The sequence below is a fragment of the Parashewanella sp. 2210YD4-3 genome, from assembly GCF_056591735.1.
In genome coordinates this window covers 57,672-173,014 of sequence record NZ_JBWQOG010000004.1, presented here as the reverse complement: position 1 = coordinate 173,014, position 115,343 = coordinate 57,672, and the positions used below count along the sequence as shown (strand labels likewise).

Genomic DNA, 115,343 nt, shown 5'->3' with positions numbered 1-115,343 from the left:
AAATCATGGACGTTGATGTTGGATTTAATGCCAGTTTAGGTGAACAATCAATGTCACTTCGGGATGTCATGACCATGCAAGCTGGCGACATTATACCGTTTGATTTACCTGAACATGTGATGATGAAAGTTGAAGACTTACCAACTTATCGTTGTAAACTGGGGCGTTCAAGAGAGAACTTAGCCCTTAAGGTTACAGACCAAATCCCACGTCCCGAAACCGTTAAATCAGAATTACAACTGGTCAAATTACGCAATCCAACCAGTGATAGCAAAGAGAGATAGCTAGTTAAGGTTAACCTATGAATACAGAAGAAGATTGGGCGGCGGCAATGGCTGAGCAAGCTATTGAAGAAGCCAAAACCGCAAGTTTAGATGAACTGTTTGATGAGCCGGGCAGTATTGGAGCAGATAAAAATAACCTAGATGCGATTTTAGATATCCCTGTCACCATTTCGATGGAAGTGGGACGGAGTTTTATCAGCATTCGTAATTTACTTCAGCTTAACCAAGGTTCGGTTGTTGAGTTAGATCGAGTTGCTGGTGAACCCTTAGACGTCATGGTTAATGGAACCCTCATTGCTCATGGTGAAGTGGTTGTGGTCAATGATAAGTTCGGGATCCGTTTAACCGATGTTATCAGTCAGACTGAACGAATAAAGAAACTCAAGTAAGTTTTTGATAAGCTAGCGGAATACATTCTAAACCAAGGACATCCGATGAATAGCTTGCTTGTTACAACACTCGCAACAACCAGCAGTTCCAACACGGTTGAAGCACCCAGTGCACTAGGTAGTTTTACCAGCATGATAGGTGGCTTAGTTGTAGTGGTAATGATTATTTTAGTGCTGGCATACTTAGTCCGGCGCTTTAATTTGACCCCTGCTTCCAATGGTGTGATGAAAACCATAGCTGTAACACCCGTTGGGCAGAAAGAAAAGTTGGTATTGATGGAGATGGACGGTAAGCAGTATTTGTTAGGTGTTACACAACATCAAATAACACTACTGGATAAAATTAACGATCCCATAGAAGTAAAAGCAGAGTCTTTTGCCGAGAAGTTGCGTCAGGCAAAAGGCAGGAAAGAAGATGCGCCTAATTAAATTATTTGTTTTAGCATTAGCCATGTTTGCGCCAATGGCTTTTGCTAAAGATGGGATTTTACCCGCAGTAACTGTTACCACTGGCGCTGATGGTTCCACTCAATATTCGGTCACCATGCAAATTTTATTGCTGATGACTGCTATGAGTTTTATTCCAGCCATGGTGATCATGCTCACCTCTTTTACCCGCATTATCGTGGTACTTTCAATTTTAAGACAGGCGATAGGTTTACAGCAGACCCCCTCAAATCAGGTGCTAATTGGTATTAGTCTGTTTTTAAGCTTTTTCATTATGAGCCCCATTTTCAACAAGGTGTATGAACAAGGGGTGAAGCCTTACATGGACGATAAAGTTACTATAGAGCAAGCTTATGAGGCTGGGAAAAAGCCAATTATGGCTTTTATGTTATCTCAAACGCGAGTGACTGATTTAAAAACCTTTATTGATATTTCTGGCTACAAAAACATTGATAAACCTGAAGATGCGCCAATCAGCGTGTTGATCCCCGCTTTTATTACCAGTGAACTCAAAACGGCTTTTCAAATTGGCTTTATGTTGTTTGTGCCTTTCTTAGTTTTAGATTTGGTAGTAGCCAGTATTTTGATGGCTATGGGTATGATGATGCTGTCGCCGATGATTGTATCTTTGCCCTTTAAGATCATGCTATTTGTGTTAGTCGATGGCTGGAGTTTAGTGATGGGAACACTTGCTAACAGCTTTGGCATAACTTAGGGGTACTTATGTCTCCAGAAGCCTTAGTTGATATTTTTCGTGATGCCTTATCTATCATCATCATCATAGTGTCGGTCATTATTTTGCCGGGACTAGGGATAGGTTTATTGGTGGCGGTCTTCCAAGCCGCGACTTCGATTAACGAACAAACATTAAGTTTTTTACCTCGATTATTAATGACTCTATTGGCACTCATGTTACTTGGTCATTGGCTGATTCAAACTATGATGGAGTTCTTCATGGAAATGGTAAACCGCATTCCTCAAGTGATCGGGTAGGCGATAGCGTGGAATTTTTAATGAGTACCATAGAGAAGACCCTTGCAGGTTATCTATGGCCATTATTTCGCATTTCCAGCATGTTCATGGTGATGGCCGTGTTTGGAGCGACAACGACACCATCCCGTGTGCGACTATTACTGGCGGTGGCCGTTACCTTTGCCGTTGCGCCAATGCTGCCTGCTATGCCGAGCGTTCCTTTATTTTCCTTAGAAGGTATGTTTATCAGCGCCCAGCAAATTTTGATTGGGTTAGCCATTGGCTTTGTAAGTATTATGCTACTACAAACCTTTGTACTTACTGGGCAAATCATTGGTATGCAAACCAGTTTGGGCTTTGCTTCTATGGTAGATCCGGGGTCGGGTCAGCAAGTACCTGCAGTAGGTAACTTCTTCTTAATTTTATCCACGCTATTGTTTTTGCAGCTTGATGGTCATTTATTGATGATCAAAATGCTCATTTCTAGTTTTGAATCTCTGCCTGTTTCTTCTCAAGGCATTGAGCTTGGGAGTTACAAAGCCATTGCAGATTGGGGCGCCTACATGTTCGGCGCAGCCTTGACCATGTCAATTTCTGCAATTCTCGCTTTGCTACTGATTAATTTATCGTTTGGGGTGATGACAAGGGCTGCTCCTCAATTGAATATTTTTTCGATTGGTTTTCCAATTACCATGTTAAGTGGTTTGTTGGTGTTGTGGTTGACTCTAAACCCTATCATGGCGCATTTTTATGAAGTGTGGAAATCTGCTCAAGTGCTTATGTGTGACATTCTGCAATTACAGTGTCAGGTATCGGTAAGTAAAGGAGGGGGCTAATGGCTGAAGACAGTGGCCAAGAACGGACAGAGGAACCCACCAGTAGGCGCTTGCAACAGGCGCGAGAAAAAGGACAGGTTGCACGTTCAAAAGAATTGGGTACATCAGCAGTGTTGCTCGCGGCAGCTATTGCCTTAGCCATGATGGGGCCTAACTTGGCTCAAGCATTGGCCAGTATAATGACCAATTTATTTACCATCGAAAGAGCTAATATCTACGATGTTGACGCCATGCTTAGAGTGTGGGGAACCGTTGGAACGGAACTGATGTTTCCTGTTTTAGGTATTGTAGCCTTGCTGGCGTTGGTGGCTTTTATTGGAAATATTGCACTTGGTGGACTTTCTTTTTCCACTAAAGCCTTTATGCCTAAAGGCAATAAGCTCAACCCGATGAATGGCTTTAAGCGGATGTTTGGTACTCAAGCATTAGTGGAGTTAACGAAGGGGATTGCTAAGTTTTCAGTGGTGGCAATTTCGGCCTATACCCTTCTTAGTATCTATTTTGAAGAAATCATGCAGCTTTCGGCTTTGCATTTACCTACCAATGTATTTGAAGGATTGAGTCTATTAACTTGGATGTTTATCATTTTATGTTCATCAACCTTGCTGATTGTAGTCATTGATGTGCCGTTTCAGATCTGGAACCACAATAAACAGCTGAAAATGACCAAGCAAGAAGTGAAAGATGAATATAAGGACACTGAAGGCAAACCAGAAGTTAAAGGTCGTATTAGGCAACAGCAAAGAGAGATTGCGCAACGAAGAATGATGGCGGATGTGCCTAATGCCGATGCGATTGTGGTAAACCCTGAGCATTATGCGGTAGCAATAAAATATGATGCAGATAAAGCGGCTGCGCCATATGTCGTTGCTAAAGGGGTAGACTCTATCGCATTCAAGATCAGAGAACTTGCCCGTGAACACGATGTGGCGATTGTCTCTGCACCACCATTAGCTAGGGCTATTTATCATACGACGAAAATTGATCAGCAAATTCCTGATGGATTATTTACAGCCGTAGCGCAAGTATTGGCTTATGTATTCCAGTTAAAACAATACCAAAAAGGGCGAGGGCGTAGGCCTACGGCAATCCCTACCGAGCAGCCGATACCAGAGGAGTTGAGATACTAGCTGCTTGAAAGGTTCAAATCTTTAGTCGCTAATTCATTTTTAGCAACACGTTAGCTGGGAATTGGGTTGAATCTTTATTCGGAATAAAAGTAGCGGTAAATCGCCCATCTTTTGTGATAACTTCTCTTGTGACTTTTTCTCCACCACTTAGCTGCTCCATTTCTTTGGTATTGATACCTAATTCGTCAAAGCCATTTTCGTATTTATAGCTAACCACTTCATCTAATTGCTGTGCACCATATAAGTGCCTTTTTAGATCTTCTGTTGTCCCCTTGAGCTTGAGTTTAATTCCTACGGGAGTATCTGTAGTTGGTAAATTCAGTTTTAGTTTAACATTGTTCTGTTTGTCATTTACCTTTACGAATTTTGCTGAACTTTTGTCAACTGATGGTGTGACTCCATTTTTTGAAACTCTGCGGTTAAAGAAATTTGAAAAACAAAGCGTGATGCAGTTGCATGAGCAACACCCATCATCATAACTTTCAGAACTGGGTTCACATTTAAAGACTTGATAATGGATACAGCCATTATGTCTGAAAACAACTAAGTTGTGCCTGTCATCGTTTATGAGTTTGGATTCAATATCCGCTGTTAATAGATCCACATCAACGAATATTGTATCTGATGCGACAGTTGCCATATTTAATTTAATACTCAATCATCAGTGGATAAGAGGAAAAATGCTATAAGGCAATAGTCAACATTGCAATTTATTACTTTATCATTATTCAAAGATTAACCTTAAGTTCATAGAGCATAGTTCTTTTATACTTCTTTCCCTTTGTATGAGGGTTTAGCTTCATTTAGGGGGCGAAAGACCAAAGTTCTACATCATGATAATATCGGGCTTTTGGGTATAGGTATGACAAGCTTTTGTTTCATCCCCTCTTAACCATATATCGAAAGTATGGCTGTTTTTGGTGTCAGTTATTACGAAGCACACTGGATTTGAAATTTCATTTTTGGGGCTGTGATTACTCTGCTTTGAAAATAAATGTTTAAAGCAGCTAAAAACTGAGTAAGTTGATATGGGCGTATTTTCTTCATCATGTAGTCTATGGTTTTGATTAACTTCGATTCTATAGTGGACATCACCGTCTTTCTTTCGAGTGACGGTTATTTTATGGCTGTTGCCTTGGGTATAACGAACCTCTTTAGCACGATTTGATTTTTTAACCTCAAAAGAAATAAAAGTGGCTAATGGGTATCTTGTTGCTTCTAAAAACATTTAGCTTACATTTTGATTTTAATTGTACAGATTTTATCGAGAGTGTTGTGGCTGAACAACAAGTTTCCTGAAAGATGAATCATGATTAACATGTTATGGGTAATAGCTTTAATAAAAGTATGAAAATCAGATTATTGCTTGATCAATTATTTTCACTTTCACTGCAAGTTATAAAGCAAATTAAAGCGCATATTACTGGTGAGCATAAGGCCGTTCTTGCAGCAATGTTACGTTTATCCCATTTAGTGAGAAAGCAGGGGGTTTTAGGCAAATCATATTCACTTACAAGTGCAGGGTGCTCATGTTTTATAATGCTTTCTCTTAAGCTTATTTCTGAACTCAAAGTATCAGTTAAATCTGCGGACAGTCTTCTCGATATTTCATCGGTAGTGTTATCTGAATATGTAAAGAATGACGCGGTAACCCTTAAGTTTTCTGCAGCTAAACATAAAATTTCTATATTAGGAGTTAGAGTAAGTTGATATTGCTTTGTTGTATTTTGGAAGGAAACGGTTAGAAATGGAGTGTTGTCATTGATAAAAGCTTTCCACTCAGAGAAACTCACTTTTCCAATTTTATTCGCAGAGGAAGCAGATAAAAATAAAACATAATTTTGGTAACTCTTACCCTGAGCTTCTTCATGAACTTGAGATGTATTTGAAGCCATAATACAACGCCCCCTAGCTTTTGCTCAACGATGAAAAATGCTACGAATTAATCAACTCGGTTACAACTTATTAAGCCATTGATGAATAATTATTAATTGATGTATTTCTGAAGACTTAAGAGAAATCGTACCCAAATCAAGATGTTATTATGGCGGTGTTGCTCTGTTTGAAAATTTAATATGTACTGATCGAAAAATTGTGCGGTTTCGTAAGCTACGTACGGAGGTGCATATGTTTTTCAACTGGATGTTATTTAACTTAATGTGGCTGGGATGTGTGAAATACGGAAATAACGTTGCTCCGTTTGTGCTGGCATGGGCAGTTGTTCATTTGTGGATGAGTAGCACGCCTTGGCAACAACTTGCTTTAGTTAGTTTCGTCACTTTCGTCGGCATATTTGTTGATACTGTGTTGATGCATGCTGGTTTCTTTCAGTTTCCAAATCAAGGTGAAATAATTCCTTTGTGGTTAGCCATGATGTGGCTAAGTTTTGCTTTGACTATTAATGGCTGTCTATCCCTATTAAAGCGCAGCAAAGTATTGCAAGGGCTCTTTGGGATGATCTTTGCGCCAATGGCTTATTTGGGGGGAATAAGTATGAGTGATGCTAGCTTTGGTCAACCCTTTTGGCTAACGTTAATGGTGATTGGTGCCCTGTGGTCTATATTGATGTTGCTGTTTTTCGGGGTTAATGAACGTCTGGAAAAGGTGGAATCTTTTGCGTAAATGTATAAATGTAATTTTATTAGGTTGCTGCTCATTAGCTATGTATCAGGCTAAAGCTTGTGATCTTGATTTTCCTGATCTTACAGATAGCCATACTCAAATGAAAAAACTAGGTAATGCCTCACTTTCAGTTTTATTTTGGGATGTATACAAAAGTACCCTATATACCAGCGAAGCAAAAAAGCCGAGTTCAGCATCAAAAGTGTTGTTTGAAATCCAGTACCAACGTGAGATTGACAGCCAAGATTTGGTTGAGCAAACAAAGGCGCAATGGCAGCACCTTAAACTATCACCAGCAGAATACAAAAATTACCTACCCGAATTAAGCAGCATTTGGCCAAGCGTGAAAAAAGGTGACACCTTAGCGCTATTGGTAAGCGATAACAGTAGTTCTTTTTATTTAAATCAATCATGCATAGGAACCATAAACGATCCTAATTTCGGGAAGCGTTTTTTAGACATTTGGTTATCGCCTAATACTTCAGAGCCCAAAATGCGTAAACGTTTATTAGGAGAAAGAGGATGAAGATTCGATTTTTGATACTTTCTGCAATTTTGCTACCAATGCTCAGCGCTTGCTCTAGTGACATTAATGAATACAAGACCACAACCCCAACGTTGGATATAAAGAGTTATTTCACGGGAAATGTAGTCGCTTGGGGGATGCTGCAAGATTACACCGATAAAGTAACTCGTCGATTTTGTGTAGAAATTAATGGCAGTTGGCAAGGTGATAATGGGTTGCTTAAAGAAACCTTTTATTGGAATGATGGTGAGATTTCGCACCGAAACTGGCAACTGAATAAACAAGCTGACGGCAAATATACCGGTGTCGCTGAAGATGTTAATGGCATGGCGAGAGGGCAACAACAAGGGTTCGCTTTCAACTGGAAGTATGCGTTACAAGTCCCTATCGGAGATAGCTCTTACTCTTTCGATATTGATGACTGGATGTATCAACTTGATCTGTACAGAGTCTTTAACAAAAGTAAAATGTTTAAACTCGGCATCCATGTAGCAGACATTACTATTTTCTTTGATAAGCAATCGCCTCAAAAAAAGTGTGATCTTAACCCTGACTGATACCGTAATTTCAGTAACGGTATTTTGTATGGTGTTAACAGGTTCAATTATGGCAACAGCTACAAGGTTATTTGCAAACAGTCATGAGTATGCTAAAGCTATACCTATGACATTAAAATCACCCCCCCAAGATTTAGAGCAGTTACTTTTGGATGTTGCGTTAAAACGCGATAAAAATGCGTTTTCCCAATTATTCAAATTATTTGCTCCCAAAATTAAGTACCACGCTCAAAGTAAATTAGGTTGCCAATATGCTGCCAATGACATTGTGCAAGAAACCATGACCAATGTTTGGCGTAAAGCTCATTTGTTTAACCCTAACAAGGGAGCGGTTAATACTTGGGTGTATACCATCATGAGAAATGTGACTTTTGATGCTCTGCGTAAAATCCAAAGTAACCGCGAAGATGTTGTTAGTGAGGATATTTGGCCGCTGATAGATATTGAGACAGTAAAGCCGATGGATGAAGAAGATCATCTCTCAACCAAACTATTAATGAATCATATTCATCAGTTATCTCCTGAGCAGCAAGCTGTGGTAAAAGGCATTTATTTTAGTGGTATTTCTCAAGAACAATTAGCAATACATCTTGATTTACCTTTAGGGACAGTCAAATCAAGGTTAAGGTTGGCGATGGCAAAGCTCAAAGCAATAGGAGCACACCTATGATTAATTATCATCCAGACTCACAGCTACTTACATCTTATGTGAGTGGTGAATTGATGACTTCATTTAGCTGTGCGGTTGCGATACATCTTGAAAAGTGCCCTAGCTGTCGACACAAAGCCGAAAGTTTCATTGAGCAAGAAGCCTGTCATGCTTTTCAATTTGAAGAAAGCAATGAAGATAGCTCAGAGTTTGACGGAATGCTTAATGCTATCTTGTCTGATGATGGTATCGATACAGCGCCAATCAACTATTTAAAGCAAATGGAAATCGGGGGTGAGCAGTTCACCTTGCCAAGAGCCTTATCCAAGTTAAGTTTTGGTAAGGCTAGCTCTATTGGGAAAATATCTCGCTCAAGAGCAAAGTTGGATGAAGGCTCAGTAAGAACCAGTCTGATGCACATTGAAGCAGGTGGCAAAGTGCCGCAGCATACCCATAAAGGTTATGAGCTAACGCTAGTGTTAAGCGGTAAGTTTAAAGATGAATCTGGTGAATACAGCGAGGGAGATTTTATTTTTCTCGAAGGGGAACACAAGCATCAACCTGTTTCTGTAAATGGCTGTCTTTGCATGACAATTGTTAGTGACTCTCTTCACTTCACTCAAGGCATTAATAAGTTACTCAATCCAATAGGAACTTATATTTATTGATTTCAAGTATCACGAGTGTTTAACCAAAGGAGCAAAGGTGTAAACGACAATAGAAGCGCGCATCCATGTGCTGACGACCGTGACGTCCTGTCACGGACGGTTGTCTTATTACACCATTGCTCCCTGATGCACTTTATCCGTTCATCCGTATATCGGATTTATATTAATCATTGATCTGCTCGTTAAGTTGTCGCGTATTGAGCTGTTACTACCCATTGATAAAGACTGAGTTTGGGTAGATGACAAGGAGCTAAGATGTCTGCACAACTTGATAATTCATCCAACCCCATTTGGCTCAACAATGTTGTTGAGCTTTATCAAACTCTTACCAAGCAAGAACTTCACAAAATTTTAGATGTTTATCATGAAGATGTCGTATTTCGAGATCCTATTCATCGTGTCGTCGGTGTCGATGAACTGCATGAATATTTCCAGACCATGTACAAGAATACTACTTCATGTGAATTTGATATCTACGAGACTTTTTTCGACGAGCGCAATGCAGCTTTGTATTGGAAGATGACCTTTACGAATCCCAAAATCAATCGTGGTAACCCCATTTTGGTTGAAGGGCATTCATTGATTCGAGGGCAAGGGGATAAAGTCATTTATCACCGTGATTATTACGATGTTGGGGAAATGGTATATGAGCATGTTCCTCTACTAGGATTTATGGTACGCAAGCTAAAAAGGTTCATCGGGAAATGCAAAAAGTCTTAATTACGGGAGCTTCTTCAGGTATCGGTGAGGCTTTGTATCATCAATATCACATTCAAGGTCATCATGTCATCGCTTGTGGTCGCGATGCTCAAAAGTTGAATGACTTAATTAAAGGTGATTCAAACAGCTTTGCGTTGGCTTTTGATGTGACGGAACATCAGAAAGTAAAAGAAGCAACCCAAGATATCGACCAGTTAGATATTTTGCTTTTAAACGCTGGGGACTGTCGATACATAGATAATGCCAAACATTTTGATGCAGATGTGTTTAAGCACAATATCGAAACCAATCTTATTTCTGTTGGCTACCTATTAGAGAGCTTACTGCCTAAATTAAAGCATGGTGGGCAACTGGTATTAGTGAGTTCTAGTGCAACGATATTGCCATTTCCTCGGGCTGAAGGATACGGTGCTTCCAAAGCAGGCATGGATTATTTAGCCAAAAGCCTAATGATTGATCTAAAGCCATTCGGAATTAGTGTCAGTTTAGTCCATCCAGGTTTTGTGAAAACGCCACTTACCGATAAAAACGACTTCCCAATGCCTTTTTTGATTGATGCTGAACAAGCGGCACAAGCAATTTTTGCCGGCGTATCAAAACGTAAGCGTTACATTCATTTTCCTAAACGTTTAACCCTGCTATTAAAAGTATTTTCACTACTGCCTTTTGCTTGGTGGAGTAACATCATTTCAAGGAATGCTAAATGAAAAAAAATATTGCCATAATAGGAAGTGGCATATCTGGGTTAACTGCGGCGTATTTGTTAGCTAAAAAGCATCAGGTTAGTGTTTTTGAAAAAGCAGACCGTATTGGTGGACACACTGCAACAGTAGACGTTGAAGTGAATGAAGAAGTCTATGCAATTGATACAGGCTTTATTGTATTTAATAACAAAACCTATCCGAATTTTTTAAGACTTTTGTCAGAGCTTGGGGTTGATAAGCAAGAAACGGAAATGAGTTTCTCTGTTAAACACGCTCAAACAGGGCTTGAATATAACGGTCACAACCTTAATACCTTGTTTGCTCAGCGACGCAATATTCTCAACCCTAAGTTTTGGGGATTGATCAGGGAAATTTTGCGATTCAACAAACACTGTAAACAACTTTATGCAAGTGATGACTTCAGTGCTTCACACACCCTCGGGGAATTTTTATCTCAACACAAATTTAGTGACTATTTTTGTCAAAACTATATTTTACCTATGGGAGCTGCCATTTGGTCATCATCATTAGATGATATGCGGCAGTTTTCGCTGCGTTTCTTTGTACGCTTTTTCCATAATCATGGTTTGCTGAATATTACAGATAGACCACAGTGGTATGTGATCCCTAAAGGCTCTCGAAGTTACTTAGCTCCTTTGATCGAACCATTTAAAGATGGCATTCATCTCGGCCAGAATATTAAAGGGATAACCCGCCGTAATAACAAGGTGCAATTAATCTTTGAGAATAAAAGCCTTGAGTTTGATGAAGTTGTCATTGCTTGCCATTCAGATCAGGCCTTAGCTCTACTCGATGATGCAACAAAACTTGAAAGCGAAATCCTAGGTAGCATTCCCTATCGCAGCAATGATGTGGTGCTTCATACTGATTCAGATATTCTTCCTCAGCGACGAAAAGCGTGGGCGAGCTGGAATTATCAGTTGGGATTATCGAGCAAGCGCCCAGCGTGCGTCACTTATAATATGAATATCCTTCAAGGGCTCAAAAGTGACACCACCTTTTGTGTGACTCTTAATCAAACAGACCGTATTGATCCATCTAAGATATTAGGTCGCTTTAACTACCACCACCCTGTTTATTCCATTGATTCGTTAGCTGCACAGCAACGCAAAAATGAGATCTGCGGCATCCAGCATACGCACTTTGCTGGAGCCTATTGGTATAACGGCTTCCACGAAGATGGAGTTAAGAGTGCGGTCGAGATGGCAAAGCGTTTGGGTTGTGACTTCGATGAATAAACTTAATTTTTCAAGTATTTACCAAGGCTCGGTTTATCATTCTCGATATAAACCCAAGCCCCATCATTTTGACTATTCGTTATATATGATGGCGATTGATCCTGATGAAATGGCGGCTGGCGATGTTGACTGTTGGCCATTTGGTAAGCGCTGGTATCACCCTATGAGGTTCTGTGAAAAAGATTATTTGTGTGATGATCTGGGCTCACTTACTCGGCGTATCAAAGACAAGGTAAAAGCCTTAGGTGGTGAGAAGCCAATCAGCCGAGTGCAGATGTTGGTTCAGCTTAGGTGTTTAGGTTTGTATTTCAGTCCAGCTAATTTTTATTTTTGCTATGACAATAATGGTAAGTGTCACTATACCTTGGTGGAAGTCAGCAACACGCCATGGAATGAACGCCATTATTATTTGGTAGATATGAAGTTTATTGAGTCGGAACAAACGCAAAAGGCCTTTCATGTCTCGCCTTTTATGGATAACGACATGAAATACCGATGGGCGATTTTGCCACCAAACCTTAACAAAGAAGATGTATTAATAAAAATACAAAACTGGAACGAATTCGAGTTAGGTAACCCTAAAAAACTGTTTGAAGCTGGAATGTTTCTCAGAAAAACACCAATAAATCGAAAGTCGTTAATTAAGTTATGGCTGTGTGTGCCAATGATGACCTTAAAAGTCCTATTCGGTATCTACTGGCAAGCGTTTCGACTGTTTTTAAAGGGAACACCAATAACCACTTATCAAAAACAGAATAAGGTGACTAAGGATCAGTAATGGATAACATTGTAACTTCAAATATCACCAAACCAACATGGCTGCAAAATCGTTGTCGTGATTTTATATTTAAGCAGTTGGCTCAGTTACCCGATGGCGAGCTTAGTCTCGAAGAGCCTGATTCAACGAAACATAGATTTGGTCAGTGTCGAACCGAACAATGCTTGAATGCTGAGATAACTATCCATGATTGGAGCTGTTATCGAGACTGGGTGATCAAAGGGAGCATTGGCGCTGCAGAAGCATACATTGAGAACAAATGGTCGACATCGAATTTGACTCAAGTGATCCGTTTGTTTGCTAAAGCCCAAAAGATTACTGATAAGTTAGAGTCCAAACAAAGCTGGTGGAGCCAAATAAGCCAAACGTTATCCCACTGGGCAAATAAAAATAGCTTAGCGGGTTCTAAAAAGAACATCATCGCTCATTATGACTTAGGCAATGAGCTTTATACCCGTTTTCTCGACAAAGAAATGATGTATTCAAGCGCCATCTATCCAGATTCCAATGCCACATTGGAACAAGCACAGCTCAATAAGCTTGATGCAATATGTCAAAAGCTAGATTTAAAGCCCTGTGACCACTTGCTCGAAATCGGAACCGGGTGGGGAGGGTTAGCGGTTTACGCTGCAAGTCAGTACGGCTGTAAAGTAACCACAACCACGATTTCAGAAGAACAGTTCGCTTATGCAGAGCAGCGTGTAAATGAGTTGGGTTTGCAAGACAGGATTACCTTGCTTAAACAAGATTATCGTACGCTGGAAGGTAAGTTTGACAAATTGGTATCCATCGAAATGATTGAAGCGGTTGGGTATCACTATCTACCAGAATTTTTCAAAGTATGTAATGACCGATTAAAACCCAATGGAAAAATGCTGATCCAAGCGATTACGATTGCAGATCAGCGATTCGAATCCTACAAAAATAGCGTCGACTTTATACAAAAGTATATTTTCCCCGGTGGATTTTTACCTTGCATAGCGGAGATGACAGCATTGGCACAGAAAAAAACTCATCTCGTTGTCGAAGGAGTGGAAGACATAGGTCTTCACTATGCTAAAACCTTAGCCCATTGGCGTGAACGGTTTTTACAGCGATGGCATGAGATAAAGCGTCACGGTTACGATGACACATTTAAGCGGTTATGGCTGTATTATTTCGGCTATTGTGAGGGTGCTTTTTTAGAACGTTCAATCAGCACTGTACAAATGGTACTAAGGAAGTAGCATGAAAAAAGCACTGGTTTTCATACTTTCAATTTGGTTAACGGCCTGTAGCAGCACTTACCCAAATCAAACTGTGTTGCAAGAAACGTTGCCTAGTATGAAAGGGGAAACGTTGGATAAACGTAGCGTTAAGATCCCTAATGACTTCAATGATCCGCAAACCTTATTGTTGATTGGTTATCTAGGGCCTGTTGCTCTTTCAGGCTTGAATTTTGTGCTATTTGAGCACTTTCCTGTTCAAGGCGTGGGCAGTGAAGCTTAGCCATCTAAGTAAGCTGCTCACAACAAAGAGCAGGGAGTGCTCAAAAGCATCGAAGACAGCATAAATTGGTCACTTCTGCTGCGTTATCGTTTGTTTATGTGGAATAACCACATCGCACAAACTCCGCCTTGCATAAGATAACCAATTTATCGCTGCAAAAATAAGCACGAAAGATCAACAGGCCCTATAAGCCAGTCAGTTCGATATAGATCGCTGGATGATAGGATTAAATGAGCTAAACATTGAGGTACCGACTTATGAGCTAGCCGCCGCGGCTGGTGTTATGCCAAATATTTTTCAGGGTTTTATCAACAATGGCATGAGAAAAGGGATCCCTAAAGAGTTATGGAAAGGCGTGGTTACTCTATATGATGACGCTCATATCATGCAGAAGTTTACTGGTAACCATAATCCCAATAATGCACGAGTGATGTTAATTGATGGTAATGGAAAGGTCTTATATTTCTACGACCGAGGTTTTTCAGTCAATGCATTGAAAGCATTACAAGTTAAGATGAATGAGTAGTTTGTATGTAAGTTAACTCTCTTGCTTGACTCCAAAATTGGTTGAGTATTCAAAAAGGGAAGCCAGATTAGCTTCCCTTTTTTTGGGAGTTGGATACTATATTTTCAATTTAAACTGTTTTGCGCTTTCTTCTAATTGTCCAGCCATGTCCAATAAGTGCTCGGCAATCGCAGCGGTGCTTTCAGCGTCCTTAGAAGTAGTCTCAGTTGAGTTAGCAATTTCTATTACGTTATTGTTGATAGATTCAGCTACTCGGCTTTGCTCTGAAGCTGCCGTTTCCATTTGAGCATTCAGCTCACAAATTTCGTCTACAGCATCTGATATTTGCTTTAGTTCAACCGCGACACTTTGTATTGATTCGACTTGTTGCTGTGCAAGTTCGGAAGCGGTATTCATAACGGCCACACAATCCGATGTTTCTTCTTTTAAGCCTTCAATAGTACGACGGATATCTTCAGTTGATTCTTGCGTTCGAGAGGCAAGGGTTCTCACTTCATCTGCCACTACTGCAAAACCGCGCCCTTGCTCTCCTGCTCTAGCGGCTTCAATGGCTGCGTTAAGAGCAAGTAGGTTAGTTTGTTCCGCAATACCCGAAATAACAGATAGAACAGCCGCTACTTCATCTGTTCGCTGATCGAGCTGTTGGATTCTCATCGCTCCGTGCTGTACTTCTTGGCTTAAACCTTCAATGGCACTCACTGCGTCATGAGTTTGGCTTTCTCCATGAGTTGCTAGAGAGTTGGTTTTTTGAGAGTGTGATGCGGTACCCTCAGCATTGCATCTCACTTGTTCTGCAGAAGCGGCCATTTCCGTCATAGCTGTCGCCATTTGGTCGGTATTGTACTTCTGTGCTTGGACTTCTTTTTTGGTGGTATTGGCAACCGAGTTAATATCAATTGCAGACTGTGTTACCTGTTGGGCGTTAGATACTACAGAACATAAAGTATCATTAATTTGCTTAACCATTTGGTTAAATGCTGTCGAAACCGCTCCAATCTCATCTTCACGATTATCTTTGAGTTGAAGGGATAAGTCTGATGTGTCAGAAATAGTGCTCATTACATGGCGCAAACTTCTTAAACGGGCAATGACCACTCTATTCAAAATATAGGCGGTAAAAATAAAGGCAATAAAAAATAAAGCAAGCTGAACAAGTCCAGTTGTCCATAATGTTCTACTTAAAGCTTTGTCTTCGGCGGCCAGAGAGTAGTCGATTCTTAACGCACCTAGTTGAGTATTTTCTGGAACTTGATGACAGCCTAAGCAATTCACACCTTGGTAGTTTGACTGGGCCAGAATAGGCTCGATACGGGTTAATACTCTGCCATTAGGTGTTTTACGAATTTCGTTAATGACTTGCCCATTAATTCCCCGCTGATCTAACGTATCTTGGACTTGTTCACTCGCTAAACCTGAGCCAAAAACCTTACTTAACACTGGTGAACGAATGATACGAATATCGTTAATTTCGTCCTCTGCTATTAGCCGCTCGCGAATCATTTCTCTATTATTGATGCTACCTGTAAGCATCATGGCATTAAGGGAGTCAAAATAAGACTTTGTCACACTATGGGTGTGTTGTTGAGCAAACTCTTCTAGATTTTCCCTTTGGGTGCTGGCATTAAACCAAAAGGTGAACACCAAGACTGTCAAAAAAATACACGCCAAACAAAGAAGGACTAGAGAGCGAATCGACAGGGTACTCTTCATATTATTGCTTTAAAAATTCGAAATCGTAATTGGTTATCGGCATCGCCTAAGAGTTTATTAACTAAATTTTGTGAACTAATGCACAATCGATTAATCCTTGCGCAACTAGCCAAATTTACCTCTTTTTGGCTCATTCCTTGCTTTTAACTCTTTATTATTAAAAAGTGTCAAACATTGGTTTTTGAATGAATGCCGTATTAGGTCGATTTAAGCAGTTAAATGCAGCGAATATTAAAGGGATCGGGACACCCATTCTTGTATTAGCAGCGATGGCGATGATTATTCTGCCAATGCCTCCGTTGCTGCTCGATACTTTATTTTCTTTTAATATCGCATTGGCTTTAGTGGTCATGTTAGTTGCTATTTATTCTAATCGACCATTGGATTTTGCGGCATTCCCAGCAGTGTTGTTGGTGGCAACTTTGTTACGACTTGCTCTAAACGTCGCATCAACTCGTGTGGTTTTACTTGAAGGTCATAACGGTGGTGATGCCGCAGGTAAAGTTATCGAAGCCTTTGGTAATGTCGTAATCGGTGGTAATTATGCCGTTGGTTTAGTGGTGTTCATCATTCTTATTATCATCAACTTTGTGGTGGTAACTAAAGGTGCTGGTCGAATTGCTGAGGTAAGTGCTCGCTTTACACTCGATGCAATGCCAGGTAAGCAAATGGCCATCGACGCTGATTTGAATGCAGGTACTATCGATCAAGACCAAGCACGAATTCGTCGAAGTGAAGTGACCCGAGAAGCCGATTTCTATGGCGCGATGGATGGTGCATCTAAATTTGTAAAAGGTGATGCAATTGCTGGGATCATGATTCTTATCATCAATATTCTTGGTGGTTTTGTTATCGGTATGGTGCAGCATGGATTGGATTTTTCTAGTGCTGTTGAAATCTATACCTTGCTTACCATCGGTGATGGCTTGGTCGCGCAAATTCCTGGTTTGTTACTTTCCATTGCTGCAGCACTAATGGTGACTCGCCAAAATGAATCCGGTGATATGGGTTCAATGATGATGAGTCAGATGTTTGACAATCATAAATCTTTAGCTATTGCAGCCGGTTTGTTGACAGTTATGGGCTTAGTTCCCGGTATGCCACACTTAGCATTTTTAAGCTTTGGTTTGTTTACTGGTGGCGCCGCATATTTTATATATCGTCGTAATCAACAACGTTTGAAAGAAGCAGAAGAATTGGCTAATGCCGAAGCTGTCGAACCTCAGCAATCTGAAACTAAAGAGCTAGGTTGGGATGATGTTCGTCATGTAGATGTTATTGGACTTGAAGTTGGTTACCGCCTGATCCCATTAGTGGATAAAAACCAAGGTGGTGAATTGCTAAATCGCATTAAAGGGGTGCGTAAAAAGCTGTCTCAAGAATTTGGCTTCTTAGTTCCTGCTGTACATATTCGTGATAATTTGGATTTATCTCCAAACAGTTATCAAATTTCGTTAATGGGAGTCGTCGTAGGTGAATCTGATATTCAGCACGATTGTGAGCTAGCCATTAACCCTGGTCAAGTTTACGGGCAGCTTGATGGTAGCGTAACGAAGGATCCGGCTTTTGGTCTAGAGGCCGTTTGGATTAATCCTCAGCAGCGAGAGCATGCTCAAACATTGGGTTATACCGTAGTCGATGCTGCAACTGTTGTGGCAACTCATATCAGCCAACTATTAACCAACAATGCAGCCAAACTACTTGGCTATGAAGAAGTGCAGCAATTATTGGATATTCTGAAAGAGAATTCTCCAAAATTGGTGGATGGATTTATTCCTGAAGTGTTGTCTCTTGGTGTTGTTGTAAAAGTAATGCAAAACCTACTTGAGGAAGGTGTTTCAATTAGAGATCAAAGAACCATTATTCAGACTTTGATTGAATACGCACCTAAGAGTCAAGATACCGAAGTATTGACAGCAGCAGTACGTATCGCATTGAAACGAATGATTGTGCAAGAAATTGCCGGACCTGAACCTGAAGTACCCGTCATAATATTGGCTCCAGAGTTGGAACAGATGTTGCATCAGTCTATGCAGGCAACAGGTGGTGATGGGCCAAACATTGAGCCGGGCCTTGCAGAACGCATGCAGCAGTCGCTAACAGACGCTGCACAACAGCAAGAGCTAATCGGTCAGCCCGCCATATTGTTGACATCAGGAATGTTACGCTCGACGTTATCGAGATTTGTTAAGCACACCATTCCAAGTTTAAGAGTCATTTCCTATCAGGAAGTGCCGGATGAGAAACAAATCCGAATTGTGTCGGCCGTCGGTCAATAGAGGAAGTAACCGTGAAGATTAAACGATTTTTTGCTAAAGATATGAGAAGTGTTCTTGCCCAAGTTAAAGAAACTTTGGGGGCCGATGCCGTGATTATGTCCAATAAAAAAGTAGAAGATGGAATCGAAGTGGTTGCAGCTGTGGATTATGATGAACCACAACCCAATATCCCTCAGCCAACTGCGGCACCGACTAAGGCCAAACCACAGTCTGGATTCAGAAGCTTGTTAGATGATAAGGTTTCACTGGGGCAAAGACGTAAGCCAGCCACTAAAGAACCTCAGCAACAATCAGCTTCCGCTGACTCATTGCAAGCGATACTTGAGCGCCAACATTCCAAGCTGCAACAACAAAAGCAACAAAAACAAGAAGACTTGGAATTACCAGCATGGGCTCGTGGAATGGAAAACGTTGCCCAAAAACAAACCAAAGCCGCCACGTTCACGCCAAGTCCAGAAAAAAATAAAGCGGCTTCAGCTAGCAATAATGAAATGCAACAGATGCGAGATGAGTTAGCTTCTCTGCGTAACTTATTAACCCATCAAGTTTCTAGCCTGTTGCACGAACAAAAGCAGCGAGTTGATCCTATTGGAGCAATGCTGGAAACAAAACTAATTGAAGCTGAATTCACTATGCCAATAGCTAAACAGCTAGCAGAATTAGCATCACATTATTCACCTGCCGAATTGGTGAGCGTTCTACCTCAAAATTTAGCAAATTTACTCGACAACCAAGGCGATGATATTGTAAAACGTGGCGGAGTCGTAGCGTTAGTAGGTCCTACTGGAGTTGGAAAAACCACGAGCTTAGCGAAAATTGCAGCCAGATTTGCAGCGATGCACGGCAGTGACCAAGTGGCGTTAATTACTATGGACCATTATCGTATTGGAGCCTATGAGCAACTAGCCACTTATGGCAAAATTATGGGGTGCCCAGTAAAACTAGCTCATGACTTACCAGAGTTGGAACAAATACTCTATCAATTTAGAAATCGTAAACTAATATTGATAGATACAGCGGGTATGGGGCAAAGAGATCTGCGTCTATATCAACAATTAGACAACTTAGCAGAAAATAAACGCATACCTATTCGCAATTATCTGGTATTGTCTGCAACATCCCAGCGTCGAGTGTTGCAAGAAGCGGTAGAGCATTTTCAGCGTGTTCCATTAGCTGGTGCAATATTAACTAAATTAGACGAATCGGTTTCATTAGCTGGAGCCTTGAGTGTAGTGATTGAAAATCAACTCTCTCTTGGTTACGTGACAGATGGACAGCGAGTTCCTGAAGATATGCATGTGGCAGATTCTTTAAAATTAGCCAAACAAGCATTGTCAGTTTTAGATGAATCCAATCCTGATTTCGTACATAATACGAATTCTGACTGGGAAGTTCGACAAAACGAACACTACCAACATTAATGACAGATTTAATAGCAGGTAAAGCGAATAAATTCGCTTTGGCAGTTTGAGTAAAGCTATGACCCAAGATCAAGCAAGCGGTTTACGTATGATAAATCAACCTAATAATGAAAAAGTGAAAGTTATTGCTGTAAGTGGTGGTAAAGGTGGTGTTGGTAAAACCAGTGTTTCCATTAATACTGCAGTGGCTTTAGCTGAAAAAGGCAAGCGAGTACTAGTACTAGATGCTGATTTAGGTTTGGCTAATGTCGATGTCATGTTAGGTATCCGTGCTGAAAAAAACCTTTCCCATGTTCTTACCGGTGAAGCCGAATTGGATGATGTTATTGTTCGCGGCCCTAAAGGGATAGGAATCATACCGGCTACATCAGGTTCACAAAACATGGTTGAGCTTACATCTGCTCAACACGTTGGATTGATCCGTGCATTTAGTGAAATGAAAACACAATTTGATGTGCTCATTGTGGATACCGCAGCAGGCATATCAGATATGGTGCTGAGTTTCGCAAGAGCCTCTCAAGACGTGCTAATTGTCGTATGCGATGAACCAACATCTATTACCGATGCTTATGCATTGATAAAAATACTTAGCCGTGAACATGGCGTGTTCCGTTTTAAAATTGTTGCAAACATGGTTCGTTCTCTTAGAGAAGGAATGGAGTTGTTTGCGAAGTTAAGTAAAGTTACCGATCGCTTTCTCGATGTTGCTTTGGAATTAGTTGCCACTGTTCCTTATGATGAAAATGTTCGAAAATCAGTGCGCAAACAAAAGTTAGTTGTTGAAGCTTTTCCAAAATCACCTTCGACCATTGCTTACCACAGTTTAGCCAACAAAATCACCAATTGGCCCATTCCTGAGCAGCCTGGTGGTCACCTAGAGTTCTTTATTGAACGCTTGGTTAAAAGGCCTGAGCAAGAGGACGATGTGAGTGAATAAGGCCGCTGCGTATACTAGTTTTGACGATAGGACAAATGTAGTCGAACAGTATGCTCCACTGGTTAAGAAAATCGCTCACCACCTTCTAGCGAGACTTCCAGCATCTGTTCAACTTGACGACCTATTACAAGCCGGAATGATGGGGCTTTTAGAAGCCTCAGGTAAATTCGACAGCGGTAAAGGTGCAAAGTTTGAAACGTTTGCTGGCATTCGCATACGAGGCGCCATGTTGGATGAAATTCGTCGAGGAGATTGGGTGCCACGGTCGGTTCATCGAAATCAACGTATGGTTGATCAGGTGATAAAGAAGCTTGAGCAAGAATTAGGAAGAGAAGCTTCAGATATTGAGATTGCGGCCGAATTAAATATACCAATTGAAGAATATCACCATATTTTAAATGATGTGGCGACAGGAAAAATCGTTGGTTTTGAAGATTTAGGCGTTTCGCATGACGTGATCCGTGAAGAGCAGCAGCCTGAAGATCGTGCTTTTGATGCTCTATCAGAGCAAAATTTTCAAAAAGCGTTAGTTGAAGGCATTAAACAATTGCCTGAACGAGATGCTTTAGTGCTATCACTGTATTATGACGAAGCTCTTAATTTAAAAGAAATTGGCGCTATTCTTGAAGTGAGTGAGTCAAGGGTAAGCCAAATATTGAGTCAAGCCATGCTCAGGCTTAAAGGTAAGCTGAGAGACTGGACGCAAAATTAAAAAAGCAAAAACTGTATAGTGGCTTATAGATAGCTACTTTTGATTGATGGGAAATCCTTGTTAGATGCGCTACGGCCAGTTTGGATATCCAAATACTAATTGGTTGTTTAACTTTGTCTAATTAAGTTTCCGTTCGCTTTTACCATAAAGATAAGATTACAAAAGCCCTTGGAGGAAACCTTGGACAAGAATATGAAGATACTTATTGTTGATGACTTCTCAACAATGAGACGTATCATTAAAAACTTGTTGCGGGATTTGGGATTTAATAACACCCAAGAAGCCGATGACGGAACCACCGCACTACCTATGCTGCAAAAAGGCGACTTTGACTTTGTGGTCACTGATTGGAATATGCCCGGTATGCAGGGAATTGACTTACTTAAGGCCATTCGAGCTGATGAGAAACTCAAATCTATTCCTGTACTTATGGTGACAGCTGAAGCAAAGCGTGAGCAAATTATTGCTGCTGCTCAAGCTGGTGTTAACGGCTATGTAGTAAAACCATTTACTGCAGCCACCCTAAAAGAGAAGCTTGATAAAGTTTTCGAAAGACTGGGCTAACCTGAGCAAGGACGTTGTATGTCGGAAGAAATATCAGGCCTGATCACTCTTGAGCAGGCGCAACAGCTAGTTGAACTTCTATCTGCAGGAGAGCAACAACAAGCAGATGAAATCATTAAAGAGATTTCGTTGCCTATTCAAAATGAGCTCTACGAGGAAATTGGTAAGCTGACACGTGACCTGCATAGTGCATTGGTCGACTTTCAAGTTGATAGCCGCCTCACTGATTTAACCAATAATGAAATACCTGATGCAAAGGAACGCTTGAATTACGTTATTGATATGACGGAACAAGCCGCGAATAAAACCATGGATGCGGTTGAAGAGTCACTTCCATTGGCTGATGCTTTGATCAGTAACATCAATAATGTCCAACCTGCTTGGGACAAGCTCATGCGTCGAGATATTGATCTTGAGACGTTCAAAAAATTGTGCTTTGACATCCAAGATATGATGCAAAGAAGTGGGCACGATTCCATTAGATTACGAGATTTGCTTAACCAGATACTTATGGCTCAAGACTTCCAAGATATCACGGGACAAATGATCAGACGTGTGATCGAACTTGTTCATGAAGTCGAAAGTAGCTTGGTATCTATGCTAACTCTTTTTGGTGAGCATGCATCAGCAAACTCGGAAGAAAAAAATAAAAATAAAATTGAAGCTGAAGGTCCGATTCTAAATGCCGATACAAGGGATGATGTTGTATCTGGACAAGATGAAGTCGATGATTTGTTATCTAGTCTAGGTTTTTAAAATCTAAGCGTTGGCTTGAGGTGATAATAAGCAGGCATTTGGTACTGCAAGGAGTGTAGGATGGACTTTTCTATTGATGAAGAGATCCTTCAGGATTTTTTAATTGAAGCTGGCGAAATTCTAGAGTTATTGCAAGAGCAATTGGTTGATCTTGAGAATAACCCAGAAGATACCGAACTATTGAATGCCATATTTCGTGGATTCCATACAGTAAAAGGTGGTGCAGGGTTTTTAGGCCTTACTCCAATGGTTGATGTGTGCCATGAGTCGGAAAATACCTTTGACTTGCTAAGAACGGGTAAGCGATCGGTAACTGCTGAGTTAATGGACATCATTTTGCAGGCTGTAGATGCTATCAATGTGATGTTTAATCAAACTCAAAATGGTGAACCGCAGCAAGAAGCGTCTTCGGAATTGCTTTCTCAATTAAAGTTACTTAGTTCAGGCGAGCCTTTGCCTAGTGAATTAGGTGCAGCGCCAGTATCGGCTGAACCTATTATTGAAACTCCTGAGCCAAAGCCAGAACCAATTCCTGAGCCTGAAGCCAATCAAATAGAAGCTATTGATGATATTACCGAGACTGAGTTTGAAGCCTTATTAGATGCTTTACATGGTCAGGGGAAAGCGCCGACATCTTCGGTAACTCAGGAAACCTCTGAGTCAGACCAAAGTGATGATATTTCTGAAGATGAATTTGAAGCCCTATTAGATGAACTTCATGGTACAAACGGCTTTAACGCAAATATAGCATCTACTCTTGAGCAGATCACACCTGATGCAGTGACAGAACAAGAATCTGATGAAATTACAGAAGATGAATTTGAAGCTCTACTCGATGAACTGCATGGTAAAGGAAGTAGTCCTACAGCACAGTCAGACAATTCACCTGCGAGCGCTGAATCTAAAAATAATGTTGAATCAACTCCAAAAGTTGAAGCTTCACCCAAAAAAGAAGAACCCAAAAAACCGATACAGCATCAAGTTGTAGAGAAAAAAGAGGCTGCGAAAAAAGAAGCGCCAGCAGCTCGTGTTGCGGCACCTAAAGGTGAAACAACGGTTAGGGTAGACACTTCACGCTTAGATCAAATCATGAATATGGTTGGGGAATTAGTCTTAGTTCGAAATCGCCTAATTAGTCTAGGTGGAAATCGAGAAGATGAAGCCATGTCTAAGGCGTTAGCAAATTTAGATTTAGTGACGGCCGATCTTCAAGGTGCGGTAATGAAAACCCGCATGCAGCCTATTAAGAAAGTGTTTGGTCGCTTTCCTCGTGTAGTAAGAGATTTAGCTCGTTCTCTGGATAAAGACATCAACCTTGTGATGATAGGTGAAGAAACAGACCTTGATAAAAACTTGGTAGAAGCCTTGGCAGATCCCTTGGTTCACTTGGTTCGAAATTCAGTGGACCACGGTATCGAAATGCCAGATGAACGTGAGGCTAATAACAAGCCTAGACAGGGAACAATAACCCTATCTGCAAGCCAAGAAGGCGATCATATTCTTTTGAAAATTGAAGATGATGGCGCGGGCATGGATGCAGAGAAACTAAAAAAGATAGCTATTAGTCGGGGAGTTCTCGATGAAGATGCTGCAGCAAGAATGTCTGATGAAGATGCTCATAACTTAATTTTTGCACCAGGTTTCTCAACTAAAACCGAAATTTCCGATATCTCAGGCCGTGGCGTTGGTATGGATGTAGTGAAAACCCGAATTGCACAATTGAATGGTACGGTTCATATACATTCGCATCAGGGGCTAGGTACCACGCTGGAAATTAAAGTACCGTTAACGTTGGCGATTATGCCTACTTTAATGGTTGAAGTGGCTAAACAGATCTTTGCACTTCCATTGTCCAATGTTAGTGAAATATTTCATTTAGATTTAACCAAAACCAATGTCGTCGATGGACAGCTAACCGTTATTGTCCGCGAAAAAGCGATTCCACTTTTTTATCTTGAGAATTGGTTACATAGTGAAAGTTATTTCCAACATGGAGAAAAAGAATTTGGACATGTCGTGATCGTGCATATTGGAACCATGCTGGTTGGTTTTGTGGTTGACGCATTAATTGGGCAAGAAGAAGTAGTGATTAAGCCGCTTGGTAAGCTATTACACGGTACACCTGGGATGGCTGGCGCAACGATCACGTCGGATGGCGGCATAGCTTTGATTTTAGATGTCCCTGGGTTATTAAAGTTTTACGCTACAAGAAAATAATAATAAAGAGGTTCAATGGCTATTAAAGTTCTAGTCGTCGATGACTCAAGTTTTTTTAGACGACGCGTGAGTGAGATCCTCTCTCAAGATCCAAATCTTGAAGTGGTAGCCGATGCTCGCAATGGAAAAGATGCATTAGCAAAAGTGGCAGAGTTTAAGCCCAATGTAATCACCATGGATATCGAAATGCCTATCATGGATGGGATCACGGCAGTAAAAGAAATCATGGCCAATAGTCCAACGCCAGTGCTGATGTTCTCATCGTTGACTCATGATGGTGCTCAAGCGACATTAGACGCGTTAGATGCTGGAGCATTAGATTTTTTACCTAAAAAATTTGAAGATATTGCGACCAATCGCGATCAAGCGATTCGTTTATTACAGCAAAAGGTTAAGGCATTAGGTCAGCGCAGGTTGTTTCGTCGTCTTCCGAGAAACAATGTAAAACTAGCTGAGTCAAGTCGAGTAACTAGACCTGTATTAAAGGCTTCAGGTAGTAGCGAAAAGCGAGAAGCTGCTTCGGTTGTTCAGGCGCCATTCAAAGCCAGTGGTAAACAATATAAGGCGCTGGTTATTGGAACGTCAACTGGCGGTCCTGTGGCTCTACAACGCATTTTGACTCAGCTGCCAGCTAATTATCCTCATCCAATATTGTTGATTCAGCATATGCCTGCAGCATTCACTCCAGCATTTGCCTCTCGACTAAATGGTTTGTGCAAAATCCAAGTTAAAGAAGCTGAAAATGGTGATGTAATGAAACCAGGGTGTGCCTACCTTGCACCGGGCGGATTGCAAATGCTGATTGAAAAAAGTGGCGCTTATGGTCGAATAAAAGTGATTTCTGGTAAAGAAGAAATGAACTACAAGCCCAGTGTCGATATTACCTTTGCATCAGTATCTAAAGTGTTTGCCGATAAAGCCTTAGCCGTTGTCCTTACAGGAATGGGGGCTGATGGCCGTGAAGGGGCTAGGCTGCTTAAAACTGCAGGTTCAAGCATTTGGGCTCAAGATGAAGCGAGCTCAGTGGTCTATGGTATGCCGCAAGCAGTAACCCAAGCTGGATTATCGAGTAAATCTATTGCTCTAGAACAAATGGCAAATGCCATTATTAAAGAGACCATGGAACGATAATCATGCCGATACCAAAGTTGTACCTGAATTTGATCATATTTTTATTATCAATCGCTTTGGTATCTGTCGCTGCACTTGCTTTTGAACAATATCAAAAAATTGCTCGAATGGAAGTTGAAGTTGAACAGCTGAAGGCTTCTCAAGTGGTGTTTGTAGTTAGTGATGAGGACTCTGAAACACTTACTCAATGGTTACAAACAAAGCCTGAAAAAATTCAAGAGTGGTTAGCCAAAGCTAAAGGCAAGCCTCAATATTCAGATATTAAATCCGCAAAAGAAGTGGGTGAAGTAAAACCCAGTAGTAAGCATTCTGATATCAAACAGTATGACACACCTAATGGTGGCATCTTGATCACAACGAGAGAGCAGTAGGCTGTAAGGTGAAAGTCTGGACGGTGGCAAATCAAAAAGGTGGGGTTGGTAAGACGACAACAGTAGTCAGTCTTGCAGGTGCTTTGGTTAAACAAGGTAAGCGAGTGCTGATGATTGATACCGATCCTCATGCGTCATTAGGATACTATCTGGGTATTGATTCTGAAGAAGTCCCCGCTTCTTTATATCACTTATTTATTGCTCATCAGTCTTTAACTGAGTCGAAAGTAAGGGCGCATATTGTTCCTACCTCTATTGAAAACTTAGATTTACTGCCCGCTACAATGGCTCTTGCAACCGTGGATAGGCAATTGGGTCATGAAGATGGAATGGGGTTAGTGCTACGAAACATTATTGATACTATTTCAAATCATTATGATTACGCCATTATCGACTGTCCACCAGTGTTAGGCGTTTTGATGGTAAATGCGTTAGCCGCTTGTGATCGTGTTTTAATCCCTGTTCAAACCGAGTTTTTGGCATTAAAAGGGTTAGACCGCATGATCAAAACCCTTGAGTTGATGGGGCGAACTCAACAACAAAGGCATCAATTTGTTGTGATTCCAACTATGTTCGATAAGAGAACCAAAGCCTCACCGTTAGCACTCAGAGAGCTTAAACAACATTACCCAGACTATTTATGGAAGGGATTGATCCCAGTTGATACCAAATTTAGAGATGCCAGTTTAGCGCATATTCCAGTTTCTCATTTTGCTGCCAATAGCCGTGGCATGGTTGCCTATGGCAAGCTATTACAATTTATCGACAAAGAACAAGAGAGAGCATAATGGAACATTCAGACGCTGCCGTGGCGGATTTTTTCTCTCGACTGCTCAAAGAGCCACAAACATCCGCTTTAGAGTTGAAGCCAGAGATTGAGCAAGCAGATGGCCTGTTAGATGCCGAACAAGCACGATTACAACATTTACTCTCAAAAGTACCATCGTCTGATGAACCTGTTGAATCCATAAAAGCAGACGTAACCCCTGTAGTTACAGACCCCGTTTCAACTTTAGATTTAACGACTGTCAAATCAGTTACAAAAGAATCTGAAATTGCGGCCGATAAAGAAAAAGAACACTCATTATTACATCAAAGGTTAGAAAATGAGTTTCAAGTGCTGTTTTTTAAAGTTGCAGGTTTAACTCTAGCTGTGCCACTGGTCGAATTAGGAGGCATTATTCATGAAGTGAAAGTTAATACTTTGCCTGGGCAACCTAATTGGATTAAAGGTGTAACAACCAATCGCGACCAAAAAATTAATGTAGTAGATACAGCAGCTTGGATTATGCCTGAAAAATATGATGATAATTTACAAGCACAAGTCGATTATCAATACATTGTATTGTTGCAAAATAGCCAGTGGGGCTTGGCTTGTGAACAGATTTTAGATGCTGAGTCGATTAGCAAAGAACAAATTAATTGGCGTCAAAATACCGCTAAACGACCTTGGTTAGCGGGCTTAGTGAAAAAGCAAATGTGCGGAATTATAGATGTAGGGGCTTTGGTTGAGCAGCTTGGTTCACAAGGTCGTATAGCAGGCTAACGCTGAAATAGCCTACAGAGTTAGAAAAGTAATAGAGGATATTATGACAGATTCAAATAACCTAGCAGTATCAGCCAGTAACGATGACTCTGTTTTGCAATGGGTGACATTCCGCCTAGATAACGAAACTTACGGCATTAACGTGATGCAGGTACAAGAAGTGTTACGTTATAGTGAAATTGCGCCTGTACCTGGTGCACCGCATTATGTGCTTGGGATTATCAATCTACGTGGCAATGTGGTTACCGTTATCGATACCCGTGCTCGGTTTGGTTTATCCACTGCTGAGGTTGATGACTCAAGCCGTATTGTGATCATCGAAGCTGAAAAACAAGTGATTGGAATTTTGGTCGATAGCGTTGCGGAAGTGGTGTATCTGAAAAGCACTGAAATTGATAATGCACCAAATGTGGGTACAGAAGAAAGTGCAAAATTCATTCAAGGTGTCAGTAACCGTGATGGAGAATTGTTGATTCTCGTTGATCTTGATAAGCTTCTATCCGATGATGAGTGGAATGAAATCGCTCAGTTATAAAAAATAAGAGATAGGCGTTCATGGAAAATGAATTACTGATAGCGGCGCTGTTTTATGCCACCGCTTGTTTGGGCTTGGTACTGTATTTATTGAAACAGTCGGGAAAGCAGCGCAAAAAGCTAGACGCCTTAGCCACTTTGGTCAAAGACAGTCAAAAACAGCGTGATACCTTAAAAAGGGAGCTAGACGAACTAAGAAAAGGAACAATCGGTGTTGGCCGACGCGTTATCGATTTGGAAAAGAAATTAAAACAAAATGAAGCTCGAATTGATGAAGCTGCTCAAGAAGAACCGCAGTCTCGGCTATACACTCGCGCGATGAAAATGGTTGCTCTGGGTGCTGATGTACAAGAAATTGTTCAAGAATGTGAGTTACCTAGAGCAGAAGCTGAACTCCTTATTCGTCTTCACAGCAAATCTGCATAGCCTGAACTCTTCAGGCTAGTTCCAATTTTCGGAATTCAAAGTCCCACTTTGCAAACCTCAAGTTTGATAACTATTCTAGTTAGTCAAAGGTGAGGGTGATATAATCCCGCGCTTTCAACAAAACTAGGAAACCAAGAAGGCCATGGGTCAACGCATTATTTTTGTTTGTATATTAATTCTCACACTAGGTACAGGATGTACGTCAAAAGCGGCGCTGGAAAATAATCAAGCGGCTCAAACAGATAATGCACCTGCAATAAAATCTAGTACTCCTCAATATAATGATGAAAGAGATCCTTTTGAAGCCTTTAACCGCGCGATGTGGAACTTCAATTATAACTATCTCGATAAATACGTTTTAAAACCTGTCGCTCATGGTTACAACGATTACGTGCCGTCACCTATAAAAAAAGGGGTTGTAAATTTTGTCGAAAATTTAGATGAACCCTCATCTTTATTAAATAACACGCTGCAAGGAAAATGGAAAAATGCGGCAACATCAGGTGGACGTTTTATCATTAACAGTACAATCGGTTTACTTGGATTAGTGGATGTAGCTGAAATGATGGGGTTGTCAGCTAAACAAGAAAGCTTTAGCGAAGTCGTAGGTTATTATGGTGTACCTAATGGACCATACTTTATGCTTCCTGCTTATGGTCCTAGAGTAACTCGTGAACTTGCAACAAGCTGGGTTGATGACTTGTATTTTCCTTTATCAGAGCTATCAACGACACAGAACGTGATCCGTTTAGCTTTAAAAGGATTGAATGCCCGAGTTGAATTAATTCCTCAAGAACGTTTATTGGATAATTCTCTTGATCCATATAGCTTTGTTAAGAATGCCTATTTGCAAAATGTTGAATTTAAATTGCATGATGGTAAGGCTCCTAAAAAACAAGATAATGACGATATCGATGATTATCTTGATGAATTAGACTGATTTAACCCAGTAAAAAATGAAAACGACTCGGAGCAAAAGTATTTTGCTCCGAAAATTCGCAAAACCTTAATTCTAGTGTTATAACTCTATAGCGTGTACAAAAATGGTTTAGAGAAAGCCGTAATCTTCTGCAGTCAAATCCTATGAATTAAGTGAAATTTCTCATTTCCTTAAATTCAACTTTGTTACATTCACAATTTCCTTATGTCTATATGCAATAAGGTGAATAATATTCCTTACTGATATGAAATATTTATATCAAGCAAATCTAGCCTTTAAAAGGCATAAAATGGGTTTGAATCTAACAATGGAATGGTGTGTGTATGGCGTTGCCAAATATGTCAATACTGCTGGTTGAGCTAGAATCCGAAGAAGCCAAGCTAATGGTGGAGTACTTCATTCAGCAAGGATGCAAATGCCATTCGGCTAATAATTTTGAGTCTGCAACGAAAGTGCTCAAGCAAGAGTCTGTAGACCTAGTGCTAGCTGACCTCAGTCTCACGAGCTCTTGTGGATTAGACTTAATCGCTGAAATTCCTCTTATTTCCCCCCGTACTCACTCGATAGTTATTTCTGGCAATAATGTGCTGTCTGATGTGTTACAAGCGCTTCGACTTGGTGCAAGTGACTATCTTTGTAAACCCATTGATGACATGCTGATATTAGAAAACGCTATTCAACAAACCATTGTGGGTGAAATTGAAACGGATACTCCAGTAGCATTATTGGATGAACTTTCTTATCAAGAATTTGATGAGCACATCGCTTCAATCGAGCAAAACTCTTATGCCGTAGAGCATATTCAGCAGCAATTATTTCCATCGGCTAAATTAAGTTTTCCAAATGCTCAAGTCAGTTATAGTGTCTTTAAACATGCAGATATAAGTAACTATCTGGTAGACAGTACTCTGGTTAGTGAAAAATACCTCATGGTTTATATGGCTCATTTTCAACCCGAAAACAAAAAAGCGGCTTTTGCCAGCGTGACGCTCAGGAGCTTAGTTAATCAAAAGCTACAAGCGTTTCGTATAGGTAAAAGCCAGTCAGTGATTGAACCATTTAATATGCTGAGTTACCTCAATGACAGGATGGTTAAGTCGGGACTGGAAGTATACATTGATATGATTTATGCCGTTGTGGACTTAAACAATTATCGTACAGCTATTGCGCAAGCTGGACATGGGTTGAGAAGTTATATTCGTAATTCGGAAGGGTTAATGCCAATTGCTCTATCTGACTCAATGCAAATTGGCGCTCAAAACTGGGTGAAAACCAGTACCCAGTACCGTACTCTAAATCGAGGTGAAAACCTTTGCATTTCTACAAGCAAGCCCGAGCATAAGCCGTTACTTCTCAATAATCAATTTTCCGGTTTAGTGAAAAATGAAAGCATTCCAACAGGCGGTTATGTTGAAGTGAGAGTATAAAAATATAACTTGTAGTGTCTATTGATTTCAAAATTAACTTTTATCTACTTTAATGAGGCTTATTTATATAAGCCTTAGTTCCCCAAAGTGGCACCGTTGATAAGCTATGTTTAAAACTGCCTGAGGTCTCTTTTGTCGAATAAGAGACGTACAGAAGCGTTTGATGTTCAGCATCGTAAATGCGCCTGATCTTCATCGATTTAAAAAAGATACTCTTTGATTTTTTGAATACGACCTCACCTGATTTACCTTTCTCTATATCGGCAATCATCTCTGGCGTAATCTCACCCGTCTGTCGACAAGATATAGCACTGTCACTAGGATCAGATAGACTTAGCTTTGCCTCAATAGAGGCTACATGACAGGTAACACCCGGGACATCAGGGTCAACTAACGTGTTAATTTTAATATCCTTCAAAGTGAATAGACCCAGTGAAACATCTCCCACTTCTTTTTGACCAAAACAACCTGAAAGAAATGTCGAAAGGCTTAAAACAACTGCTAATTTTTTCAATTTTTTGTCCATTGAGTATTAAATGAGTGGAAGCGAAATTCATACTGACAAAACCAGCCAGAAATAGCTAGTTGGAACTAATGCTAACCACCATTTACTTTTTCTGAATCTGATAAATATTCTCTGTATCGGACTTTTTCAAGAACCTTGATAAACATGGAATATTGCAAAGAAAATGGTGTCCCGAGCAGGATTCGAACCTGCGGCTTTCGGCTTAGGAGGCCGACACTCTATCCACCTGAGTTACCGGGACATATTTTAAATATAATCCTAAAATAGGCTCTTGAAAGCAAATTATCATTTTTTGATGAAAAAAGCCTGAAAATAGATACTCAGGCTTAGCTAGGATGAGCTAATTCGTACTTGCGTTTCCACCCAAAGCATCTCTTATTGCTTTCGAATAGAATTGTGGGTCAGATGAGTTTCTAATATTGTCATACTGCCAGATATATCCGCCTTGGGTTATTTTGGGGCATTGTTGTTTGAATTTCTGTAGTGCTATATACACGTCGTTCTCTCCCGATACACTGGCAGAAAATCCAAATGACACGGGTAAACCGAAATCCCAATCACATGGTGTGTTACGTTCACCTCCGTCATAGCCTTGAAGATAGATTTTATCTGACGAATTCGCTTTATGCGCATTTACTTTTTCGACGAATTGTTTCCAATAGTCGTAATGATCTGAGGGAACAATGGTGGACTTGAAGCCAATATCCGAAAGCATATTATGAAACTTAACCGCTGAGTCCAAATCATACTCCACTTCATCGTCATTATTTATGGCATCAACGTCAGGGAACTCATCTTTAAGCACTTTAAAGTTACGATATAAGATGTTGTTTTTTATATCACATGGCGTTCCTTGAGCGCATTTCAGTAATGCTTTGATGTTAGTGTAAGTTGGAGAGCTTTCTGCACTTAGGCTAAATTCGATTCTTTTGATATGAGTTTTCCCCGTTTTTAAAGAAGCAATGTCTTCTCGGAAGTTAGGGTATTCATTGTCTCCAACGTATTTACCATCTTGAATTAACAGAAACTCATCATTAAAGCTTAAATCTCCCTTTTCATTAATATGAATTGTCCAAACTACGACAGTATCAAAGCCTGAAGACTTGAGCTCATTGACACTTGTTTCACGGTCTTTGTAAAAAGAGCCACCCGAAAAAATGGTAGATTTTGCTTCGCATGTATTAAATAAAACAGATAGAGTTAAACAGATAAGCGTTAAAAACAGTTTCTTCATTATGTTCACCCATGTTTGTCAGTTATCACTTTTAAAGCACTTTCGATGGCGAGGGAATAGTCATGAGGTTGAGATGAGTTTTCAAAATTATCATACAGCCACATAAAGCCACCGCTGGTTATTTTGGGGCAAGTTAGCTTCCAACGACTCATTGCGCTATATACGCCCCTGATACTGGAAGTATTGGAAGATAAACCTGGAGAAACAGGGAGCCCAAAATCCCAATCGCAAGGCGAATTACCAGTTCCACCAGCATATCCTTGTAAGTAAACTCTATCCAAGGCGTTAGGGTGCTGAGCATTCACCTTTTTTACTAACTGTTGCCAAAAGCTGTGATCGGAATAGGGCACTATGGTTGATTTGAAGCCAATATCGGCCAGCATATTGTGGAATTTGACTGAGGAATTAAGATCAAACTCTGTTTCATCATCATTATTAAAGGCGTCAACATCAGGAAAGGCTCGTTTTAGTGCCATAAAGTTTTTATATAAAATGTTATTGTGAATATCACAACTTTGATTTTTGGGGCACTTTAATAACGCTTTGATATTGGTATAAGTGGGGGAACCTGCTGCACTTAAGCCAAATTCGATACGTTTAATATGGGTTTTGCCTTTTTTTAAAGACGCAATATCACTTCGAAAATGCGGATAGTCGTTATCGCCAATGTATTGACCATTTTCAACCAATGGAAACTCTTCATTAAAGTTTAAACTGCCATCATCATGGATATGAATCGTCCAAACTATCAGAGTATCAAAGCCAGAGTTTTTAAGTTCATTAATGCTGCTATGCCGCTCTTTATACACAGGGCCACCAGCAAAAACGGCAGAACTGGCAAAAGACAAATTATGTAAAAAAACTAGAGGGATGAAGAAAAGGAAGTGCGTCAATTTTTTCATTGCGGATGCCTTGAAGAAGTCCTTGCGCACACAATAAATTATTTAGACGCAATATGCGGATAAAATAAGGCATCCGTACAACTAATCTTCAGAAAGCTACTGCTTAATTACAAGATCTCCTAATTGAATATTTTCAACTTTGTTCGAGTTTTTCCACTCAATGACTGCGGTTTGTTCAGTGACTTGAGTGACTTTAAGTTCAATCGGGCTTGCTTGGGCGATGGTTTTGATGGACTGAAAGCGAGTATGTAAATTTTTTCTGAGCACAAGTTTTAACTTATCTCCAAGGTTAATATTATTATGTCGACCGAGATTAATAATTAACTGACCGTTACTTTTAGCGATAATGGCGCCCATTAATGGACGATCTTTAACCTGATTGTCTAACTCAAACGCAATCTCATTAAATAGGCGCTTAATGGCTTGACCATATTTAGATTGCCAGAATTCAGTGGATGAAGTTGAAATGATTTCGTTTGGCTCAAATTCCCAAACTTCATTTATGAAGTAGGTGCGTTGCCAAATCTTTTCACCACTAATGTTATGAAATAAGCTGAGGTTTATTCGAAACTGACGCGTTGGCCAATCTTCGAATAATCCCAGAAAGCTTTTAGGTGAAGGAACGACTTCTGCATTTAAAATATTACCAATAAGTACGTATTGGCTATTGGTCATATCTCCAATCCAGTAGGGGAGTTTTTGGCTGTTGTCTTCAAAAAAGTGCTGCGTTAAATTTAAGCCCTGATCAGCTCTTAACTCAGGAAAGGATAATTTCGCTTTTTGGCTAAGACTGTCGGAAAACTCTACGGTTAACATTTTGGAAAAACCATTTAATTGCCCATGTCTTAGGTGTGCAGGATGAGATAAAACAAATCGAGGCAGATAAATACTGGCTTTCCCCGATAAAGGGAACTCATTTTGATGGCTGGTTATCCTAACATTGACATAGATAACATCACCTTTGGTTTGCTCAGAAACTAATTCAACTTGCTCGCTGTTGTATACTGAAGCCAGTTCAGTTGAGCCCTGAATTAACTGACCAGATAGAGTGCTTCTTGTACTGTTTACTCTAACACCGCTTTCTAGCTTAGCTTGTTGTACGGCCGATTCTATGGCTTGTTGGCGTGCTTGCTTGATATTGCCATTGACTATTGGTGCTTGACCTTGAAAGTAATAATCTTCCGCTGTGCTTTTGTGGGAAAAGCCAAGAGCTAGCAATAATAAAGCTAATAAAACGAACGCACGATGCAACATAACCATGTAAAAGCCAACCTTTTGACAGCATAAATTCTCCAAAGCTTCTAATACAAAACTCATACCACTTTATTACTTGGTATTCATTTTGCTTAAGATTGAACATTAGATAAAAAATGACGCAAACGACACCTAAACAGATGTAGAGCGGCAATTTTTGCCGTTACCAGTGCAGCAAGGTGGGAGAAGTGCAGTGAAACGAATATTAATTACTATTGGATGTGTCTTACTTAGCGCATGTAGTTACCACGTTACCATTACCAAAGATGATCATAAACAAAAAGTACAAGAGTTGATGATGATGTCTCCAAGTTGGGCGTCAAATGTGGTGTTGTCCCTCTCCAACCATCATTCGGCATTGCCTAAAGATGTACCTCTAGTGGTAACCACACCTGTATCTGCCAATGATTTTAATGAGCGAGCCAGCTTTGCAGCCCAAATTCAGCAAGAATTAATGACAACGTTTAGTCGTGCTGGTTATACCGTTGCCGAACCCAATGTCACCGATAGATTAATGATTAAATCCAAAGGTGAGTTTGTGCTGAGTCGAAATTGGGAGGAGCTGTCAGGCGATCTTGAGATAGGCTTGCTTGTGGTCACGACATATAGCTTAGGACTATCAGATGTTAAACTGAACACTCGCGTCATAAACATTGAAAATAACCAAGTCATAGCAGCTGAATCAAGCGCTATTCCCGTTACAGAGCTAGAGCAGTTTTTGTCTCCTGCTGAAAAGGTGGTAGAAAAAAATGGTGTGTTGTACAGAAACGAAGCAGCGGGTATGGAACCCGTTTCAGATAAGCAGGTAAGACCATGAAAAAGTTAGTTGTACTATTCGCCTTATTGTTATCAGCTTGTGCTAGTTCAGAAAGATATGTTCAGTGGGAAACAGAAAAGCCTGAGCACTTTCCTAAATTAACCGCTATTGGCTATGCGCCGTTGGCCGAGCAACCGGGGAAAACGAAATCTAAACGTGTGTTAATGGCGATGCAAGCGTCTAAAGTGGCGGCCTACCGAGAGTTAGCTGAGCAAGTTTATGGTCAACAAATTACCGCTCAAACGACAGTGAAAGATTGGACGACTGAAAGCGAAGCTATTAGCTCTTCAGTAACAGGTGTTATTCGCGGTGCAAAAGTCATCAAAACTTATGTCGCAGGGGATTTTTATATCACTGAGCTGGAACTGGATTACCACAAAGTGTGGGAGTTGTATCAACATCGAAATAAGACCCCGCGAGTAAAACGAGTCACTTATTTTTAGTTTTGTATCCACTCAATTTGTATGAGCTCAAAATAGCTGAGGACTGCGCTCAAGCCGCTGTAAATGGCGATTTAACAGTGCTGCAACTTAAAGAACGCGGAAAGCTTCTGAATAAACTCCACGCTGGAAAAGTTGAATATGTGATTTTCTTAGCTTTATGGCAGTGTTTACGACCTCGAGTAATTCATGTGCTTCCTGTCGCCCTTTATTTGCAAATTTATTGAGGATATCTCTTTTTAAGCTCAAGAGTGGCAAATCATTTTTTACAAGTACATGTCTTGGTAAGATAAAACTTTTGAATACCGTGAACGCATCATACGAGAAGGTGACAGTGGAATTTGCACTAGGCTTTTTTAGGCCAAGGAGTGCCTGAGTCCGCTCTTCTAAGTCCATTTTTTTTTGATGTTTAGATAATACTGAGATGTCTATTTCGGGTAACGTTAGCAGCCAAAGTGCGACTTCGAATTGTTGATTCATTAATGCAAGAATCAGGGGTGTTTGATTACAGGCTTGACAGGTTATGCAATCTGCAGTTTCATTAACATCTGCTCCATGTGAATAAAGAGTCCTTGCTATTTCTAAGTTACCGTTGCTGCAACAAAGAAAGAATGGAGAAATGCTGTCGTAATATAGGCCTGAATCTGTGACGCATGATTTTCTCCACTTAGTAATATTTTTGATACCGTGTTCTTGGAATATTCTCTGTACCTGAGAAGCATTCCCTTTGTTAAACAAGGCCATCTCTGGAGGGCAAGACGCTTCATTGCTCATCATAACCTGCAATTCTTCAATAACCTCAATGCTTTCAATGGCTTTATACTGTAACTGACTTAAAGTTTGAACGCTTTCATCTTGTGTAATTGGTTGGCTTTCAGTGGAATGAAAGTCACTAAAAGGTTGCTTTAATTCCATTTTTTCTTCGCACTGAAATGATCCGACTGTTGCTGATTGCTGAATCGGTATTATGTTTTCATGTTGCGGAAGTTGAGGAGAGGTATCCGTCGTTAGAGCGAGAGTAGCGTGCGTCATATGATTTACGGTATTCAATAAAGTAATGGATTATCGAATATTTTTTTATCTTTAACATGATTTTTTTGCAAAAAATGAGTGAAATAATGTTCATTAATTATCAAGCGGCAATCAAGGTAAGGTTTTTCTTTAAAAAGGAATAATGCTACGTTGAATGTAGTATTCAAGTGTACACAAGAAATTTGATTTTAGGGCTTATGTTGTGAAAGTTTACGCCTCAATACTCTTATTCATTGAAGACATTGTCGAAGTATGTCCTTTATCATCATAAGTGAGAGATGACGAGTTTTTACTCGCTTGCAGAGCTTGTGATAGTCGATTAACACTTGCGATATTCTTCTCAATCAATTCAGAGTTATGCTGGTTAAGGCTTTTGCATTCATTAAGTAAACGCTTGCCTTGCTCTGATTTTTCGAGTAATTCTGGAGACGATTTAATTAACTCAACCGTATCTGGATGCGCCAGGATAGCGTTATTTTGCTGGAGCTGGTTGAGACTTTCATTTTTTTGCTTGGCAATTTCTAGCAGACGCTCACCATCTTGTGATGAAAGAACATCACTTTCATCAATGATAAGTTGTTTTAGATGAGTCAGTAATCCAAGTTGCTGCTCAAGAATAGACGTGATCTGATCCATTATAATGGTTAGTCAACCTTGTTATCGTTTTTGTCTTTATACAAGGCATTGAGCTCAGATTCAAAACTAGTAATGTTTTTTGCTAAGCTTTCTGCATCGATTTTATAGCGACCTTCTGCAATAGCTTGCTTGATGCCTGAAACTTTTTCGTGGTCAACATCGGACATTAACGACATGCGAGTTTGCATTCTTTGTAGCTGTTGTGCTTGAGCGGTCAGCTGCACAGAATCACCTTTTACTGGACGTGGAGCGTCGTTAGCAGCTTTGGGCTGTGATGTGTTTTCGTTTTGAACCGCAGTCTTACGTACTTGAACGCGATTATTAAGGCTAGGGTTTAACTTGTTAGTGTCTATTGGCATGATAGTTTCCAGCAAATTAGAGATCGGATCATCTCATTATCGGCCATTGAATATTAAACTTTAATAAAAAATGCATTTTTTTTAATTGAAGGTATTTTACATTTTGACTTCAACTTCGCCAACCCTAACAACCTTTACATCAATGATTTTGTTCGATTTACGATTTCTGACACGTATTTTATCGTTTGGGTTGCCATTTTGCAGTGCGACACCAGTTGTTTTTATTTGTAAATGTTCACTTTTGGCAAAAATAGATACAGTATCTCCCTTGCATACGTAACACACATTTTGTTGATAAATCACATTACCTTTACCTACGCGTCGTTTTAGGCGAGTGCCAACCAACGCTTCCCGCTTGTTGAACATGGCTCCTCTTAATCTTCTTTCGTCCATTAATTGTAAAACCACATCATCTTTGGTGATAACTTGGCCTGTTGATAAAATTCGGTTGGCAACGGCAACTTGATAGAGAATACTGACCTTCACGGATACGAATGATTGCCATAACGTTTGGTTTGGTTTTGTACAGCTAACTTTTACAGTAGTGAGTGCTTTGATTCGATTATTACTGATTTCCGCTTTTAGCGGTGAGCTACAGTTTGGAACAATAAAGCGGCTATCTAACACTTGAGTGTTAACATTTACCGTAGCATCCGACGGAGCCTTTACTTGAGCTTTAACAGTATCAATAGCCAGCTTTGAGATAGTGTTTAAATCTGGCGAATAGACTTTAGCAGCAAGATGACCAGAGCAAAGTAAGCTGAAGCTCCAAACAAACGTGCGAACTAGCGCAGAACTCAAGGTAAGACCATTCAATTTAATTGACTCCTTAAGTCAAAATATTGACAAAAAACGCGTAAAATGAATTTTATGTAAAATATTAAGTAACGGCTATGCCAGAACGTTAAAATTGCTGGTAGTATACGCACCATTACTGAGCTTTGTAAGCGAACTAAGGCGAGATTATGGCTGGGGTTTTAGAATCCGTAAACAAGCGAACGCAACTGGTTGGTCAAAACCGTTTAGAGTTATTGTTGTTTCGATTTGATGGAAAACAAAGGTTTGGGATCAATGTTTTTAAAGTTAAGGAAGTCTTGCAGTGCCCTGCATTGACGAGTTTACCTAAACTAAACCCAAATGTTCGTGGTGTGGCTCACGTTCGTGGTCAAACCATCTCAGTTATTGATTTAAGTGCAGCTACTGGTGGCCAGCCAGTATCGGATATCAGTAAAAGCTTCATCATTATTTCAGAATATAATCGCAGCACGCAGGGGTTTCTAGTTAGCTCTGTAGATCGAATCGTTAACCTGAACTGGGGAGACATTATGCCTCCGCCACAAGGTACGGGTAGAACTTCTTATTTAACGGCTGTGGCTGAAATAGAAGGTGAACTGATTGAAATTTTAGATGTTGAAAAAATTCTTGACGAAATATCGCCTGTTAAAACGGACTTGAGTAACGAAGTTAAAACTAAGTTCGAAGAGAAAAGAACTGATGAAATACAAATCCTCGTTGTGGATGATTCGTCAGTTGCGCGCAAGCAGATTGTCCGCGCATTAAGTGCATTAAATTTAACGATTCAAACGGCCAATGATGGTCAGCAAGCGTTAAATCTATTAAAAGGTATGGCACAAGATACTGATAATGTTTCAACACGATTACCGTTGATTATTTCAGATATCGAAATGCCTGAAATGGATGGATACACCTTAACCGCAGAGATCAGGGATGACCCTAAGTTAGCTGATATAAAAGTAGTATTACATACTTCACTGAGTGGTGTGTTTAATCAAGCTATGGTGGAAAAAGTCGGTGCGAATGACTTTATTGCTAAGTTTAATCCAGACGAATTAGCTTCCACCGTAAACAACCATTTGAGTATCTAAAAGCTAACTTTTTGAGAAACATATTCAAGTAACAGTCATAGAACTGCTGTCTTCAAACGCAGCAGTGAGTAGTTTTGGCTGTAAAAATGTTTCATTAAATCCAAAGTAAGATCGAATATTGTGGGAAAATAGAGTGTCGCAGCGCCAGTTAACGCAAGATGAGTACAAAAGGTTCTCAGCTTTTTTAGAGCAACATAGTGGGATTGTCTTAGGTGACAATAAGCAGTACTTAGTACGTAGTCGTTTATCACCTTTGGTGACACTTTATGGACTTAGTGATATTGCAGAAGTAGCTCAAAAATCTATTGATGGTAGCCTTCGTCAATTACGGCTTGATGTAATTGATGCCATGACGACCAATGAAACCTTATGGTTTAGAGATGGTTATCCTTTTTCCCTGCTCGAAAGTACTATATTTCCAGAATATTGCGATCAAAACCGCCCTCTTAAGATATGGTCGGCGGCCTGTTCTTCAGGTCAAGAGCCATACTCTATTGGCATGAGTGCACTAGAATACAAGCAAAAGAATCCGACAGCCTTTAAACGCGGGGTTTCAATTCTTGGCACCGATCTTTCCCCGACGATGCTCGAAAAGTGCAGTAAGGCCGAATATGATGAGTTGGCATTAGCACGTGGTTTATCTGAGCAACGTAAGCGCCAATTCTTTGAAAGTAACGTGCAAGTCGGAATGCGCGTTAAACAAAGTGTTCGTGATTTAGTTAGCTTTCGTAACCACAACTTACTCGACAATTACAATGTGTTGGGAAAGTTTGATGTCATTTTTTGTCGCAATGTGCTGATTTATTTTTCACCAACGGCAAAGTCAAAAATTCTGCGGCAATTTGCTGCCGCACTCAATCCTAACGGTGTTCTATTTCTTGGAGCATCTGAGTCTATGACTGGGCTGTGTGATGATTTTGAAATGATCCGTTGCCGCCCAGGAATTTTCTACCGTAAGAAGTCTTAGCCTCCTTTCTTTTTTGGCATAGCAATTGCTTTTTAGCTGTTAATTACAGTTAAAAGGCAATTTTATGGCGCTCAGTTTTGATAAAGCTCTCGGCATTCATCAGCACACGTTAGGCATTCGCGCAAAACGTGCTGAGATATTGTCGAGTAATATCGCAAATGCAGATACCCCTAACTATAAAGCCCAAGACGTTGATTTTTCGCAGGCATTGAAACAAGCCTCATCAAAACAGCGTGGTGTTGGTCTTGGGGCGACACATCAAAATCATTTCTCCATACAGAGCCAGCTTCAAGCTCAAAGTAAATATCGCATTCCAAACCAGCCTGATACAGGTGACGGGAACACTGTTGATATGCAGCAAGAGCAGGCCGCTTATATGGAAAACGCCTTGGAATATCAAATGTCTTTAGGCTTTCTCGAAAGCAAATTTATGGGACTTAAAAAGGCAATTAGAGGCGAATAAATATGAGCTTATTCAATATCTTTGATGTGTCAGGCTCTGGCATGTCAGCGCAATCGGTACGCCTAAATACCACCGCAAGTAACATTGCCAATGCTGATGCAGTGTCTAGTAGCGTCGATGAAACTTACCGTGCTCGTCATCCTGTTTTTGCCGCTGAAATGGCAAAAGCTTCATCTTCTCAAGCACATAACCAACCGACTTCGATGAAAGTGGCGGTTAAAGGCATTGTGGAAAGTGATAAGCCGCTTATCAAAGAGTTTTCACCTGATCACCCAATGGCTGACACCGATGGCTTTATTTATAAGCCCAATGTCAATGTGATGGAAGAGATGGCCGACATGATCTCAGCCTCAAGATCTTACCAAATGAACACCCAAGTTGCAGATGTGGCAAAGAACTTGCTACAGCAAACACTACGCATGGGGAAATAGCTCTGTGATTGAAAGGAGTGAGGTATGAGTTCAGTAAGCCAAACAGGCAATCCGTTTTTAGATTCAGTGCGATTGCAGGGTAAGCCTGAGACTCCAGCATCGAATAATAACCAGCAACTGACTCAAGAAGATTTTTTCAAATTATTGGGCCAGCAATTGTCGCATCAAGACCCGTTCAAACCCGTTGAGAACGACAAGATGATTTCACAGATGTCGTCATTTGCCACAGTCGATGGGATCAAGAATCTAAATAACGAAATTACCAATATGAACAGGACTATGACTTCTAGTCAGGCGCTACAGGCGTCAAGCCTTGTCGGTCGAAAAGTATTGGTTCCATCGAATGAAAGTTATTTGGCCCCTGGCTCAAACGAAGTTAAAGGGGTTGTTAGCGCTGGTAAATCGACAAAAGAGATCACCGTCCGTGTTGAAGATGAAAAAGGGCAGCTAGTTAAAGCTTTTAAAGTGGACGGCAGTGAAGGTGGCAACATCGATGTGAAGTGGGATGGCAAAGATAAGGATGGCAAAACCATGCCGTCCGGCAAGTACACATTAAAAGCTACCGGTTCCGTTGATGGTGAATCACAAGAATTACCGACTTCAACTTTTGCACACGTAACGAGTGTTTCATTGGGCAATGCTCAAACGGGTGCAGTTTTAAATCTTAAGGGCGTTGGAGGCATCAAACTTGCCGACGTTCTAGCAGTATCAGAAAGCTAAGCAGCGAGTACGAACTGCTTAATTGGAAAAAGAATTCGGCGAGGAATCGCCAGTATATGACTTGATGTCAGAACAGGGGGACTTATGTCGTTCAACATCGCTTTAAGTGGCATTGAAGCTGCTCAAAAGGATTTAAATACCACCGCGAATAATATCGCAAACTCAAACACCATTGGTTTTAAAGGTTCCCGCGCAGAGTTTGCTGATGTTTATGCCAATAGTATCTTTTCTAATGGTAAAACCAATGTTGGTGGTGGTGTAACCACAACTCATGTTGCTCAACAATTTCATCAGGGCAGTTTGAAGTTTACAAAAAACGCATTGGATATGGCCATTAGTGGTGGTGGTTATTTTGTAACGTCAAACAATGCTACTTCAAATGATCTAACTTACACTCGAGCAGGCGCATTTAAAGTTAACAAAGAAAACTTTATTGTGGACTCGGCGGGGAATTATCTACGAACTTTACCAGTGGATAAAGATGGTAACTCTACTTCTGTAAGTTTAACAACGACTAAGCCAGTTAAAATACCTGATACTGCAGGTAGCCCTGTAAAAACTGAAAATATTGGCATCCGCATGAATTTGAATGCGGGTCAAAAGCCGAAGGATCCCGCCAATTTTGATCCGACAGACTCAGATACCTTTAATAATTCAACTGCTGTGACCTTTTATGATTCATTAGGTGAGCCGCATGTGCTTACCACTTATTATGTGAAGCCATCACAAGCTTCACATGATAACGAAAGTAACTGGGTGGCATTTTACGCTGTTGATGGTAAGCGGTTGGATATTGACACGCCAGCAGCACAAACTTATCGCACAGATACCAATGGTGATGGAACACCTGATGCTACTGCGAATGCAACAAACGCAGCGGGCTGGAAAGGTTCTGTAATTAAGTTTGACAATACCGGTAAATATACGGGAAGTAATCCTGCAAATATTAAATCGGTAAGCTTAGGCAATATAGCTGGATTCCCTGCTGGTGCGGATGGTAGCCAAGTATTAAATCTTAAGTTTAATAACCCGACTCAATTTGCAGCTCAATTTGAAACCACAGAATTAACTCAAGATGGTACTACCGTAGGTCGTTTAACCAATGTTCAAGTTGGGGCTGATGGCTTGATCAATGCCAGTTACAGTAATGGTAAGACCGTTCCATTAGCTCGAATTGCATTAGCTCGATTTCCTAATGAACAAGGGCTAAGCCAAGTTGGGAACACGTCATGGCGTGCAAGTTTAGAGTCAGGACAAGCACTAGCTGGTGAACCTAATAGTGGTACCTTTGGTAGTATTCGTTCTTCAGCACTTGAACAATCAAATGTAGACTTAACCACGGAAATGGTTGATTTGATTTCTGCTCAACGTAATTTCCAAGCCAACTCGCGAACGCTTGAAGTCAACAACACGCTACAACAAACAATTCTTCAGATCCGATAATATTTCAAGAGGCAGTGTTTCTAAGCACTGCCATTCAATTATTTTTTACTAAATCTATAACAAAAAATCCATTCTCATCTTCAGTGCCATTTGCATTGTACTCTGCACTCCATTCTCCAGAAAATGTCAGTTCTTCTTTTTCCGGTTCTTTGGGCTCAGTTGTCATTGCTGATTGTTGTGGTTTGGCTTCTTCGGCTGCTTTTGGAGGTTCATCCGTTAAAGCCGGTTTTGGTTGCTTAGTTTCCTCGGCTACTTGTGAAGAAACAGGTGATAAGCTTGGTTTGGAAGCCTCAACTGTTACGACAGTTTTGGGCGTTGCAGTTGTTGGTTGGGGCTCTGGTTTCTTAGGCGTTTCTTTGCCTTTAGTTTTCGCATTCACTTCTGGTGAACCGTTTGTATAGGCAGCGGAGTTCATTTCAGCTGTCACGACTAATTTTTCAGAAACGGTAGCTGTGCTTCTGGCAGTGGATGTTTGTTGATTGTGTGTTGCCTGACTTCCTTGTTTAACCTTAGCTGTTGCAGTCGATTCTTCGGGGGGGGCAGCAGAAACTGGCTTCGATGTTTCAGTTGTTGAAACCAAGCTTTGACTACCGTTTGTTGATTTACCTTGTGATGATTCAGTTGCTTTTTTGTGTTCGGTTACCTCTGTAGCTTTAGGGGGAGGAGTTTTTTCGTTTTTGGACCGACCAATCACTGTGGTTTTGTCTTTTTTTAGCTTAGTTGCATAATCATTTAATTGGCGCTTTACAGCATCAGAAAAATCATCACTTATGAATTCTTTTTTCGGCTCTAAAGAACAGCAGCAACATAGCTCTTGCCTTAAGGTTGATGGCTGTTTAAATACGACTCTATGGCAGTCGTATTCCTTTTCTGAAACTTTAACTAATCTAATAGCATAACTTGATACTTTGTCATATTGTAAAGTTGGCTCAGTAGTGTGACCAACCGTTTTTGGTGCTAGATCATAAACTTTTTCCACGCTATTGGAGTCAAAGTTAAACTGTTGATTGTTGCTTATATATTCATTTAATTGTTTTTGTAAGGCATCAGAAAAATCGTCTTTTATGGCTTTTTTTCTTTGCTCTTGAGTGCAGCAAAAACAGCACATTCGTCTGAATACGGACTGCTGTGAAGATACGATGCTGTGGCAGTCGAATTCCTGTTTTGATACCCTCACGATCCGAACCGTATATGCGGTGTTATTATATGTATAAGTGCTTGTTGTAGTGGCTCCAACCCTTTTAGGGGCACGATTATAAGCTGCGCCTACGCTTTGTTGGTCGAAAACAATAGGCTGTTTGCTGCAAGCAGTTGAGGTTTGGGCTGTAGTTGACATGACGATACTCTCTCTAGGCGCATCGCCACCATTCTGTTTTATTTATAGAATAAAGCGTAAATATCTTTTTTATATTAGTTAGGGCTTGTTGTTCTTTCTCAATTTTGCAGCAATAAAAATTTATACCTCAGCTTGGTTTGAGTTTCTGTTAGCGGGTAAGTCAGGTGTCATTTCGATAAAGTCTGTTTGATATTGACCTGCTGTTAGAATTTTATCCAATGGTATAGTCCTCGTTGCCATGTATTGTGGTTCTGGGTTATCACGTATAGCTATGTATTGCTTAAATTGCGATTCTAAGTCAATTGAAAACTTGTTTATTCTTACTCGTTCTTCAACTCTGGTATAAAGGCTACAGCAATCCAGCGTCAATAGTATTGAAGGGCTTGCTGGTAAAATGTAATGGAAGTGTATTTGATTATCGGCGCTTCTCATTAAACGGAAGATATAAGTTCTTCCTAAATTACCTACAAATTTAATCTGTTGGGGAGCATCTTCTTGTGTTGGTGCAGCGTTACTTATCTGTTCGAGTTGCTCATTAGATATCAAGAATCGGTTCCCTTGCCACCTAGGGGCTGGAGAAATGGTTACACTTTGGTATGACATATTCTTAGTATTTCATATTCAGGCAAATCTCGCTTAATGATCGCTTATATATTGAAGACTCAGAAAATAATTTTTGGTTATTAGATATTAGGGCGTGTTTATGAATAAGAAGAGTATTTATAGCGCGAAGCGATAGATGTGCGTTGCTTGACTGATTTTCGGGTAGTCGCAACAGAGCGAATGTCGGACGGTTGATGTTTGTGATTATTTATATGTTTACTCAATGCTAACTTGTAAGCGAAATCTAGAGCGTGACACTTGATATCAACTTGATAAATGCATTTCAAAATCCGGCGCGTTAGCATCCATTTTTTTTGTGATACATCGGACTTTGCTTTGAATGCCTCGCCATCTAAGAACCTCAGAATCAAAGTGCTGTTTTTTGAGGAGTTCTCAGTAAAGATTAAGTATAAGTCATGGAGTTGAGAGCGTGTTAGAGCACCGTAGCTTTGAGTTAAGCTATACCATTCAAGAGAGAAATTTAGTTGGAATGTTGTTGTAGTCATTTAATGCTCAATTTCTTCATTGTCTTGTAACTAATGCTATTCAATCTCAACTTTCACAGTTTTTTTGCATAATATCGTTTGTGTAGCTCTGGGGTGATATTCAGTTTATGTACTCTACTGGCTTGATTTGCTTGGTAGATCGTGGATAAATCTATTGATAACAAAGTGATTTTTTCTTCTGGATTTTTACTAGACATACAGCACCTAGGATTACAGAGCTGGAAGAAGTGTAGCTCATTTGTAGAATCTCTTCGAACGACAAACACTTTATTATCAGAGAATTTGAAAACCGCTGAATTAGTTTTAGATTGAAACACATTAATTACTTTGTCTGTAAAAACATTCTGTTTATCAACTTGTTGTTGAGATAGCTGATTTTTTAGATTCCAGTCTAGATTGAATTTGAATTGGTAAGTTGGCACAGACATTATAATCACCCCAATTTGACGTTGTTTTATGATAATTCATTGTTTAACTTAGTTTTTCAAATAACAAAATTGGCTTTCTTATAACTCTTGATGATTCGAAGCCATGAATAGTTCAATCACTTACAGGTCTCATGAAAATTGGGTTCGGCTCCATATCAAGTTCTTCTATTTTCTCAGCTAAGTCTCATCTCTTTCAAACTGGCACGTTCAATGCTTTATCAAGTCAAATGTTGAATATTTGACGGATAGGCAATTGGACAAACTTCTCTATATCGCCACCAGTGGCGCCAAGCAAAATATGAATGAATTGGCGGTTAGAGCCAATAATCTTGCTAATGCTAATACTGATGGCTTTAAAGCCGATATGGCTCAAGCTCGCTCTATGCAAGCTTTTGGTGAAGGTTTGCCTACTCGGGTGTTTGCCATGACTGAAACACCCAGCAGTAACTTTAAAGCAGGAGCGCTTCGTACCACTGGTCGTGATTTAGATGTCGCCATTAACGGTGATGGCTGGATTGGTGTTCAGGGTAAAGATGGACAAGAAGCTTATACTCGTTCAGGTAGTCTGAGTTTTGACGCTACAGGTTTACTGCAAAACGACCGTGGAAATCCAGTCATAGGTGAAAACGGTCCTATTGTCCTACCCCTTCCTATTCAAAAAATCGAAATTGCCCAAGATGGCACTATCTCTGTTCGCCCACAAGGTGCACCAGCAGAGGTTATTGAAGTCGTCGACAGAATCAAATTGGTAAATCCAAATAATCAAGATCTTATGCGTGGCGAAGATGGCTTGTTTCGTCAAATGAACGGTCAAATTGCACCTGCAGATCCTGATGTAAAGGTCGAAAGTGGTGCAATCGAGAGCAGTAACGTCAGCCCTGTAGAAGAAATGGTGGCGCTCATTGATATTCAGCGTCAGTTCGAAATGCAGGTCAAGATGATGAAAACCGCAGAAGAAAATGATCGAGCCGCAGCGCAGATGGTTCGGATTTAGATTAGGGAATAAAACAAAAGGTGAATTATGCATCCTGCATTATGGATAAGTAAAACCGGCTTAGATGCCCAACAAACCGACATCGCAGTGATCTCAAATAACGTAGCCAACGCCAGTACTGTTGGCTTTAAAAAGAGCCGCGCTGTTTTTGAAGACTTATTGTATCAAAAGGTTAACCAAGCCGGTGGTGTAAGCGCCGCTAATACCAAACTGCCAAATGGGTTGAATGTTGGGGCTGGTACCAAAGTGGTAGCGACTCAAAAGCTGTTTACTCAAGGTAACATGGTTACTACAGATAATTCATTAGACTTAATGATTGAAGGTCCAGGGTTCTTTGAAGTGCAAATGCCAGACGGAAGCATTGCTTACACTCGTAGCGGTCAATTCAGCATGGATGATCAAGGCCAAATTGTAACTTCGGGTTCGGGGTTTGTAATTCAACCTGCGATTACGGTTCCGCAAGACGCTAAAAGCATTACGGTTTCAGCTGAGGGTGAAGTATCGGTAAAAGTACCGGGAGCAGCTGAAAACCAAGTGATTGGCCAGTTCACCATGTCAGACTTTATTAATCCATCAGGCTTAGAGCCTATGGGACAAAATTTATACCTAGAAACTGGAGCCAGTGGTGCGCCAATTCAAGGTACTGCTGCGCTAAATGGCATGGGAGCCATTCGTCAAGGAGCGTTAGAAACCTCGAACGTGAATGTGACTGAAGAGCTAGTGAACCTGATTGAAAGCCAAAGAATCTACGAGATGAACTCTAAAGTGATTTCATCTGTCGACCAAATGTTGTCTTACGTTAACCAAAATCTTTAGGAGTTGATGATGTTGCGTTTATTGCTGGTGGTTAGCGCGTTAATGCTAACAGCATGTGCTTCAACAAATAAGAAGCCTATTGCTGATGATCCATATTATGCTCCAGTGGTACCTCAGGCTGCGCCAACTCACAATGAACCGACAGGCTCAATTTTTCTCGATAGTCAAGTAGCAGGGCTATACACCGACAAGCGAGCGCATCGTATCGGTGACATTATTACGGTAAGACTTACAGAATCTACCCAAGCCCGTAAAAGTGCCACTAATGGCATTAAAAAAGGCAATGCTTTTAAACTTGATCCATTCAAGCTAGCAGGAAAAAACGCCACCATTAATGGCAACCCAATTAGCTTAGATTACAAAGATAACTTTGATTTAAGCCGTGAAGCGGATGCCGATCAAAGCAACAGCCTTTCAGGCAATATTTCTGCTCATGTAATGAAAGTACTCGCTAATGGCAATCTAGTCATTCGCGGTGAAAAGTGGATCACCATCAATAACGGTGAAGAGTTTATTCGGGTTACTGGAGTGATCCGCACAGAAGACATTAAACCAGACAACACCATTGAGTCGCCAAAAATTGCCAATGCCCGTATTCAATACAGTGGTACAGGTACCTTTGCAGACTCACAAAAAGCAGGCTGGTTATCGAAATTTTTCCTTGGTGAATGGTGGCCTTTCTAGGAGTTAAGTTATGAAAGTTAAAATTATTCTCGGCTTATTACTAGCAGTCATTTCTACCAGTAGTTTTGCTCAACGAATCAAGGATATTGCTAATATCCAAGGTATTCGTGATAACCAATTAGTAGGCTACGGCATAGTAGTTGGCTTGCCGGGTACAGGTGAGCGAAACCGTTATACCGAGCAAACGTTCAGTACCATGTTGAAAAACTTTGGCATCAATTTACCCAATGGCGTTCGCCCAAAAATCAAAAACTCAGCAGTAGTGGCGCTTAGCGCTACCATGCCAGCGTTCATTAAAACGGGTCAAACGATTGACGTTACTGTTTCAAGCATTGGTGAAGCTAAAAGTTTACGTGGCGGCACATTATTACAAAGCTTTCTTAAAGGGATTGACGGAAAAATCTATGCCATCGCTCAAGGTAACCTAATTGTCAGTGGCTTTAGCGCCGAAGGTCGTGATGGTTCCAAAGTTATTCAAAATACGCCAACCGTTGGACGCATTCCAAGTGGTGCGATTGTAGAGCGCGAAGTGATTTCACCTTTTGCTCATGGTGACTATCTCACATTTAATTTATTGCGCCCAGACTTCTCATCGGCTAAACGAGTTGCCGATGCAATTAATGACTTATTGGGTGGTGGAATTGCCCAGCCATTAGATGCGACTTCGATTCGAGTCAGCGCACCGCGTGATCCGTCTCAGCGTGTATCTTACTTAGCCACTATTGAAAATCTACAAGTGGATTTAGCAACTGAATCGGCCAAAGTCATTGTTAACTCTCGTACTGGCACCATCGTGGTTGGAGAGCAAGTGAGGTTAAAACCTGCCGCCATTACCCATGGTGGGTTAACCGTGACCATCAAAGAAGCACTGCAAGTTTCTCAGCCAAACACGTTGGCACAAGGCCAAACAGTAGTAACGCCTGATTCTGATATTGATGTAAACGAAAAAAACAAACGCATGTTTTCTTTTAAACCTGGTACTTCATTAGATGAACTAGTGCGAGCGGTTAACTTGGTTGGCGCAGCGCCATCAGATGTATTAGCGATCTTGGAAGCTCTGAAATTAGCAGGCGCATTACAAGGCGAGTTGATCATTATTTAACTCTGTAAAACAGAACAACAGCAATAACTTAAACGGATCTTATGGACAAACTATCAAACGCATCAAATATGTTGGAACTTGGAGGATTAGATAACCTCCGTTCTCGTGCTCAACAAAATGACAAAGGTGCGATTAAAGAAGTTGCCAAGCAATTTGAAGGTATCTTTGTGCAAATGCTGATGAAAAGCATGCGTGATGCCAATGAAGCCTTTAAGTCTGACAGTCCATTTAATACTCAGTACACCGCCTTTTATGAGCAAATGCGTGATCAGCAAATGGCGAATGATATTTCGGATAAAGGCGTATTAGGCTTAGCCGACTTAATGGTGCAGCAATTGTCACCAGAAACCAGCAATATGCGTCCTGCCTCAACACTTCGTACTGATAGCTTACCAATCACTGCTACAGCCAATATAAGTGCCACGCCAAAGCCACAACAGCTTAATGACGTTGTTAGCGGCAAGGTGTTGCCGTCTCAGCCTTTTGAAAGCCAAGATAACTTTGTGCAACAACTTTATCCTCATGCGAAAGAAGCTGCTGAAAAATTAGGTACAACGCCAGAAGTATTAATCGCCCAATCGGCATTAGAAACAGGCTGGGGCAAAAAAATGGTGCGTCAAGCAGATGGCACTGCCAGCAACAACCTTTTTAATATCAAAGCAGACAAGCGATGGAGCGGAGATAAGGCCAGAGTATCCACTTTAGAGTTTGACGGTGGCGTGGCAAACCGTCAGCAAGCTGATTTCAGAGTCTACGACTCAATCAAACAAAGTTTTGATGACTTTGTAAACTTCATTTCAAGTAATCAGCGCTACCAACAAGCGCTTGATGTCGCAAAAGATCCCCAACAATTCATAACTGGCCTGCAAAATGCAGGGTATGCCACAGATCCCAATTACGCCAAGAAAGTGTTAGCCGTAATGAAAGGCATTGTCCCCCAGTAATCTCTTAACTGAGTAGATATTTTCGACACGCTTACTCTGGCCGTAGGAACAAAAAACAATAAATTGGAACAGCTGTTATGTCTAATGATTTAATGAATATTGCTCGCAATGGTGTGTTGACGTCACAGTCGCAACTCAGCGTAACCAGTAACAATATTGCCAACGTAAATACTGACGGCTATAACAGGCAAGTTGCCACCCAATCTACTTTAGATGCCCATAAGGTGGGTAATCATTTTATGGGTTCTGGTGCTTATGTTTCCGATGTGAAAAGAATTTATAACGAGTTTGCCACTCGCGAATTACGTATCGGTTCTACTGGACTTTCTGAGGCTCAAACCCGTCATTCTAAATTAACTGAGATGGATCAGCTGTTCTCTCAAATCGGCAAAGCTATTCCAGACAGCCTTAATGATTTCCAAAACAATATTAACCGTCTTGGCGATACGCCTGATGATCTTGGTATTCGAACCAGTATCTTATCTTCAGCTAAGCACCTAGCCAAAACCATCAATCAAATGGATAACCATTTGAGCAGCCAATTTAAAAGCACCAACGGTCAAATCGATGCATCTCTCAAGCGTATTAATACCTTGACCAAGGAGCTGGGCAACATCAACCGTGAATTAATGGAAGGCGGTGGCGCAAACAGCCAGCTGTTGGATAAGCAAGACAACTTGCTGAAAGAACTTAGCGAATACGCCAGTATCAATGTTATTCCATTAGAGAGCGGAGCCAAAAGTGTAATGCTTGGTGGTTCGGTTGCATTGGTAAGTGGTCAACAAACCATGCAATTAGAATCAAAGAATGGTAACCCGTTTCCAAACGAAACCCGCTTAATGGTCAAAGCTGGTGACCATGAAACCTCTGTTTCGGTAAATCAATTAGGCGGTAAGCTTGGCGGTTTGTTCGATTTTAGACAAAACACCCTTATTCCAGCCAAAAACGAACTTGGGCAATTTGCATTAGGTGTCGCTGATGCCTTTAATCAAGTGCAAGCCAAAGGCATAGACTTAAATGGTCAGATTGGAAAGCCAATTTTTCAAGACATCAATGATCCTGCTATGGCTCATAGTCGAGTAGGTAAGTTTGAAGGAAACACTGGAACAGCAAGCTTAAATGTAAATATTGACGATGTTACCAAGCTGACAGGTAGTGAATACGAACTAAGTTTTGACGGTACAGATTACAAACTTACTGACAACGCAACGGGTAAAGAGCAAACGTTAGCGCTTGATACATCAACTACACCGAATCAGCTTACTGGTGGCGATGGTTTTAGCATCCAAATTAAATCAGGTGCCTTTGCTAACAAAGACAAATTTACCATTCGCCCAACTTCAGGTGCGGCAAGTGGCATCGAAGTGACCATGAAAGATCCGAAAGAAATTGCCGCCGGAAAAGCGAAAATTACCACGCCAGACAGTAACTCAGGCAATACAACTGTTGAACTAAAAGGTATTACAAATCGTAACGCAGCTAATTTCCCTAAAGATGGTCAACCACTGACGTTTGAAATCAATACCAGTACCACACCAAAAACTTTCACAGTGTTTAATAAAGATGGCAATCGTATTGGCGCCGCCAATCAAACTTTTACAGGCAATACAATCAAAGCCCACGGTATTGAATTTGAAGTGACTTCAACCGCAGGTGCAACCGATAAATTCACTTTCGATTTATCCGCCAGAAAAGGTGATAACCGTAATGCGGTTGAAATGGCAAAGTTGTCTACTAATTTCAAAATGAACAATGGCTCAACCACTCTCATCGATGTGTTCCAAAACACCAAGCAAGATATTGGTAGCCAAACCAGCTCAGCCGAAATCCAACTTAACAGTGCCAAAGCCGTTTTCAAACAGGCAGAAACGCGAGTGCTAAGTGAATCAGGTGTCAATTTAGATGAAGAAGCGGCAAATCTAATGCGCTTTCAAAAATCCTATCAAGCTTCAGCCCGTGTCATGACAGTAGCCAATCAAGTATTCGACAGTTTGCTAAGTGCTGTTAGATAAGAAGGAATTAAAAAATGAGAGTATCAACAGCACAATTTCATCAACAAAACATTGGCAATATTCTTAATCGTCAATCGAATACCAGTGAATTGTTAGAGCAAATTGCCACTGGCAAACGCGTAAATACAGCTGGCGATGATCCTGTCGCTTCTGTTGCGATTGATAACTTAAAGCAGCAAAACAAATTGTCAGATCAATACCTAAAAAATATTGATTACGCTAAGAATCACCTGTCACAAACCGAATCCCAGCTTGGTGATGCCGAAGACATTGCACGCGCCTTAAAAGATCAAATGCTGAGTGTCCTTAACGGCAGACATAGCGATGCCGATCGGCAAACCATTGCCAAAAAAATGCGCAGCGACTTGGAAGCATTACAACAAGTAGCCAATAGCCGTGATGAATCAGGTAACTATTTCTTCTCTGGTTTCAAAACCGACCAAAAACCCTTTGAGTTTTCAGGTAGCTCACCAAGAAGCATCAGCTACAACGGCGATGATGGTGTTCGTAACTCAGTAGTGGCCGATGGCGTAGCACTAGGCACTAACATTTCTGGCAGTCACGCCTTTATGGACGGCAAAAATGCCCTTGGTGACTACAGCGCCAAATACTCGTCAAACCAAAGTGGCAAGTTTCAGATATCTGAGGCAAAAGTTGCCAATTCTTCGACACACGTTGCCGCAAATTACAGCATTAACTTTGTTGATGACGGAAAAGGTGGGGTAAACGTCGAGGTAAAAAACGGCAGTAAAACCGCTTTAGCGGCAGCGCCATTTGATCCTAAAAAACCAATCAGTTTTAGCGGTATTGAAATAAAGCTAGACGGCACGCCCAAAGCGGGTGATAGCGTGGAAATCAGCCCACAACCCAACACCAATATCTTTGACACCGTTGAGAAAGCCATTTTGCTATTAGAAAAGGGTGATGTGCAATCTGAAGCTGGGAAAGCAGAGTTGGCACAGCAATTGAATAACTTAAACCAAGGTATAAATCAAATTGGTTTAGCCAGAAGCGAGGCCGGTGTCAGCTTACAAAATAGCGAAAGCTACATGGCAAGACACCAAGATACCAAGCTAGTAAATACTGAAGCATTGGCAAAGCTAGAAGATTTAGATACCGCAAAAGCAATTACGGATTTAAATCGCGAGCAGTTAGCACTAAGAGCCGCTTCGAGTACATACACCAAAGTCAGTAACACGTCGTTATTTGATTTTATTTAGTACGGCTTGTCTGTTCGATTTGAGAAATTGTTCATTGGTGTAAGTGTCATTCCCGCGTAGGCGGGAATCTAGGGACTTTTATTTAAGCAATAGAAGACACTGGGCTCCTGCCTACGCAGGAGTGACACAAGTTCTTACTAGGCAGTGACTTTAAACTTCACACAAACTGGCTAAACAAAAAAATTAAACACAAAGTAGCCGAGCAGTTGGCTTAGGCTAAATTTTAAGGGGAAAAACATGATTAGTGTAAATACTAACGTTACTTCAATGAAGGCCCAAGGAAACTTAGGTAAAGCCAACATGGGCGTTCAAACTTCAATGGAGCGTCTTGCATCTGGCATGCGTATTAACAGCGCAAAAGACGATGCCGCTGGTCTACAGATTTCTAACCGTCTAACCAGCCAAATCAATGGCCTTGGTGTCGCAAAACGTAACGCTAACGATGGTATTTCTATTGCGCAAACAGCGGAAGGTTCACTGCAAGAATCAACCAATATTTTGCAACGGATGCGTGACTTGTCATTGCAATCGGCGAACGGCTCAAACTCTGCAAAAGACCGTGGAGCGATGCAAAAAGAATTATCGGCATTGCAAGATGAGTTAACACGTATTGCTGAAACAACAACTTTCGGCGGTCAAAAATTGTTAGATGGCTCTTATAAAACTCAAGGGTTTCAAGTTGGTTCTAACGCAAACGAAACTATTGATGTAACATTAGGTAATTTTAAATCTTCAGAAATTGGTCGAAGCGTTGTTAAGGCTGACGGCACAATCACTGGAAATGTTGTAGCGGGTATAGCAGCAGCAGCTGGTAATGCTGGTGCAGCGACAGTTGACAATGGTATTGGTGGTGAAACTAACCTTAAGCTGAGTTCTGGTGATAAGACGACGGGAGACATAAGTTACGCAGCTAATGCCGACGCAAAAACTATTGCAGCAGCAATCAATACTGCAGCTTCAGCTGAGGGAATTGATGTTGAAGCGAAAGCGTTAAAAAATGAAGCAAAACTTGAAGGTTTAACTAAAGCAGGTAATGTTGAGTTTAGTATTAACGGACAAGCTGTTGCTGCTAACGTTAGTAATCCTAATGACTTAACAGAACTTGCCAAAGCTATTAATACAAAATCGGATGATTCAAATGTTAAAGCGGTTTTGTCTGATGATAAGCAATCAATTAATTTAGTTGCGGAAGATGGTAGTGATATAAAGTTAGAGAACTTTAGAAGTGATGCTGCGGGTGATGATACTGAAATAACTTTTGGTGGAACAAAGCTTGGTGAAGCAGTTGCTGATGCTAACTCTGCGGTGAAAGTAGCAGAAATAGAAATAAGCGGTGGCGGTGAAGGTTTCTCGTTTTCTGGTGCAAATGGTGATGTATTCAATGCAGTAGGTAATAACACTGCAACAAAAGATGCGATTAAAGATGTTAATATATCAACAGCTGATGGCGCTCAAAAAGCAATTAAAGTCATTGATGCAGCTATTGGTCAAATTGATGCACAGCGTGCTGATTTAGGTGCGGTACAAAACCGTATGAGCCACACCATCAACAATCTAGGTAACATTGAAAATAACGTATCGGATGCACGTAGTCGTATTCAGGATGTTGACTTTGCCAAAGAAACGGCGAATATGACCAAGCAACAAATCTTGTCACGTACGTCTTCTGCAATGTTGACTCAAGCGAACCAATTACCACAAATTGCTCAGTCGCTACTAGGGTAATGATGCTAGAAAGTAGTTACTAGGTTAAGACCTAAAAAACGTAGTGAATTTAAACGGTGGTATAGAGTCTCTATATCACCGTTTTGTTTGTTATTGTATGTGTCAATTATCATTTTTAATTCAAGATACCACCCCGTCGCTCCTGCGTAGGCTATTGCCTTTGTTTTTTATAGTGAAAATTCGCTAGGCTACCGACATACAAAACTGTCGTTACTTCGTTTTCCGCCTTGCTGGTATGGCGGTAATTAAGCGTCGATATTTCAGCATACTGACAGTCCTCTAAAACATTTTTCAAATTTTTTCTAAAGTATCGTTTTTTCCTGCCGTTAACTTAGTTGTAACCAAAAACTAAGTCTGACTGAGATGCAACTGGATGGAATCAGTCAGGTAAATCAGAGGATATACTATGATTTCAGTCAATACTAACGTCACCTCAATGAAAGCCCAGGGCCAGTTAGGTAATGCTAACATGGGTGTTAAAACATCTATGGAGCGTCTCGCATCAGGTATGCGCATTAACAGTGCCAAAGATGATGCCGCAGGTCTTCAAATCTCAAACCGTCTAACCAGCCAAATTAATGGTTTAGGTGTAGCAAAGCGTAATGCCAATGATGGTATTTCAATTGCGCAAACTGCTGAAGGTTCGATGCAAGAATCAACCAACATTTTGCAACGTATGCGTGATTTATCACTGCAATCTGCCAACGGTTCAAACTCAGCCAAAGACCGTGGCGCGATGCAAAAAGAAATTGGCGCATTGAAAGATGAATTGACACGTATTTCTGAAACTACGTCATTTGGTGGCCAAAAGTTGCTTGATGGTTCATATAAAACACAAGCGTTTCAGATAGGCTCAGAAGCAGGTGAGACCATTGATATCACATTGAGTGATGTCGGTGCCGATAACTTGGGGCGAAGCGTTGTTAAGGCTGACGGCACAATCACTGGAAATGTTGTAGCGGGTACAGCAGCAGCAGCTGGTAATGCTGGTGCAGCGACAGTTGACAATGGTATTGGTGGTGAAACTAACCTTAAGCTGAGTTCTGGTGATAAGACGACAGGAGACATAAGTTACGCAGCTAATGCCGACGCAAAAACTATTGCAGCAGCAATCAATACTGCAGCTTCAGCTGAGGGAATTGATGTTGAAGCGAAAGCGTTAAAAAATGAAGCAAAACTTGAAGGTTTAACTAAAGCAGGTAATGTTGAGTTTAGTATTAACGGACAAGCTGTTGCTGCTAACGTTAGTAATCCTAATGACTTAACAGAACTTGCCAAAGCTATTAATACAAAATCGGATGATTCAAATGTTAAAGCGGTTTTGTCTGATGATAAGCAATCAATTAATTTAGTTGCGGAAGATGGTAGTGATATAAAGTTAGAGAACTTTAGAAGTGATGCTGCGGGTGATGATACTGAAATAACTTTTGGTGGAACAAAGCTTGGTGAAGCAGTTGCTGATGCTAACTCTGCGGTGAAAGTAGCAGAAATAGAAATAAGCGGTGGCGGTGAAGGTTTCTCGTTTTCTGGTGCAAATGGTGATGTATTCAATGCAGTGGGTAATAACACTGCAACAAAAGATGCGATTGAAGATATTAATATATCAACAGCTGATGGCGCTCAAAAAGCAATTAAAGTCATTGATGCAGCTATTGGCCAAATTGATGCACAACGTGCTGACCTTGGTGCGGTACAAAACCGTATGGGTCATACCATCAATAACTTAGGCAACATTGAAAATAACGTATCTGATGCACGTAGCCGTATTCAAGATGTAGACTTTGCTAAAGAGACTGCAAACATGACTAAACAGCAAATCTTGTCTCGTACGTCTTCTGCGATGTTGGCACAAGCGAACCAGTTACCTCAGGTTGCTCAATCGCTACTGTAATAATAAGCACAAGCTTTCACATAATAAACAAGCCTGCATTATGCAGGCTTGTTTATTATGGCTTCAATCTCTTGGATACAATACGTTTCATTAAACGTTGTTCTGGTAACCACTATGGTTTCACCTTCGCACTCCGAAAAATCAAAGCCTGATTTTTCATTTATAAAAAACAGCTTAAACTGAATTCCATTTTTTTCTGGTACATCTTCTTTAACATCATAATAGCGAGTAGACAAAAGAGCCCGTCCATCACGAATTTTAAGCGTTAACTTGGCAATAACATTACCTTTTAGCCCTTGTGCTGCCGATTTTAGTTTTTTATTAATCTGCTTGGTATCACCATCGGCAGTTGAAACCTCTATTGGAGTACAGTCACTGTTATAGATTGAAGTAAGTTGAATTGGGTGAAGGGACATACAGTTTCCTCATGCTTGAGTTTTTGGTGATGTATTCAAAAGTTCTTCCACTTGCTTTGTTATCTCTTTTTTGTAGCTCAAAGACTTTTCAGAGTCTTGATTTGAAGCCTCCGGTTCTTCTTTTACTATGGCAACGTAAAATGAAACCTGATTATCTTCATTTTCTCTTGATTGTATATGGCAATGAAACTCAGTTATGTATTCATTGTCTTCATTAATTGTCCATACGCTAAATTTCGCTAGTGGGCCTTCTGATGAAGCCGAGACTTTTCGTGCTTGATATGAGTGGGATAATTGTTCTGAAATACTATCCGGAAAATGATGGGTGAGTTCCATATCATCGATATGAAGCTTTGCATTTATAAAACCTAATGTCTCTGATACTGCCATTATCTTCACGAGTGCCTGTATAAATGAGTTTTTACATAGTCCAGTTACTGCTTAAATACTTCAATGATTTATAAAGAAAGATTCATTTTATCGAAGTGCAAGCCTGTTTTCGGTGGGAGTTGTTCAGAGGATAGTGGGCTAAGTATGAAAACATGGGCGTTTGATATAACACAAATGATTAATTTAATTTAATGTTTAAAGGGTAGTGAACCTTATTAACTCTGCTAAATTTATAAGTCTGTAAAATTAGTTATATATATTAAGGGAGTAATATGAAGTTAACTAATTACTTATTCTGTACGGCTTTACCATTTGTATTAGTAGGTTGTGGTGGCAATAACGATAAAACCGATCCTGTTGTCATTGATAAGCCAAAACCTGAGGACGAAGTTAAGCAAGCACCTAAACCGTTATTACCTACAGCCATTACCCAAGTACCAGCCAAAAAGCAAAACTCACCTCAAGGTGTTTCTGCGTCATTTGAACTGTCAGAGACCGATTACTCAAAACTTGAACCTAATGTTTTAGGTCCAAAGCTTGCGGGTGATGAAATATTTCCAATAGCGAACTTTATTCTTTGTTTTGCTGGGCAATTGGTGCCACAAGAAAATATAGGTCAAGGTATTTATACTGCATTGGTGGATCAAGATGAGTGTAATAAACAGTCAGGTATGCAATCTGATGAATCACAACAATCACTGACTAAGGTGACTACACGAATCACTTCTACTGCTTCTGGTGGTTTTGTGGTTGATGCTGTCTGGAATAGTGGTGGTGAGTTTAGAATTCGTTTTGAGATTACCACTCCTGTATCAGACGCTTCTCAATTTGGTAGCTTTAAAATGTATATGGTAAATCAAGAGGCTGGAGATCCAGAGTCTGCTCGTGGCTATCTAGAAGTGGCACCTGTCGCAAGTAATGTGCGAATTAAATATGCTGATAATTTCGGCGGTTCAAAGCAGATGGTGGGCTTGCAAGCACTAGACGGCACTTCTGGCGGTAGCTTGCTGCACTTAAATGGTCAACAAGCGTCAAAAGTTGAGTTTAATAGTAGTTTAGTGAGTACCATTAAAGGCAATGCTAATGCTCAGTGTTTGTCTAGAGATAACCCAGATGAAGACGCGTTAGGTTACGGCTTGTTCAGCAAAGACAGCGGTAAACTTGTTGGATTGACTACAGGGCGTAGTTTTACTTATATCGATAATGGTGAAACAAAACGTGGATACATTGGTAGTCAGCATCAATGGTTCGAAGGTGAAAAGCCCGTATCAAGCACAGAGGTCAATGGGGATGATGGTAAAACTTATACATTGACGTTAAATAGTGAGACAGGCAAATATTCAGTACAAGACGATCAAGGTAATAATGTTTCCTTTGATGATGTTATGATCTTTGAGAATGTTGATTTAAATGGCGTAAATGATGACTTGAAAGACAGAGCCGAGGCTCCTATGCCTTCTGAACCACAAACTCTTGTTTACTCAGGAATGGGAAGCATGGGATTGTTTAGCAGTAGCAGTAGCAGTAGCAGTGAAGGTCATAATGTTGCATTAAGTCTTCCTGATGGATATGAATTATCCAAAGAGGTCGACGGTCAAGTTCAGCCATTTGTTGTAAAAGCGTCAAGGATTCAACAAAAGTTAAAAGCAGCCACAGATTCTGATGCTTGCCAAGCGCTCTCGAGTGTAGGACTTAGTCCTGATGATTTTGTTGTTATTGACGATGAGTCAGATAACTTCCCTACTGCGGAAGCGCTGGAATCATCTTCAGCAGCACCAAAGTACATTCGAGGTGAACTTACTATTAACTGATTTTTGATCGAAACTGTCCTCTATAAAAAAAGCGAATGGTATAGCCATTCGCTTTTTTTATTGTAGTTTTAGATTAAAAAACTCTAAAGGTTGCCTAACTATTGCCGATAACAGGTCGATTAGAAGGAGTTTAATGTTTTAACCTAAAAAAAGCAGTTAGGCGCATTAATTTGACATAACTGCATAAATTTGAAATAGAAAAAGCAAAGGGGGTAATTCACTCATTAGGTGAATGCTAAATGCCCATAAGCTGGCTAAAATTTCCACTGGCTGCGTTATGGATTTTACAAGTAGAAACCACTACTTGCGACAATCCAAGCCTTGCCACCAGCAATTTTTTCTACGCTTATGAACGTTTCTAACTACTTTTTCTAGGTTTAAAGACAATAGGAGCATAACCTTATGTCAAATAATTCACTTACCTCTGGTATGAATGTTGCTAATGAACAATTAGTAAATGCAATGCAAATAAACAAAGTTAGAGCGGTTGAAGATCGCGAGGCTATGGCTTCATCAGAAACTGAAAAAGTTCAAAATGTTACTCAAACTGATGAAACAAACAAAGTCACAGCAGCGACAGAAGCTGAAAAACAAGAGTTAGCTAATGCCACTGAAGAACTAACTCAAATGATGGCAATTACTCGCAAAAGTATTTCATTTGAAGTGAATGGAAACAGTAACGAGCCGATTGTGAGTGTTCGAGATGCTGATTCGGGTGAGGTGATACGGCAAATACCATCCGAGGAAGCACTAAAAATTGCCGAGCGTATTGCCGAAATGCGTGGTTTATTGCTCGATGAAATTGTTTGAACTAATGCTGTTAAAAAGTATTTAAAGGAATCTTTATGTTAACGTCCACAGGTTTAGGCTCAGGCTTAAATGTTAATGCTTTAGTTGATGCGCTAGTTAATGCCCAAAATGCGCCTAAACAGGCTCAGTTTAACCGTGAACAGGCTGTCATTAATGCTGAAATCTCAGCTTTAGGCTCACTAAAGAGTGGACTGTCAAAATTTGTAGACAAGTTAAAACCGTTATCTAAAGAAGATGCCTTTCAAGGTACTACAACTAAAACATCTAATTCAGATTTTATTTCAGCTAAAGCTGATAAGGATGCGATTTCTGGAAGTTATACCGTCAGTGTTGAACAACTAGCTCGCAGCCAAAAAGTGGGCACAAAAGCGGTTTCAGATGTAGACGCCCCTGTGGGGGCTGGAAATCTAAAATTTACCGTAGATGGTGACAGCTTTTCTGTTGACGTTAATGCTGAAGATAAGCTTAAAGACATCGTTAATAAAATTAACGAGTCAAAGGACAATAAAGAAAAAGGCGTTACCGCAACCATTATCAACGGTGATGCTGGTGCAAAGTTAGTGTTGACCTCTAAAAAAACGGGGCTTGCTAATAATGTAACCGTTGAGGCCACCGATATCACAGGTTCTTCGTCGCTAAGCGATACCTTTACCATGACTGAGGTACAAGCGGCAAAAAATTCCATTATTACGGTCGATGGATTAAAAAAAACATCGGCGTCAAACAGTGTTGATGATGCTATTGATGGCATTACCATTGATTTAAAAGATGCTGATGCAGCAAAAACCACTACCATTAACGTTGAGCAAGATAAAGCTGGTACTAAAAAAACGCTTAAGAGCTTTGTTGAGGCTTTTAACAGCATGTCTAAAACCATCAAAAATTTATCTCGCTATGATGCTGAGAAACAGATAGCAGGTGCTTTGCAAGGGGATGCCATGTTGCGTTCCATGAACTCACAACTCAGAAATACCCTTTCATCTTCATTTGCTGTTGAAGGTGGTACAGTTCAATTGGCTGAGTTTGGCATTACCACCAAACGCGATGGCACTCTAGAAATAGACGATGACCAGCTAGATAAAGCTATTGATAATGATCTATCAAAATTAACCGAGTTTTTTACTAAAGAAGATACGGGTTTTGTAGCAAAAATGACCGAACGCGTTGATGTTTACAGTAAAACTGGCGGTATTCTTGATGGTCGTGATGAATCATTAGATGGCAAACTGGACAGGTTGCAAGATCAAAGAGAAGCCTTTGGTCGAAAAATGGGGTCACTAGAAGATCGTTTACGCAAACAATTCAATGCGATGGACTCCATTGTTGGTAGCCTTAATGCTCAGCAAGAATTTTTAAATCAAAGACTTGCATCACTGCCGGGAGCCTCTAGAAGGTAATTAACTAGCGAAACCCACAAGAGAATCTACAATAAGCAGTAGGTAAATTGAATCTTATGGAAAGTAAAGTGCCGGAATTAAAGCAGCAGCTAAAAGAGTTAAATCAAACCATCTCTTTCACCATAAAAAGCTTAGATGACGTTATTAAATCTGATATTCATAAATCAGAGGAGCTGGCATCAAGCTTGCAGGTGTTAATAGACAAACGTCAAATTTTGATCGAGAAAGTAATGTCTACTAATGAAGTCGACGCAGCTTATATCAATCAACAAAAAGCATTAGCAAAAGCGTTTATGGATGCCCTTGTAACACATCGTCAATACTATTTTGATGCATTAGCGAAAGTGAAGCCGGGTAGCAAAAAAATTAACCTTTACCAAGACGTCGACTCGAGTAAGTAACAAATAGCTTAAGAGTTTTAGTTCAACTCAATTTATTGGTTCTTACTTAGTGATGTTAAGAAAGTTTTGATGATCTAACTGTCAGTTGATGGTTTTGATTTCTCACCAGTTTAAAGAACATAAAACGAATGGAGTTGATACTATGAGAGGATCGCTACAATCCTATCGCCAAGTGTCAGTAAATAGTCAAATTACTGAAGCCTCGCCACATAAAATTACGCAAATGTTATTTGCCGGTGCACTAGAGCGTATTGCTCAATCTCGTTACGCCATTGAAAATAATGATATTGCAGCCAAAGGCTTATGCATTGGCAAAGCCATTGATATTGTAGAAGGCTTGAGAAGCTGCTTAGTAATGGATGATGATGAACTAGGACACAATTTAGAAGCATTGTATGATTTTGTTATTAACGGTTTGATTCAAGCTAATTTAAGCAATGACACCAAGATGTTAAATGATGTCTCGGAAGTTCTTAGAACGTTAAAAGAAGGCTGGGATGAAATCCCAGAAGAAATGCATCATATTACTGCTCACGCGAGCTAAAACTTTTTTCATTTTTGGCTGATAACAGGTGTTTTTGAAACGCCTGTTTTGCTTTTGGCAGGCAATAAAAATAAAAATCGAGATGATATAGGCTGATGTGAGCGTCTAGCTTTTTATGTGCCGTTAAAACCTCTATAGCCATTTTCTTGACGTACATCATATGGGGTGTTTGATTTTTGAGCTATAAGTTGTCTTGTTGTGCAGAAAGCCAATCAGAGACTTGCTTCTCGCGTTCTGATAATACAATATGCGAGATATTGAGCAGTGTTTACCTATGGGTAACATAAAATTAGCTAAAATGACACTGCAACTTACAATCGGGTTAGAACCAGCATCGTTTATTCAACTAACATTGTTGGTGAGCTCGACTAAACTGTAATAATACTTTTAACCTAATGGGCAAAGGATTACCCAAGTAATTAGTGATGGTTGGGTTTTTATAGTGATGATGCACTTACGGCCTTATTAATGATGCAAATTGATCAACGAATTTTACTTGTCGGTAATGACTCAGAGCGATTTAATCGTTTAACTTGCGTATTGGAGTTTCTTGGAGAACAAGTCGAGCAGATCAGCTTAGATCGTCTCACTGCTTCAACAAAAGATACTCGCTATCGAGCGATAGTTTTTGGCGTCACTATCAGTGAGCTCGAAACCTTTCGTTCTATAGTTAGTACTTTGCCGTGGCAACCTTTTATTGCCTTGTCTCAGGAAATAGAATTTGATGCGGCTAACCTTATAGGTTCATTAGCTGACAACCTCAGTTACCCACAACTCACCGAGCTTTTACATTTTTGCCAAGTATTTGGTCAAGCCAAACGGGTGGAAGTGCCAACCAGTGTAAACCAAACAAAGCTATTTAGAAGTCTTGTTGGCAGAAGTGAGGGCATAAACCAAGTTAGGCACATGATCAGCCAAGTTGCTGGTTCTGACGCTACGGTATTAGTGCTTGGTGAGTCCGGTACCGGTAAAGAAGTTGTCGCTCGAAATATTCATTATCTTTCAGAACGTCGTGACGGCCCTTTTATCCCAGTAAACTGTGGTGCTATTCCTCCTGAGCTTCTTGAAAGTGAGCTATTTGGTCATGAGAAAGGCTCATTCACGGGAGCAATTACAGCAAGAAAAGGTCGTTTTGAACTAGCCGAAGGCGGTACACTTTTTTTAGATGAAATTGGCGATATGCCATTGCAAATGCAAGTGAAGTTGCTGCGTGTTCTTCAAGAGCGAGTATTTGAGCGTGTTGGTGGCTCTAAAACCCTAAAAGCAGATGTTCGAGTTGTGGCTGCGACGCACCGTGACCTTGAGTTAATGATCAGAGAAAACGAATTTCGTGAAGATTTGTATTACCGTCTCAATGTATTTCCTATTGAAATGCCATCATTGAAAGAGCGAAGTGACGATATACCTCTACTTTTGCAAGAGCTAGTGGCTCGAGTATTTAACGAAGGTCGAGGGAAAGTGCGTTTCACTCAACGTGCGATTGACTCATTGAAAGAACATGCTTGGTCTGGTAACGTTCGCGAATTATCTAACCTTGTTGAAAGACTAACTATTCTTTACCCAGGTGGTTTAGTCGACGTTAATGATTTACCGCATAAATACCGCCATATTGATGTGCCTGAATATCAAGTGGCCGTCAGTGAAGAGCAAGCTGAACGTGATGCATTAGCTGCAATTTTTAACGATGATGAGCCTGTAGAAATACCAGAAAACCGCTTTCCTAGTGAATTACCTGCTGAAGGGGTGAATCTGAAAGATTTATTAGCAGAGCTGGAAATTGACATGATCCGTCAAGCTCTTGACCAACAAGATAACGTAGTAGCTAGAGCAGCTGAAATGCTGGGTATTCGTCGTACTACCCTTGTTGAGAAAATGAAAAAATACAGTTTATCTAAAGATTAGCTTCTTTGAGCAAACCTGCCTGACAGGTTTGCTCTCTGACCCCGCCAATTAATACAAAATTAAAACCAATTTATATTGGATTAATTTGCTTGCTATTCCATATACAATGTTTATCACATTGTTATTTTTGAATACTACGAATGGCTTCTCAATCAGCTTCATATCAAATTTCATGGGCTCTTCCAGAGGAACACTTCCCTCCGATGACGCTTAAAGATTTTGCTGGAGTGGTTACAGTAAAAGAGCTGGATGAAAGTGAAAGCATCAAAGTCAGCTATAAATACAATTCTGTAACTGACTGCGAAAGGAAGTTAGAGCTATTTTTTGAGGGAGAAGAAGTAGACTCAAGAAAAAGTCAGGAAGTTGCAAAGGCTATATCTGATGAATTTTTCAATCGCATACTACTAAGCAGGAGCAGAGTAGAATACCAAAATAGAGTCATTAGAACTTATGAAAAAAGAAAAAGGGAAGTTTTGGAAGGTTGGACGGTTAGCACCACTAATGCTCACGTTAGTTCGCCTACTGAAAGAAATAAAGCGGAGTTGTTAGTTAGAGAAAAAAAAGAACCTGCTAAAGAACTGAGCATTGAACCTGAAAACCCAATGGAAGCTTGCCAGCCTGAAACTAAACAAGCAATATCGCTTCATAAAATTGGTTCATTACCTCTTTTTATTACAGTGGTAGATGAGAGGGCTGAGTCACAAAAGCTAAAGTTGTATCAATATCGGTCGATTATTTTACAGCTTCATACAGATATGAGAACAGTGAATAATGGGCTTTCTGGCTATGTGCAGAGAGGGCTATTACTTGCTGAGTTTGTCGTCGCACATAGGTTGAAAATTGATCGTCCGAATATCGAAGTAAGTTTTAATAAAGGCTCTGGTTCAATTACGTTAGAGGATAGGGAATTTCCTGTTCTTATAGATAAAAAACCTTATGGTTTTTTTAAGTTCATACAAATGAAAAGGGGAACTGAGATCATCGTAACCCTTGTGAATCAAGAGCAGCAACAAAAAAGTAAGATTTGTATCTATTTGCCGGAGCAGGACGATTCCAGTGCTCACGAAGAGATGGAGCAAAAAAATAAATATGAGCAACAATTAAGCCAGAAAAGGCAGGAAAATCTTGAAAGCATAATTGGTTCAAGGGCTCAAATGTTACGACAACAACTTGCTGATTGTGAAAGTGTGCAAACTACAGGCACTGAAACTCAATTAACAAGGGAGGACTTTAAAGAACCTTTGTTCCCAGGGGTACGTTCGTTCAAAAAAGATTAATTAAAATATAGCTAAATCAATATAAAATGACGCACTCAGCTGGAATTAAAAGAAATTTAGGCAAGGTAAATCGGTGAAGACATAGTTACTCTACGTTGAGATGATTTAACGCAGCATAAGTTTCTTTTAAACCAGCCTGTAAGGAGCTTCTGTGGAGGCACACTTTTTTGTTACATCAATTTATAAGGTATCTACATTATAAATTGATGCGCCTCAAATTGTGCCTCCACAGATAGCTCTGAGAATGTCATTTTATATTGATTTAGCTATGTAGCCCACTCAACTGAAATTCAGCCAAAGCGATACTCTATTTTTAACACCTCACACTGTTTACTAATTGTTCACGATACTTTAATTCTCAATAGTTGGCATATTAGCTGCTTTATTCACTCTAGAAACAGTTTTTTGACGGGGTGAATGAGTGAGTAACTTATTAATACTAAAAGTGTTTGTTCGATTTTTGGTAAATCGTCTTCACTCTGTCTTCTTGCTAGAAGCCATGAGTGAGGTCATTCAATGTCGAATGAAGTAGAACACATATTGCAAGCTATGCCGTCAGGCATTGTTATTCTTGATGGCAACGGTGTAGTAACCAAAGCTAACCCTGTTGCAATTGAATTACTTGGTGAGCCTCTTGAAGGCCAGCAATGGTTTACTATCATTCAGCGCTCCTTTGCGCCTCAAGAAGATGACGGGCATGAGGTATCTCTAATTAATGGTCGTCGAGTAAAATTAGAAATCACGCCTTTATCACCAGAATCAGGACAGCTAATCGTCCTTACTGATTTGACAGAAACTCGTCAGTTACAAAATAGCTTGGCTCATCTTCAGCGCTTATCGGCACTGGGCAAAATGGTGGCTAAATTAGCACATCAAGTACGCACGCCTCTTTCAGCAGCTATGTTGTATGCTTCAAACCTTGCTAATCCTAAACTGCCTCAAGCCAATAAAGACAAGTTTCAAGGCAAGCTGGTTGATCGATTAAATCAACTTGAGCGTCAAGTTAATGACATGCTGCTAATGGCACGTGGTCGTCAAGAGCAAGAAGGGGAAGCTGTAGGACTAGATCAGGTGATGCTTGAAGTCAAAGCCGATTGCGAACCGATTGCAGCTAAGCATCGATGTCAGCTTAAATTTATTGATATGTCTGCTTCAAAGCTTATGGCAAATCACTCTGCACTTGCGTCAGCCATTAATAACTTAGTTATGAATAGTATTGAAGCGAAAGCGACAGAAATTACGATAAAAGCCAGCGAGCATAATCAAGAGCTATTTCTTGAGGTGATCGATAACGGTAAGGGCTTACCCGCAGAGTTACACAGTAAAATTCTAGAACCATTTTATACAACAAAGTCACAAGGTACGGGCTTGGGACTCGCCGTGGTGCAGTCAGTAGTTGGAAATCATGGTGGTCAATTAACGTTAAGTTGTAAGAAAGAGAAAGGTTGTCATTTTGTAATGAGATTCCCAGCTCTTGCCGCAGCCGCTTAATCTGGAGTAAGTATAATGTCTCAAGCCAAATTATTATTAGTCGAAGACGATGCGGATTTACGCGAGGCTTTAGTGGATACCTTAATCCTGGCTCAGTACGATTGCTTGGATGTGGCTTCTGCCGAAGATGCCATATTGTCACTGAAAAAGCACAGCTTTGATATGGTGATCAGCGATGTGCAAATGGAAGGTATTGGTGGTTTAGGTTTATTGAATTACGTTTCGGCTAATCACCCTAAATTGCCTATGCTAATGATGACCGCTTACGCAACTGTTGATGATGCAGTTAAAGCCATAAAGCAAGGAGCTGTGGATTATTTAGAAAAGCCTTTCGCGACCGAAGTATTGCTAAACCAAGTTTCTCGCTACCTTCCTGATACTTCAGATGCAGAGCAACCAATCATTGAAGATGAAAAAAGCGTTAACTTATTTAATCTGGCAAAACGAGTCGCAAACTCTGATGCGTCAGTGATGATTTTAGGTCCTAGCGGCAGTGGTAAAGAAGTGATGGCACGTTATGTTCATCAAAACAGCAGTCGTAAAGATGCACCATTCATTGCGATTAACTGCGCAGCTATTCCCGAAAATATGCTCGAAGCGACCTTATTTGGTTATGAAAAAGGCGCGTTTACAGGAGCGCATCAAGCTTGTCCGGGCAAATTTGAACAAGCTCAAGGTGGTACTCTGTTACTGGATGAGATTTCAGAAATGGAATTAGGGCTACAAGCTAAACTACTTCGTGTTTTACAAGAAAGGGAAGTTGAGCGTTTAGGTGGTCGGAAAACCATCAAGTTAGATGTTCGCGTTTTAGCTACATCAAACCGTGATTTAAAAGCCTATGTCGACGAAGGTCAGTTTAGAGAAGACTTGTATTATCGTATCAACGTATTTCCATTAGCGTGGCCAGCGTTATATCAACGTCCTGCCGATATTATTCCGCTGGCAAAACATATGCTCAATAAGCACTGCGAAAAGCAATCTATTTTACAAGTGCCAGAGTTGTCAGATGCTGCAATAAGAAAATTATTATTACACCGTTGGCCGGGTAATGTACGTGAGTTGGACAATGTTATTCAACGAGCGATTATTTTGCATCAAGGTGAAGAAATTACCACAGATGACATTATTATTGATGCTAATGATGTTCATGAACAAGCAACTAATGATGATGCTGTTATTCAAACCAAAGAAGCTGAAACCCTTGGTAAAGATTTAAAAGCCCAAGAGCATGTGATCATTTTAGAAACACTAAATCAGTACCAAGGGAGCCGAAAAATGGTGGCAGAAAAGCTTGGCATTAGTCCAAGAACTTTGAGATACAAAATTGCCAAAATGAAAGAGTTGGGGATGCAGATTCCGGCTTAAATAGACAGGTGATAATGATCTGTGGGTTAATTTTTATTCAGCAACCTTTGGTTAAAGCCTTTAACTCTTTATTCTAACAGTAAGATGTTTCAGAGTAATTAAAATATGGCTGTATCGAAGTTATCACTCGAACTTGAGAGTATGCAACTCAGTAGAGATACAAAGTCTCTAGTTGACTTGTGTAAGAGTCACATCGATAGTGGTGACAGTTTTACACATTTTGAAGAATGGCTTGTTCAGCACACAGCTGGTGGTAAGGCAAGCCAAAGCTATACTTCATTTTTTCGAACCGACTTTAATGATGACACGGAGCTAAGTAGTTTCTGTACTTTGGCTAATTTGTCTTTAAAAGAAGGGTTTGAGATAAAGAAAGTTGATGATTTTCAGTTCGAAGGTGAAGTGCTAAAAATTTTTTATGCTGAAGAGCATGGCAAGCCAAGTTTTGTGTTTCAACATATATCTCAAGTCAAATCAAAGTTAGTGCCTGCACCAATAAGAGTGTCACCTGCCGCATCAGAATATTTAGAAGACTCGTTTTTATTTGAAGAAAATGAAATGATTTCTGATGAAGCTTTTCATACGGATTATACGGATGGGAAAAGTCATCAACAAGCTGAGCAGCCAAGGAAATATAAGCAATTTGCTAAAATACGACAAAATCATGGCAATGAACAATTAGTTAGCTCATTAAACAACTTAATTGCTAGGCTGAGTCAATTAAAGCAAGATGTTCTTAACCCCAATGGGGCGTTTGCTGTAAAGGAAAGAAAAGAACGTCTAAAGCGGGAACAGCAAATAGCAGAGCAGATGACATGTATTCAAGATACTATTAATCAGAGTGTAAATTCAGGGCTGCTAAGCCTACCTCAGGCAATGAGCCTTAACTTAGCTTTGAAAGGGGATGGTAGAGAAGTACTCTTTTTACCAAAAGTTACCTTTTAAATATTATCGATAAAAAAACGCTGTTTCCGTAAAATTCTCAATTGTGCCATATAAGCCTTTTTGCTAGACTACTTCCCCGTCCTAGTGCTTTCTCATATCAATCCAATTTTCATCCGCAAGCTTAAGCTTGTTATTGCTGTTTGTGTTGCAAAACTTGAATAAATGGTGAGTTGTATTTGAATTGATGTAAGCGAATTTTCACTTTTTACTTTCTCAGGTTCAGCATGACTACAAGGTATATCTTCGTAACTGGTGGTGTGGTTTCATCATTAGGTAAAGGCATTGCAGCGGCGTCGTTAGCGGCGATTTTAGAAGCACGTGGTTTAGACGTTACCATTATGAAACTGGACCCGTATATTAACGTCGATCCGGGTACAATGAGCCCGACTCAACACGGTGAAGTTTTCGTAACCGAAGACGGGGCGGAAACAGATTTAGATTTAGGTCACTATGAGCGTTTTATTCGCACCAAGATGACCAAGCGTAATAACTTCACTACAGGTCGCATCTACGAAGAAGTACTTCGTAAAGAGCGTCGTGGTGATTACCTAGGTGCAACCATTCAGGTTATTCCTCATATTACCAATGCAATTAAAGAGAAAGTCTTAGCGGGCGGCGAGGGTCACGATATTGCTATCGTTGAAATCGGCGGTACAGTAGGTGATATCGAATCTCTACCATTCCTAGAGTCAATTCGTCAGTTAGGCGTTTCTTTAGGTCGTGAGCGTACCTTATTCATGCACTTAACCTTAGTTCCATTCTTGGGAGCAGCGGGTGAAGTGAAAACGAAACCAACGCAACACTCCGTGAAAGAGCTTCGCTCAATTGGTATTGCACCCGATATTCTGATTTGTCGTGGTGACCGCGCGATCCCTAGCAATGAAAAAGCAAAAATTTCATTATTCTGTAATGTTGAAGAGCGTGCCGTTGTATCACTAAAAGATGTAGATAGCATCTATAAAATCCCTGCGTTATTAAAGTCTCAAGGGTTAGATGAAATTGTGACTAAACGCTTTGGCATTGACTGCAAAGAAGCTGACTTAAATGAATGGGAAAATGTAATTTACCAAGAAGCTAACCCTACTGACGAAGTAACCATTGGTATGGTGGGTAAATACATTGAGCTGCCAGATGCATATAAATCTGTAAATGAAGCATTAAAGCATGCAGGTTTGAAAAACCGTTTATCAGTTAATATTAAATATGTAGACTCTCAAACCGTTGAAGCAAAAGGAAATGAAGTACTAGAAGGTCTAGATGGTATTTTGATCCCTGGTGGCTTTGGTGAGCGTGGTGTTGAAGGTAAGATTTTAGCGGCAAAATATGCTCGTGAGAATAAAGTACCGTATTTTGGTATTTGTTTGGGTATGCAAGTAGCGCTTATTGAGTTTGCTCGTAACGTGGCTGGTATGAATGGTGCGCACTCAAGCGAGTTTGACAAGCAGTCTCCTTTCCCAGTTGTGGGTTTGATCACGGAATGGATTGATAATGAAGGTAAGATAGAGCAGCGTGATGAAGCCTCTGATTTAGGTGGCACTATGCGTTTAGGCGCACAAGTCTGTCATTTAAAAGCTGGAACTAAAGCGGCACAAGCCTACGGTTCTGAATCTTGCATTGAGCGTCATCGTCATCGCTATGAAGTAAACAATAACTTTGTAGAGCAGTTAGAAAAGGCTGGTTTAGTATTCAGTGGTTTATCATTTGATCGTAAATTAGTTGAGATGATTGAAATTGCCGATCACCCATGGTTTGTAGCCGGTCAATTCCACCCAGAATTTACTTCAACTCCAAGAGATGGACATCCTCTGTTTGAAGGCTTTGTTGCTGCCGCAGCTGAGTTCCAAAAAATCAGTTAAGGACGTTTGTCACTATTTTGCCACTTCAATGGTTAAAAATTGAAGTGGCAATTGGTTATTTGAAAATTTATACCAATTTGGTGCTTAATTACTCAATTGGTATAAGTTTTCACTTTTAATTTTAATTTACAACATAAATCTTATATCGAGGATAACAATGGCTAAGATTGTAAAAGTAATTGGTCGCGAGATCATGGACTCACGTGGTAATCCAACAGTAGAAGCAGAAGTACACTTAGAAGGTGGTTTTGTTGGAATGGCTGCAGCTCCATCTGGCGCATCAACTGGTAGCCGTGAAGCTCTAGAATTACGCGATGGTGATAAAGCACGTTACTTAGGTAAAGGTGTATTAACCGCTGTTGCAAACATCAATGGTCAAATTGCTGAAGCTTTAATTGGTAAAGATGCAACTGCTCAAGCAGATATCGACCAAGTTATGATTGACCTTGATGGTACTGAAAACAAAGATAAGCTAGGTGCAAACGCGATCCTTGCTGTATCTCTTGCAAACGCTAAAGCAGCGGCTGCATTCAAAGCTATCCCACTCTATGCTCACATTGCTGAACTAAACGGCACTGCGGGTCAGTACTCTATGCCAGTTCCTATGATGAACATTCTTAACGGTGGTGAGCACGCTGATAACAACGTTGATATCCAAGAATTCATGGTTCAACCTGTTGGTGCAAAAAGCTTCCGTGAAGCTTTACGCGTTGGTGCTGAAATCTTCCACAGCCTTAAGAAAGTGCTTAAAGGTAAAGGCCTTAACACTGCAGTAGGTGATGAAGGTGGCTTTGCTCCTAATCTATCTTCAAATGCAGAAGCACTTGCAGTGATCAAAGAAGCGGTTGAAGCGGCTGGCTACGAATTAGGTAAAGATGTAACTCTAGCACTAGATTGTGCTGCATCTGAGTTCTACAAAAATGGTAAGTACGACCTTTCTGGCGAAGGTAAAGTATTCGATTCAAACGGTTTCTCTGACTTCTTAAAAGAGCTTGCTACAGAATACCCAATCGTTTCTATCGAAGATGGTCTAGACGAGTCAGATTGGGATGGTTGGGCATACCAAACTGAAATCATGGGCGACAAAGTTCAATTAGTAGGTGACGACTTATTCGTAACGAATACTAAGATCTTAGCTCGTGGTATTGAGAATAAGATTGGTAACTCTATCCTAATTAAGTTCAACCAAATAGGTTCTCTAACAGAAACTCTTGCTGCTATTCGCATGGCTAAAGAAGCTGGCTTCACTGCTGTTATTTCTCACCGCTCAGGTGAAACGGAAGATGCAACCATTGCTGATTTAGCTGTAGGTACTGCAGCAGGTCAAATTAAGACAGGTTCTTTATGTCGTTCTGATCGTGTTGCTAAGTACAACCAGTTATTACGCATCGAAGAGCAATTAGGTGACAAAGCCGCTTACCGCGGTCTAGCAGAAATCAACTGCAAGTAATTCTTGAGAAGGGAGAAATCTCTTCTGCTTGAGTTCAAAGCTTGATTGATGACTTCTAGTCACTCATAATTAGATATATGTGAGGCCACCTGATAAGGTGGCCTCTGTTTTAATGACGGCAATTACTATTATTTTCACACAAATTTGTTGAGTTAAATGAAATTATTTATCGCCAGTTTATTAGTGCTATTAATTTTGCTCCAGCATCGATTATGGTGGGGAGCAAATGGCTTGCAAGAATATTTTTCACTACTCGACCAAATTCATACTCAGCAGCAAAACAATCAAAAATTAATTGAGCGTAATCAAGTGTTAAAAGAAGAAATTGCCAATTTACAAACTGGAACAGAAGCCCTAGAAGAGCGAGCTAGAAATGAGTTAGGTCTTGTCAAAGAAGGGGAAACTTTCTATCGAGTTGTGAAAGGAAAGAAAACGACTTACTCGCCTGATGAAGATTAATCCCTAACCGGAGAACTAAAACGCGTGAGCGAAACTACTGACCGAATTATTGCAATAATTCCCGCGGCAGGTGTGGGAAAACGCATGGGAGTAACGCTTCCAAAACAATATTTAACCATTAATCACAAAGCCATTCTTAGCCACACTCTTAACGCATTTTTATCTCATCCCAATATCGATAAAGTGGTTGTTGCTATAGGCGAAGATGATCCTTACTTTAAGGAACTTCCCGAATCTGAACACCCCAAATTATTGACCACGATTGGTGGCAAAGAGCGTGCAGACTCTGTATTAAGTGCACTGAAATATGCCGAACAAAATAATTCAAGCGATTCATGGGTATTAGTGCATGATGCTGCGCGGCCATGTATTACCCACGATGACATTGATAAATTGATAGACGCTAGGCAAGAGTTTCCTCAAGGGGCTATCTTAGCCATGCCTGTTAGAGATACTATGAAGCGAGCTGGATCTGATGGCACAATCGATCAAACCGTTTGTCGAGAGCAACTGTGGCACGCTATGACTCCACAAATGTTCCCACTTAATATATTAAAGAACAATTTAGAGCGTGCGTTATCTCAAGATGTAACAATCACCGATGAAGCATCTGCAATGGAGTGGGCAAATATACAGCCGGGATTAGTGTCCGGTCGACCTGATAATATTAAAGTCACTCATAAAGATGATTTGCCACTAGCTGAACTCTATTTAAAAAATAATGGGTAACTCTATGAAATTTCGTATCGGACATGGATTTGATGTACACAAATTTGGCTCAGATAAACCGTTAATCTTGGGTGGTGTTACTGTACCTTACCAAGATGGTTTGATTGCTCACTCTGATGGTGATGTTGTACTACACGCTATAAGCGATGCCATTTTAGGCTCCATGGCTTTGGGAGATATCGGTAAGCACTTTCCTGACACTGATGATGCATATGCTGGAGCTGATAGTAGAGTGTTACTAAGGCATTGCTATCAACTTGCCCAAAATAAAGGGTTCGAAATTGGTAATTTAGACGTTACGGTTATTGCCCAAGCTCCAAAGATGCTACCTCATATCGAAGCAATAAGAGCTATTCTCTCAGAAGATTTGCAAACAGATATTGAGAATATCAATGTAAAAGCCACAACTACAGAAAAGTTAGGGTTTACAGGGCGCAAAGAAGGTATTGCAGTAGAAGCCGTAGTATTGATGCAATCAAAATAGTACCCAATGGCACAGTATAACCGCTAGATAAGAATTAGGTTTTAAGATGTTAGACGAATTACACTACCTTCATGGTAAACCCAAAGCTACTGCTAATTTACGAACTCACAATACTGATTTTAAAGTAGTAGAAATGATGCCTGTTCAACCATCTGGCGAAGGTGAGCATCATTGGTTGTACGTAAGAAAAGACGGATTAAATACTCGTTTTGTAGCTGATAAGTTAGCTCGATTCGCCGGAGTGCCAAGTAAAGACGTGACTTTTGCTGGGCAGAAAGATCGCAATGCTGTCACTGAGCAATGGTTTGGCGTTCGAATTCCGGGAAAAGATACCCCAAACTGGGCTGAACTCAATGATGATGAAATGCAGATTTTACAAGCTCATCGCCATGGAAAAAAACTTCGCTTAGGGACACTTGCTGGCAATCGCTTTACGCTCACTTTAAGAAATGTATCCGACATTGATGAGCTTCAAGCTAAAGTAGAAAAAATCAAACAATTTGGAGTTCCGAATTACTTTGGTGAACAGCGTTTTGGACATGAAGGAAACAACATCAAACATGGTGTTGAAATGTTCAAAGGCAAAAAGGTCAAGGATAGAAGTAAGCGAAGCATGTACTTATCCGCTGTTCGTTCTTACCTGTTCAACCAAGTAGTTTCTAAAAGACTAGTAAAGCACCAATTAAGCCCTATTACGGGTGATTGCGTAATGCTTACTGGCTCGAAGAGCTATTTCAGTGTTGATGAATGGGATGATGAAAATCAACACAGATTGAAGACTAATGACATTCAACTTTCAGCTCCTTTATGGGGAACAGGAGAATTGAGTTCTCATTCTGATGCTCTGAACTTTGAAAACCAAGTGCTAAGTCAGTTTAGTGTTGAAAAGCAGGGACTAGAAGAGGCTGGCTTAAAACAAGAGAGAAGATCACTTCTGCTTAAAGCTGAAAACCTTTCATATAAAGTGAGCGAAGACACTTTCACAATCAGCTTTTCATTGCCAGCAGGCTGCTTTGCGACTTCAATCTTAAGAGAATTGGTCAACTATACTGATGTACAGCAGAAAGTTTGGAGTGAAAAAAGTAGAACTGAACCGCAGCCATCACAAAGTAATAAAAAATTCATTCTAGTAAGTAATGATGATGGTGTATTAGCTCCGGGAATTAAGGCGTTAACTCAAGCTATGGCAACCATGGCCGATGTATTAACAGTTGGACCAGATCGTAACTGCTCAGGTGCAAGTAACTCATTAACCTTGACTAACCCTTTAAGGATTAATAAGTTAGATAATGGTTATATTTCCGTGAGTGGAACACCAACAGACTGTGTGCACCTCGCCATACGAGAGCTGTGTTCGCAAGAGCCATCAATTGTTGTATCTGGCATTAATGCTGGTGCCAACATGGGAGATGATGTCCTATACTCTGGCACTGTTGCAGCAGCAATGGAAGGTCGATTTTTAGGTTTGCCTGCTATCGCTATATCTCTGGTTGGTAAGCAGCTACAACATTATGATACGGCGGCTCACTGGGCATTAAAATTGGTAAAAGGTTTGTTGGATCACCCCTTAGAAAGAGATCAAATTTTAAATGTAAATGTACCGGATATTCCTCTCGAACAAATAAAAGGAATAAAGGTAACTCATTTGGGGGCTAGACATAAAGCTGAAGGCTTAGTTCGGACACAAGACCCGTCTGGCAAAGAGATTTTTTGGTTAGGGCCTCCGGGGCAACAACAAGACTCAGAAGAAGATACAGACTTTAACGCCGTGGCTAATGGCTATGTTTCCATTACGCCATTAACAGTAGATTTAACCGCTTATAAGCAGTTACCCACTTTAAATGAATGGACTAAAAAACTATGACACAGGCTGTCAGCGCTGCAGCAAGTAATTTATCTCACCGTCTTGCAGAACTAGGTATTAGTGATCATAAGGTGCTTCGAGTGGTGTCCAATACACCTCGTGAGCATTTTTTAGATATGGCGTTAGCTCATAAAGCTTACGAAAATACAGCATTGCCGATTGGAAGTGGTCAGACTATTTCACAACCTTATATCGTTGCAAAAATGACAGAACTGGTGACAAGTCATCGTCCGAATAACATTTTGGAAATTGGCACTGGATCAGGTTACCAAACGGCGATATTGGCTCAAATTGTTCCTCAAGTCTGCACCGTAGAGCGTATTAAGAGCTTGCAGGTACAGGCTCGCCAAAAACTGAAATGGCTTGATTTGCATAACATTTCATTTAAATATGGCGATGGTTGGAAAGGTTGGGTGAATAAAGGACCGTACGAAGCAATATTGGTAACTGCTGCTCCAAGTCAAATTCCAGATGCGTTATTACAACAACTTTCTGACGGGGGAAAGTTGGTCATTCCTGTTGGAGGAGAATCTCAACAGTTAATGAGAATCACTAGAGAAGGTGATACGTTCAGATCTGAAGTCATTGAACCGGTTAAATTTGTTCCTCTAGTCGATGGAGATTTGGCGTAAGGAACTTAGGAACTGAGCAAGCAGAATGGATACTAGAAGCATGTGGCAGCAGCAATATAAAATACAAGGTGAAATGCAGTGATTGCGTTCATAAGAATTGTATTGTTGATTGCTATTGCGCTTTTAAGCGTAGGTTGTAGCTATCGTTCTGAGCGACCTGCGCCAGTTTCCAGTTTAACCTCATACAATACCGGCTATGAAAAAGGGAGTATTAAAGGCTCTCGTTATAAAGTAAAGCGTGGTGATACTTTATATTCGATAGCATTCGGTGCAAACCGAGATTTCAAACAGTTAGCAATTTGGAATAAACTCCCTAAACCCTACACTATCTACCCAGGTCAAATAATAAAGTTAAATAAATCTTCAATTCCGAAAAAAAATTACAAGAAAAAAGTTAAAAATACCAAAAAATCAGTGAGTAAGGCGACTAAGAACGTTAAAAACTTACCGAGTAAAAACACTAGAGAAAATAGTTCAAAAAAAATACTTGCTAAAAATAATCAAGCTGCATACTCTGTAACAGTACAAGATCAAAAAAATAACATTGCATCCGCTAAAAAAAGTGGAGCTTCTCAGAAAAAAGTAGAGCGTTGGGTTTGGCCATACAAAGGTAAAATAATCGCTCGCTTTTCTAGTAAAGCCCAAGGAAACAAGGGAATTAAGTTTTCTGGTCGCCGCGGAGACCCAATAAAAGCTGCGGCAGATGGCAAAGTCGTTTACGCGGGAAATGCGCTTAGAGGTTACGGTAACTTAGTTATTATTAATCACAATAATAACTACTTAAGTGCTTATGCACATGCCGATAAAATCTTAGTAAAAGAAAAGCAACAGGTTAAAGCTGGACAAACTGTTGCGACAATGGGAAGTACTGGTACAAACCGCGTAATGTTGCACTTCGAAATCAGATACCACGGTAAATCAGTCAATCCATTGCATTATCTACCTAAGTAATTGCTTAGGAGCCAGTTTGGCGTTGGAGAGCAAGTAATCGTTTTTCATTATGATTTTGATGATGAATAAGAGATTTGGAGAAAGCTGAAATCACATTATTTTGTGAATACAAAGCTGCAAAAGGTAAAGGAAAGCCGTTGGCTACATTAGGGATGCAGTATGTAGTGCTTATCAAGGAAGCCGTATCACCTTGTCACACATTCCCCAATACAAACCATTTTAACTACCTGAATATTCTCCTGTTGTACTGAATAGCACTACCTTAGTTCCGATTTGGGGGGGAGCCACTATGGGAAGCAACAATAGTACCGCGGTTGTAGAAGAGTTAGCAGGCGTCACTGAAGAAATGAATTCTAATGTGAGTCTTGCTCAACGTGAGCAGAAAACTGAACAAATATTGGGGCAGGAAGATACCCCAAGAAACCTAGATGCAACTCAACTGTATTTAGGGGAAATTGGTTTTTCACCACTCTTATCTGCAGAAGAAGAAGTCTTTTTTTCACGTAAGGCGCTGAATGGTTGCGAAAAATCTCGTAATCGTATGATTGAAAGTAACTTGCGCTTGGTTGTTAAAATAGCCCGTCGTTATAACAACCGTGGTCTAGCTTTGCTTGATCTTATTGAGGAGGGCAATCTTGGCCTGATAAGAGCGGTAGAAAAGTTCGATCCTGAGCGTGGTTTCCGTTTCTCAACATATGCCACTTGGTGGATACGTCAAACCATTGAACGTGCCATCATGAACCAAACCCGCACCATACGTTTACCTATTCATGTTGTAAAAGAGCTTAACGTATACTTACGTACAGCCAGAGAGTTAGCCCAAAAACTGGATCATGAACCTACAGCTGAAGAAATAGCAGAAAAGCTTGGTGTACCAAGTGCGGACGTGAGTAAATTACTTAAACTCAATGAAAGGATCACTTCTGTTGATACACCAATAGGTGGTGAAAATGACAAAGCACTCTTAGATGTCATCCCAGCAGAAGATATGGTTGGCCCTGATCATAAAGTTCAATCTAAAGATATTTCTAACTCAGTTGTTAAGTGGTTGAACGAACTTAATAGTAAGCAACGTGAAGTATTAGCAAGACGCTTTGGTTTGCTGGGTTATGAACCTTCAACCCTAGAAGATGTTGGTGCAGAAATCGGACTAACTCGTGAGCGTGTTAGACAAATTCAAGTTGAAGCATTAAAACGATTGAGAGATTTGCTTTCAGCTCAAGGGTTATCAGTAGAGGCATTATTTCAACAGCCCAATTATTAACTCTTTAATTGCTATCAAAGGCCCTCGTTTGAGGGTTTTTTAGTATTTATAGGAAAGGGGAGGGTTTATTAAAAGTGAAAAAACGAAAATAACATTTTTATGTCGAAAATACGGCAGCTCCCTTGTGGCTTCGAAAAAGGCAATTGTTCTAGAGGTCATATACTGCCTCTAGTCCTCCTTACGACTCTGGGGAGTAGATACTTCAGCATTACTCATTGGCTCATTAAAAGTAACAGTTTTTAAGTCTTGAAGATCAAATTGCAATAGCTGGTGGTTTTCTCCAAGTAAAATATATCTACGAAATCCTAATTTTGTAGATGTTGTTGTTGAGCCATTAATTGTGAAAGATACAAGATCTTCTCTTGTGGCTAGTTTGTTAGTAAATGGGCATCTAAAAGGCAAACTGAGTTTGCCATATTGTTCTTCAGATAATGGTTTTGCTTCAGAACAATTTTTTAAAACAGCCTTTAATTCATCATCCAATTGAGAGTAGTTAGTTTCATATTCATGTGAAGTTAAGGAGGTTTGGTCAGATCTGTTTTGCGGAGTTTTAATTAAATAAACACGGCTTCCGACAGGCCTTATCCCTTGGTTCATGACTGCTGACTCAACAAGCCTCGCTTCACCTTTTTGGGTGAGGAGTTTAAAAACAGCCCAAGCTCTACTTTTGGAGCTATTTAGCGCGCTTTCATTCATGTAACAAGGGCGTCCACCGAAAACCCAGTTAGACAGAATATATTTTTTACCGCTACCTTTGATAGTGAATTCATTGGCTGATTTATTATCAAAAAGCTGTTCAGCAACTTCTTTGTTGATTTCCTCTAATGATGGTGGTAGGCATTGCGCTAGTTCTGGGCTTAATTGTGATACCATAACTCATTACCTCTGTTTTATCGTTGCAAAGGAATATTTTAAGAAAATATGCACTGAAAACCATTGCTTAATAATACCAACCAAAGCTGTTTATTGATTGAATGAGAGAGTTATTTCTATGCCTTTGAAATCTTGTGTCGCCACCTCCATTCAATTAACCCTAATACAGAAACGTACAATGCTTCTGCGACAATAAAGAAAAAACCGATAAAGCTCATTTCATATAAGTGCATTTTAGCGATGAAAGTACAGCAAATAGCCCATAATAAATTACCGATTGCCAGTGTGGATACAGCCAGTAAAGAACGGTTTTTTCTTTTGGCGAGTAAGAGTGCGTATACAGCGTAAATAAGATTTACAGTGGCTATTAGTAAGATGATGGTTTTTGGTAGACCGTAAATTGTGACTAAAAATTGATGCAAGGTGAGAACGAGTGTTCCTGCTATTACTGCTGATAGTCCATCAATCCAAAGTACCTTGTTGTATCCTTTCATTTTTATTTTCCATTTTTTGGTTGTGGAGTAGAGTTTTTTTGAAACTCTAGAAAGTCGTGGGTTTACCACCCACACCCGTTTTAGAAGGGATTCTTCAGCAAATCCCCTCTAACAACTCCCCGTGCCGCCCAGACGAAGCTGAGCGTTTCAGGTTTTATTGAATAAATGACTAACGCCTCTGATGGTACATCCATGTACCTCAGAGTCTAGCCTGACATCCATGTCAGACTCACGACATTTTATATTCAATAAAACCTAAAACAGCTTCGATGGGGAACAATCGTAGCCTGCTGGGGTATTTGGCGTATATGAATTTATTTATGCCATAAAGTGTTCTTTTCGGTGTGATGTATTGTTAGTTTGTTTTCTTAGTGGAAAAACCTTTAAGACTAAGTCTTTATGACGCTTTATACTTTAATGTGTTTAGGTGCTTAACGCATTATTCTGCTCTACGGAGTAATCGAGAATTAATCTTATTGCCCGACTCGAATCAGGCAGAGCGGAAGTAAAGTCTTGTGATTATGTATAAAACTTATTAAGAAAAAAATTACCGTATGGATAGTAATTACTCAAAAAATATCTTATAGAGTAGGAAAATCATAGAAATAAAACCGATAACCAATGGAATGCCCACATCAAACAAGAACCATCTTATAAGCTGGCTTCGTTGATGTTTCCAAAATCCATCTTCGACTCTACGAAGAGAATGATTGATATAGCCTACCTTTGATTCAATCTTTTCCACACTATCTTTAATACTTTGTAATCCAGATAAGTGACTTGAGTTTATATCGTAATTTTTTACAGCGATAACAAGGTCATTTATTGGCTCTTTTTGACTGCACCACCATGAAAATAGAGATGATTGCCTTATATCATCAGTATTCGATACAAAGATGTCATTATCAGAGTTATATTTTGTGTTATTAATTACTGCCCGAAGACCCGATAACCTAAACTTATTTTCTTCAAAGTGATTTTTAGTTAACCAGACAAATTGGATAGTGTGATAAACGATAATAGCAAGAATGAAGTAATAAATATGATCTATATTCAAATTATCAAATTTGATGCCTGCGAAATTGTTAACTGTGACAAGTTTCGCTGATCCAAAAGATAAGAAAATACCCACTAATGAAGCAAGCATTAAGTTCTTTCTGATTTTTTGAGTGTTGGTATCAAACGGCTCTAAGTTAGGCTTTAAAAATAACTGTTGGTAATTCATCAATGTTTCCATGAGTTCCTATAACTTCCTATAGTTACAGAATAAATCTACTATAGGAACAAGAGCAACCCATCACATCGAATATCCATACATATTAATGTTTGATAATTTCTCAACTCACTTTTGTCCCAAATGAGTTCGTCTTTTCACATATAAAAAATATCAAATCGAAGAGATACCCTTAGTCCCCTTGAAGCTGTTGAAGTGATAATTGGATATAGAAATGGCGTAACCTCGACATGGATGTCGAGGTAGACTCTGGGGTACATGGATGTACCATCAGAGGCGTTAGCCATTTATTCAATTATCGCTGAAACGTTTAGCTTCGTGGGGCGGCATGAGGGATTCCAAAGGGAGGTTTGCTGTAGAACTTCCCTTTGGGCGGTGTGGTACGCAGTACCACGACTTTCTAGAGTTTTGAAGAAACTCTCCTACTAACAATCTTAAATTGAATAAAGTTAAAGGTAAGCACCGCTTACGACATAACCTTTTTCAATCGATAAACAAACTCCAATGCCTCTTTAGGCGTCAAATCATCTGGTGAAACCTGACCAAGTAACGTTTCTACTTCTTCCAATTCAGGCGAAACATCAGCATTAAAACTCAAGTTCAAATCCTGTTGAGTCGGAGACGTTACATCGTGATCGCGACTTTCTAGCAAATGTAACTTCTGCTTTGCTGCTTTAATCACATTATTCGGTACACCAGCTAGTGCAGCAACTTGTAATCCATAACTCTTACTTGCAGCGCCTTCTTGTACGGCATGCATAAAGGCGATGGTGTCGCCATGTTCGACAGCATCTAAGTGAACATTCGCAACAGAAGTCAGGGTTTCAGGTAATTGAGTGAGTTCAAAGTAATGGGTAGCAAAAAGCGTTAACGCTTGTAGTTTTGTTGCAAGATATTCTGCGGCCGCCCAAGCGAGGGAAAGACCATCATAGGTTGAGGTACCTCGGCCGATTTCATCCATCAATACTAAAGAATTTTGGCTTGCATTGTGAAGAATATTCGCGGTTTCTGTCATTTCTACCATAAAGGTTGAGCGACCCGAAGCGAGATCGTCAGAAGCTCCAATACGAGTAAAGATGCGATCGATCGGTCCAATTACCGCTTTATCAGCTGGTACAAAACAGCCAATATGAGCCATTAACGTAATTAATGCTGTTTGGCGCATATAAGTCGATTTACCGCCCATGTTGGGACCTGTGACCATCAACATACGGCGTTGGTTGTTCAGTTCTACAGGGTTGGCAATAAAAGGCACATCACTAACATGCTCAACGACTGGGTGACGTCCTGCATCAATATGAATGCCTGTAATACTTGTTAGCTCAGGGCAAGCGTAGTTTTGCATTTCAGCGCGCTCTGCAAAGCAGCTTAATACATCCAATTCGGCAGCCGATTTAGCAAACTGTTGCAGTGGTGCCAGTTGGGGCATCAATAAATCAAATAATTGTTCCCATAACTGTTTTTCAAGCGCTAGCGCTTTCCCTTGGCTAGATAACACTTTTTCTTCGTGCTCTTTTAGCTCTGGAGTAATGTATCTTTCAGTATTCTTAAGCGTTTGGCGGCGCTGATAAGACAGCGGAACATTTGTGGACTGCGCTTTACTCACTTCAATGTAGTAACCATGCACGCGGTTATAGCCAACTTTTAGGGTTGGAATACCGGTTTGCTCGCGCTCACGCAGTTCCATTTGTTCCAAGTAACTGGTTGCGCCATCACTTAAGTGACGCCATTCATCGAGTTCTGCGTTGTAGCCTTCTTTGATCACGCCACCGTCACGGATCAGCATAGGAGGGTTATCGACAATGGCATTTTGTAATAATGCTAACTCAGCAGGGAACTCACCTAATAGTCGAGTTAATTGCTGTAGATGCGATGACTCTGCATCTGACATTAAGCTTTGGACTTCCGGTAGAACCTCAAGAGCTTGACGCAGTCGTGCAAAATCTCTTGGTCTTGCGGTGCGAAGTGCCAATCTTGCGATGATACGTTCTACATCGCCTAACCCTTTCAAAAAATCGTGTAGCTCATCATATAAATTAGCATCGATAAGTTCAGATACCGCTTGGTGACGAGCTTGAATGTGACCATGATTGGTTAATGGCTGGTGGATCCAGCGTTGGAGCATACGACTGCCCATTGGGGTTGCCGTGCTATCCAATACTGATGCTAAAGTATTATCAAAACCACCTGAAAGGTTTTGGGTCAATTCTAAGTTTTTACGAGTAGCAGCATCCAGTACGATTGTATCGTTTTGATTAAAGCGAGTAATGGCGTTGATGTGGGGCAGTGCAGTACGTTGAGTATCTTTCACATATTGCATCAAACAACCCGCGGCTTGCAATGATAGTCGAGCATCACCAATGCCAAAACCACGCAGATCTTTAGTGCCAAATTGCTCAAGCAGCATTTTCATGCCTGTATCGTAGTCAAATTCCCATTCTGGGCGACGACGGCTACCTTTAATTGAGCCGATTAACGTCAGTTCTGAGAAGTCTTCGCTATACAGTAATTCAGCAGGATTAGTACGTTGTAGTTCTGCTTCTAACGCTTCTAATGAAGTGAGTTCACTTACTACAAAGCGCCCTGAAGCTACATCTAATGTCGCGTAACCGAATAGGTTTTGTCGACCATAAACCGCGGCTAATAAATTATCTTTATGTTCTTGCAGTAACGCTTCGTCAGTTAATGTGCCCGGAGTGATGAGACGAACTACTTTACGCTCAACAGGACCTTTTGAAGTTGCAGGATCGCCGACTTGTTCGCAGATTGCTGCGGATTCGCCTAATTGAACCAGTTTTGCTAAATAGCCTTCAACAGAATGATAGGGGATACCTGCCATTGGAATTGGGTTCCCACCACTTTTACCACGGGCGGTAAGCGAGATACCCAGTAATTCGGCAGCTCGTTTGGCGTCATCATAAAAGAGTTCGTAAAAATCACCCATACGATAAAACAGCAACATATCTGCATGTTGAGCTTTCATCGTAAGATACTGACGCATCATTGGTGTGTGGCTGTCTAAGTTTGCTAATTCGGCATTCATTCGGCGTTAAAGATCCATATCGAATTTTTTATCATTCTTGGTATCTTAACAATCTTTGGATAGGGTTTCAGAATGAGTTGATAAAATTTTTATCAATAACACTTGATACTGTATGATTGTACAGTATACTAACTGACATTAAATCGACTTTAGTTTTAAGTATCCACGAGAGGGAACAGCAATGGCAGCAGATGCAAATAAAGAAAAAGCACTGGGCGCAGTATTGGGACAAATTGAAAAGCAATTTGGTAAAGGTTCTATCATGCGTTTGGGCGAAGACCGCTCAATGGATGTAGAAACCATTTCAACTGGTTCGCTGTCATTGGATGCTGCACTGGGTGCAGGTGGTTTACCAATGGGACGTATTGTTGAAATCTACGGTCCTGAATCTTCTGGTAAAACAACTCTAACACTTGAAGTGATTGCAGCCGCTCAAAAACAAGGTAAAACTTGTGCCTTTATCGATGCTGAGCACGCACTTGATCCTGTATACGCTAAGAACCTCGGCGTGGATATTGATAACCTACTTTGTTCTCAACCTGATACTGGTGAGCAAGCACTAGAAATTTGTGATGCATTAACTCGCTCTGGTGCAGTAGACGTCATCATTGTTGACTCGGTAGCGGCTCTTACTCCAAAAGCTGAAATCGAAGGTGAAATTGGTGATTCACACATGGGTCTAGCGGCTCGTATGATGAGCCAAGCGATGCGTAAGCTTGCTGGTAATCTAAAACAATCAAACACGCTACTTATCTTTATTAACCAAATCCGTATGAAGATTGGTGTGATGTTTGGTAACCCAGAAACCACAACTGGTGGTAACGCACTTAAATTCTACGCTTCTGTTCGTTTAGATATTCGTCGTACAGGTGCGATTAAAGAAGGCGACCAAGTAGTAGGTAATGAAACCCGCGTTAAAGTGGTTAAAAACAAGATTGCCGCACCATTTAAGCAAGCTGAGTTCCAAATCCTTTACGGTCAAGGCATTAACAGCAATGGCGAATTAGTTGACTTAGGTGTTCAAAATAAGATCATCGAAAAAGCCGGTGCTTGGTATAGTTATAAAGGCGACAAGATTGGACAAGGTCGTGCGAATGCTGGCAAGTATATGATTGAAAATCCAGCCGTCGCTCAAGAGATTGAACAGCAACTTCGCTCACTTCTTCTTGGTAAAGCAGAAGCAACTAAAGCTGCTGAAGGTGAAGAAAACGTTGATTTAGAAACTGGCGAAGTATTCTAAACCCGTGTCTAACACCCCAACTGCAAAATCTTACGCGGTCAGCTTATTAGCTGGCCGTGATTATTCCCGCAAACTCATCCACGATAAACTCGTCAAAAAAGACTACGCACTTGCTGACATCGAGATTGCACTTGATGAATGTGAGGCCAGTGGTTACCTCAATGATTCACGATATGCAGAATCCCTACTTAGAAGTCATATCTATAAAGGTCATGGTGTGATTCGTATTCGCCAAGCGATGTCATTAAAGGGCTTATCTTCTGAAATTATCTCTCAGGCTATAGAAAAATCGGACTGTGACTGGTTTGAACTTGCCAAAGAAAAAGCACGAAAAAAATATGCGAATAAGCCTGTTGTGGATTATAACGATAAAGCTAAGCGTATTCGCTTTTTACTTGGTCAAGGGTTTGATTATGAGCAAGCGAATTATGCTTTAGCTCCAGTTGAAGATTAAATCCAAAGTAACTCTCGATATTCTTCAGGCTCTAATCCTAAGCTTTTAATGAACTCATCAAACATTAGTTTGAGTTTGTCATGCTCAATAGGAACCTTGGGGTTGATTGGGTGGTAGTGAACTGGGGTAGCCTGCTTTTGCTCTTGAGCTATTTTGCTTATCCATGCTGAAATAAGTTTAGATATTTTGATTGCTTCTTGGCCGCTTCTTGCACAATTAAAAATACGAAATTCAATTGTAGAGTTAGGGTGTGAAACGACAAGCCCTTTTTCAGCTGCAGCGCTTTGTTGCTGATATTTTTTCCCTAACTTAACAGGAATTTTAAGCGGTCTATATTTATCATCATTTCGTGCCATTCCCCAAATCAAGTCAATGATTTCTAAAACGACGTTATTATCTAAAAAATCACCGTCACGTCTTCCTTTAAAGCCCTCTTTTAACAGCCCATTGAAGGTCGATAACAAGCTATGAAATTCTTCAAGATTTGAGGTTGGTTCCTGTACTAAATACTTTTTGGTTTTGTGGGTGTATTCAGCTGTAGCAAAACACTGTGTCAACCAAGCTTTGTTTTCAACATCAACTAATAATCGAAAAAAAAATTCAGGGTTATAACCAGTGGCTTGACTTAAATCGATATGTTTGTGACCGGAACTTGCTCTGAGCTTAAGTTGTCGGGCAATATCAGTAATAAACGTAGAAAACATATCAGACATCGACATTTCAATATCGCCTATTTTAACCGTTTCTCCAATTCGGTAAGGTGATACGTTCACTTCAGGTAGAGTGAAATTCAACCAGCCGTCAAAAAATAATTTCGCATGCCAAGAACCTATTTGGTAATCCAAGGCAAGCTTCTCTTCATCTAAACTAAAAGTGCACAGTTCTTCAGGCAGCTCGAGAGAGCGGACAGCGTCTTGAACTTTAGCTTTCCATTGTTCTAAGAGGGATGATTTTTGAGGACCCTTGAGGGCATTTGGTAGTGCTGACGGAGGGTAATATTCAAACTCTTCCCCATTTCTTATCCTCTTTATATCCATATCTTGCCATTCGTGCCCTCGTGGTGAGCAAGTTAATAGGCACCTTTTTATGACATAGACGTTAATAAAGTCTTTATCTTCAGGGGTGAGGTCTGTTGATGAGGATATTGAAGTGTTCTTGGAATTTTGATGTAGCCAAAATAATACACAATAGGGAAGCATTGTCGTCATATTCAGCTTTATTACACTTTCATTTTTATCCAGCGCTTTTTCTCGGCTCAATACTAAAGAAGGATAGAGTGTTTTTGATGACATCAATTTTGCGTAAACTGTGGCTGGCTTATAAATAGTTAGCAATAGGATAATGTCGAGAGCGATGATAATGGCGCGTTCAGATTCAATATAGGTAGCCCAGCTTCTGTCCCAATGACCTGCTGACTGTGAGTTCGAGGAATATTGGAAAAATAGCTCGGAAATGACTTTTGCGTTTTGAGTCTTGGCTTCAAAGGTTAGAAGTCGGTCTAAGGGAAAGCTACAAGTATCGAATGCTCCATCTGAGGAATCAGAATTTGCTAGATACTGCTGGAATGTGGCTTCATAACTATCTTGCTTTTCAATAACAACATCATCAAACCAACGCTCTAAATTATGCAATGCAGTGATGTACTTAGGATCTTGCAGTAATGCTTCAGTATCTTTAAAAAGCTCACTTAAACGGCTTTGTATTTGCCAGTCAGGAGTTGAGCTTCTTTGAGGGGAGAGTGGTGCTGAAATTGTGGATGAAGAATTGTTCTGCACCACCGAGTCAGAAGAGACTTCTGTTATCATTTATCTTCTAAATTAAGGTGTTTATTGCAACAATATACTGATAGAAGCTTGTTTTCATGAGTGAATTTTTATTTATTTTAAGCGTAACTGAAAGCAATTGTTAAAATTCTGACGTTTTAAATATTTTGTAGTAGGTGTTTAGTTCCCCATAGGTATATAATCCCCGCATTTTATATGCGAGTAATATCAAGACAAATCTTGCTTGGTAATTAACCTATTCTATTTTCAGGACGAGTTCATGTATCAAACCACTGCCGCGCTTAGAACCGCGTTTTTAGAGTTTTTTGGTCGCAATGGTCACCAAATTGTCGATAGTAGTTCACTAGTTCCTCATAACGATCCAACGTTATTGTTCACTAATGCTGGTATGAATCAATTTAAAGAGCTCTTCTTAGGTCAAGAAAAGCGTTCTTATACCCGAGCTACAACATCACAACGATGTGTGCGTGCTGGTGGTAAGCATAACGACTTAGATAACGTAGGTTATACCGCTCGCCACCATACCTTTTTTGAAATGTTGGGTAACTTCAGCTTTGGTGATTATTTTAAAGAAGATGCTATCAACTTTGCTTGGACGTTTTTAACTGAAGAATTAAAGCTTCCGAAAGAAAAGCTTTGCGTCACTGTATATGAGACGGATGATGAAGCTTTTGCTATCTGGCGTGACAAAGTTGGCGTGCCAGAAGACAATATTATCCGTATCGGTGATAAAGGCGCTAAATTTGCTTCAGATAACTTCTGGCAAATGGGTGACACAGGTCCATGTGGTCCGTGCACTGAGATTTTTTATGATCACGGTGAGCATATTTGGGGTGGCCGTCCAGGTACTCCAGAAGAAGACGGCGATCGTTTCATTGAGATCTGGAACCTAGTATTCATGCAATACAACCGTCAACCAGACGGAACGATGGAGCCACTGCCTAAGCCATCTGTAGATACTGGTATGGGAATTGAGCGTATTGCAGCGATTTTGCAAGGTGGTCACTCAAACTACGATATCGATATTTTCCAAAAGTTGATTGCTAAAGCGGCTGAATTAACAGGCGCTAAAGACTTAGAAAATAAATCACTACGTGTTATCGCTGATCACATTCGTTCATGTGCTTTCTTGATTGCTGATGGTGTGATGCCTTCAAACGAAGGTCGTGGTTATGTTTTACGTCGAATCATTCGTCGTGCAGTTCGACATGGTAACAAGCTTGGTGCAACAGATACGTTCTTCTACAAGCTGGTTCCAACTTTGATTGACGTGATGGGCGATGCAGCAAATGGCCTTAAAGAAGTTCAAGTGATTGTAGAGAAAGCGTTAAAAGCGGAAGAAGAGCAATTTGCTCGTACGCTTGAGCGTGGTCTTAACATTTTGGATGCTGCGCTTAACGCGCTAGACGGTAAAATCTTAGACGGTGAAACGCTATTTAAGCTTTATGACACTTACGGCTTCCCTGTAGATTTAACGGCTGATGTCTGTCGTGAACGTGAAATAGACGTTGACGAAGCGGGCTTTGAAGCTGAAATGGCGAAACAAAAAGCGCGTGCTCAAGCCGCAGGGCAGTTTAGTGTCGATTATTCTTCAACGATTTCTATTGAAGAAACTACAGATTTTACAGGTTATGAGTCACTTGCTGATAACAGTAGTGTGAGCAAGCTGCTTAAAGAAGGTGAAGAAGTTTCAGAATTATCAGCTGGTGATGATGCCATTATTGTGCTCGAGCAAACGCCATTTTATGCGGAGTCAGGTGGTCAAGTCGGTGATAGTGGTGTGTTAAGTGGTGAAGGTTTTGAGTTTGAAGTTAAAGATACTCAAAAGTATGGTCAAGCATTTGGTCATATCGGAAAGCTGGTTTCTGGAACGGTAAAAGTAGGAACTCAAGTCGCTGCGCAAGTAGACAAGCAACGTCGTCATCGCACTCAGCTTAATCACAGTGTGACTCACTTATTGCATGCTGCACTTCGTCAAGTTCTGGGTACTCATGTAACTCAGAAAGGTTCGCTTGTTGATCCTGACAAATTGCGTTTTGACTTCTCTCATTTTGAAGCTGTAAAAGCTGAAGAGTTGGTTGAAGTAGAAAATTTGGTTAACCAGCAAATTCGTCGTAACCACGAGCTTAAAGCTGAAGTGATGGACATTGACTCTGCCAAAGAAAAAGGCGCAATGGCTCTATTTGGTGAGAAATACGATGCAGAAGTACGTGTAGTAACCATGGGCGATTTTTCTATCGAACTTTGTGGTGGCACACACGTTGGTCGTACTGGTGATATCGGCTTATTTAAAGTTACTCAAGAGTCAGGTATTGCGGCGGGTGTTCGTCGCATTGAGGCGGTTACAGGAGCTGCTGCGATTGAATTGGTTAATACTCAACAGCAGGCTTTATCTTCAGCAGCTTCTTTATTGAAGGCTGAGCCAAATGCATTAGTTGCTAAGCTTCAAGCTCAGCTTGATAAGGCTAAGTTACTGGAAAAAGAAGTGGCTCAACTTAAAGGTAAGCTGGCTTCTGCTGCAAGTGCTGATTTAGTCAATGAAGCCGTCGAAGTGAACGGTATTAAAGTATTAGTGAAAAAGCTTGAAGGTGTCGATGCTAAATCGCTTCGTGATCTTCAAGATCAACTAAAAACCAAACTAGGTACAGGTATCGTTGTATTAGGTATTGCTGGTGACGCTAAGGTTAACCTTATTGCGGGTGTGAGCAAAGACCTAACCGCTAAAGTTAAAGCGGGCGAGCTTGTAGGTATGGTTGCTGGCTTTGTGGGTGGTAAAGGCGGTGGTCGCCCTGACATGGCACAGGCTGGTGGTAGTCAACCAGAAAACCTAGAGAACGCGCTAACGAAGGTTCTACCTTGGTTAACGGAACGTTTGATTTAACTATTTGTTAATGGTTCATATAAACAATAAATAATGCGCTTTTAAAGGCGCATTATTTTTGAAGATATAAAATTAAGAAGAAAGCTGTTAGAAGTCAGGTCTTATATCTTACAGAACCAAGTGAGGGATTAGGGGTTAGAACAAGGACTTCAATGGTTAATGAAAGCTCAGCGAACAATTTGTTCATAAACAGTCTTATATGCTGAACCTGAACAGAAAGTTGCTGAAAATCATAATGCTTGAGCTGATATCTTGGGGATGCAAGATATTCGTGTTAGGTTTAGGACGACATTTTATAAACATATTTCGATAGTTAATCAGTTGTTTGTACGGTAAAAGTCATTCGAGTAAAGCATTACTCATTTGATAGCCACAAATCGCCATTTAATGACGTTTTCTCAATTGAATACTATTAATTTAGACCAAGCTGACCTTATAATAGGCGGAAATCGGAGATGTGCCGGATGTACGCTGTAATGGAAAAATAGGAGCGATCGAATGCTGATTTTGACTCGTCGAGTTGGTGAAACATTGATGATTGGTGATGAAGTCACCGTCACTGTACTAGGTGTAAAAGGTAATCAGGTACGTATTGGTGTTAATGCACCTAAAGAAGTATCAGTCCACCGTGAAGAGATCTACCAACGCATTCAGTCTGAGAAAGAAAATTCATCAGAGGAAAGTAGCGGCAATTTCTGATAATAGGGATTTGCAGTTTATTGAAGGCCAGCTTTTTAGCTGGCTTTTTTTTTACCATACTGGTAAAAACGTCCAATGATCTTTTAAATATCAAAACTCACCGTTTCAGATCAAAACCTATCCAAACTTGCACTTTTACTACATAATTTACGCAAATAAGCACAAACCTAAGACAATGTGATTAAAAACAGGGCAGTTAGATCGACACAACTAAAAAGGGTTTGACTTATTTCCTTCAGACAGTAATATGTGCGCCAAGAAAACGGAGAGGTGGCCGAGTGGCCGAAGGCGCTCCCCTGCTAAGGGAGTATGGGCTTTATCTCCCATCGAGGGTTCGAATCCCTCCTTCTCCGCCATTTTCTTATTAGATATTTTTGAAGCGCGTGTAGCTCAGCTGGATAGAGTACCTGGCTACGAACCAGGCGGTCAGAGGTTCGAATCCTCTCACGCGTACCATCAAATCTAATGTGAACTTGAAGTCGATGCGCGTGTAGCTCAGCTGGATAGAGTACCTGGCTACGAACCAGGCGGTCAGAGGTTCGAATCCTCTCACGCGTACCATTCAATTTTATGTTAATATCTAAAAAAATAGTAAATAGCGATGCGCGTGTAGCTCAGCTGGATAGAGTACCTGGCTACGAACCAGGCGGTCAGAGGTTCGAATCCTCTCACGCGTACCATATTTACTAAACTTTATTATCGATGCGCGTGTAGCTCAGCTGGATAGAGTACCTGGCTACGAACCAGGCGGTCAGAGGTTCGAATCCTCTCACGCGTACCATAATAAGTAAAAGTACCACGGAGAGGTGGCCGAGTGGCCGAAGGCGCTCCCCTGCTAAGGGAGTATGGGCTTTATCTCCCATCGAGGGTTCGAATCCCTCCTTCTCCGCCATTACTTTTGCAATTCCCATTCTTCACTTCTTTTTAATTTCAGTTTTTCAATTTAATTAACCTGCATTTATTAATTTTCTAGTATTTGAATTAGCTAAAGAGCAATTGTGTGAACGTCAACAGAAGCGCACATCCATGTGCTCACGACTGTGACATCCTGTCACAGACGGTTGCCTTATCACACAATTACTTCTATACCATTCATACCAATTAATTGCTGTAATTGGTATGACTAATCAACCCCTAAGAATCCACCAGTTTGATGCGCCCACAGTTGAGCGTATATACCACCAGATTTGATAAGCGCAGAGTGAGTGCCTTGTTCAACGACCTTTCCTTCATCTAATACGATTAGCCTATCCATTGCCGCAATGGTCGAAAGGCGATGTGCAATAGCGATAACGGTCTTGCCTTCCATCAATTGATATAAGCTTTGTTGAATAGCGGCTTCTACTTCTGAGTCCAGTGCAGATGTGGCTTCATCAAGTACCAAAATTGGAGCGTTTTTAAGTAGTACTCGCGCAATAGCGATTCGTTGTCGCTGCCCGCCAGAAAGTTTTACTCCACGTTCACCGACTAACGCATCAAGGCCATGATTGCCCTCATGATCTGATAAATCTTTAACAAAGCTGCCAGCCTGTGCTTTATCGATGGCATCAAGTAACTCTTCTTCTGTGGCATCAGGGCGGCCATATAGAATGTTCTCTCTAATACTTCTGTGCAGAAGCGAGGTATCTTGTGTCACCATGCCTATTTGGGCGCGTAAAGAGTCTTGGGTGACTTGGCTGATATTGGTATGATCAATGTTGATTGAGCCATCGTTGAGATCATGAAAACGCAATAAAAGGTTTACCAGTGATGATTTACCTGCACCTGATCGCCCAACTAATCCGACTTTTTCACCGGGCTTGATGGAGAGATTTAAATCATCAAATACAGGTTTGTCTTGGTCGTAATGAAATTGCACTCGATTAAAGTCGATTTGCCCTTGGGTAACCTTTATCGCTGGAGCATTCGGAATATCCACCACTTCAGTGGGTTTAGATAAGGTTTTCATGCCATCAGCAACGGTACCAATATTCTCAAATAGTGCACTGATTTCCCACATGATCCATTGCGACATACCATTGAGTCTTAGGGATAAGCTTACCGCAATAGCAATAGCTCCTACTGTGATTGCTGATTCTTTCCAAAGCCAGATTGAAAGCGCTGCGATACTGAATGCCAGCACATAGTTAAGAGTTTGAACCCCTACATTTATTTTGGTTACTAACCGCATTTGTTTGTAAACGGTTTTTAGAAACCCGTCCATCGAATCTTTAGCGTATTCGGCTTCATTTTCGGTATGAGCGAACAGTTTTACCGTGGCGATATTGGTGTAGCTATCAACCACTCGACCTGTCATGGTAGAACGTGCATCAGCTTGCTCAGTCGAGACTTTTTTTAATTTTGGTACCAATAGATATTGAATACCTATGTAACAACCTAACCAAACAAACATTGGTAACACTAAACGCCAATCAGCAGAAGCAATCATTACTAACATTGAAGTGAAATACACCAGAATATAAACCAGAACATCCAATAACTTCATCACTGTTTCACGAACTGCCAATGACGTCTGCATAACTTTAGTGGCGACACGACCAGCATAGTCACTCTGGTAGAAACTGATGCTTTGGTTTAGCAGGTGCTTATGGGATGACCATCTAATCGACATAGGAAAGTTGCCCATTAGCCCTTGGTAAACGATAAGTCCATGCAGGAGCGATAATGATGGAATGACAACCAGAGTGAGTATCGTCATCCCGAGTAGTTTCATGCCTTCTTCTTGCAATAAGGTATTTGGGTTTTTATTTATCAGCCAATCGACCAATTGACCCATGAATCCAAATAACGACACTTCTAAAATAGCGAGTAGGGCTGTAAGTACAGACATGATGGCTAATTGGGAACGATAGCCCTTAGTGTGGTGCAGGCAAAACGCTAAAATACCTTTTGGTGGCTGAGTGTGGCCTTCAGTGGGAAGAGGATCGACCCATGACTCAAATCGCTTGAACATACTTATCCTAAATTTAAAAATAGTCGAAAAACGATTCAGCATACTGTAGATTCAAAAATCGGCAACTATGGATAACTAATAAATGTTGAAATTTCATAACATAAAAGTAAAAGACACAGCGAAGCCGATTGTATCGAAGCTTATTAATTTTTCGTTAGGTAAGGTGCTACTAGCTGCCAATGTAAATGGTTTGACGCATTTAAAGCTAAATGAACAATCATTAAATTTGGCACCTAGTGATGAGCCACAAAGATCATTGGCAGACGAACATATTGAAAATGCAAGTGTGCAGCTTAATGAATATTTTGACGGCCTTAGAAATGAGTTTGACTTATCCCTTGCTCCCCATGGAACTGATTTTCAAATGCAAGTTTGGCAGGCGTTGCTTAAAGTACCATTTGGTGAAACGGCGAGTTACAGTGATATCGCCGAACACATAAAACGACCAAGAGCTGTTCGGGCAGTTGGAGCTGCAAATGGTGCGAATCCTATTGCGATTATAGTTCCATGCCACCGAATTATTGGCAAAAGCGGCCAGTTAACCGGTTATGCTTATGGGATTGAGATAAAACGAACCTTGTTGGGACTAGAAGGTTATTGAATAGGACAATTCATAAAATGCCTTCTTGCCGGCTTACGGCGCGCTTCTAACTCTAGTAGATAACCAAAGCAATTTTTGTCTTCACCTAGCTCCGCTAATTGTGCAGGAGCGCCTACTGTTGGACTTAAAAAGCTATTCCTCTCTAATAGATGAGCATAGGTAATATGAGATTCAATGGCTTGTATAGCCTCAATATTTTTATGAAAAGCCAAATAGTGCAATGGCTGCCACCCTGATGATGAACATGCTGCGTCAAGTAACTTGGGATCTTTGTTAATTAAAAATTGAATTACTTTATTTTGTCCATAATCGCAGGCGCCATGAATAGGCAAAGGAGAGCGTTTAGGAAGATAGAGTAAATCTGGGTTTGTTTGAACTAAATATTCTACGACGTTTAAATTACCATACCTTGCAGCTAGATAGAGTGGAGTAGGGTGGAGATGCAAAGGCTGTGATTGACTATCTAATTGGTAAAGATATTCTACGACCTCTTTTTCTCCCATGATTGCAGCACATTGCATAGGAGTGTGACCATTATCGTTAATACAACTTGGGCTTACACCGTTATCTATTAGAACTTTTACGCTTGCCAAATCACCTGATTTTGCGGCATTCAAAAGCGCAGCTTGCTTAAATTTAGGTGGAGTTTCATCTAACATTTTCGCTGTAAAATGTTGATAGTCAGAGCAGAGCAAGTAACTAAAAATAGAAGATTGCTCGTAGTCAGCATCAAGCAATAGAACTCTTTGAATGATAGCAATGCGGATATCAGGATTATTAATCATGGTTAAACTTTGAATAAGATCTGCTCTGTTCTCATGTCCTTTAACCCAACTTAATACACTCTTTTTAAAATTTTCATCAACTTGAGTTCGTAAATTTAAGCAAATGATTGGCTGTAGCTTGAGGATCTCACAACACATTTGGTTATAATCTTGATTCACGCTTGGGTATGATTTTGCTGGAGGTTTACAAATATGATTGAATACATCTTCAAAGGCTGCAGCTCTAAAAATAGCTTGATGGATCATTCCGCAAGCGTCTTGTAATGTAAGCAAAGAAACATCAGAGGGTAAATCATCTAATTCTACAGGAGCCAGTTGGTCGGTTTCTGCTTTGTATAAATAGGTAAGTTCTTTTGCTTGAAAAAATTGATACCCATCGATACTTCCTAATGAAATACTATCTTTATGGGGCTCTTGCGGATCTGTATTTTCCTGTTCTTGTGACTCGATATCACCTGAAAGTTGTTGAATTGCCAGTGGAAAAATACAGCATCGGACTAGATTACAAAACAATAAAGCATCTCTATCAGAATACCTTACTTTCCATCGGGGTTGAAAGTCAGGAATAGGTATACCTAGTTCATGAACAACTAAGCATTTCAATGGTTGTCTATAAGTATAATTATTGATGGATGATTCGCTTGAAATGACAAAGCAATCGATGACTTGCTCGAGTAGTTGAGCTTGAGCCTGTTCAAATTTTTCACTGTTATTAGCTGAGAGAGAAAGTAGTAAACGGTGGTAAGTAAACTCAACATTGGGTAGCCAACCTCTATAGTAAGGCGTTAGTTGCAATATCAGTTGGCGTATTTGTGTTTTTGTAAGTTGCTTTGTGTTTAGTAATTCGATGATTTTATTTAACACTAGGCAATTGTTGCTAAACCGTTTGCTGGTGATAACATCCTCTTTTACCTTTAACTTTTCCGGAATGCGGACAACTAGCTTTTCTTTTTTATCGTCTTTCAGTGCTTTTTTTGTTTTCTTTGTAGGTAACGTTGATGTAGCCTTCTCAGGTTCTAACTGTGTTTGCGAGCTAGCTTGGCTCTCTTTTACCTTTTCTAAAACAGCAGATGGTTGCTGCGATTCTGCTGTGGTCGTACCAGAGACAGGCGTGGTAAAGCTTTGGTCACTCGCAGCTGCTGTGACTGCATCAAAGAGGGTGGTTGTACATTTTGGTTGCTTTTCTACCTGTTTCAACAATGCCTTTAGTTCTTGGTTTTCTATAGCGTCAGGTACTTGAGTATCGATGATACTACTTAATGTTTTCGATAAAGCTAGAGGTATCAGAGGATCCTCTTCTACAAGTACATATTCATCGTTTTCAGCGTCTTTAACGCCTTTAACGTCTTTTTCGTCTAGTTCGATTGCTGGCTCATCTACTTTTTGTGGGTCTTGTAAAGAGGCTGGGCCGCTTCTAAATTGAGTTTCAATGCTCATGAGATCACTATGCCGTTTTATATTTCAGCTAGTTATATCAAATTGGCGTTATATGGTTAGTTAATTTTCTTTAATAGTCGAATTAGATGTTGGAGCTGTTAGCCTCTCGCTATTTTCAGGGCTAAAAAAGTGATAGCATCGCGGCACCTTTAAGTTTTAAGTAAATAGTTCAATGGCGTTATCAAAAGAGTTAACCACTCGTTGTGGTGGTAAGTGTGAATTGTGTAGTTCGGAAAGTGAATTAGCTGCATTTGATGTAAGTTCTAGCTCTCAGTCAGGTACTGAAATTGCCTTATGCTCAGTTTGTTCTGAACAAGTCACCAAGACTGAAGATTTTGATGTGAATCACCTACGCTGCCTAAATGACAGTATGTGGAGTACAGTGCCAGCAGTTCAAGTGATGTCAGCAAGAATGTTGAATCGTCTGAGTAGTGAAACATGGGCTCAAGATTTGAAAGATATGTTGTATCTCGATGAAGAGCTACAAGCTTGGGTTGATGAAGACGTGACGGATGATGACGATGACATCAAGCACGTAGACAGTAATGGTGCTGTTCTAAACGCTGGTGATACGGTTGTGGTGATCAAAGACTTAAACGTAAAAGGCACCAGTTTTGTTGCTAAACGTGGCACATCAGTGCGTAATATCTCTTTAACCAATAATCCTGAGCATATTGAAGGACGAGTTAACGGCACTCGTATCGTTATCCTGACTCAGTATGTGAAGAAGTCATAATCAGTTTTAATTAAGAATCTATTTCTTAACGGCATCGAGTTCTAGCTCGATGTCGGTACAACCTTTTTTACAATAAATCCCCGACTTTTTTTCTGGCGAATGTTCCGGTAGCACCAAAGTCAGATCCTTGTTGCACTCAGGGCATTGATTTGCCTTTCCCGCTAATACTCGTTTAATCAAGCCTTTTTGTTTTTTAAATGATTGGCTCGTGAGTTTATTAATTTTATCAAAATCAGACATATTTTTTCATTTAAGCAATTCAACTTCAGCATTATATCAAACTCAGACTTTTGGGCGTACTCGTAACTTGAAAAAGTGAGATGAACACTAATTAATTTTAATGTCATCTCAAATCATGGTTTATTCATTAACTCATTCAAAGCTTGTGAGTTGCCCATGTCAGTAACGATTGGATTGCCCTATGAAAAGCAGTGGGATTTTGATAACAAATATGAATTTTGTCAGGGATTAAAATTTGAACGTAAGAAGACAGTTTCGATTATTTTTTATGATTCAGCTAGGCAAGTAGGTGTATTTCGATATGTACTGACGCCTCCTAAAAAGCAGTCAGTGGTATGGAGTATTGCGCGCTTTATGACAGGTACTCCGTATGGTTGCTGTCATGAGCCCCCCGCAGTGAATACAAGACATGATGAATTAGCTGAAGAGCTACTGGTGGATTTGGAAAAGCATTTAAACACAACCTCATTCATGCAAAATTCGATTGCCGCTGGCAATGTTACTGAAATGGAGCAGGTTCCAAAAAGTGTTTTAGCTGATCGTATTTTTATTCATTCTGGTGAAGTGCTCTTTCATCATGCAGTGAGAGTTAATTCAAAAGAAACAGTAGCCTTATTAAAAACAAAGGAGGTGGACGTAAATGTAATCGATAATTGTGGAATGACCCCCTTAATGCTGTGTTGTATCAATGATAACGCCGATATGGCAAAGTCGCTATTAGGTCAGGGAGCCAAAATTAGTCATTGGTTACATAAAAACTATTGCGATGAGAAAGGTCGTATTGTGTTTCCGCCAAAAACAGGGCTGTTTCATTTAGTTGCTCACTATGATGCAAAAAAATGCATGGAGCTATTTATTAACGATAAGCAATTCGAGAGTTATTTGTTGGATGAGCAGAATGAAGAGGGGATAACACCGCTTCACATTGCAGCCAAACAAAACCGTTTAATGATTATGCAGATGATGTTTAAATCGGGAAGTCGCGGTTTATCAATCAATCGCCCATGCCATATAGGAGATAGGCATACGGCTGTTCATATGGCTGTCGTTAATGGCCATAATGAAATCTTAACATTATTATGTGCTAATGGTGCAGATATCAATATTGCCGATAAGGATGGCAATTACCCTATCCACCTTGCATTGTTAAAGCGCAATGCGGACACCGTAAAGTTTTTGTTGAAAGGTGGGGCTGCATTGGAGGTTCTCAATTCTGAAGATTTAACTCCATTCGAACTCGCTGAGCTGTTAGGTTCCTCCGCTCAATCTACTCAGGTATGTTTGCTCGCTCTTTTTACGGATTATCTAGTACAAGTCGAAAATGATAATGATGCTTGCAAACAATTACGTGAAAAAATAGACGCTGGTATTTATTTTGACTCGGTATTAAAGGAACGAATTGCAGAAGTAAAACGATGGGAACCATACATCCCTGATTTGAAGTATCAAAACCACTACTTTTATTCTTCATTAGTTCAACTGAGAAATAAAACTTTATTAGGTTTTGCTGTTGAACACACCTCTGATAGCGTGTTTCATCGATTAGTCAATTCATGCCCGAAAGATATGATTAATGTGGTGGATTTTTGTGGATTTAGTCCACTGCATATCGCCGTAAAAACCAATCAACTTGAGAAAGTTAAAACATTACTTGAGCAAGGTGCGAACCCTCATCTTCTTGCCTACAATGGTGAATCACCCCTGTTTTTGGCACTTGAATATACTGTAAGTCCATTCGTATTAAAGGTTTTATTGGATAATAATGGCGATCCAGACTTTTGTATTACACATGAGTATTTATTTCAATTCGATAGATGTAAATATTTAATTGAGTATGCAGCGGAGCATGCACAGTTGGAGAAATTACGGATATTACTTGATTTTGGCGCGGATGCTAATAAGTTTGGTTCAGTCAAACGCTGCTCTGCTTTGTATTGGGCAATAAGTCGTAACGCCACACCTAAACAATTACAGCTAGATATGGTTCATTTATTACTTGAATCTGGCGCAGACCCGAATTTCGCTGATAACCGTGGAGAGACACCACTACATTTAGCTATCAAACTTGGAAACGTTGACGTAGTGGATGTGCTGCTAAAAAATGGGAAGCACTTTTTTGTCCAAATCATAGATATAGTATTACCCAATGCACCATTACCCATGCTTCAACATGCCTACCTGTTGGCTAATAATTTAAAAGACAAGCGAGCAGCAGCTAGGATAAAAACGCTTTTGGCTAAAACTTTTTCTTAAAAAAAGGCTCTGCTTCAATAAGGAGAGCCTGTGATATGTGCTTATAATCGATTAGATAAACGTATCTTTAATTTCTTGTTTAACGTAATTAAGATCTTGTTTTTCTTTACCGACTAAAATCATGTAATTGCCATTTTGATCGAACGTCATGCCTTCAAAGCCGTCTTTTTCAAAATTGGATTTCGCAATCATTCTATCTTCATTCGGAATGATGAAAACAGTCACTTGCCCACCCGTTTTGTTTTGCATAACAAGGTGCATGCCTTTGATGCCTTGGAAATCACAATATTTCGCAAACACTACTTGCCCAGGTTGCTTTGTGAAGTGCCCACCTTTTAGCCCTTTTATGCCATTTAGCTCATGGTTGATTTTAGCAAAGCTAATGTCGTTTGAAGCAGAAACGTGCTCAGGAGCATGATGTTGATGCGCAATAGCATAGCTTGATAAATCAATCTCACCAGTGCGCAGCATAGTAAAGGTTACACCTGCGACAAAGGCGACGGAAGCTGCCATTGACACCACAAAGCTTGTGGTGCGTTTAACTTTTTGATGTTGCTTTAACTGCTGTCGTAAAATCAAGCGCTCAGTTAAATCCTCTGGGGGAGATACGTTCAACGCATCCGCAATTTTATTATCCAGTGACTTCAAGTCACTCAGAAAGTCATGTTTAGCAGAGTCTGCGTTTGCCGCTTCTAAAAAAGCTTCGTCTTGACTATGCGGTTCAGCATAAGCTTTACGGCGAAATTCTAACTCATCCATGCGATAGCCCCCTTGTTTCTGTCTTTTCCATTGCTTCTTTCAATTGGTTACGCGCCCTAAAGAGTCGAGTCATGACTGTATTTCGATTTAAATCAAGAATGCTGGCAATTTCATCTCCGGTAAAACCTCCGATAACTTGCAGTAGCAAAGGTTCTCGGTATTCCATTTCTAAATTGCCAATTTGTCTTCTTAATAAATGTTGTTCAGCATGTTGCTCATTAGAGCCTGAAAACACATCTTCTAGATGGTCTTGCTCTATATCGGAATAATCAAATTGCTTACGTTCAAACCGACGAGCGTTTTCACGACGTAAAATCGTGATCAACCAAGCCTTGGCTGCTTTGTCATCTTTTAAGGAGTCCAAAGCTTTCCATGCGCGTAAAAAGGTTTCTTGAGTTACGTCTTCAGCAACATGTTTGTCCCCACACAACCAATATGCATATCGGTATAAATCAGTGTTCAGGGCACGAACTAGGCTCTCGTAACGGCGTTGTTTAGTAATCATGTCTATAGAGACCGTACTATCCGCCTTTTTATTTCGAAAATGTTTCAACATTTTTGCATTCTTTTTGGGCTGAACGCCATACCTTAGATCGTTAAGGGTTTAGAGGCGTTAAATGGTTGTCATTTTTTTTCGCGTTAGATGCATTTAAAGACTCAATGGCTTCCCGAAGAGCTTTGACCGTTAGTTGGCATTGACTCTTTCCATATTGAGCAGCCTGTAGTTCCTCTATCGCTTGTTGAATTTCTGTTGACACTTGGGACACTTGTGACAAATTCAATGTCGTTCCTTGGCGTTGGCTAGCATATTTTTGGAGCAGAGTTAGCACTTTACCATACTCTTTGGCTTTAAAGGCTTGTTCAATCTCTTTTATGGAGATATCAGACCACCGAGTAGATGCTCTAGTGTTTGCCATCTTTTGTACGTTTGACTGACGGCTTTGTCGCAACCACATAAATGTAGAGAATAACCATAGAGCGGCAAAAACAAGTGAAACCCAAGGCCAATAACCTGCTGATTCAACTGGTGTAAGCGTTGTTGCCGTTTGAGCTTGAGATGGTGCGATAGGTTTTTGTGGCTCTGGTGCAGGTACAGAGCCAATAACCTTTATTTTTTTTGCAGGCAAGGTTGCAAATTCTTGTTTGCGCTTGATTGGGTTCCACCAAGGAACGCGCACTTCTGGCAAGGTAAAGGTCCCAGACTTGGTTGGAACGATAGCCACTGTTTGGCTTACTTCAGCCACCAAAGAGTTGCCACGAACATAAGTTTTCCGTACCGGTTTTTCAGGATAGCTCTTCAACGCGTTAGAGTAGCTTAGGTTAAGTGTTGGAACACTTGCATCGTCAGTATTCGAAGCCAAAATTTTGATGGTTCGCGTGATAGGGGAACCAACCTCAAACACTTTTTTGTTTTCTGGCCACGTTTCTTTCAGAACCACTAAATCAGAGACCAACCAATCACCGTAATAATCAGCGGGTTTAGGTAAAATTTGAATGGACTGTGGTTTTGCATTTAATAGCACTGGGCGACTTTCATTAAAGCCAAATAAACCTCGGCTTGGTTGAGTATTGGTTAACACATCACCACTAAAACCTGCTCCACTAATCTCTAATTTTCCAGCCTTGTTTGGAATAACGCCATAGGTTCTTTCAATGACTCGAAAACGGCGGCCATTGACGATTTCGGTTGTATCTTTGTCATTGCCTATTTGTTTAACTTGAGCATCATCAATGTTAGGTGCATTTAACGCCCCACGCTGCAAGTCGACGGCGAGATAAAGCTTCATGGTGTAAAGCAAAAGCTGGCCAACGTAACCTTGCTGGTGGTTCAGTGAAGTGGTGATGTAAACGTCTTTATTCTTCTGCTTAGCATTTGCATCAGAAACGACTTGCAGAGCGATTTCATTCGATTTTACATTGTCGATTTCGAAGCTAGGGATCTTTACGATGCCTTTGCGTTTCGGAGCCAACAGAATTTGCCAGCGAGTTTCTCGTTTTGCGTCGAAGTTGATGATTTGAGTGCTTCGACTCACGCTAGTACGCCCGACAATAAAATCTTTAAGTAGGGCTGAGGTGTTGAGGGTTTTGCCTTCAACTTCGTCATCAGCGGTCACGTTTAAAATGAAATACTCGCCTTTAACAACAGGGTTTCTATCAACCGATGATTCTATTTTTGTGATAGCCAGAGCAGGAAAGGAAGTGCTGACCAATAGAATAAATAATGTTAAGAGTCGTTTTACCACTGTTCTTGTCCTTCTACTGTTCGACCTTGTTGACGACGTTTTTGATACTCAAGTTGCATTTTATTTCTGATCAAAAGTTGTGGGTCATCTGGGATAGCATTTAACGCCCTCTGCATACTTGCTGGTAATTGCTGTTTAGGTTCACCATTATCTTGTTTTTGTTCTGCAGCTGTGGCTTGTTGTTTTTTAGATTGTTGTTCATCCGCTTTTTGCTGCTCAGACTGTGATTTCTGTTGCTCTTGCTCAGATTGTTTTTGCTTCTGGTCATCCTGATTTGTTTGTTGGTTTTGCTGTTGAGGCTTATTATTTTGCTCATCAGACTCTTGAGAGTCATTGCCAGACTGCTTTTGCTGATCTGACTCTTGATTCTGCTTGCTTTGTTGTTGCTGATTTTGATTCTGCTGCGATTTTTGCTCGTCATTATTCTTGTTATTCTGTTGATCATTTTGCTGAGGTTGCTGATCTTTTTTGTCTTGGTTTTGTTGTTTGTTATCACCGCTACTGTTCTGTTTCTTTTGTTGCTGCTGTTTTTGCAGTTTTTTCGCTAGCTCCAAATTATGCTGAGCGTCAGCCATGGATGGAGCTTGTTTAAGTGCTTGTTGGTAACGTTTTTCAGCCTCGGCATAGTTGCCCATTTGCATTAGCGTATTGCCTTGATTGTAGAGCCCAGCTGCTGAGTCATCTTGCTCAAAGCCTTTCAGTGCTTGTTTGAAATCACCAGCTTTGTATTGTGCACTGTGTTGCCATTGTGGTTGATTGAATTGTTTGGCTGCTTGTCGATACTCTTTGTTGTTATACGCCTCTTGCGCTTGTTGGTTCTGTGTTTTCCATAGAGAGTTCCAATCCATTGCTTGTGCTGGTTGTGGCATTAATAAGCCTGTACACAGTATTAGAGCGAATAGAGTGGCCCCATTTCTAAACAACATAAGTACAAAGGGGATAAGTAATAAAGCGATGTATGGCCCTAGGTCTTGCCATGTCTCACCTTGTAAGTCAGTCAACTTTGCTTGTTTTTTTACACTCAGCTGATTAGTTATTTGTTTGATGTCACCATCATCAGCTCGATATTTGATCATGCTTCCTTGTCCTGCTTGTGCCAATTCGCTTAATAAATCATATCGAGTTTTTGCCACCACAATTTGGTTAGCGTTATCTCTTAATAGTTGTCCATCAGGTAAACGAATCGGTGCGCCTTGTTGACTACCAAAGGCCAAAATAATCAAGCGAAAATTCTGATCGCTAAGTTGAGCTTTGGCCTGTTGCAGTTGCCTTTCGTTAATACCATCAGTGAATACAATGATGTCGCCTTTAATATGTCCGCCGTGAGTAAGTAGCTGCTTCGCTTTCTCAATACCAGAAGCTAGGCTCGATCCCGCCACAGGCATAATATCTGGCGTTAGTGTTGGCAAGAAATTTAACAGCGTACCTTTATCACGAGTCAACGGGCTGATGGTAAATGCGTCTCCAGCATAGGCAATTAAACCAGTTTCCCCTTCGTTGAGCGCTTTGATCAAATCAATGGCTTTATATCTCTCTTGGGTTAAGCGGTTGGGAGGTAAGTCGGTAGCATAAGTGGATAAGGACATATCCATGAGCAGTACTCGGCCTTGAGTGCTGGCAAAGACAGGTAAGTTTTGTTTTGTTACAGCAGGGCCTGATAAGGCAATGACCAAAATAAGCCAGAAACCACTTAATAACAGTACCGAGTTTTTATTGTTTTGTGCACCAGTATCAATAAGTAAGTTTGCTAAGTGAGGAGAAATATAACGGTTCCATACAGTATTTCCTCCTTGATGGCGCCAAAGTAACACCAGTACTATTGCAAGAGGAATGAGAGCAAACAACCATTCAGGACGAATAAAATGCAAGATCATTTTTGTTCTCCTGATTTAATTTTTGATAGATTTTGCAATGCGGGTAATCGACTGAGACACATAAATACATGAAGCAATAGCATGAGGGCTAGAGGATAATAAAACAGCTCAGAACGTGGGCGATAAGTTTGTTGATCACGGGCGATAGGTTCTAGCTTATCAATTTCATGGTAAATTTTTTCTAATTCCTCAGTATTACGGGCGCGGAAAAATTTTCCATGGGTTTTATTTGAAATGGCTTTTAGTGCATTGATATCGAGATCCATAGATGGATTTACGCGCTGACGCCCAAATAGGGTTCTTTGCTCTAAGATATCGGCACCTACGCCAATGGTATAAATGGTGACCCCTTGTTTGGCAGCAATATCGGCGGCTTGCTGCGGGTCAAGCACTCCTGCGTTGTTAGAGCCATCGGTAAGTAAAATCAATATTCGATTGCTTTCTTTTACTTTATCAAAGCGTTTAACGGCTAGCCCAATGGCTTCGCCAATAGCGGTTTGTTTTCCAACTAGCCCAATTTGAGCTTCTTTTAAAAATTGGCTTACCGAACGTCTATCAAGTGTAAGAGGTGCTTGCAGGTAGGCGTGATCGGCAAACAAAATCAATCCTATGCGGTCGCCTTTACGACGTTGGATAAAGTCACTGACAACATGACGGATCATGGTAAAGCGATCTACGGTTTGATGATTGAGTACCATGTCTTCAATTTGCATACTGCCTGATAAATCCACTGCGACCATGAGGTCACGACCTTTACTCGGTAGGTCAATGGGATCACCAAACCATTGCGGGCGGCAAATGGCGGCTAAAAAAAGCAACCACAATAGCCAATAACCGTATTTTTTTGTCGAAGCCTTTTGTTGTTGGACACCTGTAAGTGTGCCGGTTGCAGGCAATTTTAAGTGACCACCGTGTTGTTTTTGCTTTATGCGTTTGAAAATAAGTGGCAAGGGAAGCAATAGCCAAATCCAAGGCCAAATTATGGTTAACATTTGGCCTCCTTTTTAAGTGGAAGTGATTGCTTTAACCAAATTGCAGCAAGAGTGCTTAGTTGTTGTTTTTCTTCTTTTGTTAACGGAGTGGCTTGGTAGCGTTTTTCTAATAAGCTAGCAATTTTTCCTTGATGTGATTTAGGCATGGTTTGATCTAACCATTGGTACCATTGATGGCTATCTACAGCTGCGATATCTTCTCGGTTACGGTAGCTCATCGCTGCACGCTTGAGAATTGCATTAACTTGGACGGCATAAGTGTCAATGTCGAGTGGAATAGCCTGCAACTCTGCCATAGCGGCCTTCTTTATCTTTTGATTATTTTTATGGCGTTTAATGAGTAGGTAAGTCATTACTATCAGCAGTATGGCTGTGGCAATAACAATCCAATATCCGATGGCAAGTGGCCAGAGCCCAATTGCTTCAGGGGTATGGATATCTTTTAACTGTGCTAATGCTGGATTATTGGCATTCATTGGCGTAACAGCTCCAATTGCTCACTGAGCTTTTTGCCTGCATCAATAGAGTTTGGGTAAACATGTATTTGCTGCATGAGTGATAAAAATTGTTGTCTTTTTTGTTGTTCGCTGTTCAGCCACGTTTGATACGATTGGCGAGTTAACACTGTTTTCTGCTTGCCTTGTTTGATAGGTAAACTAAATTGCTTAGGTAAATCTAGTTGCCCTGTACGAAGCGGATCGGTAACTAAAAAAGCCTTTACTTCACAATGGCGCTTGAGTTCAGTGAGCGGGGCAATACATTCGGGAGTAAAGTTTTGGCCGTCAGAAATGATCCACACCAAGGAACCTGGTTTTGCTAATCGTTTTAAGCGCATGCAGGCATTAAACACATGGTTTGGTTGATAGTCGTCATTATCAATATTTGCGAGTTGATTTTGATGAAGCTCATTTAAGGTAGAAATGAGCTGTAAAATGCCATGACGACGGCTTTTGGGTTTCAGTTCTACATGATCAGTTTCTGTTGCTACTAATGCGCCGAGCCGATCACCTTGTTGTACAGTATGCCAGCCTAATGTCGCTGCTATGTGACAAGCTTGCACAGATTGTAGTAATAATTGAGAACCAAAAAACTGGCTGTGGCTAAGATCAACAAATAGCAGAATTGGTCTTTCTCGTTCTTCGACAAACAGCTTTGTATGCGGCTTACCTGTACGAGCCGTGACTCGCCAGTCGATACTACGCACATCATCACCTTGTTGATAATGACGTACTTCAGCGAACTCCATGCCTCGGCCTTTAATATTACTGCTTCGGTGACCTGCCAAAGCCGCCTTGGCTCGGTGGTTTATGTTCGGCAGTGCTTTAGCAAGGTTCTGACAGGCTAACAGTTCTTTTTCAGAAAGCTCATAACCATTGGCAAATAGAGGCAATTGTTGTTCAGTTATCATTGTATCTCTTTTATGTGACTATAGCTTTTTTCAGTGCCGTTCCTTCAAACTCTTGTATAGAGCTATATGGACTAAATCCTATAAATTTATCGTCGCTCCTGCGAAGGCAGGAGCCTAGTGTCTTTTCACTTAAAGCCACTGGATACCTGCCTTCGCAGGTACGACGTAAGTCCTTTATATCAAAAGTAGTATGACTTCACTTATGGCAAATTAAAGGTTTAAGGTACAGCGACCAAGCTGAGCACTTTTTGGATCACATCATCTGTGCTGATCCCTTCAGCTTGAGCTTGGTAACTTAACAAGATACGGTGGCGTAGCACATTAGCTGCAACTGCTTGTATATCTTCAGGCGAGACATAATCACGCTCTTGCAACCAAGCTCTAGCTCTGGCACACCGTTCTAATGAAATGGTTGCACGAGGACTGACACCGTATTCTATCCATTGTGCAAGGTCTTCATTAAAGTGCTGAGGTTGTCGAGTTGCCATTACGATATCGATGATGTATTTCTCTAGCGGTTCGGCAAGGTAAATATCCAATGCAGCATCACGAGCAGAAAAAATATCCGCTTGAGAAATAGGTTCCATTGACGGCAACTGGTGCGTTTGTGCTTCTTTGCGTGATTGGCGCAAAATTTCCATTTCAGTTTCAGCACTTGGATAATCAAGACTCAAATGCATAAGAAAACGGTCAAGCTGAGCTTCAGGTAATGGATAAGTCCCTTCATTTTCTAATGGATTTTGTGTCGCCATTACTAAAAATAGTTCTGGTAATTTATAGCTGTTTTTACCAACAGTTACTTGGCCTTCTGCCATGGCTTCTAATAGTGCTGATTGAACCTTGGCTGGCGCACGGTTGATTTCATCAGCCAATATTAAGTTATGAAATATTGGCCCTGCTTCAAATTCGAAAGCACCGGTTTGAGCACGATAAATATCTGTACCTGTTAGGTCAGCAGGTAATAAGTCTGGTGTGAACTGAACTCGATGAAAGTCACCTTCAATACCATCACACAAAGCTTTTACTGCGCGGGTTTTTGCCAAGCCAGGAGGGCCCTCAACTAATAGATGTCCATTAGCAACTAGTGCGATAAGTAAGTTCTCAGTGAGTGTCGGCTGGCCGAGGATCACGGTATTTAAATATTGTCGTAATGTTTGAAAACGGCTTAGAGACATGATTTTTCTCAGTAAATTAAATGCTTCGACTACGATTTATGATGTTTTTATCATTTTACTTATGGGAAGTTCAAGCGGTTAAGTACCTGAGCATAAGTTTTTCGATAATTTTGGCTGTCACATTAAGTACTAAATAGGGCGTTCTTGCGAAGAAATATCAACAATATTTCAGGCAAGAACAACGTAGTAGAGTGCTTGAGATGGAAGCCAATAAAGCGAAAAAAACTATGTTTAGGTACTTATCTCATTATTCATAATGAGATAAATCTAAACGAGTGTTTGAATTTCATCCGTAAATAGTTAGAATCAGATCACAGTTTTATGGTCTGACCTGTTGTTGCCTGACAAGTTCCGTTTTCGAACCAAGTTTTTGATGTCAATGGAAATCAGTCATTTTCAGATCGGTTTATTTATTCCATTCAAATCTATTCTATGGTTATAGGATCTAATGTATGGATTATTTCAAAGGGGTTTTTTATGGGTGGTAAGCAACAACTGACTAACGGTCGCGGCGAACGAGTTGCGATTGTGAGTGGTTTACGAACACCGTTTGCTAGGCAAGCAACGGCTTTACACGGAATTTCAGCATTAGATTTAGGAAAAATGGTGGTTAACGAGTTGCTTTCTCGCTCGGAGCTCGATCCTAAATTGATTGACCAATTGGTGTATGGTCAAGTGGTTCAAATGCCAGCTGCACCCAATATCGCTCGTGAAATTGTTTTAGGCACTGGTATGAATGTACATACAGATGCTTATAGTGTCACCCGAGCTTGTGCGACGAGCTTCCAGTCAACAGCGAATATCGCTGAATCTATTTTACTGGGCAATGCCGAAATTGGTATCGCGGGTGGCGCGGATTCATCATCGGTTGTACCGATTCAATTTTCTAGACGTTTTGCTCGTGGTTTAGTGGACTTATCAAAAGCGAAAACATTAGGTCAGCGTTGGAACATTATCAAAAAATTAGGTTTAAAAGACTTAAAGCCAGTACCTCCTGCCGTTGCGGAATATTCAACGAATTTAAGTATGGGGCAAACCGCAGAGCAAATGGCAAAAACACATCAGATAAGCCGTGCTGATCAAGACGAGCTCGCTCACCGATCACATACTTTGGCTACTAAAACATGGGAGTCAGGTGTTTTAAAAGATGAGGTAATGGTTGCTCACGTTCCGCCTTATAAATCTTTTATCGAGCAAGATAATAATGTTCGAACGGATTCTAACTTAACGAGTTACGCTAAGCTTCGTCCTTCGTTTGATCGCAAACATGGAACTGTGACCGCTGCTAACTCAACTCCATTAACCGATGGTGCTTCAGCCATTATTTTAATGAGTGAGGGTAAAGCAAAAGCTTTAGGTTATAACCCAATTGGTTATATCAAGAGTTATGCATTCAGCGCCATTGATGTCTGGGAAGATATGTTAATGGGACCGTCTTATGCCACGCCAAAGGCGCTCGCTAATGCGGGTATGCAGCTTGAAGATCTTGACTTGATCGAAATGCACGAAGCCTTTGCCGCTCAAGCATTAGCAAATATGAAAATGTTTGCTTCTAAAAAGTTTGCAGAAAAAAAGCTGGGTCAATCTCGTGCAATTGGTGAAATTGATATGAGCAAGTTTAACGTACTTGGTGGCTCCATTGCTTATGGTCACCCATTTGCGGCAACTGGTACTCGTTTGATCACTCAAGTATGTAGAGAGTTAAAACGTCGCGGTGGCGGTACAGGCTTAGCGACGGCTTGTGCCGCTGGTGGTTTAGGTGCTGCAATGATTGTTGAAGTGGAGTAATCAAGATGGATAAAACATTTAATTTAGAACGTCGTGATGATGGCATTGCAGTGGTGACCATGGATGTCCCTGGTGAAACCATGAATACCCTCCGCGCCGAGTTCGCTGATGAAATCAGTACCTTGCTCAGTGAAATCAAGCGAGATAATAGCATTAAAGGGTTAGTGCTTATTTCAGGTAAAAAAGACAGCTTCATCGCTGGTGCAGATGTCAAAATGTTGGATGCCTGCAAAACTAAAGATGATGTCACGGCAATTACCAAACAAGGTTATGAGGTTTTTGCTGAGCTTGAGGGGCTTTCGTTCCCTGTAGTAGCTGCGATTCACGGCGTTTGTTTAGGTGGTGGTTTAGAGCTTGCCATGGCATGTCATGCAAGAATTTGTACTGATGATGCTAAGACGATGCTAGGGCTGCCAGAAGTCATGCTTGGTTTACTTCCCGGTGGTGGCGGTACGCAGCGTTTACCTAAATTAGTGGGGATCACAACAGCTTTAGATATGATGCTTACAGGTAAGCAGCTTCGTGCCAAACAAGCACTAAAAGCTGGGCTGGTGAAAGATATGGTTCCTCAGTCTATTTTGCTTGAATCTGCAATCAATTTAGCCAAATCAGGTAAGGTCGCACCTAAGTCTCGTAATAAATCACTTATCAATCGTTTATTAGAAGATACATCAATTGGTCGCAATATTGTTTTTGATCAAGCGGCGAAAAAAGTTCATAAGAAAACTCAAGGAAATTATCCTGCACCACCAAAAATTATTGATTGCATTAAAGTAGGTGCAAACAAAGGTATGAAAGCTGGTTTAGAGGCTGAGTCTCGACATTTCGCTGATTTGGTTTTGACTAAAGAATCAGAAGCACTGCGTACCATCTTTTTCGCTACTACAGAAATGAAAAAAGAGGCGGGCGAAGCAGAAATTCGAGACTTAAATAAAGCTGTTGTCCTAGGTGGTGGGTTGATGGGAGGCGGTATCGCTTCGGTTACGGCCACAAAAGCTAAAATGCCTGTCCGCGTAAAAGACATTGCAGAGCAAGGGCTAAGTAATGCCTTGGCTTATGCTTATAAGCAGCTAGATAAAAAAGTAAAACGTCGTCACATGACCGCTTCTGCTAGAGACAATACCATGGCGTTGATGACCACAACAACAGATTATCGTGGCGTTAAGGATGCTGATATTGTTGTCGAAGCCGTGTTTGAGGATTTAAACCTTAAACACAAAATGGTGAAAGATATTGAGCGAGAATGTAACAAAAATACTATTTTCGCTTCTAATACCTCTTCACTTCCAATTGGGCAAATCGCGGAAGCGGCTGAGCGACCTGAAAATGTGATTGGTCTTCATTACTTTTCTCCCGTAGAGAAAATGCCGCTGGTAGAAGTGATTGCCCATGAAAAGACATCCCAACAAACCATCGATACCACGGTAGCATTTGCGCGTAAGCAAGGAAAAACTCCGATTGTAGTTAAAGATGGGGCCGGTTTTTATGTTAACCGTATCCTCGTGCTTTATATGCTAGAAGCCGCACAGGTATTACTTGAAGGCCAACGGGTTGAGCATTTAGATAAAGCACTGGTTAAGTTTGGTTTCCCTGTTGGCCCAATCAATCTTTTAGATGAAGTTGGTATTGATGTTGGCGCTAAAATTTCCCCCATTTTAGAAAAAGAGCTAGGTTCACGATTTAAAGCCCCTGATGTATACGAAAAATTATTAGCTGATGGTCGTAAAGGTAGAAAGAGCGAAAAAGGTTTTTATCTTTATGGTAAACAAGCCAAGAAAGGCAAAAAGCAGGTTGATGAATCGGTTTATACCTTATTTGGTATTACCCCAAGCCATGATCATGATCCTCAAAAACTCGTTCAACGTTGCGTGGTGCAAATGCTAAATGAAGCGGTACGTTGCTTAGAAGAGGGCATTATTGCTTCTCCTAGAGATGGGGATATTGGTGCTATTTTCGGAATTGGATTCCCTCCATTCTTAGGAGGCCCATTCCGTTATATGGATGAAATGGGCGCTGATAAATTAGTGACTCTTCTTAAAGGATATCAAGCCACTCATGGTGAACG

111 protein-coding genes, 7 tRNA genes and 3 pseudogenes (2 of these 121 cut by a window edge) are annotated in these 115,343 nt (G+C 40.5%); 86 read left to right on the top strand and 35 right to left on the bottom strand.

What is annotated here, in order from left to right; translation table 11 throughout:
• The 7 genes in view from fliM to flhB are tightly spaced (at most 45 nt apart) and all read left to right on the top strand, a layout consistent with a single transcriptional unit that may run on beyond the window.
• On the top strand, positions 1-284 hold the 3' portion of the coding sequence (fliM, locus tag AC1EU0_RS08015; protein ID WP_480301824.1) for a flagellar motor switch protein FliM. 745 nt of this gene lie to the left of the window's left edge; 284 of the gene's 1,029 nt are visible here — the last part of the coding sequence; its start codon lies off the left edge, out of view; its stop codon occupies positions 282-284.
• A gap of 17 nt (positions 285-301) precedes the next feature.
• Entirely contained in the window at positions 302-673 is a 372-nt protein-coding gene (gene fliN, locus AC1EU0_RS08010) for a flagellar motor switch protein FliN (protein WP_480301822.1), read from the top strand.
• A gap of 45 nt (positions 674-718) precedes the next feature.
• A complete protein-coding gene (gene fliO, locus AC1EU0_RS08005) occupies positions 719-1,102 on the top strand; it encodes a flagellar biosynthetic protein FliO (protein WP_480301820.1) in 384 nt (127 codons plus the stop codon).
• On the top strand, positions 1,089-1,835 hold the full coding sequence (gene fliP / locus AC1EU0_RS08000; protein WP_480301818.1) for a flagellar type III secretion system pore protein FliP: 747 nt from the start codon (positions 1,089-1,091) through the stop codon (positions 1,833-1,835). Before fliO ends, fliP begins: the two co-directional genes overlap by 14 nt.
• An 8-nt stretch (positions 1,836-1,843) precedes the next feature.
• Positions 1,844-2,113: a flagellar biosynthesis protein FliQ gene (fliQ, locus tag AC1EU0_RS07995; RefSeq protein ID WP_480301817.1), complete on the top strand. Its 270-nt coding sequence runs from the start codon at positions 1,844-1,846 to the stop codon at positions 2,111-2,113.
• 20 nt (positions 2,114-2,133) lie between these two features.
• Positions 2,134-2,928 carry a flagellar biosynthetic protein FliR gene (gene fliR / locus AC1EU0_RS07990; RefSeq protein ID WP_480301815.1) on the top strand — a complete coding sequence of 265 codons (795 nt, stop codon included), beginning with the start codon at positions 2,134-2,136 and terminating at the stop codon, positions 2,926-2,928.
• Positions 2,928-4,058: a flagellar biosynthesis protein FlhB gene (flhB, locus tag AC1EU0_RS07985; protein ID WP_480301813.1), complete on the top strand. Its 1,131-nt coding sequence runs from the start codon at positions 2,928-2,930 to the stop codon at positions 4,056-4,058. The genes fliR and flhB overlap by 1 nt, the downstream gene beginning before the upstream one ends.
• Before the next feature lie 28 nt (positions 4,059-4,086).
• Here the strand turns inward: flhB and AC1EU0_RS07980 are convergent, their stop codons facing one another.
• The 3 genes from AC1EU0_RS07980 to AC1EU0_RS07970 all read right to left on the bottom strand — a co-directional run bounded on the left by AC1EU0_RS07980 (position 4,087) and on the right by AC1EU0_RS07970 (position 5,953).
• Complete coding sequence (locus tag AC1EU0_RS07980) at positions 4,087-4,698, bottom strand: hypothetical protein (RefSeq protein ID WP_480301811.1); 612 nt, start codon at positions 4,696-4,698, stop codon at positions 4,087-4,089.
• Between the two features lie 186 nt (positions 4,699-4,884).
• Positions 4,885-5,286, bottom strand: a complete 402-nt coding sequence (locus AC1EU0_RS07975) for a hypothetical protein (protein ID WP_480301809.1) — start codon at positions 5,284-5,286, stop codon at positions 4,885-4,887.
• Positions 5,287-5,428: 142 nt separating this feature from the next.
• Entirely contained in the window at positions 5,429-5,953 is a 525-nt protein-coding gene (locus AC1EU0_RS07970) for a hypothetical protein (RefSeq protein ID WP_480301807.1), read from the bottom strand.
• A 232-nt stretch (positions 5,954-6,185) separates the two neighbouring features.
• On the opposite strand from AC1EU0_RS07970, the gene AC1EU0_RS07965 reads away from it, so the two are divergent.
• The 12 genes and pseudogenes from AC1EU0_RS07965 to AC1EU0_RS07910 all read left to right on the top strand — a co-directional run.
• On the top strand, positions 6,186-6,680 hold the full coding sequence (locus AC1EU0_RS07965; RefSeq protein WP_480301805.1) for a DUF2878 domain-containing protein: 495 nt from the start codon (positions 6,186-6,188) through the stop codon (positions 6,678-6,680).
• Positions 6,673-7,206: a chalcone isomerase family protein gene (locus AC1EU0_RS07960; protein WP_480301803.1), complete on the top strand. Its 534-nt coding sequence runs from the start codon at positions 6,673-6,675 to the stop codon at positions 7,204-7,206. Before AC1EU0_RS07965 ends, AC1EU0_RS07960 begins: the two co-directional genes overlap by 8 nt.
• Entirely contained in the window at positions 7,203-7,763 is a 561-nt protein-coding gene (locus tag AC1EU0_RS07955) for a DUF3833 domain-containing protein (protein WP_480301802.1), read from the top strand. Before AC1EU0_RS07960 ends, AC1EU0_RS07955 begins: the two co-directional genes overlap by 4 nt.
• A 49-nt stretch (positions 7,764-7,812) precedes the next feature.
• Entirely contained in the window at positions 7,813-8,433 is a 621-nt protein-coding gene (locus tag AC1EU0_RS07950) for a sigma-70 family RNA polymerase sigma factor (protein ID WP_480301800.1), read from the top strand.
• On the top strand, positions 8,430-9,080 hold the full coding sequence (locus tag AC1EU0_RS07945) for a ChrR family anti-sigma-E factor (RefSeq protein ID WP_480301799.1): 651 nt from the start codon (positions 8,430-8,432) through the stop codon (positions 9,078-9,080). The genes AC1EU0_RS07950 and AC1EU0_RS07945 overlap by 4 nt, the downstream gene beginning before the upstream one ends.
• 255 nt (positions 9,081-9,335) lie before the next feature.
• A complete protein-coding gene (locus AC1EU0_RS07940; protein ID WP_480301797.1) occupies positions 9,336-9,800 on the top strand; it encodes a nuclear transport factor 2 family protein in 465 nt (154 codons plus the stop codon).
• Positions 9,785-10,507 (top strand): SDR family NAD(P)-dependent oxidoreductase, encoded by a 723-nt coding sequence (locus AC1EU0_RS07935; protein WP_480301795.1) that lies wholly within the window; start codon positions 9,785-9,787, stop codon positions 10,505-10,507. The genes AC1EU0_RS07940 and AC1EU0_RS07935 overlap by 16 nt, the downstream gene beginning before the upstream one ends.
• Positions 10,504-11,763 (top strand): NAD(P)/FAD-dependent oxidoreductase, encoded by a 1,260-nt coding sequence (locus AC1EU0_RS07930; protein ID WP_480301793.1) that lies wholly within the window; start codon positions 10,504-10,506, stop codon positions 11,761-11,763. Before AC1EU0_RS07935 ends, AC1EU0_RS07930 begins: the two co-directional genes overlap by 4 nt.
• Positions 11,756-12,541, top strand: a complete 786-nt coding sequence (locus tag AC1EU0_RS07925; RefSeq protein ID WP_480301792.1) for a DUF1365 domain-containing protein — start codon at positions 11,756-11,758, stop codon at positions 12,539-12,541. The genes AC1EU0_RS07930 and AC1EU0_RS07925 overlap by 8 nt, the downstream gene beginning before the upstream one ends.
• Positions 12,541-13,767 (top strand): class I SAM-dependent methyltransferase, encoded by a 1,227-nt coding sequence (locus AC1EU0_RS07920; protein WP_480301790.1) that lies wholly within the window; start codon positions 12,541-12,543, stop codon positions 13,765-13,767. The genes AC1EU0_RS07925 and AC1EU0_RS07920 overlap by 1 nt, the downstream gene beginning before the upstream one ends.
• 1 nt (position 13,768) lies before the next feature.
• A complete protein-coding gene (locus AC1EU0_RS07915; RefSeq protein ID WP_480301788.1) occupies positions 13,769-14,029 on the top strand; it encodes a hypothetical protein in 261 nt (86 codons plus the stop codon).
• Positions 14,030-14,222: 193 nt separating this feature from the next.
• A pseudogene (locus tag AC1EU0_RS07910) lies at positions 14,223-14,555 on the top strand (hypothetical protein); the annotation flags it as partial.
• A 96-nt stretch (positions 14,556-14,651) separates the two neighbouring features.
• Here AC1EU0_RS07910 and AC1EU0_RS07905 read toward each other — a convergent pair.
• A complete protein-coding gene (locus tag AC1EU0_RS07905) occupies positions 14,652-16,265 on the bottom strand; it encodes a methyl-accepting chemotaxis protein (RefSeq protein ID WP_480301787.1) in 1,614 nt (537 codons plus the stop codon).
• Between the two features lie 185 nt (positions 16,266-16,450).
• Between AC1EU0_RS07905 and flhA the strand changes: the two genes are divergently transcribed.
• The 15 genes from flhA (at position 16,451) to AC1EU0_RS07830 (ending at position 31,526) form a co-directional block, all read left to right on the top strand.
• A complete protein-coding gene (flhA, locus tag AC1EU0_RS07900; RefSeq protein WP_480301785.1) occupies positions 16,451-18,544 on the top strand; it encodes a flagellar biosynthesis protein FlhA in 2,094 nt (697 codons plus the stop codon).
• An 11-nt stretch (positions 18,545-18,555) separates the two neighbouring features.
• A complete protein-coding gene (gene flhF, locus AC1EU0_RS07895) occupies positions 18,556-19,965 on the top strand; it encodes a flagellar biosynthesis GTPase FlhF (protein ID WP_480301783.1) in 1,410 nt (469 codons plus the stop codon).
• A 58-nt stretch (positions 19,966-20,023) separates the two neighbouring features.
• The gene (locus AC1EU0_RS07890; RefSeq protein ID WP_480301781.1) at positions 20,024-20,902 is read left to right on the top strand and encodes a MinD/ParA family protein; all 879 of its coding nucleotides are present in this window, start codon (positions 20,024-20,026) and stop codon (positions 20,900-20,902) included.
• The gene (locus AC1EU0_RS07885) at positions 20,895-21,614 is read left to right on the top strand and encodes an RNA polymerase sigma factor FliA (protein ID WP_480301779.1); all 720 of its coding nucleotides are present in this window, start codon (positions 20,895-20,897) and stop codon (positions 21,612-21,614) included. The genes AC1EU0_RS07890 and AC1EU0_RS07885 overlap by 8 nt, the downstream gene beginning before the upstream one ends.
• Before the next feature lie 180 nt (positions 21,615-21,794).
• Positions 21,795-22,178 (top strand): chemotaxis response regulator CheY, encoded by a 384-nt coding sequence (gene cheY, locus AC1EU0_RS07880; protein WP_121837002.1) that lies wholly within the window; start codon positions 21,795-21,797, stop codon positions 22,176-22,178.
• Positions 22,179-22,196: 18 nt separating this feature from the next.
• Positions 22,197-22,934, top strand: a complete 738-nt coding sequence (locus AC1EU0_RS07875) for a protein phosphatase CheZ (RefSeq protein ID WP_480301777.1) — start codon at positions 22,197-22,199, stop codon at positions 22,932-22,934.
• A gap of 60 nt (positions 22,935-22,994) precedes the next feature.
• Positions 22,995-25,151, top strand: a complete 2,157-nt coding sequence (locus AC1EU0_RS07870; protein ID WP_480301775.1) for a chemotaxis protein CheA — start codon at positions 22,995-22,997, stop codon at positions 25,149-25,151.
• 15 nt (positions 25,152-25,166) lie between these two features.
• Complete coding sequence (locus AC1EU0_RS07865) at positions 25,167-26,282, top strand: protein-glutamate methylesterase/protein-glutamine glutaminase (RefSeq protein ID WP_480301773.1); 1,116 nt, start codon at positions 25,167-25,169, stop codon at positions 26,280-26,282.
• Positions 26,283-26,284: 2 nt separating this feature from the next.
• Positions 26,285-26,653 carry a hypothetical protein gene (locus tag AC1EU0_RS07860; RefSeq protein ID WP_480301771.1) on the top strand — a complete coding sequence of 123 codons (369 nt, stop codon included), beginning with the start codon at positions 26,285-26,287 and terminating at the stop codon, positions 26,651-26,653.
• 8 nt (positions 26,654-26,661) lie between these two features.
• On the top strand, positions 26,662-27,441 hold the full coding sequence (locus AC1EU0_RS07855; RefSeq protein WP_480301769.1) for a ParA family protein: 780 nt from the start codon (positions 26,662-26,664) through the stop codon (positions 27,439-27,441).
• Positions 27,441-28,199 carry a chemotaxis protein CheW gene (locus AC1EU0_RS07850; protein ID WP_480301767.1) on the top strand — a complete coding sequence of 253 codons (759 nt, stop codon included), beginning with the start codon at positions 27,441-27,443 and terminating at the stop codon, positions 28,197-28,199. Before AC1EU0_RS07855 ends, AC1EU0_RS07850 begins: the two co-directional genes overlap by 1 nt.
• 43 nt (positions 28,200-28,242) lie before the next feature.
• Positions 28,243-28,734 carry a chemotaxis protein CheW gene (locus AC1EU0_RS07845; RefSeq protein ID WP_480301765.1) on the top strand — a complete coding sequence of 164 codons (492 nt, stop codon included), beginning with the start codon at positions 28,243-28,245 and terminating at the stop codon, positions 28,732-28,734.
• A 20-nt stretch (positions 28,735-28,754) separates the two neighbouring features.
• On the top strand, positions 28,755-29,159 hold the full coding sequence (locus tag AC1EU0_RS07840) for a DUF2802 domain-containing protein (RefSeq protein WP_121836994.1): 405 nt from the start codon (positions 28,755-28,757) through the stop codon (positions 29,157-29,159).
• Between the two features lie 142 nt (positions 29,160-29,301).
• Positions 29,302-30,099: an MlaA family lipoprotein gene (locus tag AC1EU0_RS07835; RefSeq protein WP_480301763.1), complete on the top strand. Its 798-nt coding sequence runs from the start codon at positions 29,302-29,304 to the stop codon at positions 30,097-30,099.
• A 323-nt stretch (positions 30,100-30,422) separates the two neighbouring features.
• Positions 30,423-31,526 (top strand): response regulator, encoded by a 1,104-nt coding sequence (locus tag AC1EU0_RS07830; protein WP_480301761.1) that lies wholly within the window; start codon positions 30,423-30,425, stop codon positions 31,524-31,526.
• 49 nt (positions 31,527-31,575) lie between these two features.
• On the opposite strand, the gene AC1EU0_RS07825 is transcribed toward AC1EU0_RS07830, so the two are convergent.
• From AC1EU0_RS07825 to AC1EU0_RS07805, 5 genes are all read right to left on the bottom strand, one after another.
• A complete protein-coding gene (locus tag AC1EU0_RS07825) occupies positions 31,576-32,040 on the bottom strand; it encodes a CreA family protein (RefSeq protein ID WP_480301759.1) in 465 nt (154 codons plus the stop codon).
• 176 nt (positions 32,041-32,216) lie between these two features.
• Positions 32,217-32,293 (bottom strand) — tRNA-Arg (locus AC1EU0_RS07820).
• A gap of 99 nt (positions 32,294-32,392) precedes the next feature.
• Complete coding sequence (locus AC1EU0_RS07815; RefSeq protein WP_480301758.1) at positions 32,393-33,286, bottom strand: hypothetical protein; 894 nt, start codon at positions 33,284-33,286, stop codon at positions 32,393-32,395.
• A gap of 5 nt (positions 33,287-33,291) precedes the next feature.
• Positions 33,292-34,188: a hypothetical protein gene (locus AC1EU0_RS07810; RefSeq protein ID WP_480301757.1), complete on the bottom strand. Its 897-nt coding sequence runs from the start codon at positions 34,186-34,188 to the stop codon at positions 33,292-33,294.
• Positions 34,189-34,284: 96 nt separating this feature from the next.
• Positions 34,285-35,505, bottom strand: a complete 1,221-nt coding sequence (locus AC1EU0_RS07805) for a flagellar assembly protein T N-terminal domain-containing protein (protein ID WP_480301755.1) — start codon at positions 35,503-35,505, stop codon at positions 34,285-34,287.
• A 130-nt stretch (positions 35,506-35,635) separates the two neighbouring features.
• On the opposite strand from AC1EU0_RS07805, the gene AC1EU0_RS07800 reads away from it, so the two are divergent.
• Both AC1EU0_RS07800 and AC1EU0_RS07795 read left to right on the top strand, forming a co-directional pair.
• Positions 35,636-36,259: a FlgO family outer membrane protein gene (locus AC1EU0_RS07800; protein ID WP_480301753.1), complete on the top strand. Its 624-nt coding sequence runs from the start codon at positions 35,636-35,638 to the stop codon at positions 36,257-36,259.
• On the top strand, positions 36,256-36,702 hold the full coding sequence (locus tag AC1EU0_RS07795) for an LPP20 family lipoprotein (RefSeq protein WP_480301752.1): 447 nt from the start codon (positions 36,256-36,258) through the stop codon (positions 36,700-36,702). The genes AC1EU0_RS07800 and AC1EU0_RS07795 overlap by 4 nt, the downstream gene beginning before the upstream one ends.
• Before the next feature lie 87 nt (positions 36,703-36,789).
• On the opposite strand, the gene AC1EU0_RS07790 is transcribed toward AC1EU0_RS07795, so the two are convergent.
• From AC1EU0_RS07790 to flgA, 4 genes are all read right to left on the bottom strand, one after another.
• On the bottom strand, positions 36,790-37,731 hold the full coding sequence (locus AC1EU0_RS07790; RefSeq protein ID WP_480301750.1) for an ankyrin repeat domain-containing protein: 942 nt from the start codon (positions 37,729-37,731) through the stop codon (positions 36,790-36,792).
• Between the two features lie 210 nt (positions 37,732-37,941).
• Complete coding sequence (locus AC1EU0_RS07785) at positions 37,942-38,367, bottom strand: flagella synthesis protein FlgN (protein WP_480301748.1); 426 nt, start codon at positions 38,365-38,367, stop codon at positions 37,942-37,944.
• Positions 38,368-38,375: 8 nt separating this feature from the next.
• The gene (gene flgM, locus AC1EU0_RS07780; RefSeq protein ID WP_480301746.1) at positions 38,376-38,726 is read right to left on the bottom strand and encodes a flagellar biosynthesis anti-sigma factor FlgM; all 351 of its coding nucleotides are present in this window, start codon (positions 38,724-38,726) and stop codon (positions 38,376-38,378) included.
• A 96-nt stretch (positions 38,727-38,822) separates the two neighbouring features.
• A complete protein-coding gene (gene flgA / locus AC1EU0_RS07775; protein ID WP_480301745.1) occupies positions 38,823-39,542 on the bottom strand; it encodes a flagellar basal body P-ring formation chaperone FlgA in 720 nt (239 codons plus the stop codon).
• Between the two features lie 149 nt (positions 39,543-39,691).
• Between flgA and AC1EU0_RS07770 the strand changes: the two genes are divergently transcribed.
• From AC1EU0_RS07770 to flgE, 6 genes are all read left to right on the top strand, one after another.
• The gene (locus AC1EU0_RS07770) at positions 39,692-40,612 is read left to right on the top strand and encodes a chemotaxis protein CheV (protein ID WP_480301743.1); all 921 of its coding nucleotides are present in this window, start codon (positions 39,692-39,694) and stop codon (positions 40,610-40,612) included.
• 133 nt (positions 40,613-40,745) lie between these two features.
• Complete coding sequence (locus AC1EU0_RS07765; RefSeq protein WP_480301741.1) at positions 40,746-41,579, top strand: CheR family methyltransferase; 834 nt, start codon at positions 40,746-40,748, stop codon at positions 41,577-41,579.
• A 64-nt stretch (positions 41,580-41,643) separates the two neighbouring features.
• Positions 41,644-42,042 (top strand): flagellar basal body rod protein FlgB, encoded by a 399-nt coding sequence (gene flgB, locus AC1EU0_RS07760; protein WP_480301739.1) that lies wholly within the window; start codon positions 41,644-41,646, stop codon positions 42,040-42,042.
• Between the two features lie 2 nt (positions 42,043-42,044).
• The gene (gene flgC / locus AC1EU0_RS07755; protein WP_480301737.1) at positions 42,045-42,473 is read left to right on the top strand and encodes a flagellar basal body rod protein FlgC; all 429 of its coding nucleotides are present in this window, start codon (positions 42,045-42,047) and stop codon (positions 42,471-42,473) included.
• Positions 42,474-42,497: 24 nt separating this feature from the next.
• The gene (gene flgD / locus AC1EU0_RS07750) at positions 42,498-43,193 is read left to right on the top strand and encodes a flagellar hook assembly protein FlgD (RefSeq protein WP_480301735.1); all 696 of its coding nucleotides are present in this window, start codon (positions 42,498-42,500) and stop codon (positions 43,191-43,193) included.
• An 84-nt stretch (positions 43,194-43,277) separates the two neighbouring features.
• Entirely contained in the window at positions 43,278-44,636 is a 1,359-nt protein-coding gene (gene flgE / locus AC1EU0_RS07745; RefSeq protein WP_480301733.1) for a flagellar hook protein FlgE, read from the top strand.
• Positions 44,637-44,670: 34 nt separating this feature from the next.
• Here flgE and AC1EU0_RS07740 read toward each other — a convergent pair whose 3' ends face one another.
• From AC1EU0_RS07740 to AC1EU0_RS07725, 4 genes are all read right to left on the bottom strand, one after another.
• Entirely contained in the window at positions 44,671-45,972 is a 1,302-nt protein-coding gene (locus AC1EU0_RS07740) for a hypothetical protein (RefSeq protein ID WP_480301732.1), read from the bottom strand.
• 120 nt (positions 45,973-46,092) lie between these two features.
• Positions 46,093-46,575 (bottom strand): hypothetical protein, encoded by a 483-nt coding sequence (locus AC1EU0_RS07735; protein ID WP_480301730.1) that lies wholly within the window; start codon positions 46,573-46,575, stop codon positions 46,093-46,095.
• 98 nt (positions 46,576-46,673) lie between these two features.
• Positions 46,674-47,081: a hypothetical protein gene (locus AC1EU0_RS07730; RefSeq protein ID WP_480301729.1), complete on the bottom strand. Its 408-nt coding sequence runs from the start codon at positions 47,079-47,081 to the stop codon at positions 46,674-46,676.
• Positions 47,082-47,134: 53 nt separating this feature from the next.
• Positions 47,135-47,509 (bottom strand): hypothetical protein, encoded by a 375-nt coding sequence (locus AC1EU0_RS07725; protein WP_480301727.1) that lies wholly within the window; start codon positions 47,507-47,509, stop codon positions 47,135-47,137.
• Positions 47,510-47,762: 253 nt separating this feature from the next.
• Between AC1EU0_RS07725 and flgF the strand changes: the two genes are divergently transcribed.
• From flgF to AC1EU0_RS07680, 9 genes are all read left to right on the top strand, one after another.
• Positions 47,763-48,503, top strand: coding sequence for a flagellar basal-body rod protein FlgF (gene flgF, locus AC1EU0_RS07720; RefSeq protein ID WP_480301725.1), 741 nt, complete (start codon positions 47,763-47,765; stop codon positions 48,501-48,503).
• Positions 48,504-48,530: 27 nt separating this feature from the next.
• Positions 48,531-49,319: a flagellar basal-body rod protein FlgG gene (gene flgG, locus AC1EU0_RS07715; RefSeq protein WP_480301723.1), complete on the top strand. Its 789-nt coding sequence runs from the start codon at positions 48,531-48,533 to the stop codon at positions 49,317-49,319.
• A 9-nt stretch (positions 49,320-49,328) separates the two neighbouring features.
• Entirely contained in the window at positions 49,329-50,003 is a 675-nt protein-coding gene (gene flgH / locus AC1EU0_RS07710) for a flagellar basal body L-ring protein FlgH (protein WP_480302046.1), read from the top strand.
• Positions 50,004-50,013: 10 nt separating this feature from the next.
• Complete coding sequence (locus tag AC1EU0_RS07705; RefSeq protein ID WP_480301721.1) at positions 50,014-51,105, top strand: flagellar basal body P-ring protein FlgI; 1,092 nt, start codon at positions 50,014-50,016, stop codon at positions 51,103-51,105.
• A gap of 41 nt (positions 51,106-51,146) precedes the next feature.
• Positions 51,147-52,049 carry a flagellar assembly peptidoglycan hydrolase FlgJ gene (gene flgJ, locus AC1EU0_RS07700; RefSeq protein ID WP_480301720.1) on the top strand — a complete coding sequence of 301 codons (903 nt, stop codon included), beginning with the start codon at positions 51,147-51,149 and terminating at the stop codon, positions 52,047-52,049.
• Positions 52,050-52,126: 77 nt separating this feature from the next.
• The gene (gene flgK / locus AC1EU0_RS07695) at positions 52,127-54,061 is read left to right on the top strand and encodes a flagellar hook-associated protein FlgK (RefSeq protein ID WP_480301718.1); all 1,935 of its coding nucleotides are present in this window, start codon (positions 52,127-52,129) and stop codon (positions 54,059-54,061) included.
• 14 nt (positions 54,062-54,075) lie between these two features.
• Positions 54,076-55,281 carry a flagellar hook-associated protein FlgL gene (flgL, locus tag AC1EU0_RS07690; RefSeq protein WP_480301716.1) on the top strand — a complete coding sequence of 402 codons (1,206 nt, stop codon included), beginning with the start codon at positions 54,076-54,078 and terminating at the stop codon, positions 55,279-55,281.
• A gap of 237 nt (positions 55,282-55,518) precedes the next feature.
• Entirely contained in the window at positions 55,519-57,006 is a 1,488-nt protein-coding gene (locus AC1EU0_RS07685; protein ID WP_480301714.1) for a flagellin, read from the top strand.
• A gap of 406 nt (positions 57,007-57,412) precedes the next feature.
• The gene (locus tag AC1EU0_RS07680; RefSeq protein ID WP_480301712.1) at positions 57,413-58,897 is read left to right on the top strand and encodes a flagellin; all 1,485 of its coding nucleotides are present in this window, start codon (positions 57,413-57,415) and stop codon (positions 58,895-58,897) included.
• A 38-nt stretch (positions 58,898-58,935) separates the two neighbouring features.
• Here the strand turns inward: AC1EU0_RS07680 and AC1EU0_RS07675 are convergent, their stop codons facing one another.
• Both AC1EU0_RS07675 and AC1EU0_RS07670 read right to left on the bottom strand, forming a co-directional pair.
• Positions 58,936-59,313 (bottom strand): hypothetical protein, encoded by a 378-nt coding sequence (locus AC1EU0_RS07675; RefSeq protein WP_480301711.1) that lies wholly within the window; start codon positions 59,311-59,313, stop codon positions 58,936-58,938.
• A 9-nt stretch (positions 59,314-59,322) separates the two neighbouring features.
• Positions 59,323-59,703 (bottom strand): hypothetical protein, encoded by a 381-nt coding sequence (locus AC1EU0_RS07670; protein ID WP_480301710.1) that lies wholly within the window; start codon positions 59,701-59,703, stop codon positions 59,323-59,325.
• Between the two features lie 272 nt (positions 59,704-59,975).
• Here AC1EU0_RS07670 and AC1EU0_RS07665 point away from each other — a divergent pair, with 272 nt between their 5' ends.
• The 20 genes and pseudogenes from AC1EU0_RS07665 to rpoS all read left to right on the top strand — a co-directional run bounded on the left by AC1EU0_RS07665 (position 59,976) and on the right by rpoS (position 81,332).
• Positions 59,976-61,514 carry a hypothetical protein gene (locus AC1EU0_RS07665; RefSeq protein ID WP_480301708.1) on the top strand — a complete coding sequence of 513 codons (1,539 nt, stop codon included), beginning with the start codon at positions 59,976-59,978 and terminating at the stop codon, positions 61,512-61,514.
• 402 nt (positions 61,515-61,916) lie between these two features.
• Positions 61,917-62,324, top strand: coding sequence for a flagellar protein FlaG (locus AC1EU0_RS07660; RefSeq protein WP_480301707.1), 408 nt, complete (start codon positions 61,917-61,919; stop codon positions 62,322-62,324).
• Between the two features lie 35 nt (positions 62,325-62,359).
• Complete coding sequence (fliD, locus tag AC1EU0_RS07655) at positions 62,360-63,721, top strand: flagellar filament capping protein FliD (protein WP_480301705.1); 1,362 nt, start codon at positions 62,360-62,362, stop codon at positions 63,719-63,721.
• Between the two features lie 68 nt (positions 63,722-63,789).
• Complete coding sequence (locus AC1EU0_RS07650) at positions 63,790-64,122, top strand: hypothetical protein (RefSeq protein WP_480301703.1); 333 nt, start codon at positions 63,790-63,792, stop codon at positions 64,120-64,122.
• Between the two features lie 142 nt (positions 64,123-64,264).
• Positions 64,265-64,666 carry a flagellar export chaperone FliS gene (gene fliS / locus AC1EU0_RS07645; protein WP_121836954.1) on the top strand — a complete coding sequence of 134 codons (402 nt, stop codon included), beginning with the start codon at positions 64,265-64,267 and terminating at the stop codon, positions 64,664-64,666.
• A 468-nt stretch (positions 64,667-65,134) separates the two neighbouring features.
• Complete coding sequence (locus tag AC1EU0_RS07640) at positions 65,135-66,568, top strand: sigma-54 dependent transcriptional regulator (protein WP_480301701.1); 1,434 nt, start codon at positions 65,135-65,137, stop codon at positions 66,566-66,568.
• Positions 66,569-66,708: 140 nt separating this feature from the next.
• Complete coding sequence (locus AC1EU0_RS07635) at positions 66,709-67,845, top strand: hypothetical protein (RefSeq protein ID WP_480301700.1); 1,137 nt, start codon at positions 66,709-66,711, stop codon at positions 67,843-67,845.
• Positions 67,846-68,358: 513 nt separating this feature from the next.
• Positions 68,359-69,336: pseudogene (locus AC1EU0_RS07630) on the top strand (sensor histidine kinase); the annotation flags it as partial.
• A gap of 15 nt (positions 69,337-69,351) precedes the next feature.
• Positions 69,352-70,701, top strand: a complete 1,350-nt coding sequence (locus tag AC1EU0_RS07625; protein WP_480301698.1) for a sigma-54-dependent transcriptional regulator — start codon at positions 69,352-69,354, stop codon at positions 70,699-70,701.
• 105 nt (positions 70,702-70,806) lie between these two features.
• The gene (locus AC1EU0_RS07620; protein ID WP_480301697.1) at positions 70,807-71,643 is read left to right on the top strand and encodes a hypothetical protein; all 837 of its coding nucleotides are present in this window, start codon (positions 70,807-70,809) and stop codon (positions 71,641-71,643) included.
• 224 nt (positions 71,644-71,867) lie between these two features.
• On the top strand, positions 71,868-73,499 hold the full coding sequence (locus tag AC1EU0_RS07615; protein WP_480301695.1) for a CTP synthase: 1,632 nt from the start codon (positions 71,868-71,870) through the stop codon (positions 73,497-73,499).
• Positions 73,500-73,656: 157 nt separating this feature from the next.
• On the top strand, positions 73,657-74,949 hold the full coding sequence (gene eno, locus AC1EU0_RS07610; protein WP_480301694.1) for a phosphopyruvate hydratase: 1,293 nt from the start codon (positions 73,657-73,659) through the stop codon (positions 74,947-74,949).
• A 156-nt stretch (positions 74,950-75,105) separates the two neighbouring features.
• Entirely contained in the window at positions 75,106-75,408 is a 303-nt protein-coding gene (ftsB, locus tag AC1EU0_RS07605) for a cell division protein FtsB (protein WP_480301693.1), read from the top strand.
• Positions 75,409-75,432: 24 nt separating this feature from the next.
• On the top strand, positions 75,433-76,137 hold the full coding sequence (ispD, locus tag AC1EU0_RS07600) for a 2-C-methyl-D-erythritol 4-phosphate cytidylyltransferase (protein ID WP_480301691.1): 705 nt from the start codon (positions 75,433-75,435) through the stop codon (positions 76,135-76,137).
• A 4-nt stretch (positions 76,138-76,141) separates the two neighbouring features.
• A complete protein-coding gene (gene ispF, locus AC1EU0_RS07595) occupies positions 76,142-76,621 on the top strand; it encodes a 2-C-methyl-D-erythritol 2,4-cyclodiphosphate synthase (protein ID WP_480301689.1) in 480 nt (159 codons plus the stop codon).
• 46 nt (positions 76,622-76,667) lie between these two features.
• Positions 76,668-77,648 (top strand): annotated as a pseudogene (gene truD, locus AC1EU0_RS07590) (tRNA pseudouridine(13) synthase TruD); the annotation flags it as partial.
• Positions 77,649-77,744: 96 nt separating this feature from the next.
• The gene (gene surE / locus AC1EU0_RS07585) at positions 77,745-78,485 is read left to right on the top strand and encodes a 5'/3'-nucleotidase SurE (protein WP_480302045.1); all 741 of its coding nucleotides are present in this window, start codon (positions 77,745-77,747) and stop codon (positions 78,483-78,485) included.
• Entirely contained in the window at positions 78,482-79,117 is a 636-nt protein-coding gene (locus tag AC1EU0_RS07580) for a protein-L-isoaspartate(D-aspartate) O-methyltransferase (protein WP_480301688.1), read from the top strand. Before surE ends, AC1EU0_RS07580 begins: the two co-directional genes overlap by 4 nt.
• 81 nt (positions 79,118-79,198) lie before the next feature.
• On the top strand, positions 79,199-80,068 hold the full coding sequence (locus AC1EU0_RS07575; RefSeq protein WP_480302044.1) for a peptidoglycan DD-metalloendopeptidase family protein: 870 nt from the start codon (positions 79,199-79,201) through the stop codon (positions 80,066-80,068).
• Between the two features lie 346 nt (positions 80,069-80,414).
• A complete protein-coding gene (gene rpoS, locus AC1EU0_RS07570; RefSeq protein ID WP_480302043.1) occupies positions 80,415-81,332 on the top strand; it encodes an RNA polymerase sigma factor RpoS in 918 nt (305 codons plus the stop codon).
• Between the two features lie 168 nt (positions 81,333-81,500).
• Here the strand turns inward: rpoS and AC1EU0_RS07565 are convergent, their stop codons facing one another.
• From AC1EU0_RS07565 to mutS, 4 genes are all read right to left on the bottom strand, one after another.
• Positions 81,501-82,205, bottom strand: a complete 705-nt coding sequence (locus AC1EU0_RS07565; RefSeq protein WP_480301686.1) for a hypothetical protein — start codon at positions 82,203-82,205, stop codon at positions 81,501-81,503.
• Between the two features lie 116 nt (positions 82,206-82,321).
• Positions 82,322-82,699 carry a hypothetical protein gene (locus tag AC1EU0_RS07560; RefSeq protein ID WP_480301685.1) on the bottom strand — a complete coding sequence of 126 codons (378 nt, stop codon included), beginning with the start codon at positions 82,697-82,699 and terminating at the stop codon, positions 82,322-82,324.
• 565 nt (positions 82,700-83,264) lie between these two features.
• Complete coding sequence (locus tag AC1EU0_RS07555) at positions 83,265-83,936, bottom strand: hypothetical protein (RefSeq protein ID WP_480301683.1); 672 nt, start codon at positions 83,934-83,936, stop codon at positions 83,265-83,267.
• 463 nt (positions 83,937-84,399) lie between these two features.
• Positions 84,400-86,976 (bottom strand): DNA mismatch repair protein MutS, encoded by a 2,577-nt coding sequence (gene mutS / locus AC1EU0_RS07550; protein ID WP_480301681.1) that lies wholly within the window; start codon positions 86,974-86,976, stop codon positions 84,400-84,402.
• 181 nt (positions 86,977-87,157) lie between these two features.
• Here mutS and recA point away from each other — a divergent pair, with 181 nt between their 5' ends.
• Together recA and AC1EU0_RS07540 are read left to right on the top strand one after the other, a co-directional pair.
• Positions 87,158-88,216, top strand: coding sequence for a recombinase RecA (recA, locus tag AC1EU0_RS07545; RefSeq protein ID WP_480301680.1), 1,059 nt, complete (start codon positions 87,158-87,160; stop codon positions 88,214-88,216).
• Between the two features lie 4 nt (positions 88,217-88,220).
• Complete coding sequence (locus AC1EU0_RS07540) at positions 88,221-88,670, top strand: regulatory protein RecX (RefSeq protein WP_480301678.1); 450 nt, start codon at positions 88,221-88,223, stop codon at positions 88,668-88,670.
• On the opposite strand, the gene AC1EU0_RS07535 is transcribed toward AC1EU0_RS07540, so the two are convergent.
• Positions 88,667-90,475, bottom strand: a complete 1,809-nt coding sequence (locus AC1EU0_RS07535) for a hypothetical protein (RefSeq protein WP_480301676.1) — start codon at positions 90,473-90,475, stop codon at positions 88,667-88,669. The two genes, AC1EU0_RS07540 and AC1EU0_RS07535, sit on opposite strands and share 4 nt — an antisense overlap.
• Before the next feature lie 238 nt (positions 90,476-90,713).
• Here AC1EU0_RS07535 and alaS point away from each other — a divergent pair, with 238 nt between their 5' ends.
• The 8 genes from alaS to AC1EU0_RS07495 all read left to right on the top strand — a co-directional run bounded on the left by alaS (position 90,714) and on the right by AC1EU0_RS07495 (position 94,926).
• The gene (gene alaS / locus AC1EU0_RS07530; protein ID WP_480301675.1) at positions 90,714-93,335 is read left to right on the top strand and encodes an alanine--tRNA ligase; all 2,622 of its coding nucleotides are present in this window, start codon (positions 90,714-90,716) and stop codon (positions 93,333-93,335) included.
• Positions 93,336-93,833: 498 nt separating this feature from the next.
• Entirely contained in the window at positions 93,834-94,034 is a 201-nt protein-coding gene (csrA, locus tag AC1EU0_RS07525; RefSeq protein ID WP_480301673.1) for a carbon storage regulator CsrA, read from the top strand.
• Positions 94,035-94,298: 264 nt separating this feature from the next.
• Positions 94,299-94,390: transfer RNA gene (locus AC1EU0_RS07520), tRNA-Ser, on the top strand.
• A 23-nt stretch (positions 94,391-94,413) separates the two neighbouring features.
• Positions 94,414-94,490, top strand: a tRNA-Arg gene (locus tag AC1EU0_RS07515).
• A gap of 28 nt (positions 94,491-94,518) precedes the next feature.
• A tRNA-Arg gene (locus tag AC1EU0_RS07510) sits at positions 94,519-94,595 on the top strand.
• Between the two features lie 42 nt (positions 94,596-94,637).
• Positions 94,638-94,714 (top strand) — tRNA-Arg (locus AC1EU0_RS07505).
• 24 nt (positions 94,715-94,738) lie between these two features.
• Positions 94,739-94,815 (top strand) — tRNA-Arg (locus AC1EU0_RS07500).
• Between the two features lie 19 nt (positions 94,816-94,834).
• Positions 94,835-94,926: transfer RNA gene (locus tag AC1EU0_RS07495), tRNA-Ser, on the top strand.
• A gap of 231 nt (positions 94,927-95,157) precedes the next feature.
• Here the strand turns inward: AC1EU0_RS07495 and AC1EU0_RS07490 are convergent.
• The gene (locus AC1EU0_RS07490) at positions 95,158-96,987 is read right to left on the bottom strand and encodes an ABC transporter ATP-binding protein (protein WP_480301671.1); all 1,830 of its coding nucleotides are present in this window, start codon (positions 96,985-96,987) and stop codon (positions 95,158-95,160) included.
• 82 nt (positions 96,988-97,069) lie between these two features.
• Here AC1EU0_RS07490 and AC1EU0_RS07485 point away from each other — a divergent pair, with 82 nt between their 5' ends.
• A complete protein-coding gene (locus AC1EU0_RS07485; RefSeq protein WP_480301669.1) occupies positions 97,070-97,588 on the top strand; it encodes a methylated-DNA--[protein]-cysteine S-methyltransferase in 519 nt (172 codons plus the stop codon).
• Here AC1EU0_RS07485 and AC1EU0_RS07480 read toward each other — a convergent pair.
• The gene (locus AC1EU0_RS07480; protein WP_480301667.1) at positions 97,582-99,810 is read right to left on the bottom strand and encodes an ankyrin repeat domain-containing protein; all 2,229 of its coding nucleotides are present in this window, start codon (positions 99,808-99,810) and stop codon (positions 97,582-97,584) included. The genes AC1EU0_RS07485 and AC1EU0_RS07480 overlap by 7 nt on opposite strands.
• A gap of 172 nt (positions 99,811-99,982) precedes the next feature.
• Between AC1EU0_RS07480 and AC1EU0_RS07475 the strand changes: the two genes are divergently transcribed.
• Positions 99,983-100,546, top strand: coding sequence for a PhnA domain-containing protein (locus AC1EU0_RS07475; protein ID WP_480301665.1), 564 nt, complete (start codon positions 99,983-99,985; stop codon positions 100,544-100,546).
• Between the two features lie 18 nt (positions 100,547-100,564).
• Here the strand turns inward: AC1EU0_RS07475 and AC1EU0_RS07470 are convergent, their stop codons facing one another.
• Positions 100,565-100,786 carry a hypothetical protein gene (locus AC1EU0_RS07470; protein ID WP_480301664.1) on the bottom strand — a complete coding sequence of 74 codons (222 nt, stop codon included), beginning with the start codon at positions 100,784-100,786 and terminating at the stop codon, positions 100,565-100,567.
• 156 nt (positions 100,787-100,942) lie between these two features.
• On the opposite strand from AC1EU0_RS07470, the gene AC1EU0_RS07465 reads away from it, so the two are divergent.
• Complete coding sequence (locus tag AC1EU0_RS07465) at positions 100,943-103,039, top strand: ankyrin repeat domain-containing protein (protein ID WP_480301662.1); 2,097 nt, start codon at positions 100,943-100,945, stop codon at positions 103,037-103,039.
• Positions 103,040-103,090: 51 nt separating this feature from the next.
• On the opposite strand, the gene AC1EU0_RS07460 is transcribed toward AC1EU0_RS07465, so the two are convergent.
• The 8 genes from AC1EU0_RS07460 to AC1EU0_RS07425 all read right to left on the bottom strand — a co-directional run bounded on the left by AC1EU0_RS07460 (position 103,091) and on the right by AC1EU0_RS07425 (position 111,490).
• On the bottom strand, positions 103,091-103,798 hold the full coding sequence (locus AC1EU0_RS07460) for a DUF3379 family protein (protein ID WP_480301660.1): 708 nt from the start codon (positions 103,796-103,798) through the stop codon (positions 103,091-103,093).
• Positions 103,791-104,354 carry a sigma-70 family RNA polymerase sigma factor gene (locus tag AC1EU0_RS07455; protein WP_480301659.1) on the bottom strand — a complete coding sequence of 188 codons (564 nt, stop codon included), beginning with the start codon at positions 104,352-104,354 and terminating at the stop codon, positions 103,791-103,793. Before AC1EU0_RS07455 ends, AC1EU0_RS07460 begins: the two co-directional genes overlap by 8 nt.
• 40 nt (positions 104,355-104,394) lie before the next feature.
• Positions 104,395-106,041: a BatD family protein gene (locus AC1EU0_RS07450; RefSeq protein ID WP_480301657.1), complete on the bottom strand. Its 1,647-nt coding sequence runs from the start codon at positions 106,039-106,041 to the stop codon at positions 104,395-104,397.
• Positions 106,035-107,915, bottom strand: a complete 1,881-nt coding sequence (locus AC1EU0_RS07445; RefSeq protein ID WP_480301656.1) for a vWA domain-containing protein — start codon at positions 107,913-107,915, stop codon at positions 106,035-106,037. Before AC1EU0_RS07445 ends, AC1EU0_RS07450 begins: the two co-directional genes overlap by 7 nt.
• Entirely contained in the window at positions 107,912-108,907 is a 996-nt protein-coding gene (locus AC1EU0_RS07440; protein ID WP_480301654.1) for a vWA domain-containing protein, read from the bottom strand. Before AC1EU0_RS07440 ends, AC1EU0_RS07445 begins: the two co-directional genes overlap by 4 nt.
• Positions 108,901-109,383, bottom strand: coding sequence for a DUF4381 domain-containing protein (locus tag AC1EU0_RS07435; RefSeq protein WP_480301653.1), 483 nt, complete (start codon positions 109,381-109,383; stop codon positions 108,901-108,903). The genes AC1EU0_RS07440 and AC1EU0_RS07435 overlap by 7 nt, the downstream gene beginning before the upstream one ends.
• Positions 109,380-110,315, bottom strand: coding sequence for a DUF58 domain-containing protein (locus tag AC1EU0_RS07430; protein ID WP_480301651.1), 936 nt, complete (start codon positions 110,313-110,315; stop codon positions 109,380-109,382). Before AC1EU0_RS07430 ends, AC1EU0_RS07435 begins: the two co-directional genes overlap by 4 nt.
• A 218-nt stretch (positions 110,316-110,533) precedes the next feature.
• Positions 110,534-111,490: an AAA family ATPase gene (locus AC1EU0_RS07425; protein ID WP_480301649.1), complete on the bottom strand. Its 957-nt coding sequence runs from the start codon at positions 111,488-111,490 to the stop codon at positions 110,534-110,536.
• 477 nt (positions 111,491-111,967) lie between these two features.
• On the opposite strand from AC1EU0_RS07425, the gene fadI reads away from it, so the two are divergent.
• Positions 111,968-113,278 (top strand): acetyl-CoA C-acyltransferase FadI, encoded by a 1,311-nt coding sequence (gene fadI, locus AC1EU0_RS07420; RefSeq protein ID WP_480301647.1) that lies wholly within the window; start codon positions 111,968-111,970, stop codon positions 113,276-113,278.
• 5 nt (positions 113,279-113,283) lie between these two features.
• Positions 113,284-115,343: the 5' portion of a fatty acid oxidation complex subunit alpha FadJ gene (gene fadJ / locus AC1EU0_RS07415; protein ID WP_480301646.1), read on the top strand. The gene runs 61 nt beyond the window's last position; only the first 2,060 of its 2,121 coding nucleotides appear in the window; it begins with the start codon at positions 113,284-113,286; the stop codon falls past the right edge of the window.

Excerpts from the sequence above, each read along its gene's own strand:
- fliN (WP_480301822.1), top strand. The coding sequence starts at position 302 with ATGAATACAGAAGAAGATTGGGCGGCGGCAATGGCTGAGCAAGCTATT.
- fliO (WP_480301820.1), top strand. The coding sequence starts at position 719 with ATGAATAGCTTGCTTGTTACAACACTCGCAACAACCAGCAGTTCCAAC.
- fliP (WP_480301818.1), top strand. The coding sequence starts at position 1,089 with ATGCGCCTAATTAAATTATTTGTTTTAGCATTAGCCATGTTTGCGCCA.
- fliQ (WP_480301817.1), top strand. The coding sequence starts at position 1,844 with ATGTCTCCAGAAGCCTTAGTTGATATTTTTCGTGATGCCTTATCTATC.
- fliR (WP_480301815.1), top strand. The coding sequence starts at position 2,134 with ATGAGTACCATAGAGAAGACCCTTGCAGGTTATCTATGGCCATTATTT.
- flhB (WP_480301813.1), top strand. The coding sequence starts at position 2,928 with ATGGCTGAAGACAGTGGCCAAGAACGGACAGAGGAACCCACCAGTAGG.
- AC1EU0_RS07980 (WP_480301811.1), bottom strand. The coding sequence starts at position 4,698 with ATGGCAACTGTCGCATCAGATACAATATTCGTTGATGTGGATCTATTA.
- AC1EU0_RS07975 (WP_480301809.1), bottom strand. The coding sequence starts at position 5,286 with ATGTTTTTAGAAGCAACAAGATACCCATTAGCCACTTTTATTTCTTTT.
- AC1EU0_RS07970 (WP_480301807.1), bottom strand. The coding sequence starts at position 5,953 with ATGGCTTCAAATACATCTCAAGTTCATGAAGAAGCTCAGGGTAAGAGT.
- AC1EU0_RS07965 (WP_480301805.1), top strand. The coding sequence starts at position 6,186 with ATGTTTTTCAACTGGATGTTATTTAACTTAATGTGGCTGGGATGTGTG.
- AC1EU0_RS07955 (WP_480301802.1), top strand. The coding sequence starts at position 7,203 with ATGAAGATTCGATTTTTGATACTTTCTGCAATTTTGCTACCAATGCTC.
- AC1EU0_RS07950 (WP_480301800.1), top strand. The coding sequence starts at position 7,813 with ATGGCAACAGCTACAAGGTTATTTGCAAACAGTCATGAGTATGCTAAA.
- AC1EU0_RS07945 (WP_480301799.1), top strand. The coding sequence starts at position 8,430 with ATGATTAATTATCATCCAGACTCACAGCTACTTACATCTTATGTGAGT.
- AC1EU0_RS07940 (WP_480301797.1), top strand. The coding sequence starts at position 9,336 with ATGTCTGCACAACTTGATAATTCATCCAACCCCATTTGGCTCAACAAT.
- AC1EU0_RS07935 (WP_480301795.1), top strand. The coding sequence starts at position 9,785 with ATGCAAAAAGTCTTAATTACGGGAGCTTCTTCAGGTATCGGTGAGGCT.
- AC1EU0_RS07930 (WP_480301793.1), top strand. The coding sequence starts at position 10,504 with ATGAAAAAAAATATTGCCATAATAGGAAGTGGCATATCTGGGTTAACT.
- AC1EU0_RS07925 (WP_480301792.1), top strand. The coding sequence starts at position 11,756 with ATGAATAAACTTAATTTTTCAAGTATTTACCAAGGCTCGGTTTATCAT.
- AC1EU0_RS07920 (WP_480301790.1), top strand. The coding sequence starts at position 12,541 with ATGGATAACATTGTAACTTCAAATATCACCAAACCAACATGGCTGCAA.
- AC1EU0_RS07915 (WP_480301788.1), top strand. The coding sequence starts at position 13,769 with ATGAAAAAAGCACTGGTTTTCATACTTTCAATTTGGTTAACGGCCTGT.
- AC1EU0_RS07905 (WP_480301787.1), bottom strand. The coding sequence starts at position 16,265 with ATGAAGAGTACCCTGTCGATTCGCTCTCTAGTCCTTCTTTGTTTGGCG.
- flhA (WP_480301785.1), top strand. The coding sequence starts at position 16,451 with ATGAATGCCGTATTAGGTCGATTTAAGCAGTTAAATGCAGCGAATATT.
- AC1EU0_RS07890 (WP_480301781.1), top strand. The coding sequence starts at position 20,024 with ATGACCCAAGATCAAGCAAGCGGTTTACGTATGATAAATCAACCTAAT.
- AC1EU0_RS07875 (WP_480301777.1), top strand. The coding sequence starts at position 22,197 with ATGTCGGAAGAAATATCAGGCCTGATCACTCTTGAGCAGGCGCAACAG.
- AC1EU0_RS07870 (WP_480301775.1), top strand. The coding sequence starts at position 22,995 with ATGGACTTTTCTATTGATGAAGAGATCCTTCAGGATTTTTTAATTGAA.
- AC1EU0_RS07865 (WP_480301773.1), top strand. The coding sequence starts at position 25,167 with ATGGCTATTAAAGTTCTAGTCGTCGATGACTCAAGTTTTTTTAGACGA.
- AC1EU0_RS07860 (WP_480301771.1), top strand. The coding sequence starts at position 26,285 with ATGCCGATACCAAAGTTGTACCTGAATTTGATCATATTTTTATTATCA.
- AC1EU0_RS07850 (WP_480301767.1), top strand. The coding sequence starts at position 27,441 with ATGGAACATTCAGACGCTGCCGTGGCGGATTTTTTCTCTCGACTGCTC.
- AC1EU0_RS07845 (WP_480301765.1), top strand. The coding sequence starts at position 28,243 with ATGACAGATTCAAATAACCTAGCAGTATCAGCCAGTAACGATGACTCT.
- AC1EU0_RS07840 (WP_121836994.1), top strand. The coding sequence starts at position 28,755 with ATGGAAAATGAATTACTGATAGCGGCGCTGTTTTATGCCACCGCTTGT.
- AC1EU0_RS07835 (WP_480301763.1), top strand. The coding sequence starts at position 29,302 with ATGGGTCAACGCATTATTTTTGTTTGTATATTAATTCTCACACTAGGT.
- AC1EU0_RS07830 (WP_480301761.1), top strand. The coding sequence starts at position 30,423 with ATGGCGTTGCCAAATATGTCAATACTGCTGGTTGAGCTAGAATCCGAA.
- AC1EU0_RS07815 (WP_480301758.1), bottom strand. The coding sequence starts at position 33,286 with ATGAAGAAACTGTTTTTAACGCTTATCTGTTTAACTCTATCTGTTTTA.
- AC1EU0_RS07810 (WP_480301757.1), bottom strand. The coding sequence starts at position 34,188 with ATGAAAAAATTGACGCACTTCCTTTTCTTCATCCCTCTAGTTTTTTTA.
- AC1EU0_RS07805 (WP_480301755.1), bottom strand. The coding sequence starts at position 35,505 with ATGAGTTTTGTATTAGAAGCTTTGGAGAATTTATGCTGTCAAAAGGTT.
- AC1EU0_RS07795 (WP_480301752.1), top strand. The coding sequence starts at position 36,256 with ATGAAAAAGTTAGTTGTACTATTCGCCTTATTGTTATCAGCTTGTGCT.
- AC1EU0_RS07790 (WP_480301750.1), bottom strand. The coding sequence starts at position 37,731 with ATGACGCACGCTACTCTCGCTCTAACGACGGATACCTCTCCTCAACTT.
- AC1EU0_RS07785 (WP_480301748.1), bottom strand. The coding sequence starts at position 38,367 with ATGGATCAGATCACGTCTATTCTTGAGCAGCAACTTGGATTACTGACT.
- flgM (WP_480301746.1), bottom strand. The coding sequence starts at position 38,726 with ATGCCAATAGACACTAACAAGTTAAACCCTAGCCTTAATAATCGCGTT.
- AC1EU0_RS07770 (WP_480301743.1), top strand. The coding sequence starts at position 39,692 with ATGGCTGGGGTTTTAGAATCCGTAAACAAGCGAACGCAACTGGTTGGT.
- flgB (WP_480301739.1), top strand. The coding sequence starts at position 41,644 with ATGGCGCTCAGTTTTGATAAAGCTCTCGGCATTCATCAGCACACGTTA.
- flgC (WP_480301737.1), top strand. The coding sequence starts at position 42,045 with ATGAGCTTATTCAATATCTTTGATGTGTCAGGCTCTGGCATGTCAGCG.
- flgD (WP_480301735.1), top strand. The coding sequence starts at position 42,498 with ATGAGTTCAGTAAGCCAAACAGGCAATCCGTTTTTAGATTCAGTGCGA.
- flgE (WP_480301733.1), top strand. The coding sequence starts at position 43,278 with ATGTCGTTCAACATCGCTTTAAGTGGCATTGAAGCTGCTCAAAAGGAT.
- AC1EU0_RS07740 (WP_480301732.1), bottom strand. The coding sequence starts at position 45,972 with ATGTCAACTACAGCCCAAACCTCAACTGCTTGCAGCAAACAGCCTATT.
- AC1EU0_RS07735 (WP_480301730.1), bottom strand. The coding sequence starts at position 46,575 with ATGTCATACCAAAGTGTAACCATTTCTCCAGCCCCTAGGTGGCAAGGG.
- AC1EU0_RS07730 (WP_480301729.1), bottom strand. The coding sequence starts at position 47,081 with ATGACTACAACAACATTCCAACTAAATTTCTCTCTTGAATGGTATAGC.
- AC1EU0_RS07725 (WP_480301727.1), bottom strand. The coding sequence starts at position 47,509 with ATGTCTGTGCCAACTTACCAATTCAAATTCAATCTAGACTGGAATCTA.
- flgG (WP_480301723.1), top strand. The coding sequence starts at position 48,531 with ATGCATCCTGCATTATGGATAAGTAAAACCGGCTTAGATGCCCAACAA.
- flgH (WP_480302046.1), top strand. The coding sequence starts at position 49,329 with ATGTTGCGTTTATTGCTGGTGGTTAGCGCGTTAATGCTAACAGCATGT.
- AC1EU0_RS07705 (WP_480301721.1), top strand. The coding sequence starts at position 50,014 with ATGAAAGTTAAAATTATTCTCGGCTTATTACTAGCAGTCATTTCTACC.
- flgJ (WP_480301720.1), top strand. The coding sequence starts at position 51,147 with ATGGACAAACTATCAAACGCATCAAATATGTTGGAACTTGGAGGATTA.
- flgK (WP_480301718.1), top strand. The coding sequence starts at position 52,127 with ATGTCTAATGATTTAATGAATATTGCTCGCAATGGTGTGTTGACGTCA.
- flgL (WP_480301716.1), top strand. The coding sequence starts at position 54,076 with ATGAGAGTATCAACAGCACAATTTCATCAACAAAACATTGGCAATATT.
- AC1EU0_RS07685 (WP_480301714.1), top strand. The coding sequence starts at position 55,519 with ATGATTAGTGTAAATACTAACGTTACTTCAATGAAGGCCCAAGGAAAC.
- AC1EU0_RS07680 (WP_480301712.1), top strand. The coding sequence starts at position 57,413 with ATGATTTCAGTCAATACTAACGTCACCTCAATGAAAGCCCAGGGCCAG.
- AC1EU0_RS07675 (WP_480301711.1), bottom strand. The coding sequence starts at position 59,313 with ATGTCCCTTCACCCAATTCAACTTACTTCAATCTATAACAGTGACTGT.
- AC1EU0_RS07670 (WP_480301710.1), bottom strand. The coding sequence starts at position 59,703 with ATGGCAGTATCAGAGACATTAGGTTTTATAAATGCAAAGCTTCATATC.
- AC1EU0_RS07665 (WP_480301708.1), top strand. The coding sequence starts at position 59,976 with ATGAAGTTAACTAATTACTTATTCTGTACGGCTTTACCATTTGTATTA.
- AC1EU0_RS07660 (WP_480301707.1), top strand. The coding sequence starts at position 61,917 with ATGTCAAATAATTCACTTACCTCTGGTATGAATGTTGCTAATGAACAA.
- fliD (WP_480301705.1), top strand. The coding sequence starts at position 62,360 with ATGTTAACGTCCACAGGTTTAGGCTCAGGCTTAAATGTTAATGCTTTA.
- fliS (WP_121836954.1), top strand. The coding sequence starts at position 64,265 with ATGAGAGGATCGCTACAATCCTATCGCCAAGTGTCAGTAAATAGTCAA.
- AC1EU0_RS07640 (WP_480301701.1), top strand. The coding sequence starts at position 65,135 with ATGATGCAAATTGATCAACGAATTTTACTTGTCGGTAATGACTCAGAG.
- AC1EU0_RS07635 (WP_480301700.1), top strand. The coding sequence starts at position 66,709 with ATGGCTTCTCAATCAGCTTCATATCAAATTTCATGGGCTCTTCCAGAG.
- AC1EU0_RS07625 (WP_480301698.1), top strand. The coding sequence starts at position 69,352 with ATGTCTCAAGCCAAATTATTATTAGTCGAAGACGATGCGGATTTACGC.
- AC1EU0_RS07620 (WP_480301697.1), top strand. The coding sequence starts at position 70,807 with ATGGCTGTATCGAAGTTATCACTCGAACTTGAGAGTATGCAACTCAGT.
- AC1EU0_RS07615 (WP_480301695.1), top strand. The coding sequence starts at position 71,868 with ATGACTACAAGGTATATCTTCGTAACTGGTGGTGTGGTTTCATCATTA.
- eno (WP_480301694.1), top strand. The coding sequence starts at position 73,657 with ATGGCTAAGATTGTAAAAGTAATTGGTCGCGAGATCATGGACTCACGT.
- ftsB (WP_480301693.1), top strand. The coding sequence starts at position 75,106 with ATGAAATTATTTATCGCCAGTTTATTAGTGCTATTAATTTTGCTCCAG.
- ispF (WP_480301689.1), top strand. The coding sequence starts at position 76,142 with ATGAAATTTCGTATCGGACATGGATTTGATGTACACAAATTTGGCTCA.
- AC1EU0_RS07580 (WP_480301688.1), top strand. The coding sequence starts at position 78,482 with ATGACACAGGCTGTCAGCGCTGCAGCAAGTAATTTATCTCACCGTCTT.
- rpoS (WP_480302043.1), top strand. The coding sequence starts at position 80,415 with ATGAATTCTAATGTGAGTCTTGCTCAACGTGAGCAGAAAACTGAACAA.
- AC1EU0_RS07565 (WP_480301686.1), bottom strand. The coding sequence starts at position 82,205 with ATGGTATCACAATTAAGCCCAGAACTAGCGCAATGCCTACCACCATCA.
- AC1EU0_RS07560 (WP_480301685.1), bottom strand. The coding sequence starts at position 82,699 with ATGAAAGGATACAACAAGGTACTTTGGATTGATGGACTATCAGCAGTA.
- AC1EU0_RS07555 (WP_480301683.1), bottom strand. The coding sequence starts at position 83,936 with ATGGAAACATTGATGAATTACCAACAGTTATTTTTAAAGCCTAACTTA.
- mutS (WP_480301681.1), bottom strand. The coding sequence starts at position 86,976 with ATGAATGCCGAATTAGCAAACTTAGACAGCCACACACCAATGATGCGT.
- recA (WP_480301680.1), top strand. The coding sequence starts at position 87,158 with ATGGCAGCAGATGCAAATAAAGAAAAAGCACTGGGCGCAGTATTGGGA.
- AC1EU0_RS07535 (WP_480301676.1), bottom strand. The coding sequence starts at position 90,475 with ATGATAACAGAAGTCTCTTCTGACTCGGTGGTGCAGAACAATTCTTCA.
- alaS (WP_480301675.1), top strand. The coding sequence starts at position 90,714 with ATGTATCAAACCACTGCCGCGCTTAGAACCGCGTTTTTAGAGTTTTTT.
- csrA (WP_480301673.1), top strand. The coding sequence starts at position 93,834 with ATGCTGATTTTGACTCGTCGAGTTGGTGAAACATTGATGATTGGTGAT.
- AC1EU0_RS07490 (WP_480301671.1), bottom strand. The coding sequence starts at position 96,987 with ATGTTCAAGCGATTTGAGTCATGGGTCGATCCTCTTCCCACTGAAGGC.
- AC1EU0_RS07485 (WP_480301669.1), top strand. The coding sequence starts at position 97,070 with ATGTTGAAATTTCATAACATAAAAGTAAAAGACACAGCGAAGCCGATT.
- AC1EU0_RS07480 (WP_480301667.1), bottom strand. The coding sequence starts at position 99,810 with ATGAGCATTGAAACTCAATTTAGAAGCGGCCCAGCCTCTTTACAAGAC.
- AC1EU0_RS07475 (WP_480301665.1), top strand. The coding sequence starts at position 99,983 with ATGGCGTTATCAAAAGAGTTAACCACTCGTTGTGGTGGTAAGTGTGAA.
- AC1EU0_RS07470 (WP_480301664.1), bottom strand. The coding sequence starts at position 100,786 with ATGTCTGATTTTGATAAAATTAATAAACTCACGAGCCAATCATTTAAA.
- AC1EU0_RS07465 (WP_480301662.1), top strand. The coding sequence starts at position 100,943 with ATGTCAGTAACGATTGGATTGCCCTATGAAAAGCAGTGGGATTTTGAT.
- AC1EU0_RS07460 (WP_480301660.1), bottom strand. The coding sequence starts at position 103,798 with ATGGATGAGTTAGAATTTCGCCGTAAAGCTTATGCTGAACCGCATAGT.
- AC1EU0_RS07455 (WP_480301659.1), bottom strand. The coding sequence starts at position 104,354 with ATGTTGAAACATTTTCGAAATAAAAAGGCGGATAGTACGGTCTCTATA.
- AC1EU0_RS07445 (WP_480301656.1), bottom strand. The coding sequence starts at position 107,915 with ATGATCTTGCATTTTATTCGTCCTGAATGGTTGTTTGCTCTCATTCCT.
- AC1EU0_RS07440 (WP_480301654.1), bottom strand. The coding sequence starts at position 108,907 with ATGTTAACCATAATTTGGCCTTGGATTTGGCTATTGCTTCCCTTGCCA.
- AC1EU0_RS07435 (WP_480301653.1), bottom strand. The coding sequence starts at position 109,383 with ATGAATGCCAATAATCCAGCATTAGCACAGTTAAAAGATATCCATACC.
- AC1EU0_RS07430 (WP_480301651.1), bottom strand. The coding sequence starts at position 110,315 with ATGATAACTGAACAACAATTGCCTCTATTTGCCAATGGTTATGAGCTT.
- AC1EU0_RS07425 (WP_480301649.1), bottom strand. The coding sequence starts at position 111,490 with ATGTCTCTAAGCCGTTTTCAAACATTACGACAATATTTAAATACCGTG.
- fadI (WP_480301647.1), top strand. The coding sequence starts at position 111,968 with ATGGGTGGTAAGCAACAACTGACTAACGGTCGCGGCGAACGAGTTGCG.